Here is a 115,343-nt window from a genome sequence, read left to right on the forward strand (position 1 = left end):
AGTTAAGCCCGTCTGCGCCGATGGTACTGCTATACCAAGTGGGAGAGTAGGCCGCCGCCTTTCTTCGCCGCGCCAAGCGTGGTTCACACAAGCTCCCTTACAGCAATGTAAGGGAGCTTTTTTTATGCATTATATTTAGGAATGAAAAAGATAAACTTTGGTTCAAAAATTTTTTTGTCCGCAGAAAAAAGTGGAATTATAAATAACCAATTTCGGGAGATAAAGCCACTTTACTTTTCATAAAATTTCCAGTCCCAAAGGCAATTTCTTTACCGGCTTCATTGTAAAGTATGGATGTTGCAACAAAAGAATTTCTGGATTTGAATTTTAAGCTTCCCATTGCTGTTAGTTTACCATGATCGGCAGGACGCACTAAATTGATATTAAAGCTTGTTGTAAGCACAAAGAAATCTGAAACCACAGAATTTACCGCAAAAAAAGCAGCATCATCCAATAATTTAAAGTAAACAGAACCGTGAATGGCATTCAATGCGTGAAAATACTTTTCAGAAATGGTCAATCCAATTTCTGCACTTCCTTCTGTAATTGTACAGGTAGTAGTATCAAATATCATGGTATTTACATTACTTTTTAGGTACATCCGCTCTAATTTTTTGTAATGTAAAGGATCCATGATCTTATTGTTTTTTAGTGCTTTTTTTCCCAAAAATAGCATCCATAAGTGTCTTTATGCTATAAAACCCAAAACCAATAGCGCTTATGGCCAACAGAAAACCTAATACAAGCACCGGAATATACAAAGGGTGCTCCTGATTTTTAAACGCTTGGTAAATGGCATAGGGTGCCGTGAACATGAATACCACGGTATAGCCAAAAAGTTTTAAACTTCTAATCAAGAGATCTTTATTGGTTCTCATATGCACAATTCGTTATTCTATAATTAGCGTTTCGCTAAATTCTTCCACAACGGCAAAATAGCCTAAGGCAAAATTATTAAGATTTTCCTCACTGTTTAAGGCGGCAATCGTATTAAATAAATCTATCGTATTTAAATTAGTAACATCCTCGATATCTCCAATGTCTATTCCAGTTACATTCGCAATATTACCCCTTACCGTTGCCGCAGGAACTCCAAAAGGTCCTAAATTACCATCACTTTGGTCGATCACCTGACCCATATAATTGAAAAAAGACCTGTCCGCGCCTAAAATGCTAATTTCTACACGTTGTCCAGGCTGTAAATTTTTATCATAAAAATAGGAAAACTCAAATTGTTGGTCTTCATAAAAAATATCGGGACTCACTAAAAATTCATCAAAATCAAAATCAAAAATGTAAAAATCTTCTTGATTTGCATTATCCGTAAACGTTATGATTACCTCTGTATCATCTTCATCAAATAAAGTACCATCACCCTGCTCTAGGTTATCGATGGGCGCAGCCTCTACAAAGGAGGTTTGTGATAGATACGTCTGCCCTTGATATACAATGCCAAGAACAAGTCTGCCACTCGTAAAAAAATCCGATCCATTAAACCCTTCAAAGACACCTGGATTGACCTCCCTAAAATTGATGATATTTGGGTCAGATGCCGTAGGGGTGAAATCTAAATTCGCCAGTACCAAGGTATCAAGATCATCTAGAGACAAGGGGGTAATATTTTCGAAAAAAGAATTCGTTAAGTTAATTTTCACCGTTGCCATCTGGATGTCATTGGAGGTGTCTATCCGAATAACGGCATCTACAATTAACCGAGGTTCTTCAGTGGGCAAATCTACATCAACAACATCTTCGCAAGCATTAAACCCAATCAAAAGTGTAATATATAAACATATTTTTTTCATGACCTAAAATTTAAAGTTATAGGTAACCGCAGGAATAATTCCAAAAATGGAAGTTCTGATGGCTTCATTGGAATTGGTATCCTGATTCCGTCTAAAATTGATGGAAGCTGCATTTTTACGGTTGTACAAATTATAAATACTAAAAACCCATTCTGCTTGTAACTTTCGGTTTTTGTTCTTTCTAGGAGTCAAGGTTGCGGATAGGTCTATGCGATGATAGTCTGGCAGACGTTGCGTGTTACGGGGACCAAAAAACGGAACAGTCAAGCCTTGGAATTCAAATTGTCCAATGGGAAAATTGGTAGGTTGTCCGGTTTGAAAAATGAAATTGGTATTGAATTTCCATTTTTTATTCAGTTCATAGTTCAAGTATACCGAGAGGTCATGGGGTTTATCGTAGGCGGTGTTGTACCATTCCCCAAAATTGATTCCTGTTTCCGTAATAGGGGCGCCATTGAAAAAAGTGCCGGTTCTACCCGGAGTCCTTTGTTCGGATTTGGATAAGGTATAGGCTAGCCAACCCGTAAATTTTCCTTCATTTTTACGAAAAAGTACTTCCAGGCCATAAGACCGGGCTTCCCCATTTAGAATAACCCGTTCAATGTCATTATTTGCTATTAAATTCGCTCCATCAATATAATCGATTCTATTTTGTATGCCTTTGTAAAAAGCTTCCACTTCCAAAGAATATTTGCCTTTTCCAAAGCGTGTAAAATAACCCGCGGCGTATTGATCTAGTAATTGAGGTTTTATAAAGGGACCGCTGGGAGTCCAAACATCCAAGGGCGTGGGAGAGCTGGTATTGGATAAAAGATGTAGGTATTGTGCAAGACGCGTATAACTGGCCTTAAAAGAGTTATTGTCGTTAAAGGCATAGGCCAAGGAGAATCGAGGCTCCAGGTTGGTAAATGTGGCTAACTGTTCCCCTCTACCAAAACTTTCTTCCCCAATGGGTGGTGCTTCTTCATAAACCTGGGTGAGAGGATTAAAAAGAACAGGGTTGTTATCTTGATACACATTTAAGCGATCTTGACCTAGACGAATGAAATGACTCAGACGAAGACCATATTCCAAACTAAGTTTGTCCGTGACATTATGTTCCAAATCTACATATATTGCTGTTTCATTGGCAAACTTCTTTGTTAACTGCTCTTCTACAATGCCAGAATCCGATCTGTTGGGGCTGATCTTACCAGGGTTGAAATCATAATAAATATTGTTTAGACCGTAGTTCAATTGTAGTTTATCACTGAGGTAATGTTTTAAATCGTATTTCAGATTAAAGTTCTCAATACCCGAATCCCATTCAAAACCAACAAAGTCCAGTTCCAATCCGTAATTGTAGGCGGAATAAATAAGCGAAAGATTAGAAAAAAGCTTGTCCGAAAACAAATGATTCCATCTTAAATTTACAACGGCATTTCCATACGTATTTACAAAACTATCGCTAATACTGAATAAGTCTCTGCCGAAATAACCCGATAGAAACAAATTATTACGACTATTGATCTTATAATTTAATTTGGTATTTAAATCAAAGAAATAGGCCTTATTGTCATTGTCGAAGAGCGGAAGAAACAAGTGGGCATACGAAGATCTTCCTCCGATTAGGAAAGAAGCCTTATCCTTGGCAATAGGGCCTTCTACAAGCAAACGACTGGCCACGGCACCAATTCCTCCATTAACCTCAAAATTTTTACTGTTTCCTTCTTTTTGGAAGATTTCCAAAACCGAGGAGACGCGCCCGCCATATCTGGCAGGGATTCCTCCTTTAAACAACTTTACATCTTTGATGGCATCAGGGTTGAATACAGAGAAAAAACCGAACAAGTGGGAAGAATTAAAAATAGTGGCTTCGTCCAAAAGAATGAGGTTTTGATCTACCGCTCCTCCGCGAACGTTAAAGCCTGAAGAAGATTCCCCTGCATTGGTAACTCCCGGTAATAATAAGAGCGATTTAATAACATCTGCCTCTCCCAGGACTACGGGGACATTTTTTATCGTTTCGGCCGTCAGGGTATTCACACTCATTTGGGGTGTACGAATCTGCAGCCTTTCTACATCCTCGCTGGTAACTACAACTTCATCGAGCTGCTCCACACCTTCAACAAGTTGAAAATCTAATTTTTTATCTTCAAAAAGAGCTACTTTTTTGCTAATGTCCTTGTATCCTATATAGCTGACGATGATTTGATAATTCCCTTCCGGTAGGGTTATGGAGTAAAAACCATATTCATTCGTGGTTGCCCCGGTACGCAATTCCGTAATGGCTACCGTTACTCCAATTAAGGTTTCATTACTGGAAGCTTCACTGACTGTACCACTTAGGGTATATTTTTGTTGGGAATATCCGGAAAAGCAAAAAATGAAAGAAAGCCAAATAAATACAATAGAGAATCCTTTCATTCAATGAGGGTTTAGGTAAAAATAGCTAGAAAAATTAATCTTCTAAAATAGTTAACAGTTATTTAAACTAAAAAGGGTTTTGCAGCTTTTAGCTGCAAAACCCTTGCCAATGTTAATATTTGGATACTAAATTTATAAGCTATTTAGTATGGTGTTAAAAGTTGTACTTGGACGCATTGCCTTTGCAATAGCCTCGTCTTCGGGTTTGTAGTACCCTCCGATTTCCTGTGAACTCCCCTGGACGGCATTCAATTCTTCTATAATGGTACTTTCGTTCTTTGTCAGAGCCTCCGCAATACCACCAAAGAGGTTTTTAAGGCTTTCATCCTTTTCTTGCGCCGCTAAGGCTTGAGCCCAATACATGGCCAAGTAGAAATGACTTCCTCTATTGTCCAGTTCTTTTACTTTTCTTGAAGGAGACTTGTCGTTGTCCAAAAACTTCTCGGTAGCCGCATCCAAGGCATCTGCCAGCACTAAGGCTTTGGCATTATTATTTTTCTCACTGTAATGTTCCAACGAAACCCCCAATGCCAAAAATTCCCCAAGAGAATCCCAACGCAAATGTCCTTCTTCCGTAAATTGCTCCACATGTTTTGGTGCAGACCCACCAGCTCCAGTCTCAAAAAGGCCTCCTCCGTTCATTAAGGGAACAATGGAAAGCATCTTAGCACTGGTTCCTACCTCTAGAATAGGAAATAAGTCCGTTAAATAATCCCGTAGAACATTTCCAGAAACCGAAATAGTATCTTTTCCGTCCTTAATGCGCTCCAATGTGAATTTCGTAGCTTCTATAGGTGATAGGATTTGAATATTCAGGGCTGAAGTATCGTAATTGGCCAAATACGTGTGCACTTTCTTTATTAATTCCGCATCATGGGCTCTTTGATCATCCAACCAAAATACGGCAGGAATTTGAGAGGCTTTGGCCCTTGTAATTGCTAATTTTACCCAATCTTGAATAGGGGCATCTTTTACCTGGCACATTCTCCAAATATCTCCGGCGGCAACTTCATGGGAAAGGAGTATATCTCCGGAATTGGTATCGATTACTTGTACCGTACCTTGTGCCGCGATTTCAAAAGTTTTATCGTGGGAACCGTATTCTTCGGCCTTCTGGGCCATTAATCCCACATTGGGAACAGTTCCCATGGTAGTTGGGTCAAAAGCGCCATGTTCTTTACAGAAATTGATGGTAGCTTCGTAAATACCGGCATAACTGCTATCGGGAATAACGGCTTTGGTATCTTGGGTGTTCCCCGCTGCATTCCACATTTGACCAGAATTTCTGATCATTGCTGGCATGGAAGCATCAATAATGACATCACTGGGAACATGAAGGTTTGTAATACCTTTATCCGAATTTACCATGGCCAAATCAGGGCCTTCTTCAAGGGCAAGTTGGATGTCGTTTAATATAGCAGTCTTTTTATCTTCATCCAATTCTTCCAACTTATTGATTAGATTTTCTAATCCGTCATTGGCACTGATCCCCAGAGTTTCAAAAGTTGCTGCATACTTCTGGAAAACATCAGAAAAATAGGCTTCAACCGCATGTCCAAAAATAATTGGGTCGGAAACCTTCATCATTGTCGCTTTCATATGCAAAGAAAAAAGAACGTTTTTTGCTTTGGCATCGGCAACTTGTTCTCTTAAAAAGGCCAAGAGCGCCTGTTTGTTCATTACGGTAGCATCAATGATTTCCCCTGCCAATAAGGGAACTTCCGGTTTAAGGGTTGTAGTGCCATTTTCACCTACAAAATCAATTCTAACACTAGTTGCATCGGCTAAAGTCAGTGATTTTTCATTGGATTTAAAATCTCCAGAAGTCATAGTGGCAACATGGGTCAAAGAGTCTGAACTCCAGGCTCCCATACTATGTGGATTTTTTTTCGCGTAGTTCTTTACAGGTTTGGGAGCTCTCCTGTCAGAATTACCTTCTCGAAGTACAGGGTTAACCGCACTTCCTTTAATTTTGTCATAACGGGATTTAACTTCTTTTTCGGCTGCATTCTGAGGTTCATCCGGGTAGTTGGGAAGTTGGTATCCTTTTTCTTGCAATTCACTAATGGCTTCTTTCAATTGAGGAATGGAAGCACTAATATTGGGTAATTTTATAATGTTCGCTTCGGGCTGTTTTGCCAACTGACCCAGTTCGGCTAGGTCGTCCGAGATTTTTTGATCTTCATTGAGATAATCGGGGAAAGTAGCTATGATTCTCCCGGCAAGCGATATATCTTTTGTTTCTATTTCGATGCCTGAGGTTTTTGTAAATGCCTTTACAATAGGTAAAAATGACTGTGTGGCCAGGGCTGGCGCTTCATCTGTCTTTGTGTAGATTATTTTTGGCATGTATCTAAAAGTTTTATTTAAGCGGTGCAAATATACAACTTTATATAGGTCGGAAAGATGGATGTTCCCTTAAACTTTTAAGAAGAATAAGATGATAAGGAACCGTTTTTGGATAGGAATGCCCGAAAGAACACAATAAAACAAAAGCCATATCATTGTAACAAGTACATTGACATGGCTTTCTAGAATAATAGCCCTTTTTTTGTTTTATGCGTATAGTATGTACTATTTTACATGAAACGGCAACCATTGATTGCTTTGGAACCATTATTTCAACGTTTGAAATACTTTTATGCCCTTAATCCTTAAACCAAGCGGCTTTATGGTATTTCTTTTATGTTACCTTAAACATTGATTATCGCTTAAAAACCGAAATTTTTAAAACAATCATCTATGCCAATACAAATTTAAAAAGCGACAGCAATCCAAATTCAATTACTCCTTTTAAAGCGTTTTATAAATTTACATTATAAAGTGCTCCAAAATCAGTAAGACAACACTATAAAGAACGTAAGCTTTATACCAGTTAAAAAAGAACCATCGCTGGCTTTTTTCATTAACCTTAGTCAAATATAGCCGAAAAAAATAAAAACGCAAATTTTGTAAACAATTAAAAATCAACATGATATGAACTACTGTTATTAACAATTGTTCATAAAAAAACACCTGCTTTGTACAGGTGTTTTTCATGAAATTATGATGTTTTGTAGAATTAGCCTCTGATTTCTTTAATTCTGGCTTTCTTACCGGTAAGACCTCTAAAGTAAAAGATACGTGCTCTTCTAACTTTACCTCTTTTATTTACTTCTATTTTTTGAAGCGCGGGCATATGTACAGGGAAAATACGTTCTACACCAACAGTACCAGACATTTTACGAATAGTAAAAGTTTCTGTTGCTCCACTTCCTCTACGCTGAATAACTACACCTCTAAAGAACTGGGTACGTGTTTTTTCACCTTCTCTAATTTCGTAGTATACCGTAATTGTATCTCCTGCAGAAAATTTAGGAAATTCTTTTTTGGTAACAAATTCGTCTTGAACAAATTGTATTAATGACTCCATTGTATTTTATCATTTTGTAGTTTACAAAAACCAACATTCACGGATATCGTCAGAGGTTAATTTTAATCGAGTGCAAAAATAAGCTATAAATTATGATCTACAAGCTATTTTTGAAGTTTTTTTCCTTTTCCGAGCTTGTGTAAAACCGATTGGTTTGGACTATTAGCCTTCCAAGAGATCTGGACGACGTTTTTTTGTTCGTTCAAAGGCTTGCTCTTCCCGCCATTTTTCAATTTTTGGAAAATTTCCACTGAGTAATACCTCAGGAACCTTTAATCCCTTATATTCAGCAGGTCTCGTGTATACTGGGGGCGCAAGAAGATTATCTTGAAAAGTATCGGTCAATGCCGAAGTTTCATTACTCAATACCCCCGGTATTAATCGGATAATGGCATCGCACAAAACAGCAGCACCCAATTCTCCACCAGAAAGTACGTAATCTCCAATAGAGATTTCTTTTGTGATGAGACTGTCCCGAACCCTTTGGTCTACTCCTTTATAATGCCCACAAAGTATAATGAGGTTTTTTTGCAATGATAATCCATTGGCCATTTTTTGATCCAGTGTGGCTCCATCGGGGGTCATATAAATGACTTCGTCGTATGTTCTTTCTTTTTTTAAAGCACTAATGCACTTATCTATGGGTTCGATCATCATCACCATTCCTGCTCCTCCTCCGAATTGATAATCATCAATTTGTTTGTAACTAAGCGTGGTATAATCCCTTAGGTTGTGAAAGTGGATTTCTACGATGCCTTTATCGATGGCTCTTTTTAAAATAGAGGCTTCAAATGGGCTCCGTAATAATTCTGGCAATACGGTAATAATATCTATGCGCATGTACTCTTTTTTAAGAATAGTTATTTGGACTTCCTATTCGGCAGCCCAAAAATAATGAAAACAATGAAGATCTTTTTTCCAATTTAAACGTTCATAGAGATGTTGTGCGGGATTATCTATGGCTGTTTCCAAGGCCAATCCTTTGCATTTTTTTTCTATACAAAATTCCTTTGCCCTATCTAAAAGCGCTTCCCCGATGCCCTTTTTGCGGTAGCTTTGATCTACATAAAGATCATTTAAGATAAGAACAGATTGCAGGCTTACCGAAGAATAAGAGGGGTATAACTGTGTAAAACCTACAGCCTTGTTGTCCCAATAGGCTAAAAAAATAACAGCTTCCTTAGAATGGATCCGTGCTTCTAAAAAAAACCGAGCCCCTTCAAGATTGGATTCTTGTTTGTAGAACACTCTATAGGCATCAAAAAGCGGTGTTAACTCCTGAATGTCTTCTATAGCTGCCCGTCGGATGCTTACCTCCATAATACCCGTAAAAAAAAGCTCCTTGTTTAGGAGCTTTCATTCTTATTTTGATTTTTTGTACTTATTAATTTCATCCTGAAGCTGTCTACTGATACGTTGCTCTCGCTCTAACGCCCTTCTTCGATGATCTTCGTATTCGGTTTCCACCTCGGATAAGGAAGTTTTCGCTTCCTGGGTCAAAATATTACTTCTTCGGAATCTATAAATAAACAACAAGAGTAAAAGGAACAGCACTCCTATGATACTCCATAAGCTAAGATTGTAAGTGCCTTTAGAAACTAACATTCCAAGAAAGGACATACTGTCCTTTTCTTCGGTTACGGCATTAAGATTATTGGTGATTTCATCTAATTTAGCATTTAGAGATTCAATGGTGGACTCGTGTCCCGCTATTGTGGTTTTAAGTTCCCCAGTTTTTTTTTGGGTAACACTTAGGGAGTCCAGAATGTTTTTCTTAAGCTTATTTAAATTATTAACTCTAACAACCACGTAAGGCACACCTTCTGAGCGCCATTTTGACGATTTTGTAATAATAAAATCCAGTTGGTTGCTAATAGGGCCTTTATCCAAGGATAATTCTTCATTACTTTCTTGTGCATATTGGAGATTAACCGTCACTAAGGCAATCACCAAAAGAAGTGTTCTAGAAGCTTTCATTTTTTTGTAATCTAGTGTTTATATTTCCTTACAGAGGGCTAAAGTAATTGAATATTCTCAATTACGAAAAAAAAACGACAAGAAGCTGAAAGGCATTCTATGTCGTTTTTCTTCCATTTTTTATATGAACCCCTAATTAATAATAGGTATATCTTCTTACTTTGGCAATATACTTTGCCAAACGAATTACTTGATGCGAATATCCATATTCATTGTCATACCAAATATAGAGCACAATATTTTTCCCATCTTCCGAAACAATAGTAGCATTACTATCATATATGGAAGGTGCAGAAGTTCCAATAATATCTGTGGATACCAATTCATTGCTCAAGGAGTACTTGATCTGTTCTACTAAATCCCCTTCCAAAGCATATTTCTTTACAATGGTATTAATACTTTCTTTAGAAGTCTTGGTTTTAATTTCCAAGTTTAGAATGGCCAAAGACCCATTGGGGACCGGAACTCTGATTGCATTGGAGGATAATTTCCCCTTTAAAATAGGTAATGCTTTGGCAACGGCTTTTCCTGCACCGGTCTCGGTAATAACCATATTCAATGCTGCAGCTCTTCCACGTCTATATTTTCCATGCATATTATCGACCAAATTTTGGTCATTCGTATAGGCATGTATCGTTTCCAAATGCCCCTTAATAATTCCTAAAGAATCTTCTACGACTTTCAAGATAGGTGTAATGGCGTTTGTTGTACAAGAAGCCGCCGAATAGATTTTTGTAGTATCAGGGTCAAATTCAAGGTTGTTAACACCGTGAACAATATTGGGAACCTCTTTTCCAGGAGCGGTCAAAAGTACCTTAGCAGCTCCTTTCGCTTTTAAATGCCTTCCCAAAGCTTTCTTATCCCTAAAAGCCCCAGTATTATCAATAATAAGGGCATTGGAAATTCCCAAAGCGGTATAGTCGATATCTTCAGGTTGATTGGCACTAATCATATGTACCGTAGTACCATTGATGATCAAGGCTTTATTTTCAAAATCGGTGCTCACTGTTCCCATGAATTCTCCATGGACAGAATCTGTTTGAAGCAGTGTTGCTCTTTTTTCAAGAATTTCTGGGGTAAGGGAGCCTCTTGTAACAATGGCTCGTAAGCGCAATTGATTTCCTTTTCCAGTTTTGGCCATGAGTTCCCTTGCCAAAAGTCTGCCAATTCTTCCAAACCCATATAGTACCACATCTTTGGGTTGAATGGCACTGGAAGTTCCGGCACCTTTTAATTTATCCAATACAAAAGCCTTTACATTGTGATGACTATTATCCTCTGCATGGTATTCATAGGTCAATTTCCCAATATCGAGCTTCGCTGGAGGAAGTTTAATATCGTTGATCGCTCTAAGAATCTCAACAGAATCGAATATGGAAATGGGTTTTTGTACAAATTCCCCGGCATACTCGTGCAGATTGATGATATCACTGACATTTTTGTCGATAACCTGATTTTTAAACAAGACGATCTCTATGGATTTGTCATACCAAAGATCGCTTACGATCTTGATAAATTCGGTCGTTGCCTTTCTTCTATCTGCTTGGAAAGCCAATTCTTTTTCGTAAGATGTAATTGCACTCATGGAACAATATTAAGTTTGATATTTAAAATTTTTTGCAAAAATAGCGGTTTCAAACGTTTTCGTAAGCATATTTTGTATAAAAAAAGCACGCTATCGATAGCGTGCTTTTTTTTAACGTTAATTAACCATATACTATTGGAGTACGAGACGTTCTATTTCTCCATCTTCGTTCACCATGGTAATACTATTGGTACCGTATTTGGAGATATTTCCAAATAATTTTGCAGCATGATTAATATCCGTGATTTCTTCATCGTCAATGGCCACTAACAATTTTCCTTCTAAATTATAACTTTGGAATCGCTGCGCCACTCTTGTTATTTTTACACCATTGTCCACTTTATATAGTTTTTTATCTTTTTCTGTCAGATTTCTAATTTCTACTTCAATATTCCCCATAGGAATAATGGCTGATTGTCTAGCTTTAATGGTTACGGGAAGCACTAATGTTTTAGAGGCTCTTTCTACAGTAACATTTACTTTTTCCCCTAAGCGTTTGGAAGAAATATAGCCAGTTAGATCTGCAAACTTGTGTACTTTTACACGATCTATCTTTTTGATGACGTCCCCTTCTTTTAGACCTGCATCATCAGCTCCAGATTCTTCTTCAACACTTCCAACGTATACTCCGTCTAATTGATCTACGCCCAATTCTTTCCCTTGAGGAGAAAATGGAATTACCGCGCTTATCCCCAAGATTCCCCGTTGTACATCGCCATACTCTATAATATCATCGATTACTTTTTTGGCGATATTGCTGGGTACGGCAAAAGAATATCCGACAAAGGTTCCCGTTTGGGAGGTGATCGCAGTATTGATGCCTACAAGGTCTCCATTGGTATTGACCAATGCACCACCACTATTTCCTGGGTTTACAGCAGCATCGGTTTGAATAAAGGATTGATTGTTTTCCGAAAAATCCAAATTCCTTGCTTTTGCGCTCACAATACCTGCGGTAACCGTGGAAGTTAGGTTAAAAGGATTCCCTACAGCCAATACCCATTCTCCTATTTTTGTATTGTCCGAATCCCCAAAAGCCAAATACGGCAGTTCAGTATCGGCATCGATCTTCAATAAGGCAATATCTGATTTGGCATCGGTCCCTACAAGTTCCGCATCATAGATTTTATTGTTGTTTAAGGTTACCTGTAGTTTTGTAGCCTTATCGATCACATGATTGTTGGTGACAATATAACCATCAGGAGAAATAATGACCCCCGAACCTGTGCCTACAGAAGGTCTTGTTTGGCCGCTGCCATAAAATAGTTCTCTTAAGCTCGAAGCTTTTTTTCCTTTTACAATATTTTTGACATGGACCACAGCATTTACCGTCTTTTCTGCAGCCAAAGTGAAATCTACTTCATTGATTCCTGCACCTTTGGCCGAAACCGGAGTATAATTTGTACTGAATACTGGTGTTTCAGGACTCTGCGAAACAATAGTGTAATTTGGTTCTTCAAAAAATAATTTATAGGCTCCCAAAGTAATTGCACCTGCAAAAACGGCAACCAAAAGTAAACTCCCTAATTTCTTCATATTTACTAATTATTTAAATTCTACTTGATATGTTAAAGTTAATAGATTTATTAAAAGTGCTATACGGATTTAACGACTTTTTAACGGCAGCAATTCCCTTAATAAAGTTTTATCTTTGCATTACAAAAGAAATGCATGATACTTACTTTTTATAAATACCAGGGCACAGGAAACGATTTTGTAATGATCGATAATCGTCAAGGAGTCTTCCCCAAAGATGATACCAAACTCGTTGCTTTTTTGTGTGACAGGCGTTTTGGCATTGGAGCAGATGGATTGATTCTCTTGGAAAATGATGATGTTTCGGATTTTAAAATGGTATACTATAACTCCGATGGCAATGAAAGTACCATGTGCGGAAATGGAGGGAGATGTCTTGCTGCTTTTGCAAGATTTCTTGGAATTATTGAAAAAGAAGGTCGTTTTATGGCGGTAGACGGACTTCATTATGCAAGTCTGGAAGGGGATATGGTTAGCTTACAAATGCAGGATGTCCATGGGATTCAGCAAAAGGAAAAATATACGTTTTTGGATACAGGTTCTCCTCATCATGTGCAATTGGTAGAGGAACTAACGAAATTTGACGTCCCTAAGGAGGGGGCCAAATTGAGATATGGTATCTATGGAGAGAAGGGTAGTAATATTAACTTTGTCTCCCAATCGGATAAAAATACCTTTGAAGTGCGTACCTATGAACGTGGAGTGGAGGATGAAACTCTTTCCTGTGGTACCGGTGTCACTGCGGTTGCCTTGGCCATGCACCACAATGGGATAGCAACAGAAGATACAGTACATATCTCTACCCCGGGGGGACGTTTAAAAATTGAATTTGAACAGGATGACCAAGGGTATAAAAAGGTATTTTTGACAGGGCCTGCAAAGCAAGTTTTTAAAGGAGAAGTGCAATGTTAACGCTTCAGGGAAAACATATTTACTTAAGGGCATTGGAGCCCGAAGATCTGCCTTTCCTATATCGATTGGAAAACGATACCACAATATGGGAAATCAGCGGAACAAATACGCCCTATTCCAAACATGTGCTTAAAATGTATTTGGATAATGCCCATAGGGATATCTATGAGGTTAAGCAATTGCGCTTAGGTATTTGCGGAATAAATAAAGAAGTAATAGGTCTTATCGATCTGTTTGATTTTGACCCCATGAATCACCGAGCAGGAATAGGAATCATCATTACTGAGGATTATAGAGGAAAAGGTATTGGGGAAGAGGCTTTATCACTACTAATGGATTATACGTTTTCTACGCTACACCTAAGACAGCTTTATGCAAATATATTAGAAGGGAATAAGGCCAGTATCCAATTGTTTAAAAAGATGGGTTTTGTAGAGGTTGGCGTTAAAAAAGATTGGATTTATACAGGAGAAACTTATAAAAATGAAATATTATTCCAAAAGATAATTAGATAATGTATATCAAAAAAATCATTGTAACCATTGTTTTACTGACACTTATAGGAGGGGGAATATTCTCTTATTATGTTTATACGAGTGTACTTTCGCCAAATACGGCCTTCAATAATAAAACCGCTACGGTTTTTATTCCCACGGGGGCACAATTTTCAGAGGTGCAAGAAGTATTGGAACCCTTATTAAAGGATATGGGGTCTTTTGAATCGGTTGCTGAAAAGAAGGGATATGTGACGAATATCAAAGCAGGGAAGTACCGTATTGAAAATGGGATGAACAACAATCAAATTGTCAATACACTCCGAAGTGCCAATATTCCGGTTCGGGTGGCTTTCAATAATCAAGAAACTATAGAGAATTTAGCGGGTAGAATTGCAAAACAGATAGAAACCGATAGTATATCTCTTTTAAAAGCCTTCAAAGATGAAGCGTTTTTGAAAAATAATGGTTTTAATGCCAATACCATGTTGGCCATGTATATCCCCAATAGTTATGACTTTTTTTGGAATATTTCGGCCCAGGGTTTTCGAGATAAAATGTTGAAAGAGTATCACCGATTTTGGAATGAAGAGCGCTTGCAAAAAGCAAAAGCATTAAAAATGGATCCCACAGAGATTATTTCTCTGGCTTCCATAGTACATAAAGAAACTGTTAAAATTGATGAAAGACCACGTGTGGCAGGGGTGTATTTAAACAGATTACGGAAAAATATTCTATTGCAGGCAGATCCAACGGTCATTTATGCCTTGAAATTACGTGCAGGGGACTTTACCAAAGTATACAAGCGCGTTTTGTACAAGGATTTAGAAATAGATTCTCCATACAATACCTATAAATATGCAGGTGTACCTCCAGGGCCAATTGCCATGCCCGATATATCGGCTATTGATGCCGTGCTTAATGCGGAGAAACACGACTACTACTATTTTGTAGCTAATGTAGAAAATTTTGGATACCATAAGTTTGCCAAAACCCTTGCGCAACACAACCAAAATAAAGTGCAATATATCCGATGGGTGAATAAACAAAAAATCAACAGATAGTGTTAATCGTCTAGTTTTTAGAACATTTTAACTAAAAAAGGGGCATTTTAAGAAACTCTTAGGTGCCTTTTAGTGAGGGCAGAAAAAAACGGACGTATCTTTGCGAAGTGAAATTTAAGCATGTCCTTTCGGACAGATAAGTCTTATTAAAAGCAAGAGATATGAGAAAGTGGATAATTATTATTTGTCCTCTTATCATGATTTTTATTTTGACAAGCTTTGAGAATACTACCACAAATGCTGTGGTTGAAGTTCCCGAAGCACTCAAAGTAAAAGAACCTACAGCGGTTTTATTTCCCAAAGATGAAACTGCTATTGTGCCGACTATGGTGGCGCCTCCCTTTTTGGGAAGCTCCTATACTGGTTTTAAAGAGGCTTTGGCCTTTAAAGAATCTCAAGGAAACTATTTTATTACAAATACCCTTGGGTATCTTGGGAAATACCAGTTTGGAATAGGAACATTACAGTTAATGGGCGTGTACAGCGCTACAAATTTTCTGAATGATCCCGTATTGCAAGAAAAGGCATTTCATACGAATATCGCAAGGAATAAGTGGATATTAAGAAGGGACATCAAAAGATTTGTTGGAAAACGAATTAGAGGTGTCGAAATTACGGAATCGGGTATTTTGGCCGCTGCACATTTGGCCGGTGCCGGAAATGTTAAAAAGTATTTACGATCCTACGGCTCTTATGAAGTGGAAGATGCCTATGGTACAAGTATTGCAAATTATATGAAAAGGTTCTCAGGTTATGATGTTTCTATCATTACAGCCATAAAGAATCCGAAAGTTTAAACAGATAGCATTGCAAAAAAAGGAACCCTGACTGTGAGTCAGGGTTTTTTTATGCTTGAACGATAAAAATTGTTGGTCGCTTGTGCAAAGCTATCGGGGTCTTTTTCCAATCTGTTACCGTCTTTGTCATAATGTATTCCGTAGGAAGGGTAATGTCACAAGCAATACATAGCTTGGTATGAGGGGACAGTACTTTGAGCAATTCCTCCAATAATTTTTCATTTCTATATGGAGTTTCTATAAATAGTTGGGATTGATCATGATCCCGGGATAGTTTTTCGATTTTCCGAATCACTTTTTTCCTTTCTCCGGAATCAATGGGAAGATATCCGTTGAATGCAAAGTTCTGTCCATTCAATCCGCTGGCCATCATCGCTAAAAAAATAGAAGAAGGGCCTACCAGAGGAACCACTTGTATTCTTTTCTCATGGGCAACTTTAACTACATCGGCACCTGGGTCTGCAATACCCGGGCAGCCGGCTTCAGAAAGAATCCCGACATCAAAACCTTCCAAACAGGGATTAAGAAAGGATGGAATTTCACTGGGTTCCGTAAATTTATTGAGCAATTCCAGGTGTAAACCTCCTTGGGATTTACTAGAGCTTATCTTTTTAATAAAGCGCCGTGCCGACTTTTCGTTTTCAACGATATAATGATTTATATTTTCAATGGTTCTTTTAATGGAAATAGGTAAAACTTCCAATGGAGCATTGTCTCCCAAAGTCGTCGGAATTAAGTAGAGCTTCCCCATGGGAGCATCTGTGTGTTCCATAACTTAATCTGTTTTTAATTGTTTGGCTATACTATCGCAGGCAATATCGATCATATGGAAAACTTTTTCGAAACCTTCATCCTGATCATAATAAGGATCAGGAACCTCTGTAATGCCAAGAGCGGTAACTTCCAATAGTAGTTTTACCTTTTCAATATCGCCTTTGTCTTTTGCCAAGGTAAGGATATTGTGGTAATTACTCCTGTCCATGGCATAGATGATATCAAAATTATTAAAATCTTCTTGGCTAAATTGTCTACAACGTTGTTTTGAAATATCTATACCATAACGCTTGGCCACAGCTATGGACCTATGATCGGGAGCTTTTCCGATATGATAGCCAGCCGTACCGGCCGAATCTACTTCAATATCTTCAGGGTCTACCTTACTACTAAGAATACCTTCTGCTAATGGAGACCTACAGATGTTTCCTAGGCATACCATTAGTATCTTGGTGCTCATTGCGTATAAATTAAGAGAATTTCTTGGTCAGATCATCGATATACTTTCGGAACTGCTTATCGGTCTCTGCCAAATTATCGACCGTCTTACAGGCATGTAATACCGTGGCATGGTCTCTTTTTCCAATTTGGGAACCAATACTGGCCAAAGATGCCTTTGTGAATTTTTTAGCAAAGAACATCGCCAATTGACGGGCTTGGACAATATGTCTTTTACGGGTTTTGGATTGTAAGGTCGCTACATCCATTTCAAAATAATCGGAAACTACTTTCTGAATATAGTCAATGGAAACTTCACGTTTTGTGTTCTTTACAAATTTCTCTACCACAGTTTGCGCCAATTCTAAAGTCACTTCCTTTTTGTTGAATGAAGATTGCGCAATTAATGAAATGATGGCGCCTTCCAATTCGCGAATATTGGTTTTAATGTGTTTGGCGACATAATCCACAATATCATCGGGCATTTCAACACCATCCCGATACAATTTGTTCTTTAAGATGGAGATACGGGTTTCATAATCCGGATTTTGAAGTTCAGCAGACAATCCCCATTTGAAACGGGACAATAAGCGTTGTTCAATATCCTGCATGTCTACCGGAGCTTTGTCCGAAGTTAAAATGACTTGCTTGCCATTTTGGTGCAAGTGATTAAAAATGTGAAAGAAAACATCCTGGGTGCCCGACTTACCAGATAAAAATTGTACATCATCAATAATCAGCACATCGATTAATTGATAAAAGTGAATGAAATCGTTTCTGGTATTTTTCTTGACAGATTCAATATACTGCTGCGTAAATTTTTCCGCAGAAATGTAGAGTACCGTGCGCTCCGGATATTTATCCTTAATCTCTACACCTATGGCATGGGCCAAATGGGTTTTTCCAAGACCTACCCCTCCAAAAATCAACAAAGGATTAAAGGAAGTGCCTCCAGGTTTATTGGCTACAGCCATTCCTGCCGATCTGGCCAACCTATTGGAATCCCCTTCCAAGAAGTTGTCAAAATTATAATTGGGATTCAATTGTGATTCAATCTTTATATTTCGAATACCCGGAATCACAAAAGGATTTTTTAACTGAGGGTTCTTGGATTTAATAGGAACATCCAATTCTTGGGGTGCCATTGTTGCTCTATTGGAACTTGGGATTTTTTCGGTGAACGGCTCACGATTTCCGTAAGTGTTCTCCATTTTTATAATGTACACCAACTTGGCATAATCGCCCAGCTCTTTGGTCAGAGCAACTTTTAATAATTTTACATAATGCTCTTCGAGCCACTCATAAAAAAATTTACTTGGAACTTGAATGCTAAGCGCGTTATCTGATAACTTAATTGGCTTGATAGGCTCAAACCATGTTTTGAATGCCTGCGGTTGGATATTATCCTTGATAAAGTCCAAACAATTGTTCCATACGGAATTGGCAGTAACACTCATGCTTATGTTAAAATATTATAGTTTGTTAGTGAATAAGGCTCGTTGGTTAATCAAAATACTGGTTCGTTGAACCATATGTTTGTGGGGGCAAATATGTGAACAAAAAAACTAAAAAAAAAATCATTTGGCATTGAATTTTTCATTTTTTTTTCTCATGCCTAGCCAGTACTTTTGAGAACTTTTTAAATATATAATTTTTACTTGATAAAATATGGTTTTTCATGAAATTTCTTTTAGGGTACGCTATTCGGAAACGGATCAAATGGGAGTTGTTTACCATGGAAATTATGCGCAATACTTGGAGATGGGACGCGTTGAGTGGTTAAGGTCTTATGGAATTTCCTACAAAGAGATGGAAGAAAACGGAATTATGTTACCCGTGATTTCCTTGGCGTTGAAATTTAAAAAATCAGCATTATATGACGATCTGATAACCGTGGTCACCAAGTTAAAAAAAAGGCCTTCGGTAAAGATCGAATTTGATTATGAAATTCGGAATGAATCCAACGAAATTTTGGTGGAAGCAAATACCGTTCTCGCATTCATGGATATGAAAACAAAAAGACCGGTAAAATGCCCCGATTATGTTCTCGATAAAATTGAAATCTAAGGATACCTATATTTCCTGAATTTTTACATTCTGCATTTTTCCAAAAATTGTTGCTATGGTATCGACTTTTGATTTTCTAATAGCAATCTCATACCTACATTCGGTATCCAATTGCTGTGCAATAATATTGATCTGATGTTGTTTAATAGCGCGCATCACAACATTCATAGAGGCATAATCAAAGAAAAGCACAAAGTGCTGTTGTACGATTTTTTCAATAATAGGGCTGGCTTCCAAGGTCATTTGTGCGGTAGTTCTATAGGCACTGATTAAGCCCCCGACGCCTAATTTAGTTCCTCCAAAAACACGGGCAACGGCAACTAATACGTTGGTTACTCCAAAGGATTGTAACTGCCCATATATAGGCATTCCTGCACTATTGTTGGGTTCTCCATCATCATTTGCCCTATATCTTATGCGGTCGGTGCCCAACTGCCAGGCATAGCATACGTGATTGGCGGTATGATGTTTTTTTTTAAGAGACTCGATAAGGGGTTTTACCTCGTCTTCATTTTGTATGGGAAAACTATAGCCGTAGAATTTACTTTTCTTTTCTTTAAAGAGCACTTCTTCTTTTAATGAAGTGGCTATGGTTTTATAGGTATCTTCCATTTGCATTAAAATAAAGCTACTAAAAGAATACTGATCATGGCCAAGGCAATACCGCCCCAATTTTTAAGGCTTACTTTTTCCCGAAAAAGCACAATTCCCAATAAAGTAGAAAAGAGTACAATGGCAACATTGTTTATCGTAAAAACAGAAGCGCTGTTCAAGCCTTCTTGTTGCAAGGCACGTAATAAGTAATAAATAGAAAAATAATTAGGGACCCCGAGAATAATTCCACCTAAAACGTTTTTAAAACGAATTTTCAATGGTGTTTTTATGGCTCTAAATAGGATGAACACGATTCCTATGACCGCCGCAGCGCCAAAGACTGCAGAAGAAAATAAAGGTAGCTCGCTTTTTTTTACAAAAGTTTCTTCCATGTATTTTAAACTAATATCAATAAGTCCCGAACCTATAAATACAGCTGCGGTTAATAAGAGGGCATTTTTTCCCACCTGGATGGATTTTTCTTTGGCTGAAGCAAAATATACGGCAGCCAAGGCCAAAAGAATTCCAAGAATTTTTAAAGCGCTCAACGTTTCTTTATATAGGAATACGCCAAAAACTACAGGGATTACCAAAGACATTTTGGTGGCAACGGAGGCAGCAGATACTCCTATGCGCTGTGAGGCCATTGCCATGAGATTAAATACTAGGATAAACAATGTTCCAAGCGCCAAAGTTCCTAAAAACCAAGGTTTTTCGGGAATATCAGAAAAATGGAAGCTCTGATCATAGCTTAGTAAACCCACAGTACAGGCTACTACATAATTCGTGATGATGGCGTACAGTGTTTCAACTTTATAGGTGGCAAACAATTTAAAAATAACAAAAATCAAACTTGAAAAGAGTACACTTAGTGCTAAATCGAGCATATTATAATTTTGATTTTAATTCAATGATATCTTCGTGTCCCACTGCTAAATTCCATGTTTTGATGCCCAACTTTGCCGCTGCATCCGTGTTTTCTTTGGTGTCGTCAACAAAAAAAGTTTCCTGGGCCAGTAATTGATTCTCACGTAAGACAAATTCATAGATGGACGCGTCGGGTTTTCTGTAATGAATTTCATGGGATAAATAAAATTGCTCAAAACAATGCTTAAATCGCTCAAAACGCTTTTCGGTCATATTTTCAATGACTTTTTCAATATGTAAGGCATTGGTATTGCTCAATAAAAAAAGACGATATTGTTTCTCTTTTGCCAATTGCTCAATATAGGTCAGCCGATATTCAGGAAACATTAAGATAATGGCATTCCATGCGTAGCGCAACGCCTTTCGATTTGCTTTGGGAAACTGATTTTCCATCTCTTGGAGAAAGGTATCGGATGATATGCGCCCTTTTTCATACGTATTCAGAATATGCTGCAATTGCGGCGTTATCCCAGTAAAACCAAAAGGGGTCATTTCCCTAGCCGTGGCTGCTTTGTCCAAATCAATAAAAATGTCTCCAAAATCAAAAACAATATTTTTAATCATTGTGGTAAATTTTTAAGGTATCGGAAGCAATTTTTGTGATGGTGCTCTTACTCGAGGGCAATAGTGGAGCTTTAATACCGGCCTTGAACAAAGTGGGGCCGGTAAATACCCTTGCCTCGTCCCATAAGTTGGCATCAATAAAAGTTTGTAGCGTTCGCGCCCCTCCTTCAATAATAAAACTTAGTAACTGATGTTGGTGTAGGACAGCACAGATCTGTTCCGCAATATTTTTAGAAAAATCAATAGGCTCATACTGTATCCCTGTTTGAAACAAATGGGCCTCTGATATTTCCGTGAAAACAATGGTTTTGACCGAATTGTCCATAAGGTGGAAGTGCTCTGGAATTTTCAGCTGCCTATCCAATACGATACGCACTGGGGATGCTCCCGCCCAAAGACGTGTATTTAAACGGGGATTATCTTCTAGAACAGTCTGGGTGCCCACCAGAATTCCTTGTTCCTGACTGCGCCATTGGTGTACCAATTGTTTTGAATAGGTATTGGTGATCCAGTAGGGTTCGGGCTGTTCTTTGCGCCAATTTTTTTTGGGAGCAATAAATCCATCGGCGGTTTCTGCCCATTTAAGAATAATAAGCGGACGCTTTTTTTCATGAAAAGTAAGGAATCTTTTATGGTGCTTTTTACAAAGATCTTCCAATACTCCATATACGACTTCTAGCCCGGCCTCCTGCAATTTTTGAATTCCCTTTCCTGCTACTTTCTCATGCGGATCTTTACAACCAATGACTACTTTGGGGATTTGTTTTGCAATGATCATATCGGCACAGGGAGGTGTTTTTCCATAATGGGAACAGGGTTCCAAACTTACGTATAGGGTGGCCTCCTTTAACAGGCTTTTGTTTTCTACCGAAGCTATGGCATTCACTTCGGCATGGGCTCCGCCATAGGGACTGGTGTAGCCCTCTCCAATGATTTTTCCATTATGGACTACAATACTGCCAACCATTGGATTGGGAAAAGTAGTGCCCAGTCCATTTTTAGCGGTTTGAACACAGCGGGCCATGTAGTATTCATGAGAAATATCTGCTTTATTTTTTGCCGTAGTTGTCATTTCATTGAAGTCAATTTTTTACAAGCATCTAATTTTATGTTTATATGCTTTTCCTGTATCTTCACTCCGCAAAAATAGAACAATTAAAAAGATATTTTTTATCAAATGCAGGACCTTGTCATACGTGAAATCAAACAAGAGGACAATGCAGCCGTGGCCAAGGTAATCCGCTCGGTTTTGTTAGAGATGGGCGTTCCTAAAATAGGGACAACCTATGCGGATACCGCTTTAGACCGTATGTATGAAACCTATGACGTTCCCGGAGCGAGTTTTTTTGTCCTTGAAATTTTAGGCGCTATTGCGGGTTGTGCGGGTGTCATTCAGTTAGAAAGATATGATGGAAAAGTATGTGAATTGCAAAAAATGTATTTTTTAAAGGAAGCAAGGGGAAGGGGACTAGGTGCCAAAATGATTGAAATCTGTTTGGAACGAGCAATTTCCTTGGGCTATGAAAAGTGTTATCTGGAAACAATGCCGTATATGGAAAATGCCCAAAACCTATACTTGAAAAACGGATTTCGCCCTATAGATGGCCCTATGGGAGATACCGGACATCACGCTTGTTCTGTGTGGATGCTCAAAGACTTGTAAGATGCTGTTAAAAGAAATCAAAAATATATTTCATACAGAATTAAAGACGCTTTATACAAAGGAGGAAATCACCAATTTCTTTTATATCCTTTTAGATCATTATCTGGGGTTGGAGTCCTTTATTTTGGCTTTGGAGCCTCAAAAAATAATTTCAAAAACAGAAGAGCAGCCTTTGTTTGAAGCATTGACATTACTGAAGCAGGAACGACCCATTCAATATATTACAAATACTTCTTTTTTTTTCGACCTTAGGTTTTATGTAGATGACAATGTTTTAATACCGCGGCCCGAGACGGAAGAATTGGTGGAGTGGATTATTTCATCGGTTTCCGGAGGAGATGGGACTCCGATTAAAATATTGGATATAGGCACTGGAAGTGGCTGCATAGCCCTGACTTTGGCCAAGCATTTGCCCCAGGCAAAAGTGTACGCCTTGGATGTATCGGAAGCAGCTTTGAATGTGGCGCGGAAGAATGCGGAATTGTTGAAGCTCGATATCCACCTTGTACAAGGCGATATTCTGAGCATGGACCGACTACCTGAACAGTTTGATATTATTGTTTCCAACCCTCCTTATGTACGGGAATTGGAAAAAAAGGAAATCCGTAACAATGTAAAAGATCATGAACCCGCAAAAGCCCTTTTTGTACCAGATAACACTCCTCTGTTGTTCTATAAAAAAATAGGGGAACTGGCAGCCCAGTTTCTTACTAGGCGAGGAAGTCTCTATTTTGAAATCAATCAATATTTGGGAAAAGAAACCGGGGAGCTTTTGAAGCATCAAAATTTTTTGGAAATTGAGGGGCGTAAGGATCATTTTGGAAATGATCGCATGTTGAAAGCGAAAAAAAGATAGACAAATAGTTAATAACACCTTATGGAAAGTATTGTTGTATTTTGTGGAAGTAGTGATGGAAATGATGAAAAAGTGATGGAGCAAGCCTATCAATTGGGAAAAAACCTCGCCACAAGGGGGATTCATTTGGTATATGGTGCAGCAAAAATTGGGGTCATGGGCAAAGTTGCGCAAGGAGCTTTGGACCATGGAGGAACAGTACTAGGGGTCATTCCTGAATTTTTAAAAGTAAAAGAAGTTTTTCATAATGGTCTTACCGAGTTGATCGTAACTGATAATATGCATCAACGAAAATTGAAAATGCACGAAAGATCCGACGGTATTATGATGTTGCCTGGAGGTTTTGGTACCCTGGAAGAGTTTTTTGAAATGTTAACATGGGCACAGCTGGGGCTACACCCGTATCCCATTGGTATATTGAATGTCAATAGTTTTTACGATCCTTTAATGAATATGCTGAAGACTATGGTTGCGCAGGGCTTCGTAAAACAAGAAAATTATGACATGATTTTAATCGATGAGAGTATTGAGGGGCTACTATCAAAAATGGAAAGTTATCGTCCACTTCCCGTGCCCAAATGGATCAAGAAAGAACAAGTGTAGCATAATAATAGGGAAGGCTGTTATAGGCTTCAACCCATAATTTGTACAAAAGAAATTTAATGAGTGTAAAAGAGAACATTACCCAACTTAGAAATGAATTGCGCCAGCATAACCATAACTATTACGTATTGGATCGGCCTACCATATCGGACTATGAGTTTGATATGAAGCTAAAATCCTTACAGGAGCTGGAGGCCAAACATCCCGAGTTTCACGATCCTACTTCTCCTACTTTGAGGGTAGGGGGAGAGGTCACAAAGAACTTCAATACCATTGTACATGAACACCGTATGTATTCCTTGGACAATTCCTACTCCAAGGAAGATTTAATGGATTGGGAAAAGCGCATTCAGCGTATTCTGGGCGATGTTGAGGTTAACTACACTTGTGAGCTTAAGTATGACGGTGCCTCTATTAGCCTGACCTATGAAGAAGGCCAACTGAAACAGGCAGTGACCCGTGGCGATGGTTTCCAGGGAGATGAGGTAACCACAAACATTAAAACTATAAAATCCATTCCGCTACAACTCCAAGGAAATTACCCGCCTAAGTTTGATATTAGAGGAGAAATTGTATTGCCTTTTGAAGGTTTTGAAAAAATGAACAAAGCCCGTATTGCAAATGGGGAGGAACCCTATATGAACCCAAGAAATACGGCCTCGGGAAGTCTAAAATTACAAGATAGTGCCGTAGTCGCGCAGCGCCCATTGGAATGTTTGTTGTACAGCATTACGGGAACGCAATTGCCGATACAAACGCAGTTTGAAATGTTGGAAAGTGCGCGAAAATGGGGGTTCAAAGTGCCTTCTATTGCGAAATTATGCAAGAATATCGACGATATTATGGATTTCGTTACCTATTGGGACGAACATCGGCACGAACTTCCGTACGAGACCGATGGTGTGGTCATCAAGGTAAATAGTTTGCGTTATCAAGAAGAATTGGGACATACTTCAAAAGCCCCAAGATGGGCTATGGCCTACAAATTTAAAGCAGAGCAGGTATTTACCGTACTTCGGGAAATTACCTATCAAGTTGGACGTACCGGAGCCATTACCCCTGTTGCCAATTTAGAACCTGTATTATTGGCCGGAACAACCGTAAAAAGAGCATCTCTTCACAATGCAGATCAGATCGAAAAACTGGATATTCGGGAAGGGGATACGGTATTTGTGGAAAAAGGAGGGGAAATTATTCCGAAAATCATAGCCGTAGATATGGGGAAACGCCCAGAAAATTCTACTCCAACAGTTTATATAGACAGCTGCCCGGAATGCCATGAACCTTTAGTGCGTACCGAAGGGGATGCCAAACACTATTGCGTCAATTTTTATGGTTGCCCTCCACAGATAACAGGAAGAATACAGCATTATATTTCCCGAAAAGCCATGGATATTGAAGGTTTGGGAGGAGAAACCGTGGAATTGTTGTTCAAGGAGGGGTTGATAAGGAATTATGCCGATCTGTACACCTTGACCAAAGAACAAATTATGCCTTTGGAGCGCATGGCAGAAAAATCTGCCGAAAATTTGGTTAAAGGAGTGGCAGAATCGGTCAACATCCCCTTTGAACGTGTCCTCTTTGCATTGGGTATTCGTTTTGTTGGGGAAACCGTGGCCAAAAAATTGGCAAAAGCCTACAAAAATATTGATGCTCTCATGGCGGCTACCGTTGAAGATCTGGTAGCGGTAGATGAAATAGGACAGCGTATAGCGGACAGTGTTGTGGAGTTTTTTCAAAACGAAAAGAACCTTGTGATCGTTGAACGATTAAAAAGCTATGGCGTGAAATTTGAATTGTCTGCAGAAAAATTATTGAATCAAACCGATCTTTTCAAAGGACAGACCTTTGTGGTTTCCGGAGTATTCGAAAAAGTAAGCAGAAATGAATTGAAAAAAATGATCGAAGATAATGGAGGAAAAGTAGGATCCTCCGTATCCTCTAAAACAGCTTATTTGGTAGCAGGGGATAAGATGGGCCCCAGCAAACGTACGAAAGCCGAAAATTTGGGTATCGCCATTATTTCGGAAGAAGATTTTTTGGCATTATTGGCCTAATCTACCAAGTATCCAAGAAGGAAAGAAGTTTGGGGATCAATTCTGGATGTAGGGGAAGGTCAGGGTTGGAATAGGTGCCTAGATTTTCAATCTGATTTTCAGTACTTTCTTTTAGGACATGGTTCATTCCTGTGATGATTTCTATTGCTGCGCTAGGTTGTGATGCCGCTAGGCTTTGGGCGCCTTCAACAGTGATTTGAAGGTCTGTAGTACCCTGAATAATAAGGATGGGGGCAGCAATCTTTTTAATTTGAACTCTAGGATCATACGCCATGAAAGACATCATATAATCTTGGATTTTTGGATGGAGGAAAGCGTGCAAATACTGGGGTACGCTATCAGTTTTTACTCCAATATTTAGGCTATCCAATATGGGAAAGGCAGTATCTTTTACAAATTGGGGCTGCGCTGCCAATTGTCGTTTTAAGGTGGTATAAACATCTTCTGTAATCCCTGCCAATGAAATAAGACCATCTGCTTGGACCTGTTGCATGGCAGACATTCCTGTCAACCCCCCTTGGCTATGCCCTATAATGATCACCTTGGCATATTTTTTCTTTAAAAAAGCAATCCATTTTTCTGCATCTCGGATATAGTGTTCATAACGCAATTTTTCAGGAGAAAGGCTACTATTTTTGCTTTTGCCCACACCTCTTTTGTCATATCTCAAGGTGGCATACCCCTGATTTGTTAATGCTTTGGCCAATTGTTTTAGGCTGTTATTGGTATAGTTCAAGGGTAAGGTATTGCCGTTTCTATCGGTTTCACCAGAACCTGAAATAATGAGGATGGCTTTCTCTGTTTTTTCTGTTGGAGTTAACAGGGTCCCGTAAAGCGTAAGATCATTGCTAAGAACACTTACCTCTTCCTGGGAAGATAGGGATAGGGAAAATAAGGATATGAATAATACTAGTGCGCGTCTCATATTATGCTTTTTTTGATAATTGATAATATTTGTGATAGGAGTAAATAATGGGAACAAGTATAAGTACCGCTACGATACCGGCATTGATGATCCAAATTTCCTGAGGAGATTTCCACAGATTCAAAATGATGATAAGCAGCCCCCCAATACACCATACGATACTGCCATAGTGATGGGTACTCCTCCAAATACTTTCATTTTCCAAGGCCCAGGGTGTTCTAAACCCGATAAAATAATTGGGCTTTATATTCCTGAAATAATTGCCAAGAATGAAAATGGTAAAACCAATGATAATGTAGAAAGAAGATTGAAAATTAGATTGGGGATGAATTAAGATATGAATGTAGAGCAAAACCACACTGGCAATAATCATGGAAAGAAAAACGCGAATATGGTATAACTTGTTTCCAATGCTGCCAAGTTTCTTTTTTGGATCTATGTATTTTGCCAAAAGAAAAAGACCATAAGTGAGTAAAGGGACTAGAATGGCAATGAAGTATAAGGTGTTCTTTCCGCCCCAGCGATCCGCCTCTCCATATAGGTTAAAATGGACGGGGATTTTTTCAGGAATCTGATTCCAAGATTTAATCAGATAAAGTATCGGGAGTATAATCAGTACCCATAAGGGGATTTCTCGAAGTAGTTTTTTTCTCATTTAAATTGCCTTTTAAATTATAAATCCATTGAAATAGCTCTTCAACCACCGTAGTATTCAATGAATAAATGATGTGCTGTCCTTTTTTTGTGGCAGAAACAAGATCGGCTCTTTTTAGGATGTCCAGATGGTGGGAGATACTGGGCTTACTAATATGAAATTTATTGGCAATATCACCGGCATTCATATCACCTTCCTTGAGCAAATCTAGAATAGCCCTACGTGTGGGGTCACTAATGGCTTTAAAGATATTATTCATCAAAAAATGTATTTATATAATTAGACAAACATCTAAATAATTATTTGATTTTGCAACTTTCTTGTTGAAATAGCAACTACATTACTTGTATATCTCGCCGAATAATAGTCCACACAATGGAGAGGGGGCAGAGTTCTGAAAAGCTATCATTAAGTCCATGATGTCTTTTATTTTATGCCAATTTCCTTATACATGATGGGCAAAAAACGATCTTTTATGGAACTTTGCAATTGTCCTATCACCCTAAATCCTTGCTTGGCATAAAAGTTTTCCGCATTTGGATCGGCATCAAGAGTCACACTTTTATACCCATCTTTTGCTATGCGGTCTAGAAAATCATTCATTAAGATTTTTCCCAAGCCCTTGCCGATATAGGCGGGATCAATAAAAAGGAAATTGAGCTTCACTTCTTGGGAATTGATGAACTCATAGGCATAAAAGCCCATAATGTTGTTTTCGTCCCCTATTTTGTAGACTTCATTTGTGGCAATATAGGATGCGGTTATGGTGAGTTCATCTTTCCATTCTTCAATTTGTCGTGCCGGGTAGCCCCAGTAGGACTTGGATTGAATGGTTAGTTGTGTCAATTTTTGAGCATCGGTATTATTCGCTTCTTCTATTCTCATACGAATAAGAAAGGTACTAAGTTTTTTCTAATTTCAAAGCAGGAATAGATTATGAATTTTAGTGTCTCGGAATCTGTACTTTTGTAGGGTTCGTTCCCAGAAAAAATGAATTACGAAATTTTCTTAAATAGCCTAAATGGAGCCTTACCCTCCACGACCTGGTCTTCTGGATTACAGTCTATTTGGTGGGATGCCAAAGGGGATTGGGAAAAAGCCCATGATATTGCCCAGGATATGGATACGATGATTGGCTGCTGGTTGCATGCGTACTTACACCGTAAAGAAGGCGATGATTTCAATGCGGCCTACTGGTATGCAAGAGCAGGAAAACCCTTTCCTAAATTTAGTTTGGAAAAAGAACAGGAAACTATTATACAGTTCCTGCTCTAAACAAATCATCATCCATTGCCGATGAGGGGCTTATTAAAAAAAACTTGAACACTACACTATACTCCTAATTTTTTTTAGATTGATAATCAACCATTTGCCTTTTTTTCGATAAAAGGAAGTAGGGTAGTGCATAGGGACGGCTGTTGTACTAGCAAAACAATGAACAACATTCAAATTAAAAAAGCTATGAAAAAGAATTTTGTATTTAGTATAAGTTTAATGGCCTTATTGCTGCTCTTTGCTTGTGAAGTGGAACCTCTGGAAACTGATGGAGGGCAAGGCGAAAATCCGACGGAAGAAAGCCCTACGGGCGAAGAGAACGATGATGACGGTGAGAACGGAGATGATGGTGAGAATGGAGAAGATGGTGAAAACGGAGGAGATGGTCAGAATGGAGAAGATGGTGAGAATGGAGATGATGGTGAAAACGGAGATGAAGAAGAAAATCCGGCAGATGCTGAGGGAGAAACCAATGTATTCATTCGCGATCTGGTAGAGGTTGAAGGAAGCTGGGAAGTTATTGAGAGCAGAGAACGGGGTGGTGATTTTATGGATGAAGACCAAATTGATGTAAATCGTCTTTTTGATCCTATTGAAACCAATGGTGGAATTGCCAATTTGGTGGTATTTTCAGGAAATGAATTGCAATTATTTGAGGCCGGGAATAACACACCGCTTTATGTCTTTGAAGGATCTAATTTTATTAAAGGTGTTGTAATCCCTTCTATTTTTAATTTTGAGCTTTCTTCAGATCCTCAAAACCGGAGTCAGGTCATCGTCTCATTTGATCGGGATGGCAATTTATTATTGGGTCAGGCCTTTAGTAAAACCAGAATTTTATATCGACTTCGAAAAGTACAGTAATTGGCCCTTTTTTGAGAACATTTTGGAAAGCTACTCTTTAGAGTGGCTTTCCTCTATTTTTGGCATATGGCGGTTCAGAAATGCCAAAATAGCATCCATATAGGCCTGACCTCCCATTTCATAGAGATTTTCATGACCCGCCCCATCAATGATATGCAGTTCTTTTTCCTTAGAATTTAGGTTTTTGAATAGTAATTTTCCATAATTCAAAGCAATCTTTTTATCCGCATTTCCATGATTTATTAGAATGGGTTGATCTATTTTAGGTACAGATTGAATAGGACGTACACTATCCGGATTAAAATAGGCTATTTTAGCAGCATTGTTCAGGGCTCTATTTGATATCCATGAAGACCGAAATCCAAATAATTGCTTTTGATAATCGGATACGATAACACGCATTTCTGTAAATGTACTTTCAACAATACCAAATGTAATACGCTTATCTATTTCCATGGCTTGGAGTGCAATGGCTCCGCCCATAGAGTTTCCCCAAATACCAATGGGTTCGCTTGGGTGGTGTGCTTTTAAATAGTCCACAATAGCCTTAACATCATATTTTTCACGATACCCATAAGTACAGTATTTTCCATCGCTCTCCCCATGGGCTCTGGCATCGAAAATAAGGCAACTCATACCTTGTTCGGTCAATAATTTGGATAGACCCAGATAATGCTCTTTACAACCTCCAATACCATGAAGTAAAATGATGGTACCTCTGGAAATACCTTCCTTAGGCTGTATGAAATACCCCTTTAATCGTATAGAATCTTGAGTGGTAATGCTGACATCTGTATACTTTAATTGATAATCTTTTGGATGAATGCCATTTGGAAACCTCCCTTTTGCGACTTGTTGCTCCAAGTTAACGCGATAAGGCAATACAATGGCATAAGGGGCAATATGATCTGTAATTACATAGATGCCTATACTTCCAAGTATCAGCAGGCCTATAATAATATACGGTAAGTTTTTCTTTAAACGTGGCTTCATCTCAACAGGAATATCGTTTTTATATCCTGGAGACTTAAATTTTCAGGATACTTGAGAATTAACTGATTCACATAAGCCAGACCTTCTTCACAAGCCCTATTTTTAAGCGAACATTGATAGCTGTAGGCCGCTGCCAATTGTTGTTGAATCTCTAAATCATCAGGACAAATTCCAAGGGCTTCCTTATACTGAAAAATGGCATTGTGCCAATGCTGTTCTGATAGCCATCGATTCGCATCTTCCACAAAGAAATAGAACTTTTCCATATCCTGTGCCGTTGGTTCTTTTTCAAGGCTGGCCACTATAACTTCTTGATGGGTCGAAGTAATAATACTATGGCCAATATAGAACAGTAATGGAAGTACTAAAACGAAGGCGACCCAAAAATTTCTACGTTCAATACGTCTGTTTTGCTCCGTGATTTTTTTGCGTATCTGTTGCAATTGTGCTACGGTAGCCTTTTTTTTTGCTACTTTTCCTTGAGCAGCTTTAAAATTTTCTTTCCGCGTACCTAGAAAAACCACCTCACGCTTAAACAGACGTTTCCTGCGCAACATTTTTTTATTTGCGCGCAGACTTTGAATCATTGCTAATGCGTAGCCTCCTCCTCCCACAGTTTTGGTTTAACCTATTGGTAGCCAATACCCTAAAAATGTTACATAAATTCTATAAGGAAAGTATTATAATTAGAAACGACTTCACGTTTACGATGCTTTAAAGTACTCGCTTAAGTTGTATGGTCATCGGTTCTAAGGGCTATGACCCCAATAGTTTTCCAAGCAATTCCTTCATCATTTTAGCGGCTAAAAATGAAGTCATGCCCTGGGTATCCCTTTTGGGGTTATATTCTACAATATCGGCCCCAATGATTTTCGTATCGATTCGCTGAATAATGTCGATTACCTGTCTAGAACTAAAGCCTCCTGGCTCATGATGCGACACGCCCGGAGCATAGGCAGGATCAAAAGCATCTATATCCAAGGAAATGTATAGGGGATTTTTGAAGTGGGGTAGCTGATCCACCTGCCAATCTTTCATGGGGTAGATTTCTACTCCAAATTTTTCTGCCTGCTTGGATTGATGTGGATTTAAAGTACGTATGCCTAGTTGAACCAGGCGTTGTGCCAATTTATTTTCCATGATTCGGGCAAATGGACAGGCATGGGAATACGGATCGTTATCATACGAATCATAGAGATCTGCATGTGCATCAATATGTAAAATATCGATTACAGGGTATTTTTCATGCATGGCCTTAAGAATGGGATAGGTAATGGAATGGTCTCCGCCTAAGGTGAACAGTTTTGAAGCTTCCTTTAAATGTTGTTGCGTAATCTGTTCAATTTCAAAATAGTCCGAAATTGAAAAATCTCCTTTATCGACAATTAAAGGATTTTCAATGGAAACACCTTCTTCACTATAGAGATTCATGGAACCTGAATATAAGGCTTCACGAATTAAAGGCGGGGCTAGTTTTGGACCTTGTTGGTAAGACGATTTTTCGTCAAAAAGAATCCCTTGAATACTAATATTGTTCATACACTACCTACTTTAAAACATCCGGTTTATGCCTCATGTCTGCGCACTTTGATAATCACTGATTTTGAAGCAGGAGTCTCGCTTTTATCGGCCTTACTTCCAATAGGCACCAATACATTGGCTTCAGGGAAATAGGTAGCCGTACATCCCATAGGAATATTGTAAGGAAGTATATGGAATTTTTTGGCCACGCGTGTTCTATCATCATGGTGGTTATACATATCTACCAACTCCTTTTCTTTAAGTCCAAGCATTGTAATATCTCTTGGATTCATTAATAATACCCTGCGTTCATTGTAGATTCCCCGGTAGCGGTCGTCCAAACCATAAATTGTGGTATTGAACTGATCATGACTGCGAATGGTCATCATTAAAAATTCTTGCTTCCCCAAAGCTATAGGGCTTGTATGGGAAATCGTAAAGTTTGCCTTGCCATTAAGGGTATTATAAGTATTGTGCCGTGCACCATTGGGCAAATAAAAACCAGAGGGATGCTTTAGTCTTTCATTATAATTTTCGAAGCCTGGGATACAAGCCTCAATACTATTTCTAATATGATCGTAATGGGCCAGGTAGCTCTTCCAGTCTACCGTGCTATTTTTTAAGGTAGCTTGGGCAAGGTGACAAACAATAGCGGGTTCGCTCAACAGCTTATCCGAAATGGGATTAAGACTTCCTCTAGAACTGTGCACAATACCCATGGAGTTTTCTACGCTTACATATTGTGCTTCCCCTTGAATTATATCCTTATCTGTTCGGGCCAAACAGGGCAGTATAAGCGCTTCCTTTCCATGAACAAGATGACTTCTGTTCAGTTTCGTGGAAACATGAACGGTTAAATCGCATTTTTCCAGGGCCACTGCCGTATATTGCGTATCTGGTGTCGCCGAAAGGAAATTACCACCCATGGCAAAGAAAACTTTAGCCTTTCCCTGATGCATCGCTTCAATACTCGCTACGGTTCCATAACCATGTTTTCGCGGAGGTTCAAATGCAAAAACACTTCCCAATTGATTTAAAAATGCAGTAGAGGGCTTTTCGTAGATCCCCATGGTTCTGTCCCCTTGTACATTGCTATGCCCTCGCACAGGACAGGTGCCAGCACCTGGTTTTCCTATACTGCCTTTTAATAACAATAAATTGACGATTTCCTTAATGGTATCGACGGAATTTTTGTGCTGGGTGAGGCCCATAGCCCAACATGCAATGATTTTTTGTTTTTTGGCCAGTAGCTGTGCCACTGTTTTTAACTGTGCCAAGGAAATTCCACATTGTTCACTTAGCCTTTCAATATGCAGTGCACGAATATGGTCCAAATAATCGGAGACACCTTCTGTTTTTTCGGAAATAAAATCCTGATCAAAAACACTTCCGGCTTGTTGCTCTTCCATTTTCAGTAAAAGTGCAATAAGAGCTTGGATGAGTGCCATGTCCCCATTGATTTTTACCTGAAGGTAGTGATCGGTAAGTTTTGTTTTCAGCCCTAAAGCTCCTTTTAATTTTTGGGGATTGCTAAAATTAAGTAAACCTGCCTCTACAATGGGATTGATACTAATAATAGTCGCACCATTTTTTTTGGCTTTCTCAAGGGCACTGAGCATACGTGGATGATTGGTACCGGGATTTTGACCCATAATAAGGATAACCTCTGTCTGATAGAAATCTTCCAGCGTCACCGATCCTTTACCAATTCCTAGGGTTTCACTTAGGGCAACTCCACTGCTTTCATGGCACATATTACTACAATCGGGCATATTGTTGGTGCCAAACTGCCGTACAAAGAGCTGATACAGAAATGCGGCTTCGTTGCTCGTTCTTCCCGAGGTGTAAAAAATAGCTTCGTCCGGACTTTCTAAGGCATTTAATCTATTGCCAATTAATGTAAAGGCATCGGTCCATGCAATAGGGGCATAATAATCACTATGGGAAGCAAGGTACATGGGTTGGGCAATGCGTCCTTTTTTCCCGATTTCATAGTCCGATAAATTGGACAAATCCGTGACACTATGCTTTTCAAAAAATGGGATATCCAGTTTTTTGGTAGTGGCTTCTTCTGCAATGGCCTTGGCACCATTTTCGCAATATTCGGCGATCTTGTTTCGTTCATCATCTGGATCGGGCCAAGCACAGCCAGGACAATCGATTCCTTCTTTTTGGTTGAGGTTTAATAAAGCTTTTGTTCCGCGTTGTACGCCCATTTCCGAAAAAACATGCTTTGCCGAGGAAATAACAGCGGGTATTCCGGCCGCTACAGTTTTCGGAACCTGCGTGCGAAGTCCGGTTAATTTTTCCGGTCCTTCCGGGCTGGGTTTCACTTTTTTATTGTTCTCTTCCATATCAGCGTATTGCTATTCAAGATACTATAATTTCTTAGAAAGCAATTCGTTTTTCTCCATGATAAATATTGTAACTATTGGCCTTTAAGAAGCCAATTAAAGTAATGTCAAAATCTTGAGCCAGTTCCACGGCAAGGGAAGAAGGTGCCCCCACTGCCATGATACATCGAATTCCTGCCATAGCTGCTTTTTGGATCAATTCAAAACTAGCGCGACCACTCAATACCAATAAGTGCTCTTCTAAGGGTAAATTCTCTTTCGTAAACATGGCCCCTATTAATTTATCCAATGCGTTATGCCTTCCCACATCTTCACGAAGGGCAATAAAATTTCCTTCTGTGGTAAAAAGTGCGGCGGCATGCAGCCCTCCGGTGTGTTCAAAAATATGCTGCTGTCTTCTTAAGCGTTCCGGAAGCTGACCAATTATGGAATGGGCTACTTGAAAATCCTGCTTACTTTGTTCAAGGCGACAAACAGTTTTGATGGCCTCAATGCTGGATTTCCCACAAACACCACAACTACTGCTCGTATAAAAATGACGTTCAATTTTACTTAGATCTACAGGTTCTGAGGTATTCAAGGATACTGTGGCCTTGTTTTCAGCATAGCGTACACGGTTCACCTGACTCGCACGGGCAATAATGCCTTCAGTAAATAAAAAACCCAATGCTAGATCTTCATCCTGCCCAGGGGTCCGCATGGTAATACTGATATTCTTCCGAAGTATAGGAGGAGTATTTTCGGGAATGCTCAAGCCTATTTCCAAAGGAGCTTCAATGGCCAGGCCATCATCAAAAGGTTCAGAAAGTTCGTTCTTCACCTTAATGATTCGCAAATGTTGTGTGGCCGGGTTCTTGGAAATCATGCCTAAATTTAAATGGTTATTTTGGTGCCTTCAGCAGTTATATTCTGCGCAATATCAAAATGAAAATCAATTCTCCCCAAATTGATGCCAAAGCAACCTACTTGATTCACCAATACCTCTTTCCCTTTTTTATTCTTTACGACAGTGGGCTTTTCCAGGAAAGTATGGGTATGTCCACCAATAATTAAATTGATTCCTTCGGTTTGGGCAGCTAATTTTAAGTCATCGGGCCGTTGGGGATCCGTATAGCTATATCCCAAATGGGAAAGACAAATCACCAAATCGCATTGTTCTTCTTCCTTTAACGCACGACTGGTATCTTGCGCTATTTCAATGGGGTCGTTATATTTTGTCTCTTTATACAATTTTTTGGTCACTAAACCTTCCAAGGCGATTCCAAGGCCAAATACACCGATTTTAACGCCATCCAACACAAAGATTTTATAGGGATTCACATGCCCGTTCATTAAGGTATTCGAGAAATCATAATTTGCCGATAGCAGATCAAATTTGGCATGGGGCAATTGGGCATATAGTCCGTCCAATCCATTGTCAAAATCATGGTTTCCCAAAGTAACGGCATCGTATTTCAGCATGCTCATTAATTTAAATTCCAATTCCCCTCCGTAAAAATTAAAATAGGGAGTTCCCTGAAAAATATCTCCGGCATCCAATAATAATAGGTTCGGATTTTCTTTTCGGATGCGCTCTACCAAAGTAGCCCTTCGGGCCAGACCTCCCATATCGGGGAATTGGGAGTGATCTTTGGGAAAGGTATCAATATGGCTGTGCACATCATTGGTGTGCAATATGGTAATATGCTTTTTTGTCAAAGGGGAGCAGGAGTGCAATGATAATCCGCCCAAGCCGATAAATGAAGCTCCTGCCGTTGTTCTGTTGATAAATTCTCTTCTTTTCATATCAGTTGATTTGTGCGAAACGTTGGTCTATGGATGGGGCTATGGTATCGTATTTCATAAAATAGTCGATCATGGTATTCCGTATGGTATAGTCTAGTTCCCATTGTTCGGATCTTTTTCTAAAAAAAGACATATTATCACCGCCATTCACCAAATAGTTGGAAGTGGCAACATAATAGGTTTTGTTTTCATCAAACGATTCCCCTTGTATCCGTACCGTTTTTAATTTAGCATTCTTGTCCAAAAGAATCTGTATCCCAGAGATAGGGTGGGCTCGTTTACTGTCCACAAGATAGTCCAGAAGTTCACGCACAGCCTTTCCATCCAGAGCCACTACCACAACCGTATTTTCAAAAGGCATGACTTCATAAGCCGTCCGGGCGGTAACCTTTCCCTTAGAAATAATAGATCGTATACCCCCGTGATTTAACAGGACAAAATCAATCTTCTTCTCGGTTCGTTTTTCGAATATGGGAGTACTTTGCTCCCATACAATATCGGCCAGAAGGTTTCCGGCAGTGGTATTGAATTTCCCATCGGTTTTGCTTATGGGCTTAGGGGCATAGGCCAAAGTACTATCCAATATAACGTTGATCCGATTTCTATAGGGAGCGACAAAGTTTTCAATACTATCTGTAATTGGTATAGAATTTGAGATTTTTAATTGTGCACCCTTAATTTCCTGGAGATGCTGTTTTTCCTGTTTACAGGAGCAAAAACCGATGATTGTTATGAATATAACAAAATGTTTAATTTTTAAAACCATTATCCGTTGTATCTTCGCATTAGAATTTGAATAGATATATTTACATTTGTCAAAATGTAAAAATACATGTTTTTAAAGGGAATAAAAGATAAGTTTAAGTACAAATCGGCTGTTAAATTTTTAAAACAGGAATTAGAAAAACCTAGAGAAGGGGTCAAGCGGGATAAAGGTGTAGAAAGTATTGCTTGTATAGTTGATTTGGACAAATTTGAAGATACAAACGCAATTTTTGATTTGGTAGAGGATTTCTCTTTACGGCCAAGTGCGGTAAAAATCATTGGATATAAAAGCTTTTATGATAAAAATTCCCCTTATGCCACTCCGGTATTTTCCGATAAGGACCTCGGGTGGAACGGCGATATCGAAAATAGTTATGCCCTTGAATTTTTAAGTAGGGAATATGATGTGTTGATCAATTATTACACCGAGGAGAACTTGATGTTGCAATTGATGAGTATAAAGACCAAAGCTAGGATCAATGTAGGTTTTGGGGATATTGATAAAAAATTTAATGATTTAATTTTGAATACGCAGATAACGGATTTCAAGACGTTTAAAAACGAATTAAAGAAGTATCTGTTGATTCTTAACGAAATAAAAGAATGAAAGAGTTGTTAGGGACTGGTGTAGCATTGGTCACACCATTTAAAAAAGATTTTTCCGTAGATACAAATGCCTTGCAGGAAATTGTGGAATATGGAATAGATGGAGGATTGGATTACTTGGTGGTTTTAGGGACTACGGCCGAATCTGCCACACTTTCAAAGGCAGAAAAAGAAGAAGTCATTTCTACGGTGATACGGACAAATGCAGGCAGACTGCCCATAGTATTGGGAGTGGGAGGCAACAACACCAACACCGTAGTGGAGGAGCTAAAGCAATTGGATCTTACGGACATTGATGCCATTCTTTCCGTATCCCCGTATTACAATAAACCTACACAAGAGGGAATCTACCAGCATTTTAAAGCGGTATCCCAAGCCTCTTCCAAACCCATTATATTGTACAATGTCCCCGGAAGAACAGGAAGTAATGTATTGCCCGAAACAGTAGTGCGTCTTGCTACGGATTTTGAAAATATCGTAGCAGTTAAGGAAGCTTCAGGAGATATGGTCCAAGTAATGCAACTCATAAAGGATAAACCCAAAGATTTCATGGTGATCTCTGGAGATGATTTTACCGCATTGCCTACCGTATTGGCAGGGGGGTCGGGCGTCATATCTGTTCTAGGTCAGGGATTGCCCTTGGAATTCTCTAAAATGATTCAGGCAGGGCTAGAGCGCAATGTTGATGAGGCTTATGCACTTCATTATAGTTTGTTGGAAGGCATGGACTTGATATTTCAGGAAGGCAATCCGGCTGGAATAAAGACCATTTTTGAGATATTGGGCTTGTCCAATGCCACAGTGCGTTTACCTCTCATGGAAGCTTCTACTGATTTAAAAAGCCGTTTGCGCCACTTCATGAAAGCTTTTGTAGAGGCCTATGCCTAAGCTGGGATAGCTGCCTTTACAATTTTAGCAAAAAACAACGTTAAATCTTAGCCAAAAAGGCTTGGGTTAAAGGTTTTGGAATGTATTTTAGTGTGATAAAAAATGTTTTTAATATCCACAAATAATTGCTAATTTTGCAAAATGTTTTTAAAAATGAGGCAAACATTCCCCTTTTTACTTTTAATTATCCTATTCAGTTCATGCAGCGAGTATCAGAAGGCATTGAAAAACACTGATACCAAAGTGAAATATGAATTGGCAGAAAAACTCTATAACGAAAAGGATTTTAAGAGGGCCAATCGGTTATTTGAACAAATTGCGCCGAGATATATAGGAAAACCTCAAGGACAGCGTGTTTTGTTTTTTGAAGCTGATACCTATTTTCAAATAAAAGATTACAATACCTCTGGGTTTAAATTTGAACGATTTGTACGGTCTTATCCACAAAGTGAAAAAGCGGAACAGGCGGCTTTCCTGGAAGCTAAAAGTTATTACAATCTTTCCCCCAGATATTCGTTAGACCAAACAGATACGGATCGGGCTTTGGAAAAGATTCAAAATTTCATCAACGCCAATCCAAATTCGGAATATTTGGCGGAAGCTAACCTTATGGCCAAGGAATTGACCATAAAGAAGGAAAGAAAGGATTTTGAAATAGGAAAGCAATTTAATAAAATTGGAAAGTTCGATTTTACGTTTTTGGTTCCTGCCGTAAGTGCCATGGATAATTTTATCACAGATCATCCAGGGTCTATTTATCGCGAAGATGCCTTGTACTATAAGTTTGAGGCTTCTACAAGTATCGCAATGAATAGTTTTGAAAATAAGAAGCAAGAACGTTTGGAAGAAGCGAAAGAAGCCTATGACGTATTGATGAAATATTTTCCCGAGACTAAATATGCCAAAAAAGCAAATGGCCTCATGGAAAAAATAGAAAAAGAATTACAAGCAAAGTAAACATTTGATTTGAACAACAGATCAAATACTAATTCCTGAAAGATGAATATGAACGATTTAAAAAATTCAAAAGCTCCTGTTTCCACGATCACAATCAACAAGAACGAGTTCGATGCGAAAACAGATAATATCTACGAAGCAATTTCAATCGCTTCCAAAAGAGCGATTCAGATTAACTCTGAAATCAAAAAAGAGCTTTTGGAAAAATTGGAAGAGTTCGCAACCTATAGCGATAGTCTTGAAGAAGTTTTTGAAAATAAAGAACAGATCGAGGTATCCAAGTTCTATGAAAAACTTCCAAAGCCACATGCACTTGCGGTGGTAGAATGGTTAGAGGACAAAATATACTACAGAAACACAGAGAAAGACGCTTAAGGAATGCTTGGTGGTAAAAATGTCCTTTTAGGGATAACAGGGGGTATTGCCGCCTATAAGACAACTTTTTTAGTTCGTTTACTTGTGAAAGCAGGTGCCAATGTCAAAATTGTAATGACAGAAAGTGCCAGTGCTTTTGTGTCTCCATTGACGCTTTCTACACTTTCCAAGAACCCGGTACAAACTTCTTTTATCAATACCGATGAAGAAGGAACTACTTCTTGGAACAATCATGTGGAACTGGGCTTATGGGCAGATGTAATGCTAATTGCCCCGGCAACGGCCAATACCTTGTCTAAAATGGCAAATGGTACTTGTGATAATTTGTTGATGGCGACCTATCTCTCGGCCAAATGCCCGGTATTTTTTGCTCCGGCCATGGATTTGGATATGTACAAACACCCTTCGTCCAAGACTTCTTTTGAAAAACTGATTTCTTTTGGGAATCATATGATTCCCGCTACTTCAGGGGAATTGGCCAGTGGCCTGCATGGAGAAGGACGGATGGCTGAACCGGAAGATATACTAAACTTCGTGCAACAACAACTTAGTAAAGGATTGCCTTTAAGCGGTAAAAAAGTATTGATTACCGCGGGGCCTACCTATGAGGCCATAGATCCAGTTCGCTTTATTGGAAATCATTCTTCCGGATTGATGGGCTGTGAGTTGGCCAAGGCGGCCGCAAACCTAGGGGCCAATGTGGTATTGGTTTTAGGACCTTCAAATATAGCCGTAACACACGATTCTGTTTTAGTAGAACATGTGGTATCGGCCGATGAAATGTATGATACGGTACATAAGCATTATGCCCAGATGGATATTGCCATTTGTGCCGCGGCAGTAGCCGACTATAAACCGAAAACCGTTGCAGAGCAAAAGATTAAAAAGAAGGCCTCCGAGTTTACCATTGAATTGGTAAAGAATAAAGATATTTTATTATCCCTTGGAGAACAGAAAGTATCACAATATTTGGTGGGCTTTGCCTTGGAAACGGAGAATGAGGTAGAAAATGCCAAAGGAAAACTAAAAAAGAAAAATTTGGATGCCATTGTCCTGAATTCATTAAATGATTCAGGAGCAGGTTTTGGTAAATTGACGAATAAAATTTCTTTTATAGATAAGAATTTAGGGATAAAAACGTTTGATTTAAAGAGCAAGGCCGATGTGGCCGTGGATATATTGAACGAAATCATTCAAAAAACTCATGCGTAACCATTATTTAGCGCTTTTTAGTCTTCTATTCTCTTTTGTGGTTAGCGCGCAAGAGATCAATTGCACTATAACAGTCAATGCCGATCAGGTAAACCGAACCAATCAACAAGTTTTTAAGACCCTGGAACGCTCCCTGAGCGATTTTGTCAATAAAAGTAAATGGACCAATAGGGTGACTCGGGAGAATGAGAAAATCAATGCCCGGATGTTTATTACGGTGACGGAGTATGAACCCAATAATTTTAGGGCCAATATTCAGATTCAATCCTCCAGACCAGTCTACAACACCTCTTACGAAAGCTCTATTTTTAATTATAAGGACGACAATTTTGATTTCGAGTATATTGAATTTCAACCGCTAGTGTACAATAAGAATGTATTCGACTCCAATCTTATTGGTGTTATTTCGTATTACGTTTATATCATTCTAGGATTGGATGCAGATACTTTTTCATTGGAAGGAGGGACAGAATTTTACAAGCAGGCGCAAAGCATTGTGACCCAGGCCCAGGGAACTTCCTTTCCCGGATGGAAACAGGAGACCGGAAGGAATCGAAGTCGTTTTGAATTGGTAGACGATTTATTGTCTAATACATTCAGGGAATATCGTATTGCCATGTACAACTATCACCGCAAAGGATTGGATGTTCTTGCGGATAATAACAGTGTAGGAAAACAAGTGATTTCAGGGACTATGCGTTTGTTCGAAACGATGATAAAACGGCGCCCCAACGCCCTTTTGATACAAACATTTTTTGATGCCAAATCCGAAGAGATCCGAAATGTTTTTTCTGGAGGCCCTAAAGTGGATATCGTTAAGTTGAAAGAGACGTTAAACAAAGTCGCTCCCCTTTATTCCAATACTTGGAAGGAAATAAAATACTAATACTTCGCTGGGTCAACCCAACTCCTAGATCAGCTTTTTCTAAAAATAATCTGCTTCCTATTTTTTGTTTTCTTTGGAATAAGATGAAAATTCTGAAGGTTTTAGCATGCAGGACATGCTCAACCTAAGCGTCTTTTCTTGATACAAAAAAAGAAAGATATTACTTACTATTTTAGTTAAATTATCGTCGTTTATATGTAATCTAATGTTGTTCGGATAAATTTTCAAAAACGAAACTTTTATCTATTTATATTAAAAAAGTATTCACCAAATATTTTATTTAATATGAAAAATTTCACACCATTACTTACTTATTTTATGATGCTGGCCATGTTCATGATTTCGTGTAACAAGGAAAGTATTTTAGATGAAAATGCAACAACCCAAGAAACTTTTAAGGAAGTGAAGGCAACTGCCTCCGACCCCAATGCCCCTCCTATTATTTTAGGGTATTTCCCTTCCTGGTCAGAGAATTGGACAACAGGAGATCGGGGATCCAAACTAAGGGATATTCCGGCTCATGTAAACCATGTATTTCTCGCTTTTGGACGCCCTAATTTACGGTATGTAAAAGGGTCTATGGACATTAGCAATACGGGCTTATCCACGCCTTATGGCGGAGAAACCCTTAGAGGATCCGTGGCCGCTTTGCAATCTAAGGGAATTAAGGTAATCCTCTCTATTGGAGGGGAGACGTACTGGGGTTCCCCAAGTGCTTATGATATTGATTATCAGCAAATAAAAGATTTGGTTGATGATATAGGATTCGATGGTATTGATTGGGATTTTGAACCTAACGGCAGTTTTGCCACCATTGGAGCTGCGGAAAATGTACAGCATTTTATTGATTTTTTTAATAATTCCAGGGCCATAATGCCAAAAGGAGAGTATATCATTGCCTGTGCCCCAGCTGGCGTTGGTGCTTTAGGAGGTATCAATAATGATGATCCCGCTTCACCTTTTGCCCATAGCAAACGTAACGAAGTAACCGGAGAATCCGATGATAATCTTTTTAATGGAGAATCTCCAAATCAGGCCATCAGTTTATTTGGTTTTAGTGCAACAGGACATATGATTCCGGTAATGGAAGCTGTAGGGGACAAAATAGACCTCGTTGCATTTCAAGGCTATAATACTGGGGCGGCATCCAATAGAAGCATCATGTACGATGCTTACAAATACTATGCAGATCAGTACGGATTTACCATTGCCGCGGGAACGCATTATCCAGACGAGCCCTACGGACCTTTTTACACCTATACCTATAGCAATATAGCCGATCTTTCTTCCCATATTGCCGCACAAAGTAATTCGGATGGGTTAATGATATGGCATTTGTTATTAGAAAGTGGGGGCTCTTCCGCTTATGGGTATATGCATGTAGGAAGTCAGGTTTTTGCGGGTGTCCCGGAGCAAACGGCAGTAGCAAATGCAGAAAACTATCCAGAGACTCCTTATACGGGAGGTGGAGATACCGGTGGGGGGCAAAACGGAACAGGTTGCGACAATGCTCCACAATGGAATTCCCAAGTAATTTATGATGTTCAGGGAAGAGAAGTCATCTATCAAGGTAAATTATATCGCAATAAATGGTGGTCGCAGAACAATTTACCCACGGGCGGAGATCCTTGGGAATTTATCAGGGATTGTGATGGGAGTACCGGAGGTGCAGACAATGCCGCACCAACAGCAACAATACTTACGCCCGGAAATAATACCAGCTTTACTCAAGGTGATGAAATTACCATTACTGCATCTGCCTCGGACACTGATGGTAGTATTGTTAATGTAGCCTTTTATGCTGGAAATACGAGATTGGGAGAAGATGCTAGCGCTCCTTATAGCTATGCATGGAATGGTGCTTCTTTAGGAAACCATGTGCTTACCGTAGTGGCAACAGATGATTTAGGAAGTAGTACAACTTCAACCTCGGTCAATATTAGTGTAGAAAGTTCGGGAGGAGGAAATGGAGATGGTTGTAATGGCGTTCCTACTTGGCAAGCTTATCCCATGATTTATAATGCAGGGGATAGGGTAGTGTATCAAGGGACAATTTATGAAGCCCAAACAGGACCTATATGGGTTACTCCTGGAAGCGGAGAGCACTGGTGGAAAACGATCGGGACTTGTAACTGATCTATAGCCCATAAATAATAAGGGTTAAATTGCCATTGCAGCTATTTCTTTTAGGAAAAGTTGCAATGGCAATTCTCATTTGATGTACTTGGATTCCTTCTTTTTTTCTTTTAGATTATAAAGTATCTTTACCGAACTAAAACCGAATACTTTGCTTGCATCTCTTTCGATAAAAAATTACGCTTTAATAGATCAGTTAAATATCTCATTTACAGATGGGTTTTCTATAATTACAGGAGAGACTGGAGCAGGAAAGTCCATTCTCTTGGGTGGTTTGTCCCTAGTGTTGGGAAAACGGGCAGACCTATCTTCTTTGAGAAATAAGGAAAACAAATGCATTGTAGAAGCAGAATTCGCCATTGGGATATATCAGCTTGAAGTTTTTTTTGAAACGCATGATCTGGATTATGAAGCCCATACCATTATCCGAAGAGAAATATTGCCCAGTGGAAAGTCAAGGGCTTTTGTCAATGATTCTCCTGTAAACCTATCGGTACTTTCGCAATTGGGAAATCGCCTGATCGATGTGCATTCACAACATCAAACCTTGCGGATGACCGAAAATGATTTTCAAATGAAGGTAGTGGATGCTCTGGCGAATCATGGAAAATTGCTGAAAGAATATAGGGAGAACGTCCAAACATACCATAAGCTGAACAGTGAAGTGGAAGCCTTGTTGGAAGTACAACAAAATAGCCTTAAAGAACACGATTATAATAGTTTTCTCTTAAAAGAATTGCAAGCAGCGCCATTACAAGCAGGTGTTCAGGAAGAATTGGAGGAACAATATGAGCAATTGAACAATGTGGAGACTATTTTGGAACAGCTGTCTCTGGGGCATGGCCTTATCAGTGGTGAACAAATGGGGGTATTGAGTCTTTTAGGAGAGTTGAAGCAGGCTTTTGGAAAACTGAGTGGTTATGGAAATCAGTATGCAAGCTTGAACGATCGCATCCAATCTGTTTTTATTGAAGTAGATGATATTGCAGGCGAGCTGCAATCGTTGGAAGAAGGGATTGAGTCCAATCCAGCACTATTGGAAACCATCAATACCAAGTTGCAATTGCTCTATGATCTGCAGAAGAAGCATGTCGTGTCTACCGTAGAGGAATTGATGGTCATTCGGGAGGAATTGCAGGAAAAAGTAAATACTTCAGAAAATATCGAGGAAGAAATTCAAAAGAAAAAAGCGGAACACCAAGTACAGGAGGAAATCCTGGAGAAGATTGCTGGCCGTTTGTCCTCCGGACGTAAAAAAGTGATTCCCAAGCTAAAAAAGCAGCTGGAAAATTCCCTCGCTACCTTGGGAATGCCGAGTGCTACCTTTGCCATTGAAATTACACCACAAGAACAATATAAAGGAAACGGAAAGGATAATTTGGCCTTTTTGTTCTCAGCCAACAAAGGAGGAGGATATGATGAGCTTAAGAAAGTGGCTTCCGGCGGAGAGCTATCCCGTATCATGTTAACGATAAAGGCAATTTTAGCCCAATATGAAAAACTTCCCACAATGATGTTCGATGAAATTGATACCGGGGTGTCCGGGGAAATTTCAAATCGTATGGGAGAGATTATGGAAGCGATGAGCGGTAGTATGCAAATTTTTGCCATAACGCATTTGCCGCAAGTAGCCTCAAAGGGAAAACAACACTTTAAAGTGTATAAGGAAGAAGTAGGAGGAGAGACCCATACACGAATGAAACTGTTATCACAAGAAGAGCGGATAGTGGAATTGGCGGAAATGTTGGGCGGAAAGGCTTTGTCCGATTCGGCACTGGCGCATGCACGTCAGTTGTTGAACTAATTGCACTGAAAAGGCAAAAGAATCTGTACGTGATTTTTTAGTTAAAAAAAGAGGGGCGTAACTGTACTTCCGTCTTCGCACTTTTTTAAATATCTTTGGCAACAATCTAAAACAAGAAATTAAAGATCAAATGGCATATAACTTACTGAAAGGAAAACGAGGAATTATTTTTGGAGCGCTGGACGAGAACTCCATAGCGTGGAAAACCGCCGAGAAAGTTCATGAAGAAGGGGGTACCTTTGTATTGACAAATGCACCTATTGCAATGCGGATGGGGCAAATACGAACCTTAGCCGAGCAAACGGGGTCTGAAATTGTCCCTGCAGATGCTACCAATGAAGAAGATTTGGCCAATTTGGTATCCAAATCCATGGAGATTTTAGGGGGGAAGCTAGACTTTGTTTTGCATTCTATAGGCATGTCTGTAAATGTTCGTAAAGGAAGAGCATATACCGACGAAAAATATGATTTCACCGCAAAAGGATGGGATGTTTCGGCATTGTCTTTTCACAAAGTAATGCAGAGCTTGTACAAGGCCGATGCCATGAATGCCTGGGGGAGTATTGTAGCACTAACCTATATGGCGGCGCAACGTTCTTTTCCGGACTATAACGATATGGCCGATAATAAAGCGTATCTAGAGTCCGTAGCCCGAAGTTTTGGATACTTTTATGGGAAAGAAAAACAAGTACGGGTCAACACTATTTCACAATCACCAACGCCAACTACTGCAGGACAAGGGGTAAAAGGTTTTGACGGATTTATCTCTTATGCAGAGAAAATGTCGCCCTTGGGCAATGCCACGGCACAGGATTGTGCAGATTATACGGTGACACTCTTTTCTGATCTTACCAGAAAAGTGACGATGCAAAATTTATTCCATGATGGTGGTTTTTCCAATACTGGCGTAAGTCAGGAAGTTATTGATTACTTTACGGAAAAATAAGATTAAATTAAGGAAGATGTGGTTGGGAATACGATGATTCATTAGTACTGACCACATCTTTTTAACGGGCCTATGGTTTTGAGAATCTAGATATGGAGCTGTATTTTTCTTTTATCATACCAGTATACAATAGGCCAGATGAAGTGCAGGAGTTATTGGACAGTATCTCCAAACAGACCTATCAAGACCCTTTTGAAATTGTGATCGTTGAGGATGGGTCCACGCAAAGTTCGGAACAGGTTGTGGCGGCATTTGAAAAAACCTTGTCCATTACCTATCTCCAAAAACCCAACACTGGTCCTGGGCATTCTAGAAATTACGGAATGTCGCGAGCCCAAGGAAATTATTTTATTGTTTTGGATTCGGACTGTATCCTGCCACCGGCGTATTTAAGTGCTGTGGCACAGGCTTTAAAAGAGGAGTATGTAGATTGTTTCGGAGGTCCGGATGCAGCACATTCCTCTTTTTCAAACATACAGAAAGCCATCAATTACAGCATGACTTCTTTTTTGACTACCGGAGGAATTCGCGGAAATAAAAAAGCCGTTGGAAAATTTCAACCTAGAAGTTTTAATATGGGGATTTCCAAGAAAGCTTTTGAGGCAACCCAAGGTTTTGGGAATATTCATCCGGGAGAAGATCCAGATTTAACCATTCGCATTTGGAATAAAGGTTTTGCTACCAAATTAATACCCCATGCTTATGTTTTTCATAAGCGTAGAATAGATTGGAGCAAGTTCTTTGTACAGGTACATAAATTTGGCTTGGTACGCCCAATACTCAATTCATGGCATCCTCAAACCGCTAAATTTACCTATTGGTTTCCTTCTTTGTTTTTCTTGGGAGCTATTATCGCCTTATTGCTATTCCCATTGGGGTGGTGGATGGGATTATGGAATTGGGGTTATACGATTCCTTTGATGGCCTATGTGTTGTATTTTTTGGTATTATTCTGTGATGCTTGGATTAAAAATAAAAGTGTTCAAATCGGGAGCTATGCCGTATGGGCGGCCATTATTCAATTCGCGGGATATGGCCTGGGTTTTTTAAAATCAACAATCTTGATTAACTTTAGTAAAAAGAAAGCGGAAGTGTTATTTCCAAAATTGTTTTTTAAAACCAATTCTACAATTTGATAAAGAAAATAAAAAAAGGACTGAGTCGAAGAAAAGTAAAGGTTTTTTTAATCTTTTTCCTATGTTCTTTTTTTTCCTGGTTCATTAGTAATTTATCGGAATCCTATGTGCACAATACCGTATTTAAGGTAAATTACATCAATGCTCCGGATAGTCTGTTACTAACAAAAGCCTCCCAAGAGGAAATTGCAGTGAAACTAAAAGCCAGTGGGTTTCAATTTTTGTCTTTTAATTTTGCACCCAAAATAGTCGATGCAGACCTGAGTGCGCTTCAATACAAGAGAGGAACGTATTTCTTGCTTCAAAACCATTATGGGGGACATATAGAAAAACAGTTGCCAAAGTCCATAGAACTCATACAAATGGCACGGGATACCATTTTTTTTGATTTTTATAAGGTGTTTAGCAAGGAAGTGGAGGTCGATCCGGAAGTGGAGGTTACTTTTGCCCAAAATCATTTGCTCAATGGAGTATTGGAAGTAACACCAAAGGTGATTACCGTTACCGGGCCTAGGCATGAGATTGCAAAAATTGATCGGTTGAAAACGGAGGAACTGCTCTTATCGGAACGGACGACTGATTTTTCCAATACTTTAAAAATCCAAAGACCTACAGCCTTGCAGTACACAAAGTTTTCATCGACTGTGGTAGAAGTTTCTGGAAAAGTGGCGAAGTTTTCGGAAAAAGCGCTTGAAATACCGGTAGAAGTAACCAATATCCCGGAAGGGGCAGAAGTAAGGACTTTTCCCAATGTCGTCACGGTAATTTGCAAGGCCGATGTGGGACAATTGAAAGGATTGAGTGAAAACGATTTTAAACTGGTTGCGGATTATGCCGTCGTAAGGGAAAATCCGTCAAAAACATTGCGGTTGCGATTATTAAAAAAACCGCCTTATGCCTACAGTGTAAAACTTATGGAGACGGAGGTAGAATATATATTAAAGAGAGAATGATGATTGTTGGACTTACAGGAGGTATAGGGAGTGGAAAAACCACAGTGGCCAGGATGTTTGAAGCCTTGGGTGTCCCCGTTTACAATTCGGATAAAGAAGCCAAACAGTTGATGCGTACTTCCGAACAATTGAAGAAGGAGATAAAAAAATTACTGGGAGATCAAGCTTATGAGTATGAAGAATTAAATAAGCCCTTTATTGCCAATGCCATTTTTAATAATGAAGTATTGTTAAAAAAGCTCAATGCTCTTGTGCATCCGGCCGTAGCCGAACATTTCACACAGTGGGCCCGGGAACAGAGTTCCCCATATGTTATTCAAGAGACAGCCATTATCTTTGAGAATGGCTCCCAGGACCGTTACGATGCCATTATTTTGGTGACTGCTCCAGAAGAGTTGCGTTTGGCTCGTGTATTGGATCGCGATAAAAATTCCAGGACCGAGGTTTTGGCTCGGATGAGGAATCAGTGGGATGATGTTAAAAAAAGAGCGCTTTCCCATTTTGAAATTGAGAATATTGATATCGATAAGACCCGATCCGATGTAAGAAAACTGCACGATTATCTACAAAAGCAAACCGCTTGACCCAAAATTTTAACATTTTTGTTAAGGTTAGGTTAAACGTATAATCCGCTAAATGTTAAATTTCTAATTTTACCCTAAAATGAATAAGAAGCTATTTGTCCTTCTAGTAGTATTAATGAGCCTATCCCTGATAGGAATCATTTTTGTTCAAGGCTATTGGATCAAGAGATCGGTAGACGATAAGGAAGAACAATTTTCGAATGTAGTGTCCGAAATACTTAATAAAGTTTCTGACAAGATCGAGAGTAGGGAAATCCATGATTATTCCGATAGATTTTTGAAGTTAAAAGATAGTATTGGAGAACTGAAGGGTTCTAATTTCAACAATATATTTTTTATTGACAGGGATATTAATTCGGAGGAAATACTTTTTTATTCACATGGTATTTTGGAAGAAGAATACAATATACCATCTATGTTCTTTGACAATGGTCTGAGTTCGGATACGACGACGACACCAATAACAAATTATACCAGTAAACGAACCAAGGCCATCTTTAAGAAAGATTTTGAGTTGGACGGCTCTGAAAATGTACTCACTCCTCTAGAGAAGCAAGTGAAAATCGGAGGGTTAAAAGAGATAGAGAAAGTTCAATTTGACGTTAGTTTCAGGGAAAATGCCAAGCTAGTACCTATCCATAAGAGGGTGACAGCAGAGGAGATTCAATTTCTGCTATCCAGAGAACTGGAAAACAGAAGAATGAATATTGAATATGAATTTGGGGTGTATAGTCGTGGATTGCCAACAAAGGTAAAATCAAAACGATTTAAGTTTTCAAAGTCTGCCATGTACAGAGCTCCTATTTTTAAAGATAGTGAAGGTCTTACAGATTTTTCCTTATTAATGTCCTTCCCTAAAAAGAAGAAATTTTTATGGCAATCTATCCTTACCATGGCCATCCTATCATTATTGTTCACTTTGGTTATCGTAATCGCGTATGCCGGAGCAATTTATCAGCTGATAAAACAAAAACAGATATCGGAAATAAAGTCAGATTTCATCAATAATATGACCCATGAATTCAAGACACCGATAGCGACGATAAATCTTGCGGTGGAAGCCATACGAAACCCAAAGGTCATAGAAGACGTAGATAAAGTAAAGCGATACTTGCAAATGATACGCGATGAGAACAAGCGTATGCATGCTCAAGTAGAAAATGTATTGCGAATTTCCAAGCTGGAGAAAAACCAATTGGATATCAGTAAGGATAGGGTAAATGTACACGACATAATTGGTGATGCCATTACGCATGTCGAATTGATCGTAGCAGATAAAGGGGGGTATGTTAAACCACATTTGGATGCCTTCCGATGTGATGTATTGGCCAATGAAATGCATTTTACCAATGTTATTGTAAATATCTTGGATAATGCCGTGAAATATTCAACGGAAGCTCCTAAAATTGATATTTATACAGAGGTAACAAAGAATTATATTATCATAAAAATACAAGACCAAGGTGCAGGAATGAGCAAGGCGGTCTTAAAGAAAGTTTTTGAAAAGTTCTATAGAGAACATACTGGAGATATACATAATGTAAAAGGACATGGTTTAGGACTGGCATATGTCAAAAAAATTGTGGAAGATCATCAGGGGGAAGTATACGCAGAAAGTGAAAAAGACAAGGGTAGCACATTTTATATAAAATTGCCTTTAATATAAAAGAAAAATTATGGAAACAACGAATAAGAAAATACTTTTGGTCGAAGACGATCCTAATTTTGGAATAGTTCTTAAAGACTATTTATCCATGAATGATTTTGATGTCGTTTTGGCCAAAAATGGTATGGAAGGTTTTGAAAAATTTAAAAAAGACAATTATGATGTCTGTATCTTGGATGTCATGATGCCTTATAAAGATGGATTTACCCTAGCAAGGGAAATCCGGGAAAAAAACGAACACGTACCTATTGTTTTTCTTACGGCAAAAACCATGAAAGAGGATGTTTTAAAAGGGTATAAGGCGGGTGCCGATGATTACCTGAACAAGCCGTTCGATTCAGAAGTGCTACTGATGAAATTAAAGGCAATTCTACAGCGAAAAGCATCTAACACCCTTGCGGACAGCAAACAATTTGAGTTTAATATTGGAGGCTTTCATTTAAACTCTAAGCTACGATTCTTAAAGTATGAAGATGAAGAGGCTATAAAATTATCTCCCAAAGAAAATGAGTTGCTACGTCTTTTGGCCTTGCATGAAAATGATTTGATGCCGAGAGAATTGGCCTTGACCAAAATATGGAGGGATGACAATTACTTTACATCCAGAAGTATGGATGTATATATTGCGAAATTGAGAAAGTATCTTAAACGCGACGAAATGGTGGAGATTTTGAATATCCACGGAGAAGGATTTAGATTGGTCATCAAAACGGAATAACGAAATTCTTTTAAAATATAATACGATGGAACCCATTCAATAACTATTGAATGGGTTTTTTTTATGCCCAGGGCGTAAGTAGGGAACGGCCCTCGTTATCGCTTAATAAACGATTAACACCATAAAAAAAGGCTTTCCTAGGAAAGCCTTTTATACATTTTCTTAGAAAAATACTACCAGATATGCACTCGCTTTTCAGGAGCTAAGTACATTTCATCACCTTCTTTAATGTCAAATGCATCATAGAATGCTTGAATATTAAGTAGCGGTTGTATTGCTCTTACTTTACCAGGAGAATGAGGGTCTGTCTTAATCTGGGTACGCAAAGCTTCATCTCTACTTTTTGTTCTCCATACCGTAGCCCATGACATAAAGAAACGTTGTTCCGCCGTAAAACCATCAATATCATCCGGGCGTCCATTTTCCTTAAAATACTTCTGAAGTCCATCATAGGCGCCAAGAACACCACCAAGATCTCCAATATTTTCCCCTAAGGTGAATTTTCCGTTTACATAAACGCTATCTAAAACTTCAACACCATCATATTGGGCAGCTAAAGCATTTCCTCTTTCGGTAAAGGCGGCCAAATCTTCTGGAGTCCACCAATTTTTTAAGTTTCCGTCAGAATCAAAGCGAGCTCCACTGTCATCAAAAGCATGGGAAATCTCATGTCCTATTACAGCACCGATACCTCCATAGTTTACTGCTTCATCTGCTGTGTAATTGTAGAAAGGAGGCTGTAAGATAGCTGCTGGGAATACAATCTCATTGTTTAATGGATTGAAATAAGCGTTCACCGTTTGAGGGGACATTCCCCAGCGTGTTTTGTCAACAGGTTCTCCGATATCAGCATAATTTTTTAATTGCCCCCATTTTCCAACAGCGGTCATATTCTCAAAATAGGACTTGTCTGCAGAAACTGCTAAAGTGGAGTAATCTTCCCATTTGTTTGGATAGGCAATTTTTACGGTAAACTTGTCCAGTTTTTCAATAGCCTTGGTCTTTGTTTCTGCGCTCATCCAATCTAAATTGGTAATACGATCTTTAAAGGCATCAATAACATTGGCAATCATTTTTTCAGCTTTTGCCTTTGCTTCTGGTGGAAACTTGGCATCTACATACAATTGCCCCAAAGCTTCACCTACGGTACCATTAACCGTGGCTAAAGCACGTTCATCCGCTGGACGCTGTTTTTGGGCACCTCTTAAATATTTGCTGTAGAACTCCCAGTTGGCCGTTTCAATATCAGTGGTCAACAAACCAGTGGCACTATTGAACGTATCCCAGCGTACCAACGTTTTAATATCTTCAATACTCGTATTTTTCAAGAAAGCATTAAGTGCTTTGGTATATCGTAATTGTGTTACAATAAGTGTATCGAACTTTTTAGTGATTCCCAAATCGCTGATCAGTTTTTTAACATCAACATTGGAAAGTAAAGCATCCGCTTCGGCAATACTTCTTGGGTTATTAAAGTTTCGGGCATCCCGGCTTTCTACTTTATTCAATCGTGGTTCTGCAAGAGCGGTTTCCATGGCCAGTATTTTTACAGCTGCAGCTTGGGCATCACTCTCGCTATCGCCTAATAACTGTAGCATTCGGCTAATATGTTTCTTATACTCTTCCCGAATCTCCTTGGACTTGTCATCCTGCTCTAAATAAAAATCACGATCAGGTAATCCTAAACCATTGGCGCCCAAATACACGGCATTCATGGCACTGTTATTTAAATCGGCTCCTGCACCAATATTGATGAAGGGCGATGAGACGGCTGGGTTCGTAGCAAGTACGGTCTGCAAGTCGTTTAGGTTGTTAATTCCTGAGATAGCCAGAAAAGCAGATTGTAATGGTGTAATTCCTGCGGCATTTCTAGCCGTCGTATCCATTTTAGTGTCAAAAATAGCCAAAGCCTTAGCTTGATCGGTCTCCGGACTATACTTGCCTCCCTCTTTGGCTAGGGCAAGTATCTTAAGCACGTCGTTATCTGTAGATTTACGAAGTACGGAAAAGCCTCCCCAAGTAGTTCTATCACTGGGAATCTCTGTGTTTTGCATCCAGCTGCCATTGACGTAATTGTAGAAATCGTTTTTAGGACTTACACTGGTATCCATGTTCTCTAGAACAATACCTGGAATTTCTTCCGTTACAGTTTCTGTTTTAGCTTCCTCCTTACAGCTGGAAAACGCAATAAGTGAAGCAGCTAAAAAATATACTTTCTTCATTTTTAGGGTGTTATGTTATTAATTAATAAGTCATTATATAAGACGCATCAATATGGTTTTTGTTACGTTTTTGAACAGTTTTATTTACATAAAATTAAAACTGTGTAAAGGGCTCCCCAAAAGAAGAGGTTTTATGCCGTTTTGCCTGTAATTATTGAGACAATTTCTTCAGGTGTTTTAGCTATGGAAATTCGTAAGGCGTTTTTTGGAATTTCCAAGGTATCAAATTGAGATTTTAGAAGTTGTGCTGGCATAAAATGATTCTTTCTGGACTGCATGCGCTGCATGATTTCGTCAAAACTACCTTCCAGAAAAACAAATACAATATGGTCCTCGATGTCTTTTTGCAACAAGACCCGATATGCTTCCTTTAACGCAGAACAAGCGATCACGGCTCCTGTAGATAGGTGTTCTTTGGCCAATTTGTTCAATTGTACCAACCAACCATGGCGATCATCATCATTTAAAGGAGTTCCTTGTTTCATTTTATCGATATTGGCTTGGGGATGATAGTCGTCGCCATCAAAGAAAGGGATACTCAATTTCTCGGCAAGAGCCGATCCAACGGTTGATTTGCCACAACCTGAAACACCCATCACGAAAAATAAGTTTGTAGGACGCATCTCATTAAATTTAAGAGGTTAACTGTTGTTCAATTTTAGCAATAGCAGCGGAAACATCGGTTTGATAATCGATCCAGATGGTATCCTCATTTTTTTTAAACCAGGTCATTTGCCTTTTTGAAAATCGTCTGGTATTTTTTTTGATTTCCCCAATAGCGGTTTCCAAGTCATATATTTTATCAAAATAGGCAAACAATTCCTTATAGCCAACGGTTTGCAACGCATTTAGATGGCGGTGATTTCTTAAAGATTCCGCTTCATGCAATAGGCCCTGATCCATCATGATATCCACTCTTTGGTTGACACGATCATAAATAATAGGCCTTTCTGCCGTCAAGCCAATAGTTATCGTGTGGAACGACCGATTCTTTTTTTCCTTTTTTCGGAAGGAAGAATACGGTTTATTACTTGCAATACAAACTTCCAACGCCCGTATGAGTCGGTGGGGGTTTCCCAAATCTACACTCTTGTAATACTCAGGGTCCAACACTTTGAGTCTTTGCTGTAGTGCCGCAATACCTTCTTTTTCAAGTAAAGTGTTTAGAGAAGTCCTCACTTTGGCTGGAACGCTTGGAAATTCATCCAAGCCCTTTACCACAGCATCCACATATAGGCCACTTCCCCCAACCATAATCAATAGCTGGTGTTCCTGAAATTTTTTTTCGAGAAGGGCAATGGCTTCTTTTTCAAAATCACCAACAGAATAGGCTTCTTCTATGCTTTTATGTTGAATGAAATGATGCGGTGCCGATGCCAGTTCACTAGTAGAGGGAACGGCTGTGCCGATACGCATTTCTTTGTAAAATTGCCTAGAGTCGGCAGATATGATTTCTGTACGATAGTGCTGTGCTAAGGCGATGGACAAGGCAGTTTTTCCTATGGCTGTAGGACCTACAATAGAAATTAGGGTATTATCCATTATAATTGACTTCCACATTTAAAACAATGAACGGCACCATCTTGGTGATTCTCTACCGAACAACTTGGACAGGATTGGGTATTTAAATGGATTTTATGATCTTTTCCTTGTTTGGAAAACTCCGCAGTGACTATTCCGGTTGGTACAGCAATAATACCATAACCCAATATCATAACTATCGTGGCGATAAGTTGCCCTAAACTGGTTTGTGGGGCAATATCCCCATATCCCACGGTAGTGAGTGTAACAATGGCCCAATAAATACTTCTTGGAATACTGGTAAAGCCAGCGGCATCATCTTCTACCAAATACATGATGGTACCCATGATAACAGATAAAATGAGTACGGCATAGATAAAGACCGCGATTTTAGTTCTACTGGCTTTAAGCGCTCTTTTCAACTGGGAAGCCTCTCCCAGGAATTGCACCAATTTTAGAATACGGAAGACCCTCAAGAGACGCAAGGCCCGTACAGCCAATAATACTTGGGAACCAGCAAATATATACGAAATGTACAGGGGTATCGTAGAGAAAAAATCAATGAGCCCATAGGTACTAAAAATATATTTGGAAGGTTTTTTAATACTGATGATTCTGGCAATATACTCGATCGTAAAAAAGATGGTGATTACCCACTCCAGACTAAAAAGAATGTCATGATATTTTAGATCGATTTCCTTTACACTTTCCAGCATTACTAGAATAACACTGATAATAATAAGGATGAATAAAATAATATCGAACCATTTCCCCATAGGCGTATCCGCCTCGTAAATAACTTCATGGAGTTTGCCCTTCCAACCGATATGTGGCTTTTCTTCTTTCAAAAAACTAAAGCTGTAGTTCCATAATTTTAAAAACTTTCCGCTTTCTGAGGTAAGTTTCAATGATATGATTTGTATTGGCACTTCCTTTCATAGGAGTGATTATGGATTCTAAGATATGAATATTATTTATTTGATGATTCAATTGACAATAACCAAAGCCTTGAAAAACACCATTTTTAATTAAAAAAGCACTGTGTTCCCCTATTTCACGGCCTTTGTCCAAAATGACCAAACTTTTGCCCGAAAGACTATATTTTTTCAGGGCCGCTTCTACACGTTCGTTGTATTGCTCACGATCTTCTTTGTTCAAACAGGCTCCAAAACATGTACCCTCATCATATTTGGAACAATTTTTTCTCGCTTCGGACAACCCATTGAGTTTATCACATAAGTTAAATTCCGTATTGATCTTATAGAGAAAATTCTTGGCGGCATGAATACTGCTAAAGCTTTGGACCCATCTTATTCCCGGCACCAATTTTTGGATATGCAAGCTAAGATATCCATGTTCATTTTCTTTGGGAATAAGAATATAGCTAAACAACTTTCCCTTTCTTGGAGGGTTGAATTTAGGACGATTTCTAGATAATTCCTCATTTTCCTTGAGAAGCGCAGCAAGTTCACTGCCTGTCTTTTCAAAGGTCACTGCCTTTGTTGTTTTTTGAAGTTTTCTTGCCTGATCACCACTTTTGGTAAAATGTTGGTTGACCCGTTTCTTAATATTGTTGCTTTTGCCCAATAAAATGATTTCCCCTTCTTTATTGTGCATATAGTACACCCCAACTTCAGAGGGCAGCTTTTCTACAATATCCAATTGCCTGGGAGAAAGCTCCCCTAAGGATGCTTCTTTAATAACATCTTGAATGATTACTTTTTCAGAATCTTTGGAAAGCAACAATTTAAACAATTGTAATGTAGCCAAGGCATCTCCATTGGCTCTGTGACGATCGCTTACGGGAATTCCCAAGGACCGTACCAATTTGCCCAAACTATGCGATGGAGCTTCGGGAATTAGTTTTTTGGAGAGATCTACAGTACATAGTGTTTTTCGCTCAAAGTTATAGCCCAACCTACGAAATTCCGTTCGTAAAATGCGATAATCAAATTGTGCATTATGGGCTACAATAACCGTATCTTGGGTAATTTCCACAATTCTTTTGGCTACTTCATGGAATTTTGGGGCCGTGCGTAACATTTTATTGTTGATCCCGGTAAGATTTACCACAAAGGGTTGTATTTCTTTCTCAGGATTTACAAGGCTTATAAAAGTATCCACAACACCATGTCCATCGAATTTATGGATAGCAATTTCCGTAATTCCTTCTTCATTGTATTTTCCTCCTGTGGTCTCTATATCCAATATAGTGTACATGCAATAACTTTATTTTTAGGCATTCGCGCCCACTTAATGCGTATTTCTGGCACCAAAGATACTACTTCCAATGCGCACCATAGTACTTCCTTCGGCAATGGCCAGTGGATAATCGCCGCTCATTCCCATGGAAAGCACGGAGACTTCGGGAAGCACTTTCTGTATTTCCCCATAGATGTCACTAAGCTGTGAAAATTCTTTGCGAACCTGTTCCGTATTCTCCGTAAACGTTGCCATGCCCATTAATCCAACGATACGAATGTGTTGTAATTGTGTAAATTCGGGAGAATTTATTAAGGAATTGATTTCAGTACGGTCAAATCCAAATTTAGTTTCCTCTTCTGCAATATGCACTTGTAGGAGGCAATCTATGATCCGCTGGTGCTTTGCGGCTTGCTTATTGATTTCTACAAGGAGGCGAAGACTATCTACCCCATGGATCAAGGAAACAAATTCTGCCATGTATTTTACCTTGTTCCGCTGTACATGTCCAATCATATGCCACTCAATGTCATTGGGCAATACCTGCCATTTCTGCGTCATTTCCTGAACCTTGTTTTCTCCAAAAATACGTTGGCCGGCCGCATAAGCTTCTTCAATAGCTGCAATGGGTTTGGTTTTGGATACGGCAACCAAGGTAACCGTCTCTGGTAGTTTGGCTTTAATGGCCGAAAGATTTTCTGCTATGGACATAAAATATTGATCTTCAATTTTTTTGATGAACTATCTATGGATTACAATTCATATATGGTTAAGCCACTTCTTAACTTCGGTTCTATATAGGTACTTTTAGGAGGCATTACAAGGCCTTCATCAGCTACAGCTTTAATTTCTTCCATATTTAAGGGAACCAAACCAAAACCTACCGCGAATTTACTCTCATCAACATCCTCTTTCATTTGTATGACATTGTGTTTGCCATAGCCATATTGAATACGCTTGTCATTTCGCAAATCCGTAATGCCCAGAATGGGCTCTAAAACTGTTTTAAATAAAATTTGCGTATCCAATGCACTTAAAGCATCTGTAAATTCATAGATTCTTTTTCTGAGATAAAGGGAGTAAAATTCCCCATCCAGATACATACTGAAATGATGCTTTTTAGAAGGTTTGTACAGTACATGACCCTTATTTTCTATTCGAAAATAGGCATCCAAACGAATTAGAAATTCCTCTTTGGTAAGTCCATTTAAATCCCGGACCATCCGATTGAATTCATAAATGCGAATTTCCGATTCTGGTATAAGGTAACTCATGAAGAAGTTATAGGCTTCTTTTCCTGTATGATTTGGGTTTTTTGTACTGTTCGTACGAGCCAATAACATGGAAGATGCGCTCCTGTGATGCCCATCTGCAATATAAAGGGCCGGAATGTTATGAAAAGCAGCCCGAAGATCGGCAATTTTTTTTTCATCAGAGATAACCCATAAAGAATGGGTTACTTTATCTGTTGTCGTGAAAAAATACTCCGGACTATTCTTTTTTTCTGCGGCAATAATGGCAGCAATGTCGGCATTATCCGGATAGGTCATTAATACCGGTTCTGCGTTAAAGTGAACACTTTCCAGATAGTTTGCAAATAGCGCCTCCCTTGCCTGTAAAGTGGCCTCGTGTTTTTTTATCACATCATTTTCATAGTCTTCCGCACTGGTACCACAAAAAATCCCGGAACAACTAAAATTTCCTTTTTCAATTTTATAAAGGTACAAGCTCGCTTGAGTATCCTTTACTAAAATATCGTCTTCAAGAAATTCCAAATAGCGGTTATAGACTAGTTTAAAGCGTTCAGGCCCCGATACTTTTTTGGCAAATTTAAAACCAGGGTTTATGATATGCAGAAAAGAAAAAGGATTAAAACGAAGTTGTGCCTTCAATTCTTTCTTGGAATATTCCTGATACGACCGCGAGGCCACCGAGGCAACCTTATCCTTAGACGGTCTAATGGCTTTAAAAGGTTTTATGATGGCCATAAAATATGATTATTGAAACTGTGCTGCAACAACTTCTGCTTTTCGGGAGCTGCTATAATCATAGAACCCTTCTCCCGATTTTACCCCTTTTTTACCTGCCATGACCATATTTACCAGTAGGGGACAAGGGGCATATTTTGGGTTTTTGAAACCATCGTACAGAACATTTAAGATAGATAGGCACACATCCAAGCCTATGAAATCTGCTAATTGTAAAGGTCCCATAGGATGCGCCATTCCCAATTTCATTACCGTATCTATTTCGGTGACCCCGGCAACGCCATTGTAAAGGGTTTCAATGGCTTCATTGATCATAGGCATTAGAATTCTATTTGCCACAAAACCTGGATAATCATTCACTTCTGTGGGAGTTTTACCCAAGGCTTTGGACAATTCCATGATGCTCTTTGTAACCTCATCCGATGTATTATAACCACGGATGATTTCTACCAATTTCATAATGGGCACCGGATTCATAAAATGCATGCCGATTACTTTTTCCGGACGCTGGGTCACAGCAGCAATTTGCGTGATGGAGATCGAAGAGGTATTGGTCGCCAAGATCGTATCCGGACCACTGACTTCATCAATTTCTTTAAAGATCCTTAATTTCAAATCAAGGTTTTCTGTCGCTGCTTCTACCACAAGATCAACGTTCTGTACCCCTTCATTTATGGTAGTATAGGAACTAATATTATCCAAAGTTGCCTTTTTGTCTCCTTCGGAAATACGTTCTTTGGCCACCATGCGATCTAAATTTTTACCGATGGTTGCCAAACCTCTATCCAGGGACTCTTGAGAGATATCGATAAGATTAACGTGATATCCGGTTTGTGCAAAAACATGGGCTATTCCATTTCCCATGGTTCCTGCTCCGATAACTGCTATATTTTTCATGAACTTATTTTTATAGTATTATATGATCAAATTATTGATATTTTAGGTTTTGGAGTTTTTTTGATTTCACCCGATCTGCGTTAAAATGCGGCGATAATTTGTAGTGCAACCTTCAAGGCCTTGGTTCCCTGAGCCAAACTAACCACTGGAGTGGTATTGGTGTTAATGGCATCGGCAAAGGTTTCCAACTCATCCAAAATGGCATTATTGGCTTCTATATCAGGATTTTCAAAATAGATCTGTTTCTTTTCTCCCTCGGCATTTTGGAGCACCATGTCAAAGTCCCCAGGCTGTTCCGGGGCATCCTTCATTTTCACCACTTCTACCTTTTTCTCCAAAAAATCTACAGAAATATAGGCATCACGTTGAAAAAAACGGGATTTTCGCATATTCTTTAATGAAATTCGACTCGCAGTTAAATTGGCTACGCAACCATTTTCGAATTCTATACGGGCATTCGCGATATCCGGGGATTTGCTGATAACGGAAACGCCACTGGCATTGATCTGTTTTACTTCAGAATTCACAACGCTCAGAATGGCATCAATATCGTGTATCATAAGGTCCAAAACCACGGGAACATCTGTTCCTCTGGGATTGAATTCGGCCAGACGATGCGTTTCGATAAACATCGGATTTTGAATTTTATCCTTTACTGCGGTAAAAGCAGGGTTGAACCGTTCCACGTGCCCTACCTGGCCTTTTACCCGGTGTTGGATTTCCAAGGCCAATAAATCCTCAGCTTCCTGTAATGTATTGGTGATAGGTTTCTCAATGAATATATGTTTTCCTTTTGCCATGGCTTTTTGAGCGCAATCAAAATGGGAAAGGGTGGGAGTGACAATGTCAACCACATCTACACTGTCAATGAGTGTATTGATATTGTCAAAGTAGGTATAACCAAATTCATCGGCTACCCTTTTACCATTGATGGCATCGGGATCATAAAAACCGACCAGTGTATATTTTGAGGATTCGTTGAGTAGTCGCAAGTGTATTTTACCTAAATGTCCTGCGCCTAGGACTCCAACTTTGAGCATAGTATTTTGTTTTGGCAAAAATAAGGAGATTTGTTCAAATAGGAGGGCTGCCAAAGGCGAATAGAAAAAGAAAATTGTAAAGATCAAAAAGGAACAATTCTTTTTGGCCATTGTTCGGGACGTCCCTTGCAAAATGGAAATCAATACTAGCGATATAGTTTTATGGACGCATTAGTTTTAGTACTTTTGAGTTTGTCTAAAACATGGAAAAATAATGAAAAAATTACTAGTTGTTCTTTTTGGATTGATGATAAGCACTGCCTTTGCCCAAGATATTGCCGCTGTGCAAAAAGAAATTGACGAGACGCTCTGGAGACCTTTTCAAAAAGCCTTTGAAAAATTGGATGCCAAGGCTTTGAATGCTTTGTATGCAGATGAGGTATTACGCGTGACTCCAGGGGGAATAGATACTAAAGAAGCATTTAAAGCGGCAAATGTGGAACGTTTTAAAGAAAACAAAGCTAAAAATGTAGCAATTAAGCTCGATTTTTGGTTGGACGATAGAAAGACCAGCACGGATACCTCCTATGAGGTGGGCTTTTACCGGATTCAATTTATTTCCAAAGAAGGAGTGACCAATGCCCATGGCCAATTTCATATTGTGTTAAAAAAAATAGATGGCGCTTGGAAGATTACCCAAGATTGGGATACGGATAACATTAACGGCAAAGAAATTGGCGCTGAAGACTTTGGAAGACAAAAAGCCATTCGGTTTTAGCGAAGGGTTTAAAATGCTAAGGTGTATACGCTTATTGTAAAGAACGAATGCGAATATTTCTGAATTTGATTTCGCCCTCTCCCGCGGCCTGCAAACCTATATAGCCTGATACGCGATCATTGTTTATAATGTCTGCGGTAAGTTCTCCATTGACCCAGGCTTGGATCATGTTTCCCTTGGTTCTAATGGTATAGGTATTCCATTTTCCAATGGTTTCAACATAGGTAAGTGGTATTGCCCTGGTTACAACGGCTCCTGTTCTAAAGTCCTGATTGGGGTGAAGGTCCCAGATATTGAATTCATAGCAATCTGTATTTGATATTTCTGCGGCCAAACAACGTACAAAAATACCCGAATTGATACTACTATCTGGTAGAAACTCCAGTTCCAATTCAAAATCGCTATAGGTTTCCTTTGTAATTACAAATCCCGCGCCACTGCGTATACTTCCAATCAATGTACCGGAATCAAAACTCCAGGTGGCATCTCCCAATATGGACCAACTTTCATCGTTCTCCAGAAAAAGAGGGTTGCCCGTATTGCTCGCTAAACACGAACTCAATAGGAACGCTAAAAAAGCATAACATGACAAGAATGTAAAATGTTTCATGACATTGATTTATTTGGTGTAAATATATGGAATCGCTAGAGAATGTGGTACAAAGATTATGTTAGGATATTACAAGAATTTAGAACGACAAATTATAAGGGCATCAGTAGCAATTCCCTAAACTTTTTCTAACTTTACGGCACTTAAAAACCAACCCTTGTAATAGACAAAACAGCTCCTTTGTACCTTTTCCCAGAAAGCCTAAAATGGAGTATGTCATGATAATGACGCTATGAAAGATACCTTAAAACATCGCGGAATGCGAAATAAGTTAGCCGAAATTCTTGTTGAAAAAGGGATAAAAAGCCCTCCAGTCTTAGCAGCGATACAGACTATTCCAAGACATTTGTTTCTGGATAGTAGTTTTGAGGATCACGCTTATCAGGATAAGGCGTTTCCAATAGGAGCGGAACAAACAATTTCCCAACCTTATACCGTTGCCTTTCAAACCGAATTATTGGGACTTCAGGGCCAAGAAAAAATTTTGGAAATAGGCACGGGAAGTGGTTATCAAACTGCAGTGTTGTTGGCTTTAAAGGCAAAAGTATATACTATAGAACGGCAACTGGAATTGTTTAAAAAAACCAAGCTTTTTTTTGGAAAAATGGGATACCGTCCCAAAAAACATATTTTTGGGGATGGCTATAAAGGCATGCCCGAAGAAGCCCCTTTTGATGGCATCATTGTTACCGCAGGAGCGCCATATGTTCCCAAACCGTTATTGGCCCAACTGAAAATAGGGGGAAGGCTTGTTATTCCTGTGGGAAACGAGGAGCAAATAATGACCTTATACGAACGGAAATCGGCCAAGGCTTTTGAAAAAAAAGAATTTGGATCTTTTCGTTTTGTGCCTTTGTTGGAAGACAAAAACTAAAAAGGATTAGAATTGCACACCAAAATTGACCCACTGTTGTTTTCTGCCTTGAAAATTACTTTGGGCAAAATCAATACGCAAAAAACGAAATTTTTTCCAACCCAAATTCCCCAATCCAATGCTAAACTCGCTATAAGGTTGATTGTTCTCCGTGGCCAATATTTTTCCACCAACGATCAAATTGGCATTGAGTTTATTCAATAACGGAATTTTCCCCATAATGAAGCCTTTAAAATTGTGTTCTGCATGAGCTTCAAAATAGGTTTTATTTGTACTCAGGTCGTAGTATGGAAGAATAAAGAATGAATTTAGGTAGTCTTTGTTGAGACTGATCCGGGTTAGATTTCCATTAAAATGCTGGTAATCCACAAAGGAAATATTGTCTGCATTGAGAAATGCCCCAGCCTTGAGGTTATATGAAAAATCTCCCTTTCCACCTACTGGAAATTCCTGTGTCAAGCGTATTTTAAATTGATCAAAATGTAAATCCGAACTACTTCCTGCAAAGCCTTTCTCATATCCAAGGCGCAGGGTAGGGGTATTGGAAAAGAGGTTAAATTTCCTATTGGGATAGTTCAGGTACTTTTGACCAAATCTGATTCGGGCATTTACTTGCAATCGTACAAGGTTGTGCTGACCAATCGCCGCATTTTCAAAATCTTCTGGTGCCAAAGGATTATTGGATGAAAACTCCCCATCTTTATCCCCAATAATGGAGAAATTTGTGGTATTGAATACTGGTTTTCTTTGTTCGTAACCAATGTCGGCACCAATATAAATACCATTGACCACTTCTTCGGAATAGAAAAGATTTACATAGGTCTTATCATAAAATTTAGCGTCATTGCTCTCCAGAAAGAGCGTCCTAAAGCTATTGCCAAAATACGAAATGGGATTGGATCCATTAAATTGGGGCAATTCATTACCACCGCGTATACGAATAAAAGGCCTTGAAAAATTATTGAAACGATAGGATACTTCCCCTAAAGGACGAAAGACTTTGTCAGAAAGCCCATACTCAAAAGTAGTATTGACATTTAGGCGGCGTCCCTCTTCTCTCTTCAGCTTGGCATAATTGAATATAAATTTGGAATTCCAACCTTGAACCGTGTTATAGCGCAATTCTTCCAAGGGGCTTTCAAAGTTAAAGTAGCGCTCTTTAAACGTATTGCGGTGCTGATATCCTAATAAAATATCGCCCAATTTTAATCTATTGCGCACCCGATCCACAGAATCCAGATAGGTTTTGGATTTCCGGATCAGCTGCACGCTATCTTTTTTGACATAATCCAGAATCTCTTCTCCGGTTAAAGGAACCGGGCGCAAGCTGGTCCAATATAGACTATCTTTTTCATTTGCCGCCTCGGCAAAAGAGAGCACCTCGTTCTTAAAATCCTTTTTTTGGAGAGGTGCATTGAGGTTGTAATTGGTATAAGCCGCCGTAAAACGCCCATTTCCTTGGATACCAAATAGGCCATATTGAAAGTCGATGCGCTGCAGCACTTTTAACCAAGCCTCGTTTTTTTGAGAAAAATTAAAATCTTGTTTTAAAAAGAGGGAATCTACGGCAAAAACTTGTGCTTGTTCCCCAGTAACGGACAAATCTATGGCGTACAGGGCCCATTGGTCTTCCACAATATAAATTGTTCCCCGAAACACATTGTCATTTGGTCTTTTGGGAATTACAGAAATCTGGTTGATCAAATTATTGTGATCGTCATAGAAGGTGCCAATAAGTTTGTATCTGTAGTAACCAAAAGCATTGTCGGCAATTGGGGAAACCAACCTATTCCCAAAAGCTATAGTGTTGTTGTAATAGGAAATATCAACATCTGAAGCGGTATTGAAACTAAAACCATTATCATCGCCACTAATTTTGGAAGCAATGATGTTTTCGTTGAAAGCTTTCTTGTTTTTTGCAATTTTTGAAATCGTTTCGGAAAGGTAAATGATACCTGATCTTGTAGAATCCAGCCCTCCTCCAAAATCCCCAACATCCTGGCCTAAAATTCTTTCAGGGGCGTTTTTTATTTTGATTAAGCCTTTGGAATAGAAATCAGCCGTATAGGATTGTAATTTTTTCTGATATTCCCTGCGTTTGCCTATCGCATTTCTTATGATCCTATTGGCCGGATTGTCCGAAGCGTTGACTTCCACTCCGGCAAGGGAGAGTCGCTCTTCGGTCAAGGAAAGATCTAGTGTAAAGGGGAATTTTTCAATCGTTACCGTCTCCTTTCTTGTTTTAAACCCTAAATATTTAAAAACTATGGTATAGGTTCCCGTTTTGGAAAGTTCCAGAAGAAACTGACCATTGTCATTTGTAGTGGTCCCGGTCACTGTATTTTCCAAATAAATATTTACAAAGGATAAAGGGGTATTATCCGCATCAGTAACGGTACCGCTGATCTGGGCCTGGGAGAAATAAAAAGAAAAACACACTAAAAAGAAGAAGCCCGATTTTATTTTTAGCATATAAGACTTTGGTTTAAGATCACGATGATACAATAAAATAGCAGGAAGCTTATTTTAAAGGATGTTAATTGGGAAGACTTTATACAATTCAATTATTAAAGTTTTTCTTGATACGATCCAAGTTTCTTTTATTGTCGCGATCCTTTATACTCTCTCTCTTGTCGTAGAGTTTCTTTCCTTTCGCCAAAGCGATTTCCAATTTTGCCAATCCCCGATCATTTAGAAATAAGCGCAGGGGGACAATGGTTAAACCGGCATTCTTCACCTGACGCACTAATTTTTTTAATTCTCTTTTATGTAAAAGTAATTTGCGTTGCGCTTTGGGTTTGTGGTTGTAATGGCTTCCGTGCGAATATTCATCGACCTGCATATTGATAACGAACAATTCGCCCCTATCATTAAACTCACAAAAACTTTCGGTAATAGAGGCCTTTCCCAGGCGAATGGATTTTATTTCTGTTCCGGATAGCACAATACCCGTGCTATAGGTCTCTAGGATTTCATATTCAAATCGAGCCCTTTTGTTCTTTATATTGATGTTTTTTTGTATCACAGCGACAAAAATAAGAACAATTGACTAGAAAGGCTTAAAATATGAAGTGATCTTGTCTTTTGGAATTTTAGCACGAAACGATAGGCTGTTACTGATCAGTGCTATTTTAGTTACTCCCTACTAGGGCAACTGCAATCAAAATGTAGGCGCGTACTGGTTACTTTTTCATTAATAATGGTGACAATGAAAAGGCTTCCGTTATCACTATGGTCCATAGCGCTATACTTTTCCTCTCCTAGGAGTTTGTTGGCAAAGTCTGGAGTGGAGTTGCTATGCCCTACGACCAATACATTTTTTCCAAGATTCTGACTCTTAAATGTCTTGATGTTCACATCCCTGGGGTCGTAGTACAAAGGTGTGATATCTTTTTTTACTGAAGTAGGGCTGGCAGTCATCACAGTACGCTCAAAATCGGTCGTATAGATAGCGTCTAGGTCAACTTCCTCTAAAATCTCTGCCCAATGCATAGCGCGGCCCAATCCCTTTTGAGTAAGTTCCGGGTCAATATTGTTGGGGTCACTACGATCTTTCTCCGCATGTCGTATCAGGTAAAAAGTAGATGTAACTGTAGCAATACTAGTTTCTTCCACCGGTTTTTCCTCTTCTTTACAGCTCAAAAAACTTGTTAAAAAAAATACAAATATTAAAAGTTTGATGGTTTTCATAATCATTTTGTTTGTGTAAATTTGGACACTATGCTTTTTATGTAACTAAAATTAGTACAAATTAGTATATAAACCGTTGTTTTTATCCCTTTATATATGAGAAAGCTTTATTCTGTGTTTTTATTTTCAATTGTATTTACTACAATTGGAGCTCAAAACAGTATTCTTCCCGGGGATTTTAGACAACATAATTTAACTACTTTTAATTCCAGTTTATTACTGCCCACAGCTTCTTTAGATCGCAATGAACCGGAGTCCATAGCACTATGGACACGCTGGCAATGGCAAGGGATAGATGTGGATCCTTCTACAACTTTTCTGCACTACACCCGAAAACTTGGGGAGGGATCTGCCCTAGGAGTCGGTTTTTTACAACATAACAGTAGCAGGTTTTTGGAAACTGGAGGGGTTTTCAATTATGCCTATGCTATTCCCTTAAGTGATAAGGCCAAGATCGGAGTTGGATTTAATTTTTTTGGCTTTAATAGGGAGATATCAGATAACCTCATTCCGTTGGAACCAGATCCGGACCCTGCCATTGTGGATGAAAGCAGTAGTGGTTTTATTCTGCAAATGGCTCCGGCGATACAAGTTGTTGTAGGACAGTTTTTTTTGGGACTGACCTCGGAGAATTTGTTTGATTTTAACTTTGGTTCAAACAAAAGGGAGACCAGGCCAGAAGACCGGTTTTACCAAGGTATTGTGGGTTACGACTTCTTGTTTACGGAAAATTCATATTTACGGCCTAGCGTTTATGTCAAGACCATTCCGGATGCCGATGCCCAATATGGCCTAACGGCCATGTATGCGGCCCCCAAATTTTGGGTTCAAGGTGGGTACAATAGTTTTTATGGCGTCTCCGGTGGTATAGGGGGGCGTTTTTTTAAACACCTGTCCATTGGAGCTTTAATAGAATATGGGATTGACAATCAAGTGAGTGATAATGACCCTACTTTTGAAATCATTACGGCATACAATTTTGACAAAAGGGATACCGAACGAAAATTAAAGCCTAAAAGGATTCGTAAAAACACAAAACGCAGCGGAAAAAGAAAACGTTTAGCAGAACGTAGGGAACGTGAAAAACAGGCCCAACTCCAAAAAGAATTGGATGAGGCCGCCCGCTTGGCAGCCGTTGAAGCAAAAGCAGAAGCGGAACGCGTGAGAAAAGAAAGAGAAGCTCTGGCTGCGGCCGCTTTGGAAGAAGAAAAGCGTAAACAAGAATTGGATAGACTGGCAGAACAGCGTCCACAAGAAGAGGAACGATACGAAGAAGTTGAAGTTGAGGATGGGCTGGAACCTGGGTATTACTTAATAGCAAATGTCTATAATACGGAAAAGTATTTTGAGAATTTCAAACAAAGTTTGAGAGATCGGGGAATAACACCAAAATCCTTCTTCAGAAAATCAAATGGATTGAACTATGTGTATTTGGAGCGTTATGAAAGCCGAGAAGCTGCAGATGCTGCAAAACGAAGTCAGTTCAATGGCACCTATACCGAGACCCTTTGGATTTTTAGAGTAGTGGCCAAATAATCAGGTCTTAATTTCTTTGGCAATCAATTGTTTTAAATACGCAATCGTATTCAATAGGTATTTTCGATCTTTGGTAAGCATAAACATAGCGACTGCTCCTTGGAGCATGGTGTATAATTGTTTTGCAAACTGTAAAGGGGTAACAGGTATTTTTAATTCTTTTTGATGAATTCCATTTTCTATGACCAGTGCAATTTTGCCTTCGATAAGCTTAATGGTTTCCTTGGCCGCAGCATATAATAAACGATTGTTGTATTGGGCATCGATTCCCACTCCCATGATGGGACATCCAAATGTGGGCGCGGTAAAATCTTCATAATCCTTATACAGGTCGGTCAATGCGAATAATTTATCCAGTGAAGTTCCTGGACTTTCCAATTTTTCGTCAATAGCTGCCAACAAGCGCTTTCTATTGTGCTCAAATGCTGCCAAAGCCAACGCCTCCTTATTTTCAAAATTACCATACAAAGCTCCTTTGGTAAGTCCGGTAGCTTCGGTAAGATGACTCATGCTTGTTCCTATATAGCCGTGTTTATTAAAAATGGGAGCTACAGTTTCAATAATATAAGCAGTGGTTCTTTCAGCTTTTGTAGTCATTCTTTCGCATTTTTATTACGAATATAAAAAAACTATATACTGTATGGTATTTATTTTTATTAAAAAATGGCATTCCTTTCCGCATACCTATAACTAAAGTATACTTATGGGAAAGAAATGCCTATTGTACTTCAAGTGCTAGTGCACTACTTCATTCTGATTCCTAAAGACCAACTGCTGATCAAAACAATCGATCAATACAATACTGTCCGCTTTTATTTTTCCGCTCAGTAAAGCCTTGGATAAGGCATTGAGCACTTCCTTTTGAATGACTCTTTTTATGGGGCGCGCGCCGTATTGTGGCTCATAGCCTTTTTCAGCTAAATAGGCAATTGCCTCTTGAGTGGCATCAATGGTGATATGCTGTTTGGCCACGATCTTCTTTAAATGATCCAACTGGATTTCCACGATTTTTGTGATATCGCTTTTGGTCAAAGGTGTGAACATGATAATATCATCGATACGATTTAAAAACTCGGGCCGGATGCTTCTGCGCAGTAGGTCTACGACACCTTTTTGAGCAATGTCCGTAGCACTTTCTACAGTCTCTGCACGTTCAAAGGCTTCTTGAATGATCGGACTTCCAATATTGCTGGTCATAATAATAACGGTATTTTTAAAATCGGCAATCCTCCCCTTATTATCGGTTAACCTGCCCTCATCCAAAACCTGTAACAATACATTAAACGTATCGGGATGCGCTTTTTCAATTTCATCCAGGAGTACAACGGAATACGGTCTGCGTCGTACAGCTTCCGTGAGCTGCCCTCCTTCATCATACCCCACATAACCCGGAGGAGCTCCAACCAATCTACTCACTGCATGTTGTTCTTGATATTCACTCATATCAATACGGGTCATGGCATTTTCATCATCGAAGAGATAGGAAGCCAATGTTTTGGCCAATTCCGTTTTGCCCACCCCGGTCGTCCCCAAGAATAGAAAAGATCCAATGGGCCGGTTGGCGTCTTGAAGACCGGCCCTACTTCTACGGATAGCATCTGAAACTGCTTGTATGGCCTCGTTTTGTCCAACCACTCTTTTGTGCAGGACATTTTCTAGTTGCAATAATTTCTCCCGTTCGCTCTGAAGCATTTTGGTTACTGGAATCCCCGTCCATTTTGCTACGACTTCTGCAATATCCTCATTGGTCACTTCTTCCTTGATCAGCGAGTCTGCCTCCTCTTGAGAGTCAATTTGTTCCTGAAGACGAATCAATTCTTGTTGAGCTTCCTTGATTTTTCCATAACGTATTTCGGCAACCTTACCATAGTCTCCGTTTCTTTCTGCCCTTTCAGCTTCCAACTTATAGTCTTCAATATCCTGTTTTGTCTTTTGAACCGCATCTACTATGGTTTTCTCACTTTCCCATTTGGCGTAAATGGCATTGCGTTCTTCTTTGATATTGGCAAGATCAATATTTAAAATTTTTAGCTTCGAAGGATCATTCTCTCGTTTTATGGCTGCAATTTCAATTTCCAATTGCATGATTTTACGATCCAGGGCATCCAATTCCTCGGGTTTTGAATTGATTTCAATACGCAATTTTGAAGCCGCTTCATCAATAAGGTCAATGGCCTTATCCGGTAAAAAACGATTCGTAATATAGCGTTGCGATAATTCCACCGCTGCAATAACGGCCTCATCCTTGATTCGTACTTTGTGATGAGTCTCATATTTTTCCTTGATTCCTCTAAGGATGGAAATAGCGCTCTCGGTATCGGGTTCATTCACCACAACTTTCTGAAACCTGCGTTCCAAGGCTTTGTCTTTTTCAAAATATTTTTGATATTCATCTAATGTGGTTGCCCCAATGGCGCGTAGTTCTCCTCGGGCCAAGGCAGGTTTTAAAATATTTGCGGCATCCATGGCACCTTGCCCACCTCCGGCACCGACCAAAGTATGGATCTCATCAATGAAGAGTACAATTTGGCCATCGGAAGAAGTAACTTCCTTGATGACCGCCTTTAGACGCTCTTCAAATTCTCCTTTATATTTGGCTCCGGCAATCAAAGCTCCCATATCAAGGGAATAAATGACCTTGTCCTTAAGGTTTTCCGGCACATCGCCCTGCACCACCCTTCGCGCCAGACCTTCGGCTATGGCCGTTTTTCCCACTCCGGGTTCTCCCACCAACATGGGATTGTTTTTGGTTCTTCGGGAAAGAATCTGTAGAATTCTACGGATTTCCTCGTCCCTGCCAATAACAGGATCTAGGGTTCCTTTATCGGCCAGTTCATTGAGGTTTCTGGCATACTTGTTTAAGGCATTGTAGGTCTCTTCGGCACTTTGGGAAGTAACATGGTTCCCTTGACAGAGGCTTTCAATAGCCAATTTTAACTCCTTTTTGGTAACGCCCTGATCCTTGAGCATCTGGGCTACCTTGCTTTTTCCATCAAAGATGGCCAGGATCAAATGTTCAATGGCCACGTATTCATCACCCATTTCCTTAGCCAAAATACCTGCCTGGGTCAGTGTTTTCCCTGTTTCTCGCGAAACCATAATTTCGGCTCCACTGACTTTGGGCAAACGCTCCAATTCCTTATCAATGATCTGATGTAATAGATTGTTGTTGACATTTAATTTTTTAAGAAGAAAGGGCAACACATTGGTATCTACTTGGGCAATGGCTTTAAAGAGGTGCTCATTTTCAATTTGCTGGTGTTCCATAGCCTGGGCATACTGTTGTGCCTGCTGTATGGTTTCCTGTGATTTTATAGTGAAATTATTGAAATTCATAATATTTTAGTATCTGTTCATAACTCTAATTGTAGATGCTATTTCAAGAATCTTACCAAGAGCAGGAAGCAGACAAAATGGCGGTTGAAACCCATATGTACAGGACATTTCGGCAGTTTGTAAGTATGCGATTTTAGTGCGACTTACTAAGTAAGAAGTTATATTTCTTTACTTTTGTGATGTTTTGGAAAAAGACATATTGAAATATACAAAACTTTAAAAAGTTTAATCGATAATAGGAGTAATATATGGGATTGTTTGGTGGTCTATTTGGAAGCGGAAATACAGAAAAAAAAGAGCGTAAAGTACTTCCATGGCAAAAATTGGAAAGAGTTTCCCAGTTGGACGAAATTATAAAAAGATCTAAAGGGAAAACACAATTGATTTATAAGCATTCCACGACCTGTGGTATTAGTAAAATGGTATTGAATATGTTTACGGAAGCTTATGATTTTACTGAAGAACAATTGGATATCTACTATTTGGATTTACATAGTTATAGAGAGGTATCCAATGAGACAGGATATAAATTTCAGGTAATGCACCAATCCCCACAGATTTTACTGATTAAAAATGGTACTGTGGTTGCGCATGCCTCCCATGGGGCTATCATGGATGTCGCTTTGGAGAAATATGTATAAAGTTAAAACTAAAGCTCAAAAAAAATCCCCTAGCTCCAGAGAGCTAGGGGATTTTTTTTAGTTGAATCTATGTCGTGAGATAATTCTTTTTAATCTGGCCTTAAGGTCTTCACCGGCGTCATAGACCATCTGTTCATTGGTAGGGAAGGGGAGGGCCTCCAATTGCAAAGTGGCGATCAGGTCATTATCCAAAGCTCTCTTATCCCCATCATAGTCTGCGTACACATGTTCAAAGATGAACTCACTGGAAATGGGATAAGTATTTATTTGTTGTTTGGTATTCAAATCAATAAAATTCACATTTCCTGTAACCTGCGCCGCTTTGTACTGTGTAAATCTATAATAATCACAGGTCACTTTTTTAAATCGGTCTACTTTGATTTTGTTCCCCAAACTGTCTCGTACCACGTTGCCATTCTTATCCGTAGCGTATTTATAACCATCCTTGATTAATTTTTCCTTAATGATTTCTTTTTCATTGATCTGTTCCGGGCTAATATTAATAGCTAAAAATGCCACATCCATTTGATAATCATAGGTAACGTTCTTCACTGGAGTAGCGTGGTAGGCCGTCCATAGGTTATTTAATCCATAGGTATTAAAGTTCAGAAGATCATCTTCCAATCGGGTAGGGATAATCTGTTCGGTATCATTGATCACCCGTACTTTAACATAATCCAAACCTTTGGCATGGGCCTGCTCTATTTTTTGTCGCGTATCTTCAAATCCAGGATTTATCTTTTCCAAATAGGTGAAGTCCGCATAGGCCTTTCTATAATCCTCTTTACGAATGGCATTGTTCAACAGATCCTCTGCGTTGTCATAGAGGTATTCGGAAAGCTGATCTTTGGCATCCAGAAAGTCGTTTTCGTAATCGTTGAACGAAAATTGCGCTTCTCTTTGCTCTTCATTAATATATAAAGGCAATAGGGGTCTGATCCGCTCTTGGATGCTTCTTAAATTGCCATAAGTATTGAATATTTCTTCGTAATTGGCAGGGTTGCCGTCCTTCTCCCAAAAGGCGATCTGCTTGAGTTCCCTTTCGGTATGTTTGGCAAAAGCCTCTTCCAATAAGACGATATAAGGTTGATTCCCTTTACGGGTCTTATTGTTGGCCAAATTTTTCAAGGCCTTATCCATGGCATTGACGTAATTCCCCGTATTGATTGCTTCCTGGGTTTTTTTAACTCCCCCGCAGGCGACTAAGAAAACCAAAATTGTGCTAAATAGTAATGTTTTCTTCATGATGTTGAGTTTTATGGTTTGGTATATTTATTTCAATAGCTGTGCCAAAAACAGTTAGAATGTTAAACGCAAAAGAGCGCTATATCGTATATTTTATTGAAAGTTACTGTAATTCAGTAGGTTATAATTTTTGTAAATCTTGAAAAAAATTAAAATGGGAGGGGGTGTAATTTGTTGATTTCCGTTTGATAAGTATATCATCAAATCTAATTTTTTATTCAAAATAAAGAGCGGCAATTTGTATTTTTGTTGCTTTATTTAATCCAATAGAACTATGCAAAGAGATCAACAAATATTTGAATTGATAGCAGACGAAGAAGAGCGCCAGATAAATGGGATAGAGCTTATCGCTTCTGAAAATTTCACCAGCCCCCAAGTCATGGAGGCTGCGGGTTCCGTACTTACCAATAAATATGCAGAAGGATATCCGGGAAAGCGGTATTACGGAGGTTGTGAAGTTGTTGATCAAATAGAACAGATAGCTATTGATCGGGCAAAGGAGTTGTTTGGTGCGGCCTATGCCAATGTACAGCCCCATTCTGGTTCCCAAGCCAATGCATCGGTCTATCATGCCTGCCTTCAACCAGGAGACACTATATTAGGTTTTGATCTTTCCCATGGGGGGCATCTTACCCATGGTTCTCCGGTGAATTTTTCTGGACGTCTTTACAATCCAGTATTTTACGGTGTAGAAGAAGAGACAGGGGAATTGAATTATGATAAAATTCAGGAGATTGCGGAACGGGAAAAACCCAAAATGATCATTGCTGGGGCTTCGGCCTATTCCAGGGATATGGATTTTAAGCGTTTTCGGGAAATTGCCGATAGCGTAGAAGCCTTATTATTGGCCGATATCTCGCACCCTGCAGGTTTGATCGCCAAAGGCATTTTAAACGACCCCATTCCACATTGTCATATTGTGACCACGACCACCCATAAAACCTTACGCGGACCACGAGGAGGGTTAATTCTAATGGGAGAAGATTTTGAAAATCCTTTTGGCATACGATTGAAGAATGGCAATCTGCGTAAGATGTCCGCTTTATTGGATTTGGCCGTTTTCCCTGGAAATCAAGGGGGCCCATTGGAACATATTATTGCGGCCAAGGCCATTGCCTTTGGAGAAGCACTTTCCGATGATTTCCTACATTATATGTTACAGGTAAAAAAGAATGCTGCTGCTATGGCTGCTGCTTTCGTCGCCAAGGACTATAAGTTAATTTCCGGTGGTACGGATAACCATATGATGTTAATCGATTTGAGAAACAAGAACATTACCGGTAAAGATGCGGAGAAAGCCTTGGTCAAGGCAGATATCACTGCGAACAAAAATATGGTGCCCTTTGATGACAAATCCCCATTTGTTACCTCGGGAATACGTTTTGGTACTCCGGCCATAACAACAAGAGGACTAAAAGAAGCGGATATGCCCACCATCGTTGAATACATTGATGAGGCATTGCGCAATTGGGAAAATGAGGCGTTACTTCAAGATATCAAAGTGAAAGTGAATACTTTGATGGAGGGAAGGAAACTTTTTAATCCGTAAGAAAAATTACAAAGCCGTTAAATGGAAAATCAATTGCCCTATCTCATTGATTTTCCATTCTTATATCAGTCATTTAGCATGAACAATTCACCAGGAATGATGCATTTGTTGGCTAAATCATAGATTACGGCTTCTTCTTCAGGGTTGAGGTAGATACCCCAGTACCCAAAGTAATCTTTCTTCAAGTGATTATCGGTGTCAATTTTTAAAGGCGTTGTCCCGTCTTCGGATAAATTTTCTTCAAATACGGGAATGTATATTTCATGTGGAATATTAGAAAGACCATTGGTGTAATAGGCCAAATGCTTACTAAGTTCCATTAAGATATTTTCCAATTCATTGGAAATACTTTGATGGTAAATTTTGTTGATGATCAAGGTAGAATCATTTAGGAAAATAGAAAACTCCTCAATATCTATAGGGGTGTCGTTTAGTTCTTTGAGTTGCTCCAAGGAGCGTGAGAAGGAAGAAATCCATTTATCGTTCTGCTTTTGCGCAGAAATGTCTCCCCACATCCCGTTTTCATAGGAAAACAAGGTTTCCAACAGGTCCAGATTGCAATTCATCTCAATAGATAAATTGGTTTCACCTTCCGTATTGGAACAATTATATATGCTTACTTCGGAAAAGAAATCCTTTTCCAAGTTCTTTCTAAAATTATCTAATCCAAAGATTTTGGTATCGCTGTCAAATCCTAATAGACCTCCTTTTCTAAAACTATCCCTTCTTGATGTCATGAACTAAACGTATTAAATATAATAGGTTTAACAAACATAACTTTAATCGGCAAGTGTGGGCTATATAAAAACCATAGAAAAACTATGGTTTTTATATAAATGTCAAATAAAGTGGACGTTTCTGATCGTATTTACTATTTTTTTGCGGAAGGTGTACGCGTTTATAGTTAAAATTCTAAATAAAGCCTCTATTCCTGGCCTCGGTGATCAAGGCTTGGTCATTCTGTTTTTCTATACCAAAAATGCTTTTGATATGCCGTTTTCTATTTTCAATACCCGGTAAAGAAAGGGAGATATGGGCAATCATATCCTTGGTTTTGGTCCCTATGGAAAGGTAGTATAGAATTTTCTTGTCCGTATCGTCCAAAGAGATGTCATTGGACATTTTTTTGCGTATGGCCACTAAGGCTTTTTGTGTGTAATAAGGTGGGGTGGTCATCACCGTTTCCAACATCACTTTCAGGGACTTTTGGTCAATTTCCGATTTCACCATATAACCATCGGGATTTACGGATTTAAGAATGCCATTGATCCTGTAGTTATCACTAAAGGAAGACATGAATACAATTTTGGATTCGGGGACCAGTTTCCGGGCCAAGATTCCCAAATCCTCACCACTTAAGGGTGGGCCGCCTTCACTGGTACCGGACAATTGTACATCCAATAAAATTAGATCATACTTAAACGAGTGCACAGAAGCTTCTATTTTCTGTTTGCCCCGTTCAAAGGAATTCACGGTTTCCATTTGAAGAATTCTATAGTCTTCAAACTTAATATCTTCCAAGATGTACTTGTATCCTATGGCGATCATTTCATGATCGTCCACCGCTAAAATTCGTAAATCTCTCATTAGTATTTATAGCACTTTTTTTAAAGGATAGGCAGAAGGCAATTCCTCCAGATTACGCGGTATTTCAATAATGGTAGTGGTACCTTCTCCGAGTTTGCTGGAAATTTCCCAGGTTCCATGTAATTTTTTCACTCTGGATTGAATATTTTTCAGCCCAATTCCTTTCTTTCCTTTTTTCGTATCAAAACCAACGCCATTGTCGCTGATTACAATTTTTAGTCCCTTTTCGTTCGTATCAAAATCTAGAAGAATGTTGGAGGCCTCTGCATATTTTACACAATTTTGCAGGCTTTCCTGTACAATTCTATACAAATTGACCTTGATCTCACTGCTTATATCATCCCAATCTACTTCCTGATTGTAATAAAAATTGTTTTCAATGCCGGCAACGCTACCGGTACTGTCCAACAATTCTTGGATCGAGTTGATAAAGTTATGAATTTTCTGATAAGAAGCATGGTTTAATTCGTGCGATATGGTCCTGATCTCTTCTTCGGTCTCTTGTAATTTTTTGATCAAGCCCTCCCTGCGCTCCACGGATTCCTCGTCTTTACGCTTGTTAAGGCCAATGAACATGAGGCGTATACCGGCCATTTGGCCTACAATACCATCGTGCAATTCTTCCGAAATTCTTTTTTGTTCGGCCTGTTTACTTTCCTCGATCTGTTCCTTTTGATTCAGCATCAGATCAAAGATTTCTTGGTTACTGGCCTGTTGTTGCTGTTCAAAACGTAGTTTTTGGTTGCGAATACGTTGGTAAATGGAAAGTACAATAAAGAGGGCCAATACAAATAGACCAATGGAAATCCCAATCCATAATTGTTGTTGTTTGGCCAAAAGGGCATTTTTTTCTTTGACCTCATTGGTCTCAAATTCAATTCGAGTGAATTTATTTCTAGTTCGCCTGTCTGCGAGCTGCAGACTGTCATTTAAAGAAATATAAGAATGTGTATATGTGGATGCATTTTTAGGAATTAAACGAGTGAATAATTCTAAAGTTAGCAGATGGCGCTTATTGTTACTACTTTTTTTAGCTACCTTATTAGCTATGTTAGCATAATTTATTGCCGTAAGAGTATCTTGTTTAGCTAAAAAATATTCAGCCAAGTTGTAATTACTTAAAGCAAATCCTCTATCTTCTTTATTATTATCACTTATTCGTGAAGCCTCCAAAAATAATTGTTTCACTTCAGTTGTGTCACCCAGCTGGAATTTACTGTGACCTAAATTATTTAAGACTTTTACATATAGTTCAGAATCTTTATTGAACAAGCTATCTATTTTTAACGCATTTTGGAAATACGTAATAGCCTTATTATAATTTTTTTGCTCCTGATAGACAACACCAATATTATTTAATGTTTGAGGAAGGGACTCATATTTATTTTCTAGCTTATCGTTATATGTAAGAGCAGTTTGGTGATATTTTAAGGCATTATTATATTCTCCTAAATTGTTTGATATGATACCAAGATTATTATAACATCGATATAATAAGAGATATTTGTCTAAAGGTTTAAATAATTCAATAGCTTTAAAAGTAGTGGCTTCACTGCCGGTATAGTCCTTAACATCCGCTTGAATTTTAGCCATGTTATATAACATTATTCCGGACTCATAATTTACTCTTAACTGAGAATATAATTTTTGAGCTTTCCCGTAATGATAATAGGCACTGTCTTTTATGAAAGCATTGCTGAAAAATAACGCTAAATCCCAATGTGCTTCTGCTATAGTAATAGAATCACCTATTTTGTTGCCTAACGAAATTGTCTCCTTATTTGTCTGTCTAAATAAGAGTGAATCATCTATTTTGGAATAGGCTAAAGATAACCTAGAAAAATATTTGGTTTTCAAGGAATCATTGGAAACAAGCTTAATTCGTTCGTATGCTTTATTCAGATATGCTTGTCTTTCGGAAATAGATAACTTCGTATTGCGCCCTTCTTCAATAATATTTAAAACAGGATCGATTTCAACTTCCGAGGTCGTTTCGGAAGAATTCTCCTGTTCAGAGCATCCTATTGATATAATCAAAAGAATTACTATCGCAACGAACGGACTAAAAAACTTGTATATCTTTGATTTTGTAATCATCGGCTTACAAGATATGAAAAAAGCCCTAAATTGGAATTTAGGGCTTTTTTAATTTATTCGTTTTAGCTCTATTCTCGTTCAACTTCTTTCGAACCCTCTCCATCTGTTGAATTCGTATCAATCACATTCTCATAAAGCGCATCCGTCTCCGCGGTATTATTATCTTCGGAACAAGAGAACATTCCAACACTTAAAAGGACTACGGCTACTATACTGGTTAATTTTTTTAAGTTTTTCATACTGTAAAATATTAGGGTTTTTTTATTAATTTTTGTTTAGTTCTGTTTTGCTGTTTTGTTCGGTGTTAACACTGGTGTAAAACTAGAAAAGCAGAGGACCTAAAAACAGTAGCGAAGCGCTACTTTAGTGTACGTATGAGGTTTGTGAGTGTATGGGGCGTTTTTAAGAGAATTTTTAGTTTTTCAGAGGGAAACGTTAATTTTTCATGACTAAAACGCTGTTTTTGCTACAATATTCTCAAAAGGAATCCTTTTTATCCCTATCATATTCGTAAGGGCACCGAAAAACCTCCGCATGGAATTTTTTAAAGCACCTTAATTTAAGGTAGAAATAGCATTCTTGGCCATAATGTTTTTCAGATCGTCTATGTTTTCCTTATAGGATTTGGAAAAAGGCAATTGCATATTGCCGGCGGCCTTTAAGGAACAGATAGATTTCCCATAATTGATGCGCGAGACATACTGGGTGTTGATAATGTAACTTTGGTGTACACGGATGAAATTTTCCGGGAGTTTGTCTTCAAAGCTCTTCAACGTTTTAAAAGCACTGATCGTACTTCCATCCTTCATGACAAAGTCTGTGGCGTTGTTGTCTGCTTTAAGGTATAAAATTTCATCCGTGTCCAAATAATGAAAATCTTTATAAGACTTTAAACAAATGGTTTGGGGTGGGGTATCCCCGGGCAATTGTTTCTTCAGCCGAAGTAGCGACTTGCGAATCTCATACTCATTATTTGGCAATAACCAATAGTCAAAAAAGCCATTTTTTATAGCGTTGTAGGCATGATCTTTACTTTTTGACATCCCAATGAGGAGCGGGATCTTATCCGTGAACTGATGTATCTCGGATACCATGTGGAAATATTTATTGACATCCCCATCCAAATTGATGAAGGCAATGTCTGGCATAAACTTTAATATAGCATTCAATCCTTCTATACTACTTTTAGAAAGATCGGCACAAGTGAAGTCTCCATATTCTTCTAAAAAGAGTTGCAATTGAAGATTAGAGTTTGCGTTTGAGTCTATAATAATATATGTATATCCCATAGTCGTATTTCTTTTAGGTGAAATTAGCCATAGGATTTGAAAGTTGGCTATAGATTTACCATAGAATAACTATGGTTTTTCTTATAATTTACTGTAAATGAAGTTTTTGTAACAAAGAAAGTAGTGTATTCCTTTTAGAATGTAGGAAAAATCAATTCTGTTGTATTATTTGATATGCTCCGATATCGGGCAGGTTTGTGCGATCTATTCCCAAAATATCCAAGGGAACTTCTAGGGCTAAATTGGGGTCGGCATTGCCTCTGGCAACCGATTCCGGACCAATTCTAAAATCGGTTGCCTGGGCATTTAAAAAGGCTGCATCTCCATTTAAAATTATGCCATTGTAACGTGTGTTATCCATAAAATCATAGAGTGGATTCCCTTCAAATTGATTGGAAATATCCTGGAATTGGAGCAGGCAATTGGTAAAGGAAAAATTAAAGCTATTGCTGCCGTTGTCCAGCAACAACAATTCAAAAGCAGTATTCCCATTAATAATGCAATTGTTAAAGTCTGCCCGGGTAAGATCTGCTCCAAGATTATCTGCCGTATTGCTCAATTGCAGGGCAGTGCCATTTCTAAAACCGTTTCTGGAAAAATTGGCAATGGTGCTATGTGTAAAGCGGTAATCGCCGCCCAGGTTGCCATGAAAGGAGTTGTTGCCGGCATTGCCCAACACTACATTTTCGGCAATGATCCGTGCGGTACGGGCAAATAAATTAGTATTGGCACTATTGTGTACTTGGGAATTGCGCAGGCTAAGGCTTGGAGAAGAAAGATCGTTATCTCCTTGCACTAACAGGCCAATGGTAGCATTTTTAATCGTTAAATAATCAATTTCATTGTTCCTGCTTCCCGCTAAAAACCAAATCCCTGCCCATTGTCCCGGCGTGTTGGATAATTGGGGTTCTAAGCGATCTCCTTCAAAGATTACCTCGTTTTCCAGGGCTACGGGATCGGAACTCAGGCTTCCATTAATGCGAAGGGAGGCATTTTCATCCACTAAAATTCCGGAGTTTTCATGAAAGAAGACCCGTGTACCTGCTTCCATAGTTAAGGTAGCTCCGTCCGAAACTGCGGCATAGCCATAAATCACATAGGGTTTTTCATTGGTAAAATTGAGTTCGTCTTCTTCCAAAACAAAACCTTCTACATGAATCTCGTCGCCATTTTCATTGACGCCCAAAACCAGTGTCTCCGTAATACCATTGTCCAATTCCTGTGGAAAGAGAAAGATGGCATCCTGAACCAAAGTGACCAACTGTACTTCCTGAAGATTGGGGCCGGAATCAAATTCAATGGCATCGGTATATAAAAATTGATTGGTAGGGGTAGGATCAAGGGCAAAGGTGACCTCGATAAAAATAAATAGGCTATCGTTGGCCATGAGCGGAATGTTCGTAAATTCTTTTCCGGCCAGTCCGTCTACATTTAGCCGATACCCACTGTTTTCCCCCTCGCCCAGGCGTATACTGGGAATGTTAATGTCGGTATTGGTTCGGTTAAATACTTTTAACGCGCGCGTACTGCTACTAATATTGCTGAAAACCGTATCTAAAAAGACTGTATCCCTAGAAAATTCCAAAGCTCCGCTGCTCGCTTCAAAATCAAAATCCTTTCGGCAGGAACCCCAGACCAATAGGACAAGGAGTAGGGGGATAAAAGCGAGAGAAGATCGTCTTGTAGTCATCTTAAAGAGGGGAAGCTGTTTCATTGGAAAACACCTGCTTAATAGCGTTAGAAATTCGAACGGGCTTTAGGGATTTGCTGTTCAATAGGCACCATTCCGTTTCGGCCTGTACCAATAACTGCCCGCTTGTGGCATTGGACATTTCTACCACCCGCACAGAAATAGGCCCTTTAGAACGGGCAATATAGGTCTTTAAGAGCAGCGTTTCATGGAGCTTTGCAGCCCCCTTGTATGCAATGGTATGTTTTAACACCACCCATGCATATTGATCTTGCATGCTTTGCGTAGCCCTACTTTGCCAATGTTCTTTGGCAATATCCTGCATCCATTGTACGTAACGCACATTGTTTACATGGTTTAAGTCGTCCAAATCGCTTGCTACGACTTCTATGTTCTTGGTGTAGATCTCCATTATTGTTTTTTGGTGATTTTAACTTCAAAGAGTTTGTCCCAATTTTTTCCGGTGACAAAAAAGGTTTTTCGCTCTGGATGATAGGCTACACCATTTAAAACATCCAATTTATCGTGCTTGGTCACCTTCTTTTTTAAGCCTCCAAAATTCACGACGCCTTCTATGGCTCCGCTAGTGGCATCAATGATCATCATACTTTCCTTTTGCCATACATTGGCATATATTTTTCCGTCTACGTATTCCAATTCATTGGTTTTATTGAAAATAGCGGTGTTGGTCACGGTTTCAATATAGCCTTCCTCGATCAGGGTATCAGGGTTCAAGGTCCATATACGCTCGGACCCATCACTTTTAAAGAGCACTTTTCCATCGTTGCAGAACCCCCAACCTTCTTTGCTCTCCCCATAGTTGAAATTATCTATTTTCTCTAAGCTATTCACATCATAGATAAATCCAATTTTATGTTGCCAAGTGAGCATAAAGATTTTATCGTTCAAAATGGTAATGCCTTCTCCAAAAAAATTATTTCCCGGCAGTACTTTCTTTAATACTTCGCCGGTTTTATAGTTTACTTTGCGCAAAGAAGTAATGCCCTCATTTCCGCTTCCTGTACTTTCATACAAGGTATCCTTATAAAATTCCAAGCCCTGTGTAAAGGCCTCAATATCATGGGGAAATTCGTTGATGACTTCATAGGTATACAGTTCATACGGCTTGGAAGAGAGTACTCTTATTTTTTTTGAGATCTCTACCTCGGTATTGTCGTAGGCTATTTTTGCTATAAGGGTCTTGGTGCCCAGTCTTGTGATATCCAAGGTTAATTTTCCATCTGCCAAAGGAAGTTCCTGGCCATCGATAAAGTAGCGAACTCCCGTAATGTTCTTCTCTTTTTTATTTCGGATTTTTACCGGGACCACCTGCTGTTGCTGAAATTTATTTTGTTTGCCTTCCATTTGAATTTCAAACAATTGGGTAGGCGGAATATTTCCATTTCCACAACTTGAAAATGCAAGGGCCAAAAGGCTTACAAAGAGGTACTTTACAATATTCATGGAATTTTATGCTTTTTAGGGCAAGGTATCTATTTAATTCAAGAATTTAAAATAGTGAGATCTAAAATTGGTCGTATTTTCCTATCCTTTTAGGGTTTTCAATTTGAAAATTAAGGGCTTAGGGAAATTGGGGAATCGGGATTTCTTTTTTTAGGGGAAAAAGAGCATTTTGATGGCTTAAAATTAGGGCAACAAATATAAAAGGTTGTATATTTGCGGTCGGCAAGTCCTACACGACCAGCTCCTGTAGAATCCCCCAGGGTGGGAACGCAGCAAGGGTATATGGTTGTAGCGGTGCGATGTAGGTAGCTTGCCTTTTTTTGTACCCAAAAGTCTCGGAATTCTTCTCTTGAATTCTTTTAATTCACTACTTTGCAGTTGTATTAAATATCCTATATGGAAGGTAAAATTGTATTGATCACCGGAGGGTCCTCAGGTATTGGTAAAGCCATAGGCACCTACCTGAAATCTAAGGGGTTTAGGGTCTATGGAACCACACGAAATCTAGAAAAGTACGCAGATTTTACAGCATTTGAACTGCTGCAATTAGATGTTGGAAAGCCCGAAAGTATAGCCTTGGCCGTGCAACAATTGGTGGAAAAGGAGGGGAGGTTGGATGTCTTGGTAAACAATGCGGGTATTGGCATTACGGGCCCCATTGAAGAAACTCCGCATGAAGAGATATTAAAAGCGTTCGACACTAATTTTAACGGTCCCCTTCACATGATAAAAGCCGTGCTACCGATCATGAGAAAACAAGGGGCAGGCAGAATCGTTAATGTAACCTCCATTGCGGGCTATATGGGCTTGCCGTATAGGGGAATTTATTCTGCGAGCAAAGGAGCTTTGGAATTGGTGATAGAAGCCTTGCGTATGGAAACAAAAGACTTTGGGATCCACATCTCCAATTTGGCACCCGGAGACTTTGCCACCAACATTGCTTCCGGACGTTATCATGCCCCTGTTTTGGCAGATTCTCCGTATGCAGAACCCTATGGGAGGAGCCTGGATATCATGAACGAACACGTAGACGATGGGGGAGACCCCATGGAAGTAGCTAAAGTGGTTTTTAAGATTATTACTACCAAAACACCTAAAGTACATTATAAGGTAGGCGAGTTTATGCAAAAGTTCTCCCTTTTCTTAAAGAAGGTATTGCCAGATAAAGTCTATGAGAAGCTGTTGTTGAATCATTATAAGTTGTAATTTTGCACAGAATTTTGCCTTCGGAGAAAGGTTTTTTACTAACCACTTAAAATAGCATACGAATGAAATTTTTTATCGATACCGCAAATTTGGATCAAATCAGGGAAGCTCAGGAATTGGGAGTTTTGGATGGTGTGACCACAAATCCTTCCTTAATGGCCAAAGAAGGCATTACTGGAAGAAATAATATTTTAAAACATTATGTAGATATCTGCAATATTGTAGATGGAGACGTTTCTGCGGAGGTAATTGCTACCGAATATGAGGCAATGATCAAAGAGGGAGAGGAATTGGCCGAATTGCATGATCAAATCGTGGTGAAGGTACCTATGATCAAAGATGGTGTCAAAGCCATAAAATACTTTTCCGATAAGGGTATTCAAACCAACTGTACCTTAGTTTTTTCGCCTGGGCAGGCCTTATTGGCGGCCAAAGCAGGAGCTACCTATGTATCTCCCTTTATTGGAAGATTGGATGATATCTCTACAGATGGAATGAACCTTATCGCAGAAATACGACATATTTATGATAATTATGCTTTCAATACCCAAATATTGGCGGCTTCCGTTAGGCATACGATGCACGTTATAGATTGCGCTAAAATTGGGGCGGATGTAATGACAGGGCCTTTATCTTCTATTGAAGGCTTGTTAAAACACCCATTGACCGATAGCGGTTTGGCTAAATTTTTGGCAGATTACAAAAAAGGAAATTAAATGGCAGTACTGCTGTTGCGGTAATCTACAGATTTCTGTTATAATAAGAAAGGCCCAAATGGATTTCCATTTGGGCCTTTCTCTGTATATGATATTGTTTTATTTCTTCTTGAAGGATTTATCCAAACTGGCAAAAGCATTTACAATGCGTCCTTTATGGGTAATCAAGGCTTTGTAATTCATACGGTTGATGATGAGTTTATTTCTAAACTCCCTTGAATTCTCTGCTCTATATTGTAGGCTCTTGTCCAATTTGGCGGTCTCCATCATGGATTGCCAGCGTTTGGGGTCCGTGCGAATATTGATGCCTACGAATTCGTATTTGGGATGCGCTTTTGAAAGTACAGACACACGTCTGGTGATATTCCTGAAGTGTCCTTTTTGGGTACCACTCCAAAAATAAAATACGACATGCTCTTTTTGGGACAGTTCCTTAAGGCTTGTCATATTCCCTTCTGCATCTGTAACTGCCAAATCGGGAACTTCCCGTTCGGGTTGTATATTCAATAGGTTTTGATACAAGCCATCAATTTCATCCATATGCTTGTTATTGCCAGAGAACTTATGGAATTCGTCAATAAAAGCGGTATTGTTCTTTTCCGTATCATGGGCCATGATCAGGTAATCCATGGCCACGTTTCTAAACAGATTGTCCCGTAGGCCCTGTTCCTGAACCAAACTATCAATAAGATACATTTTATGCTTGTTAAAATGGAGCTCATTTCTAATGCTATAGCTGTATTTTCCTTCGCATTCATGATGGCAACCAATATAGGTCAGGTTTCTGATATGGTTCACCATATAGTCATAATAGGGCCTTAAGTAGGTAAGATCCTCATCATTATAAGAGACATTCTTTCTGTAATCATAAAAATTATCGGGCAATGCATGAAATTTGTCTTCCCGTGTTCTCATTTTATGATTAAAAGGATACAATTCTTTATGCACATAGGCATTATAATCAATACTGGCATAAGCCATTTTCAATGCTTTATCCGATAATGGAAACTCTTCATGCAATTCCCTTAACTGCCTTGTTTTAATGGAACGCAAGGAATCTATTTTACGGCTAAAATCATCGGGGTCCAACTGAAAATAGGGATAGATCACATCCTTTTCCTCTTCATTGGCCAAAAAGACTTCCAATAAGAAATTATTGATTTCTTCCCCAATACCCGTAAAGATTAGGGACTCGTCAAAATCTATGGTATTTAAGCGTAATAATAAGCTGTCCCCTTTTTCAAGGTATACATATTGTACTTCAGGCTTATGCTCAAAATAGTGAAGTCCTTCGGATATGGAATCCAAAGAGAAGGAAAACCTATTGTTCTCATCCAATTTTGCCGAATCGATAACCATATCCCCTTTGTGCAGGATAACATAATCATGCGTTGGGGTTACGATTTCACCTGCAAAAAAGAGCGTTGGGGATGGGTTTTCTTCTTCTCCACAGGCGGCAATAAGAAAAAGAAAAAGATAGAGTAAATTTTTATTCATATACTAAAAATAGCTGCTATATCGAACAAATCTAACCAAATGGAAATCTCCAGCTTGTTAATGCTGCGTTAAAAAAAATGATTTTAGGTTAATTTATAGCCCTTTTTATTGTTGGTTTCCGGGATTAAAATTCCGTATTTTTGCAAAAAATTAAATAAGAGTTTATGTTATCCGTATCTAATTTATCCGTGCAATTTGGAAAGCGAGTGTTGTTCGATGAAGTAAATGTGTCTTTTACGCAAGGAAATTGTTATGGCGTTATTGGAGCCAATGGCGCTGGGAAGTCCACCTTCTTGAGAATTCTTTCCGGACAAATAGAACCCACCTCCGGACATGTGCATTTGGAACCAGGAAAAAGGATGTCCATCTTGGAACAGGAGCACAATGCCTACGATGAATTTACCGTTTTGGAATCTGTGGTGATGGGAAACAAACCTCTTTATGCGATTAAAAAAGAAATAGATGCCCTCTATGCGGACTATTCTGATGAAAATGCAGATAAGATCGGTGAGCTACAGGTGGAATTTGAAGAGATGAACGGATGGAATGCCGATAGTGATGCAGCAGCCTTGTTATCCAATTTAGGGATTACCGAAGAATTGCATTATAGCAGTATGGCCGATATGGATTCCAAATTAAAAGTAAGGGTGTTATTGGCACAAGCCCTTTTTGGAAATCCGGATGTGCTGATCATGGATGAGCCTACGAACGACTTGGATTATGAAACCATAAGCTGGTTGGAACATTTTCTGGCCAATTATGACAATACGGTAATCGTAGTATCGCACGACAGACACTTCTTGGATTCGGTATGTACACATATTGGAGATATCGATTTTGGAAAAATGAACCTGTATTCCGGAAACTATACGTTTTGGTACGAGAGTAGTCAGCTAGCAGCAAGACAACGAGCGCAACAGAACAAGAAAGCGGAGGAAAAAGCAAAGGAATTACAGGAATTCATTAGACGTTTTAGTGCCAACGTTGCCAAAAGTAAGCAGGCAACATCGCGAAAGAAAATGTTGTCTAAATTGAATGTGGAAGATATTAAACCATCGAGTAGGAGATACCCGGCCATTATTTTTGAACGCGAACGCGAAGCGGGAGACCAGATCCTTAATATTGAAGGATTGTCGGCCTCTTCGGAAGATGGAGATCTATTGTTCCAAAATATCAATATTAATTTAGCTAAAGGAGATAAAGTAGCTATTATTTCAAGAGATTCAAGAGCCACTTCCGCTTTTTACGAGATTATTAATGGAAAAAAGAAAGCGGATGCCGGCAAATTTGATTGGGGAGTAACCACCAATCAGTCCTATCTGCCTGCGGACAATAGCGATTTCTTTACTGCAGATATCAATTTGGTGGATTGGTTGCGACAATGGGCAAAAACCGAAGAGGAACGGGAAGAAGTGCACATCCGTGGTTTTCTCGGAAAAATGCTCTTTAGTGGCGAAGAGGCTTTAAAAAAATGTACAGTGCTTTCCGGAGGAGAAAAAGTACGGTGCATGTTGAGTAGAATGATGTTGTTGCGTGCCAATATTCTGATGTTGGATGAACCCACAAACCACTTGGATCTTGAGAGCATCACCACCTTTAACAACTCTTTGAAGAATTTTAAAGGCACGGTACTCTTTACCACACATGATCACGAATTTGCCCAAACCGTGGCCAATAGGATTATAGAATTGACACCAAAAGGTAATATTGATCGTTATTTGACGTTTGATGAATATATGTCTGATAAGACGATCAAGGAGCAGCGCGAAAAAATGTACGCGGTTCCTGTTTAATGATTTTGTAGAACCCAAATCGCTACATAATGAAAACCTACACTGCTTTTAGCGGGATTTTGGCATTGCTGTTCATTTCCTGCACCTCGACCATTGAAGAACAAGATGAAAATGTAGATCTTCCTATTGACCAGGGAACGGAGGTCAATTATACCATTGTCCTGGAAAACGATGCTATTTTTTCCTCTGAAGTATTCCATGCGGATCGGATTGAAATAAAGCAAGGAGAAACGAATCCTTTTGCTGCCATGGGCGCGGCGCAATTTACCTACCAAGATGTTTTTTCTATGTCTTTTTATCGAAAAAACGAAGATTGTTCCCATGAAATTGCGCGGTATGATTTTGATACAGGACAGTCACAGACACGGGGAATGCTCTCGGATAGAGATGCTTGTAACCTTACGGTAAGTGCCATTGCACATGCTAATGATATGGCCTATATGGGATATGCCCTTATGGACCAGAATGGCGCTGAAACTTCTTTTTTTGTTCGTAAACAAGGCTTTTTGGAAAGTACTTTTGTTGACATTTCATTGGATGGGAATCCGCTTTCCATGTTGTTTTCAAAAAATCGTTTGTTTGTGTTCTCCATTAATGAAAATACCACGGATCATGTTTTGATGGTAGTGGATTTAATGAACGACAGCATTGAGGCGCGTATCAACTTAGGACAGGGCGCCAAACAGCAATTCTTAAATAGGGAAGGGAATGTTATTGTGGCTTATGACGACTTGCATCTGGTAATCAATGCCGAAACCCTGAATACAGACTCCCAAGAACGTTACAAAGAAGATGTTGCCCCCAATTTCGCAAATACGGGTTCCGCCTTTTTTGATGAAGATGATAATTTATATTTCCAAAGGCCTTCAGGAACAGGAGTACCGTTGATTCCTGCATTTTATAATTTTAATACCAATACTACGGTACTGTATTTCTATGAAAATTTCCTTTCTTCTGAGCAGTTGGAAACAAGATTTAAAATTGGAACCACAACTGTGGTGGCTTATGACAGTAAAAATGACCTGATCTTAATCGGGTACACAAAATCCGATAATGCAAGTAAAGGAGGCCTATTGCGCATTGCGCCTTCTCGTGAGATTGCCTTTTTGGACAATACGGATTTTGATGGAGTTCCATACCATATCTATATAGAATAGGTATCTAGCCATTAAAGAATGCATTACGCATTAAAGTATTTGCTTTTCCAAATGGCGGGACTAAAGTTTTTTCCAAGGGCAAAGCCGTAAAAAATGGCTATGGCCGCAACAGATTTAAAGGTAAAGAAGAAAAGAATCCAAAACTCCGCATTAGAGCCACTTTTGGAAAATAGACCTGCCGGAATCATCTTGGTCACAATGTAACTGCCCAATACCAATACAACGATAAGATTAAGGATGTTTTTAAAGGGCCACATGATAGCTCGGCGAAATGGATGAAGATCATCTCCCCATTTGTGGATCAAATAGAAATAATCGTTTCCGATAGGGGCAAAGAGTAAGGGATCGTCCTTGTCTTCCAATTTAAACAGTTTGGAAGGGGCAATGATCTTAAAACCTTTGATTTCAATTTGATGTTCTTTTTCCAAGGCTTTTATGCGTTGAATAGCCTCTTGCGGAATATTGGCCTTAAAATATTTTGAATCCAAAAACCGCAAACGATAGTTGATGCAGATTTCCTTGATATGATCAATATGGTAGATATTTTTGGTTTCCAAAGCATCAAAATCAAATCGATTTTGAATGACGGTTGACCCTTGCTGTATGTTTTTCTCGATCCGATGTTCTTTGGCGGTATCTTGTGCTAAGAACGTATAGACCTCTTGAAGAAGCATTGTTTCGGTTTTTTGCCTCTTCTTGGCTTCCGCCAATTTTCTTTCAATATTGGTTTTTTGTAGCAACATAATCTCTTCTTTTTGGCAATTACTCAAAGTTAAGGAATATACCTTCTTATTTCAACTAGAATTTTTAGCAAAAAAATCATTTTTTTTTGATTGCCCTTAGCCTTTGTGATCGTAGGTCTTCATCGATGAACGACCAAGTGAAATACAATTTTAGCCATCGTTTTAACATACTAGAGATAGCTGTTTTGCAGTTTTCATACGTATATAGTGTAGATTAACGGATTTATGATACCGTTTATCGATGCCCCATTTTAGAACAAAACAAAATAATATGAAAAACCTACAAGTAAAGTACATGATATTAGGCTTTTGGCTTATCGCTATATGTAGCACAACATCGGCCCAAATTCAAAACCAGGATAGCGATGCCAACGAAAAAACCATTATTAAGAGTACCGAAGGGTCTGAAGACCATACCACTCTTTTAGCTGCCTTAAAAGCGGCTGATTTGGAAGAAGTTTTGGATAGTGAAGGACCTTTTACCGTATTTGCACCTTCCGATAAGGCTTTTAAGAAATTACCCCAAGGCAAAATCACCGCTTTATTGAAACCTGGAAACAAAGAAGCGTTAAAGGATTTGGTGTCCTATCATATCGTTGCCGGAAACCTTAGTGCGGCAAAGATATTAAAGGCGATGTGCCGGGGTAGGGGAACTGCCACCTTTACTACGGTTCAAGGCAATAAAATAACCGCAAGCATGAAGGGTCTTGACATTGTTTTGACAGATGATTTTGGCAACACGGCCATTATTACCATGGCAGATGCCAATCAATGTAATGGAGTGATCCATGTTATTGATCGCGTCATACAACCCAAAAAGATTTCCTAAGCCCGATTAGCGCAATTCAGCTCCCAATTCCTTTTCATAGCGGAATTGAAGCTTGTTCATGATCTTGTCGATTTGCTTATCGGTCAACGTACTTTTCTTGTCTTGCAGGGTAAAGCTTACCGCATAGGATTTTTTGCCTTGTGGCAGCTTGCCGCCGGTGTAGACATCGAAAAGAGATACGCGCTGTAGCAATTTCTTTTCGGTCTGCAAGGCAATATCGTGCACTTCTTTAAAGCTTGTACTTTGGTTCAATAATAAAGCCAAATCCCTTTTTACTTCAGGGTACTTCGGAATGTCCTGAAAAACAATACGATTATAGGCTGCGATTTCGATGATCGTATCCCAATTAAAATCAGCAAAAAGGACCTCTTGTTTAATATCAAAGCCTTTGAGCAATGGTTTTTTGACCATTCCAAAAGTGACCAGATTACGCTTGTTAAAAGACAGGGAAAGTCCTTCCGAAAAAACGGCATGCTCGCAGGGAGCCTCTTTAATTTTTGTAATGCCCAATCGTTCCAGCACCATTGCAATGACAGACTTTAGATAATAGAAATCTGATTTTTTGGCCGGTGAGGACCAACTGTCTTCGTTCCGATTCCCAGTAACCAATAGACACAAATGCTTGTTTTCAATTCTTTCAGATTCCAATTGATGGTAGGTTTTTCCGAATTCAAAAAACCTTAAATTGGGCCTCTTTCTATTGCTGTTGTAGGCAATGGCCTCCAAACCGGAGAACAGCATATGTTCTCGTAAAACGGAAAGGTCTGCACTTAAAGGGTTGAGCATTTTAACGCTACTATTTTCAGTATGTCCTTCTATTAAGGTATTATGTGCCGGGTTGGTAAGGCTATTGGTCATGATTTCAAAAAAACCTTGGGCTGCAAGCATATCACCAATGGTATTTTGAAGTTTGTAGTCTTCAAATTTTCCGGTAGGCGCAATAGAGGCATTCAATTTTTCCTTGAAGGCAATGTTATTGTAACCATAGACACGTAATACTTCCTCAATGACATCTACTTCACGTTGTACATCTACCCGATAAAAAGGAATGGTAAGTCCCAGTCCGGATTCCGATACATTATTGACCTTAATATCCAAGGAGGCCAAAATGGATTTAATGGTATCTTTTGGTATTTCTTCCCCAATGAGCTTGTTCACTTTCTCAAAAGTGAGGAATACTTGATAATCATCTTTCTTTTTAGGGTAGAGATCAATAATATCCGAGCTAATATCGCCGCTGGCGATTTCCTTAATTAAAAGTGCGGCACGTTGCAGGGCGTATTCTACATTATTGATATCTATTCCACGTTCAAAACGGAAGGATGCATCTGTGTTTAAGCCATGTCTTTTTGCGGTCTTACGAATAGAAATGGGATCAAAATAGGCACTTTCCAAGAAAATGGAAGTGGTATTTTCGGAAACCCCAGAGTTTAGACCACCAAAAACACCGGCAATACACATGGGCTTTTCGGCGTCACATATCATAAGATCATCTTCATGCAATGTTCTTTCCACCCCATCCAAGGTAACAAAGGTAGTGCCTTGAGGTACCGTTTTTACTTCAATGCTATTGCCTTTAATTTTGGCTGCATCAAAAGCATGTAAAGGCTGTCCTAATTCGTGCAATACATAATTGGTAATATCCACAATGTTATTTATGGGACTTAAACCAATGGCCCTTAGTTTATTTTTTAACCAAGTGGGTGACGGTTCTACAATAATATTATTAAGGGTCACTCCACTGTAGCGCGGTGCCAAATTGGAATCTTCAACAGTGACATCTATTTTCAAAGAACGGTTCTCGACAATAAACTTGCTATTGGAGGGCGTGATCAATTCAATGGCATTATCCTGCTGTATCAACCCTGCTTTTAAGTCTCGGGCAACGCCGTAATGACTCATGGCATCGGCTCTATTGGGGGTAAGTCCAATTTCAAAGACTTCATCATTATCTATTTCAAAGATTTCGGCACATGGTGTTCCGGGGGGTAAAGCATCACTAAGCACCATAATGCCGTCGTGTCCCTCTCCAAGACCCAATTCGTCTTCCGCACAGATCATTCCATGACTTTCCTCTCCGCGTATCTTTCCTTTCTTAATGGTCCAAGATTCTCCTTCTTTGGTGTAGAGTGTAGTGCCAATGGTAGCCACAGGAACTTTCTGTCCGGCAGCAACATTTGGAGCGCCGCATACGATTTGTACGGGTGCCTCTGTCCCAATATCTACGGTAGTGAGTTTTAATTTGTCTGCATTGGGGTGTTTAATGCAACTAAGAACATGTCCTACCACTACACCTTTTAATCCGCCTTTTACAGATTCAAAAGCGGATATTCCTTCCACCTCCAAACCTAAGTCGGTTAGAAGTTCTCCAGTCTTATGGGCATCCCAATCAATATTAAGAAACTGTTTGAGCCAGTTATATGAAATTTTCACAGATAGTTTGATTTATAATCGCCCGTTTGAGGGCGAATACATTAAATTTTCAAAGATAGAACAATGCGCCAAGACATTCAACAGTATTCAATTGATTTGCTTTTATTTTTTATTGTAAATATTTAGTTGTTATTTCGATTTTTGAATTCAATGGTTTGAAATATGATGAAAGTAGGAAGTATCCTCGTATTGTGTTTGTTGTTTTTTTCCTGTAAGGAGACAAAAGTCAATGGGCCAAATGAAGGCATTTGGCGCGCCGAATTGGCAGTTATGGACAATGAAATATTGCCCTTCAACTTTAAGTTGACCACCATTGGAGCAGGCGAATATCGTATGGAGACCTATAATGCAGAGGAAGTCATAGCGGTTGATGAAATACAAATAGAAGGAGATTCCATTATCATAAAAATGCCCGTTTTTGAGGGTTATATTGCTGGAACATTTACCGAAGAGGAAATTTCGGGAAGCTTTGTTAAAGAAAGTTTGGATCGCATTGTTCCCTTTAAAGCTATTCATGGAGAAAAAGATCGTTTTTCATTGAAAAACAGTGCCAATGCTCCGACCAATGTGGCGGGCATATGGGAAACCTCCTTTAGCGAGGGGACAGAGGATCACTATATGGGCAAGGGTTTTTTTGTACAGGAAGGAAATAAAGTAACCGGCACATTTAGAACAGCAACAGGAGATTATAGATATCTTGATGGTGTCGTAGATGGCGATAGCCTAAAAATCTCTGCCTTTGACGGAGCTCATGCTTTTTTGTTTACGGCAAAAATTACCGATAGTACTTTAAATGGCACGTTCTATTCAGGAAATCATTTTAAAGAACCCTTTGTCGCCAAGAGAAACCCATCATTTGAATTGCCAGATGCAGATAGCTTGACTTTTTTGAACGAAGGTTATGATGCCTTTGATTTTTCGTTTCCCGATACCGATGGAAGTTTGGTTTCCCTAACCGATGAACGTTTTAAAAACAAAGTCGTGATTGTGCAGATTATGGGAACTTGGTGCCCCAACTGCCTCGATGAGACCAAATTTTATGTGAATTACCTCAATACACATAAAAATGAAGAGCTTGAAGTTATAGGATTGGCCTTTGAATCTGCCAAAACCCAAGAAAAAGGATTTAGGGCCATAAACCGTTTAAAGGCGAGAATTGGAGTAGATTATCCTATTCTATTGGCACAGTATGGTGGTACAGATAAGGAAATGGCACAGAAAAAACTACCCATGTTAAATCATGTATTATCGTATCCTACAAGTATTTTTATAGATAAGGAAGGAAAAGTGAGAAAAATACATACTGGCTTTAATGGTCCTGCCACAGGTGAAAAATTCGTCACCTTTAAAAAGGAGTTCCACGAATTTGTAACTAGCCTTCTTAATCAATAAAAAGGTCCTTCCGTATCGGAAATGACCTTTTTAGTTGACTAATTAAAAAATGAATTAAATAATTGTAGATTTCCCTAATCCAATGTTTTCATCATTTATGTTGAAGTAATCATCAGAATCCACAATATTGTCAGCGATAAAATCACCTACGTGATTTGTACCATATTTGCTTTTTGGGTTTAAATCTTGAGTTACGATATTTTTTTGAAGCGCCTTTTCTACGGCCAATTCTATAACCAGGGCCTCATGTTCCAATCCAAAGTGTTTTAATAATAAAGCTGCAGACAGTATAGCAGCAATAGGATTCGCGATGTCCTGGCCCTTGGCTTGAGGGTATGATCCGTGTATAGGTTCAAACAAGGCTTGCTCCTTTCCTATAGAGGCAGAAGCTAGAAGACCAATGGAGCCTCCAATAACGCTGGCCTCATCCGAAAGAATGTCTCCGAACATATTTTCGGTAAGGATCACATCGAACTGGCGTGGATTTAGGATGAGCTGCATGGCAGCATTATCCACAAACAAATAGTCTAAGCTTACTTCCGGATAACTTTCTCCGATACGGCTCACCACTTTACGCCATAAACGCGATGATTCCAATACATTTGCTTTGTCTACAAGGGTTAGTTTTTTTTGCCTTGTTTTGGCATCTTTAAAGGCAAGATGGGCAATTCGGCTTATTTCCTTCTCTTCATATTCACACAGGTCGGAAGCTGTTCTGCCGTCTTCACTTAATTTTTTTTCACCAAAGTAAATACCTCCGGTCAGCTCCCTGTAGATCACCAAATCGGTTTCGGCAATTATAGTTTCTTTTAAAGGAGATTGGTGAATGAGTTCCGGATAGGCCTTTATGGGTCTGATATTGGTAAACAGGCCCAGTTCCTTTCGCAATTTCAACAAGCCCTGTTCCGGTCTTACTTTTGCATTGGGATCATTATCATATTTAGGGTCTCCAATGGCCCCAAAAAGAACGGCATCCGATGTCTTGCACAGATTTAAGGTATTCTCCGGAAGAGGGTTTCCCGTCAAATCAATAGCAACCGCACCAACAGGGGCTTCCACAAATGAAAATTGATGGTTAAAAGCCTCTTCAATGGCTTGAAGACACTTTACGGCCTGAGCCATAACTTCAGGGCCAATGCCATCACCGGGTAAAAGTGCAATTTTTAAATTCATTTTAAGCTACGCTTTCAATGTTAATATTACTCAAGGCTAAAATTTCGAGAATGTCTTCATCAATAACTTCCTTCTTACGATCGGCAAATTTCAAAAACTCGTCATACACCATATCCAATTGCACTTTTGTAAGGTTGCACCCTACTTTCTTTGCCCTGTAGGCTAGAGCGGCCCTTCCACTACGTGCTGTAAGCACAATTGAGGATTCATTGACCCCTACATCCTCAGGGTCCATGATTTCATAAGTTTCACGACTTTTGATTACACCATCCTGATGAATTCCAGAGCTATGGGCAAAGGCGTTGGATCCTACAATGGCCTTATTGGGTTGTACGGGCATACCCATTTTCTGAGAGACCATTAAGCTGGTATCGTATAACAGCTTGCTATTGACATTGGTATCTATATTGAGATAAGGGTGTTGTCTTAAAATCATTACTACTTCTTCCAAAGAGGTATTCCCCGCCCGTTCTCCGATACCATTAATAGTACATTCAATTTGTCGTGCTCCATTGATCACTCCTGCAATGGAATTGGCCGTAGCCAAACCTAAGTCGTTGTGGCAGTGACAAGAAAGTATTGCTTTTTCTATTCCTTTCACATTTTCAGAAAGATATTTCATTTTGGCGCCATAGGCCTCCGGAAGACAATATCCTGTAGTATCTGGAATGTTGAGTACCGTGGCTCCTGCTTTAATAACTTCTTCACAGACCCGGGCTAAATATTCATTGTCCGTTCTACCGGCATCTTCTGCATAAAATTCTACATCCTCCACAAATGTTTTGGCATACTTGACCGCGCTTACGGCACGTTCAATAATGGCATCCCTGTTGGAATTGAATTTGAATTTAATATGGGAATCCGAAGTGCCAATACCAGTGTGGATTCGTGGTCGTTTTGCATGTTTTAAGGCTTCGGCAGCTACTTCAATATCTTTCTTAACGGCCCTTGTTAGACCACATACAATGCTGTTTTGTACTAGTTTGCTGATTTCGTTGACCGAAGTAAAATCTCCCGGACTGGATATGGGAAAACCAGCTTCAATAATATCTACCCCTAAATTATCCAAACGATCCGCAATGATCAATTTCTGTTGCGTATCCAATTTGCATCCTGGAACTTGTTCTCCATCCCTTAAGGTCGTATCAAATATTTGTACTTTATCTTTACTCATTATATTTACATATTTTTAAGTAGCCTATACGAATATAACAGTAGTGCCCTAGATGATTTTGGGAAATGAAATGTATTTACAATGTTAAGTTACTTTTTGGTATATATAATTAATTGATAATCAATTATTTAAATTCTATTTTTTACGATGACAAATGCCCATAAAGATGTCTTATTTGTATTGGTGAAATCCCTTTCTAAATCTGAAAAGCGACAGTTTAAACTCTATGTAGGTCGCTTGGGCGTAAATACCGATGCCAAGTTTTTGGCGTTGTTTAACCTACTGGATAAAATAAAGGAATACGACGAAAAAACGATTTTGGCCAGTGGTATTGTGAAGAAAACACAACTATCCAATTTAAAAGCGCATTTATACAAACAAATCCTGGTAAGCCTACGTTTAAATCCTGTAAATCAAAATATTAGGGTGCAGATACGGGAACAACTGGATTTTGCCACAATTCTGTACCAGAAGGGCCTGTATAAACAGAGTTTAAAAATTTTAGAAAAAGCAAAGACAGTAGCGGTTGAAAACGAAGAGAAAAATATTGCTTACGAAATTGTAGAGCTGGAGAAAATTATTGAAACCCAATACATTACACGGAGTATTCCGGATAGGGCAGATGAATTGGCCTTGGAAGCAAAAAAGTTATCAGCCCAGAACGTCATGACCAGTAAGCTGTCTAATCTTTCCCTGCAATTGTATGGTATTATGCTCAAAGTGGGCTATGTGCGTAGTGATGAAGATTACAAGAAAGTGCAGTTATACTTTAAGGAACACCTGCCGAAATACGATATCAAGGAATTGGGATTCCGAGAGAAATTATGGCTGTACAAAGCGCATTTGTGGTACAGTTTTCTCACCCAAGATTTTTTGTCCTGTTATAAATATTCCAGCAAATGGGTGGATATTTTTTATGAACAAAAGAAAATGATCTACCTAAATCCGGTTTTTTTCCTCAAAGGAAATCATTACCTCTTGGAATCGTTGTTCTATGTAAAATATAGCTCCCAGTTCAAAGAGACTTTGGAACGCTTGGAGGTAATGGTTAACAGCAAAGAATTTCCAAAGAACGACAATATTACCTCCCTCGCCTTTTTGTATATCAACTTCAATAAATTAAACCTGCATTTCTTGGAGGGCACTTTTGAAAAAGGGCTATACCTAGTGCGTATTATTGAATATGGTATTGCCAAGCATAAGAATAGAATAGACGAACACCATATTATGGTATTCTACTATAAGATTGCCTGCCTTTATTTTGGCATTGGGGATAATAAAACCTGTATTCAATACTTAAAGAAAATTATTAATAACAAGAACCTCAAAATGCGGGAAGATTTGATGTGTTTTGCCCGTGTTTTAAGCTTGGTTGCCCACTATGAGGCGGGAATGGATTATCATTTGGAAGTGCAGTTGAAGAGTACCTACAAATTTTTATTGAAGATGGACGACTTGCATGCCGTTCAGAAGGAGATGATCAAATTCTTGAGAAATTTAGGGGATATTTATCCGCATGAACTTCGAGATGAATTTCAAAAACTTCATACGGAATTGAAGAAATATGAGAATCACCCCTATGAGAAAAGAGCATTTTTATACTTGGATATCCTTTCGTGGTTAGAAAGTCATTTGCAGGATATCCCCGTGGCCGAGGTCATACGTAAAAAGGCCATGTTGCTCACTAGATAAGCCTGCTTTTGGAAAACAAAAATACCCACCTCGCCCATCTTTTTCAGATTAATCTGGCCATGGTCTTTATCAGTACCTCTGGTGCTTTGGGCAGGTATATTCAATTATCCGTGCCGGTAACCATAGCGAGTAGGGCCATTTTGGCATTTGTACTATTGTTTCTCTATTGCAAATGGAAAAAAATTTCGCTGAAAGTTGCTAGAAAAGATATTTGGCCCATTGTCGCAACGGGGATATGTATGGGCTTGCATTGGATTACCTATTTTTATGCCTTAAAATGGTCCAATGTAGCTATTGGAATGCTTTCTTTATTTACCTATCCTGTGCTGACTTCTTTTTTGGAGCCCATTTTGCTAAAGACAAAATTTCAAAGAATACATTTGTTATTGGGGATTTTAGTCCTATCCGGAATTTATTTTTTAGTGCCGAATTTTGATATGGACAATTCGTATGCCTTGGCGGTGGGAATTGGTATCCTATCGGCCTTATTTTATGCCCTTCGTAATTTAATTTTGAAGACCAAAGTAACGAATTACAACGGCTCTATGCTCATGTGTTACCAAGTGGGTATTATCGGCATCGTATTGTTTCCGTCATTTTTTGTCTTGGATGGAACGGCCATAGGCAGTCAGTGGGAAGCCTTATTGGCTTTAGCGCTTTTCACGACCGCCATAGGACATACCATTTTCTTGAATAGCTTTAAGCACTTTTCGGTAACTACAGCAAGTATTATCAGTAGCGTGCAGCCCGTATATGGGATTATCATTGGGGCCCTTTTTTTATCGGAAATACCTTCGCTCCTCACTATTTTAGGCGGAGTGCTTATTCTGAGCTCCGTAGTTATTGAAAGTATTCGTTCCTATCGTTGAAATAGGGAACGATCAGATACAAACTTTCCAGATGGCATCGTGCAGTGGAGGTGGGGCCGTAAAGTGCAACAGTTCTTTCTTTATGGGGTGGATAAAACTAAGGCTTCGGGCATGTAAATGTATGCTTCCGTCGGAATTACTCCGGTTTGCACCATATTTTAAATCCCCTTTAATAGAACACCCCAGGGCAGATAACTGTGCCCTGATTTGATGGTGTCTCCCGGTTTTTAAATCGATTTCCAGCACAAAATAGCGATCTAAACTCTTAAAAAGTCGATATTCCAAAACTGCCTTTTTGCTATCGGGAACTTCCTTAGGATAGGCGTAAGATTTATTTTGTTTCGGATTTCTTTTCAACCAATGTGTTAGCGTATCTTGTTTTTTTTCGGGCTTTTTATTGACGACCGCCCAGTACATCTTTTTTGTTTTTTTCTCCGCAAAAAGCGCATTCATTCTAGGTAATGCCTTGGATGTTTTCGTAAAAACAACAATGCCCGAAGTAGGGCGATCTAATCTATGGGGCACACCGAGGTAGACATTTCCGGGTTTGGTGTATTTCTTTTTTAGGAATTGTTTTACCACCTCGCTCAAGGGGGTATCCCCAGTTTTATCTCCTTGAACAATGTCTCCGGGACGCTTGTTGATCACAATCAAATGATTGTCTTCAAAGAGTACCTGAAGATTTTGCGGGTTGGAATGTGTATGATGGGGTGTATTGGACAAAAAATGGGTTTTAAAATGGTTTTCTGACTAGAACTCTAATTTTTTGTTTCGGAGCAAGAGAATGAAAATTAGAATAGCACCGCTAGTTACGGAGACATCAGCCATATTGAAAATCCCTGTTTTAAGAGGCCCTACTTTTATTTGAAAGAAATCAGTAACAGAACCATAGGCTACCCGATCAATTAAATTTCCAATGCCGCCACCAATGACAAAAGCAAAGGCAACAACCATCCATTTATCCAAATTCTGTTTCTTTAAAATACGGTATAAGAGAAACAAAAGCACCAATATGGGCAATGACTGCAGAAAAATAATTTTTAAGATGGGCGAGAGGCTTTGCCCAAACCCTAACATGGCCCCAGTGTTTTCTACATTGGTTAAAATAAAATTGTCGCTCAGAATTTCGATATAATCGTGGGATACTACTTTTTTACGGACAATATCCTTGGAAATTTGATCACAACCAATATTTAAGAGTACAATGAGGATAATGGTCAATCGTTGTAGGGCTTTCTTTGACATGCTTTTTTACTTAGTATTGCTCCTCATCATTAGGGAAATCCCTAGTTTTAACATCGTCTACATATTGTGAAATGGCTTTGCCCATTTCTTCATAAAGATTCATATACCTCCGTAAAAAACGTGGATTGAATTCTTTGGTAATGCCCAAAAGGTCATGTATGACCAATACCTGTCCGTCTACACCATTTCCTGCACCTATCCCAATAACCGGAATGCTGATGTTTTCGGCAACCTCTTTGGCCAAGGCGGCTGGTATTTTTTCCAGCACAATACCAAAACAGCCAATTTTTTCCAATAATTTGGCATCTTCTATAAGTTTCTTAGCCTCTTTTTGTTCTTTGGCCCTCACAGTATAGGTTCCAAATTTGTAAATGGATTGGGGGGTTAAACCTAAATGCCCCATTACAGGGATTCCTGCATTTATAATGCGTTTTACGGAATCTTTAATTTCGGACCCTCCTTCTACTTTAATGGCATGAGCTCCACTTTCTTTCATGATGCGTATCGCAGAGCGAAGGGCCTCCTTGGGATCACTTTGATAACTTCCAAAAGGGATGTCCACCACGATCAAAGCGCGTTTTACTGCCCTAACCACGGAAGAGGCATGATAGATCATTTGGTCAAGCGTAATGGGAAGCGTGGTTTCATGTCCCGCCATTACATTGCTGGCAGAGTCTCCAACAAGAATGACATCTACATTGGCCGTATCCACCACAGTGGCCATGGAGTAATCATAAGCGGTGAGCATAGAGATTTTTTCTCCATTTTTTTTCATATCCACGAGGGATTTTACAGTAACTCTCTTGTATTCCTTTTTTGCTACGGACATATGTTGTGGTAATTTTCTAATTGGGCGATAAAAATAAGGAGTATTTTTTAATATTGGCTTTACGGATGATTTTTATAGTATTTTAGTCCTGAAATCAAAAAAACAAATATCATGAAACACATGCTGATCATCGTAATCTCTTTAATGGGCATCATAGGAAATGCACAAACCGAGGAACAATTGGTGCAAAATACTGTGACTACCTTCTTTGATGCATTTCATGCACAGGATTCTACGCAATTAAAAACCATGATGTCCGAAGATATGGTTTTACAGACCATTGGAAGAAATAAGGAAGGAAAACCCGCAGTGATTCATGAAGACTATCATAAGTTTTTGGCCTCTATTGTCAGCATTCCCGAAACTACGAAATTTGAGGAACGCCTTACTTCTTTTGATATCAAAGTAGATGGCCCTATGGCCAATGCATGGGTGGGATATGAATTTTATGTGAATGAAAACTTTAGCCATTGTGGGGTTAATTCCTTTCAATTGTTTAAAGATGAAGGGAAATGGAAAATCATATATTTGGTAGATACCAGAAGAAAAAAGGGATGTAAATCATAAGAGTATGATTAAAGAAGTAAACACGATGCGGAATACATACAAGTTGACCATTTTGGTACTATTACTTGTAGGGATGGTATCTCCAGATGGGGTTTATGGTCAGGATAAAAAAGATTTGGAGGGGCGTTGGAATTTAACCATTGCCCAAGAAGGGAAAGAGCTTCCTTCCTGGTTGGAAGTAACCCATTCCGGGAGGAATACACTAGTAGGAAGATTTGTATATGCCTTTGGGAGCGCCAGGCCTATTGGCAATGTGGTGTATGAAAAAGGCGAATTTCGTTTTTCCATACCCCCGCAATGGGAACGAGGTGGGCGGAAAATGGATTTTAAAGGAAAGATCACGGCCAAGGGCCTTGCAGGAACCATGATTTATGCCGATGGAAAAACCTATTCTTGGACAGCGGTGCGCGCCCCAAAACTAAAACATACCAAAAGACCCGTATGGGGGAATCCCATTACTTTATTTAATGGGAAAGACCTTAGTGGATGGAAAAGCACTGGAAAAAATCAATGGAAGGTCCAGAATGGGATATTAAAAAGTGCCGAATCGGGGACCAACATTTATACCAAAGAAACCTTTAATGATTTTAAATTGCATGTAGAGTTTAAGTACTCCAAGAATGGAAATAGCGGCATTTATTTAAGAGGGCGGTACGAAGTTCAAATTACCGATAACAAAGGCGAAGACCCTTCTTCTACCAAGTTTGGAGGAGTTTATGGTTTTTTATGCCCCAATGAAATGGTAGCCAAGGAAGCTGGTGAATGGCAATCGTATGATATTGTTTTGATCGGTAGACGTGTCACTGTTATTGCCAACGGGGTTCCTATTATTGTGGACCAGATCATTCCTGGAATAACAGGGGGCGCTCTGGATAATGATGAAGCGGCTCCAGGGCCTATTTTGATCCAGGGGGATCATGAACCCATTGAATTGCGTAATATTGTGTTGACACCTGCCATAGGGGCAAAATAATAAGAGTGGGATATCGTATTACTTTAACTTAATTTTTGGATCATCTATATAGGCAGAATCAATAGCTACTAGCCGATCTAGAAGGGCACCGAAAAGCTCAAAAAGTGCCAATAAGCGTTCTTTTTTCTTAATGACACCTGTAGATTGAAAATAGATTTGATCCACTTTTTTTGGGAATTTTGGACCTAACCAACCCGCATTGTTTCTAATCTCCAGATAGATATTAGGCTGTTTTATGATCATTTTTTTAAGCGGATTGTCCCGCAATAGAAATTTGATTTTTTGCTCGTTATTTCCCTTGATGATATAATGGTCGTCAAAATAAGCATCATTGATTTGAATATCCTGCATGCCGAAAAACTTACCTATGGAAGAAAAAAAGTTCTCCCGGTAAATTTTAAATCGAAGTTGGTCCTTATTGATAAAAGGAACTCGTATTCTGGTATAGGTGGTAGAGGTATTTCCGGTACTTTCTGTAAAGGTATCCAGTAAAATTTCCCATTCCCCATAGGCATATCGAAGACTATCCCTATCCCAAAAGCCACCTTCAATAAAGTCCCCGCCAATATCATTGGCGATCTGAGACCAGATTTCTTTTTTTGAAGGACCAAAAAGCCCTTTTAATATTCCCATAGCTAAGCTCTTGTTTGAAATGAACGCAAAATAACAAATCTAAATGGTTTTGAAGAATGCCCTGACATTCCCTTTTGTCATACTTTTGGGTGTTGATATGACCTTGTAGACGGGATTTGAGCGCGTATTTTCTTTCAATTTTAAGAATTATGACATCATGTCAGTTTTTTGGTATTGGCATATTGTTTGTCTTTCAGTTATCGTCTAGAACAAAAAATACAGCATTAATTTAAATAGATAAGATGAGTAAAATTATAGGAATAGATTTAGGAACAACAAACTCTTGTGTGTCCGTAATGGAGGGTAATGAACCTGTTGTAATTCCAAATGCGGAAGGAAAACGTACCACTCCATCTGTTATTGCCTTTGTAGAAGGTGGTGAGATAAAAGTTGGAGATCCTGCCAAAAGGCAGGCCGTGACCAACCCGCATAAAACTATTTATTCTATAAAGCGTTTTATGGGGAACAAATTTTCGGAATCCAGTAAGGAAGCGGAAAGAGTTCCTTATAATGTGGTAAAAGGCGATAACAATACTCCAAGAGTAGATATAGATGGGCGTTTGTATACCCCACAGGAATTGTCTGCAATGATTCTTCAAAAAATGAAGAAAACGGCAGAAGATTATTTAGGGCAAGACGTTACCCGTGCGGTAATTACGGTACCTGCCTATTTTAACGATGCACAAAGGCAAGCGACAAAAGAAGCTGGAGAAATTGCAGGACTTACTGTTGAGCGTATTATCAACGAGCCTACTTCTGCTTCCTTGGCATATGGTATGGACAAGAAGGATACGGATCAAAAGATCGTTGTTTTTGACTTTGGAGGAGGAACCCATGATGTTTCTATCTTGGAATTAGGAGATGGTGTTTTTGAAGTATTGTCAACTGATGGGGATACGCACTTAGGTGGAGATGATGTTGATCAGAAAATTATAGATTGGTTGGCCGAAGAATTTAAGAAAGACGAAAGCATTGATCTTCGTGACGATGCCATGGCCTTACAGCGTTTACGCGAGGCTGCTGAGAAAGCTAAGATTGAATTGTCTTCTTCTGCCCAGACAGAAATCAACTTACCTTATGTTACTGCAACGGCAACAGGACCGAAGCACTTGGTGCGAACCTTATCTAGAGCTAAGTTTGAGCAGTTGATCGAGGATTTGGTAAAACGTACCATTGAACCTTGTCAAACAGCTTTGAAATCAGCAGGTCTTTCTAAGAGTGATATCGATGAAATCATCCTGGTAGGTGGTTCTACAAGAATCCCTGCAGTACAGGAAGCCGTAGAAAAATTCTTTGGAAAGAAACCTTCCAAGGGAGTGAACCCAGATGAGGTAGTGGCCATTGGAGCGGCTATTCAAGGAGGTGTATTGACCGGAGATGTGAAAGATGTTCTATTATTGGATGTTACACCATTGTCCTTAGGAATTGAGACTATGGGGAACGTAATGACCAAATTGATCGAGGCCAATACCACAATACCCACAAAGAAATCACAGGTCTTCTCTACTGCAGCAGATAATCAACCATCGGTTGAGATCCATGTACTTCAGGGAGAACGTCCTATGGCGGGAGACAATAAGACCATTGGTCGTTTCCATTTGGATGGCATTCCGCCAGCACAACGTGGAACACCTCAAATCGAAGTTACTTTTGATATTGATGCAAATGGTATCATTAAAGTTTCTGCAACAGATAAGGCTACCAATAAATCCCAAGATATCCGTATCGAAGCGTCTTCTGGATTAACAGAAGAAGAAATCAAGAAGATGAAGGCGGAAGCGGAAGCTAATGCAGAATCGGATAAAAAAGCCAAAGAAACAGCAGATAAGTTGAATGAAGCAGATGGCATGATTTTCCAGACCGAAAAACAATTGAAAGAGTTTGGGGATAAGTTGTCCGATGAGAAAAAGAAACCTATCGAAGAAGCTTTGGAAGAACTGAAGAAGGCTTATGAAACTAAAGATGTTGGAGTGATTACTCCCGCTTTAGAGAAAATCAATGAAGCTTGGAAGGTAGCTTCTGAAGAAATGTACAAAGCTCAGGCTGAAGCACAGCAGGCTCAAGGTGGAGCACCAAACCCAGAAGCGGCAGCCAATGATGCCGGCGCTACAGAAGGGGATAATGTGGAAGATGTAGATTTCGAAGAAGTGAAATAATATCGAATGATAATTATATCATAATATAAAAAAAGGAGCGGTTTTACCGCTCCTTTTTATTTTTGCCATCAATTTTGTTTTTTAAATGTAGGAATATAAGGTAATTTTGGATTATGGAAAAAAACTACGATGTCAATTTTTTGTGGACTTTTGTACTGTTGTTGACCCATACAACCGTATTGTTTTCCCAAGAACTCAAGGTCTTCGGATTGGAAGATTTTGACCTCAGGGGCAAAGTGAAGACCTGTCTGGTAATTACGGACTATGGGAAAGAAGAATTTGATTTTAATGAAGAAGGCTTACTTACAAAATCTGTTACCCGATACAGCGACGCAGACTATGACATTACCTATTATAAGTATCAGCATGGATACTTATTGGAAAAACGCTTGGAAAGTTATAGGGATGGCATTTTTGACAAAAACACCTCTATTGCCAATAGCTACAGTTTAGATACCCTGCTTACGACCAAAATCACAGAAAAAATCATATCCTATAACAATGAATTTCTGGACCAATACTACTATGTCTATGATGAACAGGATCGTCTTGTAAGCATCCAACGAAACAATAACGATGGTCTGGATGAAACTAAAGTGACCTATAGCCACCTAAAAGGGGAAACTACGCAAACCTATAGCCTCAATGGAGTAATCTTAAAATCGATTCGTACGTCTGTCAAGAAAAAAGGGGGAGAAAAGCAGCGTACTGTACTTACTAAGGAGTTTTTAGAAGGAGAGCCCTTGAAAGCGCAAGAGCAATTGTTTGGAGGCAATAAAGAATTACTTATGGAAGTCACTTTTAGATATGACACAGAAAAAAAGCAATTTGCTCCGGAACAAACAAAAAGTTTTAGCTATACTGATCAAAATGTAATTTCTGAGGTTATTATAAAAACGGGCAACACTACAGCTAAAAAGAAGTACATTCATCAATTTGATGATAGCCTTAGTACAAATTGGATAAAGCAGATCATTACGCCAGAAAATAGTTATGTAACCCGAAGGATTACCTATTACGAAGAAGAGGAAGAATAGGTGAAATGGGATTTTTTAAGGAAAAGTTTTATTTGGGTTCCAATAAATCCCAAGTATTCCCATAGAGATCTTTAAATACGACGACCCTACCATAAACTTCTTCCCTGGGGCTTTCTAAAAATTCAACGCCCTCTTTCTGCATCTGTGTATAATCTCCCCAAAAATCATCGGTATATAAAAATAGAAATACACGACCGCCTGTTTGATTGCCAATGGCAGCTTTTTGCCTGGCATCGTTTGCTTTTGCCAATAGAATTCCAGAGCCTTCCGAACCTTTAGGACGAATGACCACCCATCGTTTTCCATCGCCTAATGCAGTATCTTCATGGAGGATAAAGCCAAGTTTAGTGGTATAATAAGCAATGGCTTTGTCATATTCATCCACTACCAAACTTAAAAGCGCAATACGTTGTTTCATTCCATCAGATTTTTTACACCATATTTTTACTGTAGTAAGGTAGGTATTAGTTCTCTTTTTACTTCATGGGCTCCTTGGAATGTAATATGATGCACTTCGCCTTTAAATAGCGTATTGGTTTTTTTTACTTCAAGGGCATAACGTTCTTTGGTGATATATGGATCCTTGTCGCCAACTACGGTAATGACTTTCGTATTGTTTTCTTCAAGGAAAAGGAAATCCTCAGGAACAAGTTCATTGGGAATACTTCCTGAGTATAAAACAAGATGTGTACATCTAAATTTTTTCTTCGCAACCCAGCGAGCGGCTATGGATACCCCTTGGGAATACCCAAAGATGACAAGTTTGCAATGTTCGGGTATGGCCTCGTTATTCCGGACGGCTTCTAGATATTCCAAAACATTATGTATTTCTGTTTCTGTATTTTCTTTGGTCAGCCAGCTGGCTCCAATATGGGTATAGGTGTCGTTGAGATAATATTTTGAAGGGGCCTGTGGAGCAATAAGATAATTCTCTTCTTGAGGAAGTTGATCAAAATAGCGAAGAAAATACCGACTCAGATAACCTATCCCATGCAGAACGATCCATACATTTTTGGTGGTTGGAAGCAAGGTATTTCGTGTGGAGTACGAATTGGAGGTAGCGTAAGTGATCTGTTTTTCCATGAGCTAAAATATCTAAAATCAATTTCCAAAGTAATGACTTTTGTTGCACTTGGAATGCTTAATTTTACAAAAAATACTTCCATGAACGATTTTAAAGAAAAAATCCTAAAAATATGTAATGATACCTGCAAAGGAACCTTAATGGAAACCTTGAATATAGAATATATTGATGTGGGTGAAAACTATTTAATAGGTAAAATGCCCGTAACGCCTAGAGTGCATCAACCTGATGGGGTATTGCATGGGGGGGCTATGGTCGCATTGGCAGAAAGTATTGGGAGTGCCGCATCCTATATTTTCCTAAATGCGCAAGAATCCTATATCAGAGGAATTGAAATTGCCGCAAACCATGTAAAGAGCATTCGGGAAGGAGAGGTGTTTGCTAAAGCAACGATTATCCATAAAGGGAGAACCACACAGTTGTGGGATATCAAGATAACGGACGCGGAAGAAAATTTGATCTCTGTATGTAAGCTTACTACCATTGCCTTGCCAAAAAAATAATATGTTTCCCCAAGTATTACAAAAAGCAAGAGTACAGTTTGCCAAAGAATTACCTTTTGTATTGTACAGACAGCCGGGCGCCGACGAAGTTACCCTAATGGTACAACAAAATTCCGATGTTCATAATGTAGATACTTTTGATGAAACGGGCTTTGTTTTTGCCCCTTTTGATGATAAGCAACCGCCTATTCTATTGCATCCAGATGAAGTTTTTAAGGAAAAATACGAAAATAGAAAGACTAAGGAGTCCTCTAATAGTTATGGGCTAGAGGAAACGCTGCAAGCAAAAAGAAAGCACATGGACTTAGTGCAAAAGGCCGTTGCCCATATTGCAAAGGGCGATTTTAAAAAGGTGGTACTATCCAGAAAAATTGAAATTCCCTGTGACAAGTCGGCAATCGATTTATTTGAAGCTTTATTGCATCACTACCCGCAGGCCTTCTGTTATGTATGGTATCACCCAAAAATTGGGTTGTGGTTAGGTGCTACACCCGAAGTCTTGACTCAAATTAAGAACCGACGCTTAACCACGATGTCTTTGGCGGGTACCAAGGAGTTTTCTGAAGGGAAAGTACCGCAGTGGGGAACAAAGGAATTGGAAGAACAGGCTTTGGTTACTTCCTATATTTCGGATGCTTTATGTAATGCGGTATCCCACTTAAAAGTTTCCGATACGGAATCGGTGCGTGCGGGGAATTTATGGCATTTACGAACCGCTATTTCTGGAACGGTAATAGGGAATGGCATTGCCCCTGTGATACATGCGTTACACCCAACGCCGGCAATTTGTGGATTGCCCAAAAAGGATTCCAAACAATTCATTCTGGAAAATGAGGGATACCAAAGAGGGTATTATACTGGTTATTTGGGCGAACTCAATTTTAAGGAACGCAAGGATAGGTCGGTTTCTCGAAGAAATCAGGAACATAAAGCGTATGGTATGATCAGTAAAAACAGCCAACTTTTTGTGAATTTGCGCTGTATGCAATTGAAAAATGGAAAAGCTACAATCTATGTAGGAGGCGGAATTACCCAGGCTTCTATAGCGGAAAAAGAATGGGAGGAAACCATTGCAAAAAGCAAGACCATGTTGAAGATTATTTTTAATTAAGATAGTTTGGGTTTAGAAAGACTTGCGTTGTATTTTTGTACCAATGAACTACTCTAGTATCCCGTTGGCCCAAGCCGTTGTACACCATTGTAAGGTTAAGGGCATAAGGAATATAGTTATCTCCCCCGGTTCACGAAATGCGCCGCTGATTTTGGGATTTTCGGAAGATTCTTTTTTCAAGTGTTTTAGTATTGTTGATGAACGCTGTGCCGGCTTTTTTGCTTTAGGCCTGGCACAACAACTTCAGAGCCCCGTAGCTCTGGTATGTACCTCGGGAAGTGCCCTTTTAAACTATTATCCAGCCGTTGCGGAAGCTTTTTATAGTGATATTCCCTTGCTGATACTTTCTGCAGATCGCCCCGGCTATAAAATTGATATTGGAGATGGGCAAACCATAAGACAAGATGGTGTCTTTGATCGTAATATAGCCCTTTCCGTGCATTTGAAACAAGATGTGTCACATGCAACGGAACGCATAAAAAGATATCAAAAAGAGCTCTTGGCGGATTTCTCCTTGGAGGAGCTGCAGAATGAAATACAAAATGAGAATGACAGTTTGTTGAATCAAGCATTCAACAAAGCTCTGGAAGATCGGGCTCCTGTTCATGTTAATATTCCTTTTGAAGAACCGTTGTACGATCAAATAGCTACCCCCTCTGTGGTACCCGTGGTTACTTTCCCAGAAGAAGTAGGGCAGGTGGAAATACCAGATTTGGAAGACTATGCCAATATCTGGAACACGGCAAGCAAAAAGCTTGTTCTTATTGGAGTCAATCATCCAAATACGGTAGAACAACAATTTTTAGATGAACTGGCCGAAGACCCGTCCGTTATTGTAATGACAGAGACAACATCAAATTTACACCATCCCAATTTTTTTCCGAGTATTGATAGTATCATTGCCCCGTTGGAAAAATCTTCCGATAAAGAGGAACTATTTCAAAAACTACAACCAGATGTTTTATTGACTTTTGGTGGATTATTGGTTTCTAAAAAGATAAAGGCTTTTTTACGATTGTATGCGCCCAAACATCATTGGCATATAGACACCAAGAAGGCATATGATACTTTTTTTTGTCTTTCCCATCATTTTAAAATAACCCCTAATAGCTTTTTCAATCGCTTTCTAAGTCTTTTACAAACGGTAGAGAGTAATTATTTTACCTATTGGAACAGGGTGCGCGATGCCTACGAACTGGAGCGGGTAAAATATATTGCGGAAATTCCATTTTCAGATATGAAGGCGTTTCATAACATCATTGCCAAAATACCAGAACAGTACCAACTACAATTGGCCAATAGCTCTACGGTGCGTTATGTGCAATTGTTTGATTTAAAGTCTTCCATACGTGTTTTTTGTAATCGGGGAACCAGCGGTATTGATGGGAGTACGTCAACAGCGATAGGCGCATCCCTTTATGATAAGGAACCCACACTATTGCTCACGGGCGATCTCAGTTTTTTTTACGATAGCAATGGACTTTGGAATAGCTATATAAGGTCAGATTTTAGGGTCATCTTGATCAATAACGGTGGTGGTGGTATTTTCAGGATACTTCCGGCAAATAAAAAAGCCGAAAATTTTGAAACTTACTTTGAAACCACACATCATCTGGACGCAGAACAATTATGCAAGATGTATAATTTGGAGTATATCAGTGTGAGGGAAGATGAAGAATTGACTAGGGTACAGTCCAATTTTTATGAAAAATCGGAACGTGCAAAACTCCTGGAAATTTTTACTCCAAGATTAGTCAACAATAAAATTTTGCTTAATTACTTTGATTTTATATCTTAGGGGGTGTAAAAAACTATAAATTAAAAAGAACACTTAAAATTATGAGCAAAAGAGATGAACTGATTGAAAAATATGCCTCTGATTTAAAAAATAAAATTGGGGAAACGCCAGACATGGACTTATTGACAAAAGTAACGATTGGTTGTGGCCCATCAATCTACAACAGAGATGCTTCTACAGTTTCAGGTTCCGATGAAAAAGAATTGGAAACCGTAAAGAATAATTTCTTGATCAAAAAATTGGGTCTTAGCGATGGTCCAAAGTTGATGGAAGGGATTAATAGCGTTATTGCGAAGTATGGTTCGTCCGAGAGAAATAAATACAGAGCGGTTGTATATTATTTGCTTACCAAACATTTTGGAAAGGAATCCGTATATAACTAGAAAGAACAAATTAATAGCATAAAAAAAGCCACTCAATATTGAGTGGCTTTTTTATGTGATGTCCACTAAAAATAAATGTATTTTTGCAGCATGATAGCATTGGGAAAATACAATACGCTAGAAATACTTAGAAGTACTAGTGTAGGACTCTTTTTAGGCGATGGGGAGGGCCATGACGTTTTATTGCCAAATAAGTACGTGCCCAGAACCTATGAGATTGGGGAAATGTTGGAAATTTTTTGTTACCTGGACTATGAAGAAAGACCTATAGCCACGACGCTAAAACCGCATATACTAAGAAATAGCTATGCCTTGCTCAGAGTTGTTGATGTTAATGAGATAGGGGCATTCATGGATTGGGGGTTGGAAAAACACCTCCTGGTGCCCTTTAGGGAGCAACGATCTAAAATGCAGGAAGGCCAATCCTATGTGGTCTATTGTTATTTGGATGAAGAAACATTTCGTTTAGTAGCATCCAATAAGCTCGATAAGTTTTTGGATAAAGAAGCGGTGTCCCTTAAAGAAAGGGATGAGGTTGATCTTATCGTTACCAGGAAGACCGATTTAGGATGGGAGGTCATTATTAACAATAGTCATAAAGGCTTGGTTTTTAAGAGTGAAGTTTTTAGAACTCTTGCTATTGGAGATAAATTAAAAGGTTATGTCAAAAATATTCGGGAAGATCAAAAAATTGATGTTTCCCTAGAACCTATCGGAACAAAAAAATTAGAACCGATGGCCCAAAAGATTTACGAAGAATTGCAAAAAGAAAATGGGTTTTTATCATTACATGACAAATCGGACCCAGAATTGATCAAGGAGCGCCTCCAAATGAGTAAAAAGAACTTTAAAAAAGGAGTGGGTACCTTATATAAGGCTAGAAAAATTGTTATTGAACCCAATGGAATACGTTTGATTTAAGAAGACGTCAAGAAAAATATGAGTTATAACAAATTGATTTTTAATGTAATACAATAATTTTGAAAGTGTTGTGTTTTAGTTTAAAACAGATCATACGTTATTTTTTTGACATATGTTGTTAATTTTTCATAAAGTTATTTTTTTTTATTTACATTTACAGCTAAAGCACCCCTAACAACATCATTTTAAGATATGCCATTTATAGAAGAAAGCGATTTGCTGGAATTACACAAAGATGTGGACAAAGCACAGATTATCAATGAGCGACTTTTAGACCAAATAAAATACAAAAACAAGGAATTGAAAAAGCATAAAATTCAACGCAATATATTTGCAGCTTTTTCAACCTTATTTCTTATCGGAGCCATCGTAGTAGTGGCATTTGCAGCAGGATTTACCAGTAATAATTCCAATCAATTCGATGAAACCGCATTTCAACTGGCCTCAAAGGATTCTTTGGATGCGATTTACAAACGTATGGGGAACTTAAAACTTAAAAATGAAGAATTGAGTTTGGTCAACGAATTTTATTTGGCAAAGAAATTCCTGAATAAGGAAACCGTATATTCAGTGCAGGTGAAGTCTTTTATTGAAAACAATGTAACCTTAGCCTCAGAGGCCCTGACAAATACAATGTTCGTAAAGACCAACCCTTTTTATTCCTATTCTTTAGGAAATTTTGAAACCTTGGAAGAAGC

At 39.0% G+C, this 115,343-nt stretch carries 112 protein-coding genes and 1 other RNA gene (1 of these 113 running past the window's edge); 49 read left to right on the plus strand and 64 right to left on the minus strand.

The features are described 5' to 3' along the window. Positions 1-196: 196 nt before the first annotated feature. The 11 genes from ACEXOE_RS09345 to ACEXOE_RS09395 form a co-directional block, all read right to left on the minus strand. Positions 197-634 (minus strand): PaaI family thioesterase, encoded by a 438-nt coding sequence (locus ACEXOE_RS09345; RefSeq protein ID WP_394748510.1) that lies wholly within the window; start codon positions 632-634, stop codon positions 197-199. Positions 635-638: 4 nt separating this feature from the next. Next, positions 639-878, minus strand: a complete 240-nt coding sequence (locus tag ACEXOE_RS09350) for a DUF6095 family protein (RefSeq protein ID WP_394748511.1) — start codon at positions 876-878, stop codon at positions 639-641. Positions 879-890: 12 nt separating this feature from the next. Further along, a complete protein-coding gene (locus tag ACEXOE_RS09355; protein WP_394748512.1) occupies positions 891-1,805 on the minus strand; it encodes a DUF4249 family protein in 915 nt (304 codons plus the stop codon). Between the two features lie 3 nt (positions 1,806-1,808). Continuing rightward, a complete protein-coding gene (locus ACEXOE_RS09360) occupies positions 1,809-4,211 on the minus strand; it encodes a TonB-dependent receptor (protein ID WP_394748513.1) in 2,403 nt (800 codons plus the stop codon). Between the two features lie 132 nt (positions 4,212-4,343). Beyond that, positions 4,344-6,560 carry an NADP-dependent isocitrate dehydrogenase gene (locus tag ACEXOE_RS09365; protein ID WP_394748514.1) on the minus strand — a complete coding sequence of 739 codons (2,217 nt, stop codon included), beginning with the start codon at positions 6,558-6,560 and terminating at the stop codon, positions 4,344-4,346. Positions 6,561-7,272: 712 nt separating this feature from the next. Further along, complete coding sequence (gene rplS, locus ACEXOE_RS09370) at positions 7,273-7,623, minus strand: 50S ribosomal protein L19 (RefSeq protein ID WP_394748515.1); 351 nt, start codon at positions 7,621-7,623, stop codon at positions 7,273-7,275. Between the two features lie 162 nt (positions 7,624-7,785). Then, positions 7,786-8,463 carry a tRNA (guanosine(37)-N1)-methyltransferase TrmD gene (gene trmD, locus ACEXOE_RS09375; RefSeq protein ID WP_394748516.1) on the minus strand — a complete coding sequence of 226 codons (678 nt, stop codon included), beginning with the start codon at positions 8,461-8,463 and terminating at the stop codon, positions 7,786-7,788. A 33-nt stretch (positions 8,464-8,496) separates the two neighbouring features. Continuing rightward, positions 8,497-8,943 carry a GNAT family N-acetyltransferase gene (locus ACEXOE_RS09380; protein ID WP_394748517.1) on the minus strand — a complete coding sequence of 149 codons (447 nt, stop codon included), beginning with the start codon at positions 8,941-8,943 and terminating at the stop codon, positions 8,497-8,499. Between the two features lie 42 nt (positions 8,944-8,985). Further along, the gene (locus ACEXOE_RS09385; protein WP_394748518.1) at positions 8,986-9,600 is read right to left on the minus strand and encodes a tRNA (guanine-N1)-methyltransferase; all 615 of its coding nucleotides are present in this window, start codon (positions 9,598-9,600) and stop codon (positions 8,986-8,988) included. A 136-nt stretch (positions 9,601-9,736) separates the two neighbouring features. Then, positions 9,737-11,185 carry a glyceraldehyde-3-phosphate dehydrogenase gene (locus ACEXOE_RS09390; RefSeq protein ID WP_394748519.1) on the minus strand — a complete coding sequence of 483 codons (1,449 nt, stop codon included), beginning with the start codon at positions 11,183-11,185 and terminating at the stop codon, positions 9,737-9,739. Between the two features lie 132 nt (positions 11,186-11,317). Beyond that, a complete protein-coding gene (locus ACEXOE_RS09395) occupies positions 11,318-12,721 on the minus strand; it encodes a S1C family serine protease (RefSeq protein WP_394748520.1) in 1,404 nt (467 codons plus the stop codon). A gap of 135 nt (positions 12,722-12,856) precedes the next feature. Between ACEXOE_RS09395 and dapF the strand changes: the two genes are divergently transcribed. The 4 genes from dapF to ACEXOE_RS09415 all read left to right on the plus strand — a co-directional run bounded on the left by dapF (position 12,857) and on the right by ACEXOE_RS09415 (position 15,988). After that, positions 12,857-13,633 carry a diaminopimelate epimerase gene (gene dapF / locus ACEXOE_RS09400; RefSeq protein ID WP_394748521.1) on the plus strand — a complete coding sequence of 259 codons (777 nt, stop codon included), beginning with the start codon at positions 12,857-12,859 and terminating at the stop codon, positions 13,631-13,633. Then, positions 13,627-14,148: a GNAT family N-acetyltransferase gene (locus tag ACEXOE_RS09405; protein ID WP_394748522.1), complete on the plus strand. Its 522-nt coding sequence runs from the start codon at positions 13,627-13,629 to the stop codon at positions 14,146-14,148. The genes dapF and ACEXOE_RS09405 overlap by 7 nt, the downstream gene beginning before the upstream one ends. Beyond that, the gene (mltG, locus tag ACEXOE_RS09410) at positions 14,148-15,191 is read left to right on the plus strand and encodes an endolytic transglycosylase MltG (protein ID WP_394748523.1); all 1,044 of its coding nucleotides are present in this window, start codon (positions 14,148-14,150) and stop codon (positions 15,189-15,191) included. Before ACEXOE_RS09405 ends, mltG begins: the two co-directional genes overlap by 1 nt. 161 nt (positions 15,192-15,352) lie before the next feature. Then, the gene (locus tag ACEXOE_RS09415) at positions 15,353-15,988 is read left to right on the plus strand and encodes a hypothetical protein (RefSeq protein WP_394748524.1); all 636 of its coding nucleotides are present in this window, start codon (positions 15,353-15,355) and stop codon (positions 15,986-15,988) included. Between the two features lie 49 nt (positions 15,989-16,037). Here the strand turns inward: ACEXOE_RS09415 and ACEXOE_RS09420 are convergent, their stop codons facing one another. Genes ACEXOE_RS09420 through dnaA form a run of 3 tightly spaced genes read right to left on the minus strand, consistent with a single transcriptional unit; the run spans position 16,038 to position 18,657 of the window. After that, positions 16,038-16,760, minus strand: a complete 723-nt coding sequence (locus ACEXOE_RS09420) for an SAM-dependent methyltransferase (protein WP_394748525.1) — start codon at positions 16,758-16,760, stop codon at positions 16,038-16,040. A 3-nt stretch (positions 16,761-16,763) separates the two neighbouring features. After that, the gene (locus ACEXOE_RS09425) at positions 16,764-17,222 is read right to left on the minus strand and encodes a low molecular weight protein-tyrosine-phosphatase (protein WP_394748526.1); all 459 of its coding nucleotides are present in this window, start codon (positions 17,220-17,222) and stop codon (positions 16,764-16,766) included. 10 nt (positions 17,223-17,232) lie between these two features. After that, positions 17,233-18,657, minus strand: a complete 1,425-nt coding sequence (gene dnaA, locus ACEXOE_RS09430) for a chromosomal replication initiator protein DnaA (RefSeq protein ID WP_394748527.1) — start codon at positions 18,655-18,657, stop codon at positions 17,233-17,235. Between the two features lie 211 nt (positions 18,658-18,868). Between dnaA and ACEXOE_RS09435 the strand changes: the two genes are divergently transcribed. Further along, positions 18,869-19,267: an acyl-CoA thioesterase gene (locus tag ACEXOE_RS09435; protein WP_394748528.1), complete on the plus strand. Its 399-nt coding sequence runs from the start codon at positions 18,869-18,871 to the stop codon at positions 19,265-19,267. Positions 19,268-19,273: 6 nt separating this feature from the next. Here the strand turns inward: ACEXOE_RS09435 and ACEXOE_RS09440 are convergent, their stop codons facing one another. The 4 genes from ACEXOE_RS09440 to ribD are packed head-to-tail and all read right to left on the minus strand — an operon-like array spanning position 19,274 to position 22,424. Next, positions 19,274-19,885, minus strand: a complete 612-nt coding sequence (locus tag ACEXOE_RS09440; RefSeq protein WP_394748529.1) for an IMPACT family protein — start codon at positions 19,883-19,885, stop codon at positions 19,274-19,276. Continuing rightward, on the minus strand, positions 19,885-20,748 hold the full coding sequence (locus ACEXOE_RS09445; RefSeq protein ID WP_394748530.1) for an EamA family transporter: 864 nt from the start codon (positions 20,746-20,748) through the stop codon (positions 19,885-19,887). The genes ACEXOE_RS09440 and ACEXOE_RS09445 overlap by 1 nt, the downstream gene beginning before the upstream one ends. Position 20,749: 1 nt before the next feature. Then, the gene (locus ACEXOE_RS09450) at positions 20,750-21,352 is read right to left on the minus strand and encodes an HAD-IA family hydrolase (RefSeq protein ID WP_394748531.1); all 603 of its coding nucleotides are present in this window, start codon (positions 21,350-21,352) and stop codon (positions 20,750-20,752) included. Then, entirely contained in the window at positions 21,345-22,424 is a 1,080-nt protein-coding gene (ribD, locus tag ACEXOE_RS09455; protein WP_394748532.1) for a bifunctional diaminohydroxyphosphoribosylaminopyrimidine deaminase/5-amino-6-(5-phosphoribosylamino)uracil reductase RibD, read from the minus strand. Before ribD ends, ACEXOE_RS09450 begins: the two co-directional genes overlap by 8 nt. 105 nt (positions 22,425-22,529) lie before the next feature. On the opposite strand from ribD, the gene ACEXOE_RS09460 reads away from it, so the two are divergent. From ACEXOE_RS09460 to ligA, 4 genes are read left to right on the plus strand one after another with little or no spacing between them, the layout of a single operon-like run. After that, positions 22,530-23,015 (plus strand): GNAT family N-acetyltransferase, encoded by a 486-nt coding sequence (locus tag ACEXOE_RS09460; protein ID WP_394748533.1) that lies wholly within the window; start codon positions 22,530-22,532, stop codon positions 23,013-23,015. A 1-nt stretch (position 23,016) separates the two neighbouring features. Beyond that, positions 23,017-23,871 (plus strand): peptide chain release factor N(5)-glutamine methyltransferase, encoded by an 855-nt coding sequence (prmC, locus tag ACEXOE_RS09465; protein ID WP_394748534.1) that lies wholly within the window; start codon positions 23,017-23,019, stop codon positions 23,869-23,871. A gap of 21 nt (positions 23,872-23,892) precedes the next feature. Then, positions 23,893-24,474: an LOG family protein gene (locus tag ACEXOE_RS09470; protein ID WP_394748535.1), complete on the plus strand. Its 582-nt coding sequence runs from the start codon at positions 23,893-23,895 to the stop codon at positions 24,472-24,474. 59 nt (positions 24,475-24,533) lie between these two features. Further along, positions 24,534-26,531 carry an NAD-dependent DNA ligase LigA gene (ligA, locus tag ACEXOE_RS09475; protein WP_394748536.1) on the plus strand — a complete coding sequence of 666 codons (1,998 nt, stop codon included), beginning with the start codon at positions 24,534-24,536 and terminating at the stop codon, positions 26,529-26,531. Between the two features lies 1 nt (position 26,532). On the opposite strand, the gene ACEXOE_RS09480 is transcribed toward ligA, so the two are convergent. The 4 genes from ACEXOE_RS09480 to ACEXOE_RS09495 form a co-directional block, all read right to left on the minus strand. Then, entirely contained in the window at positions 26,533-27,456 is a 924-nt protein-coding gene (locus ACEXOE_RS09480) for an alpha/beta hydrolase (RefSeq protein WP_394748537.1), read from the minus strand. 1 nt (position 27,457) lies between these two features. Then, on the minus strand, positions 27,458-28,111 hold the full coding sequence (locus ACEXOE_RS09485; RefSeq protein ID WP_394748538.1) for an SdpI family protein: 654 nt from the start codon (positions 28,109-28,111) through the stop codon (positions 27,458-27,460). Next, the gene (locus ACEXOE_RS09490; protein WP_449619017.1) at positions 28,041-28,370 is read right to left on the minus strand and encodes an autorepressor SdpR family transcription factor; all 330 of its coding nucleotides are present in this window, start codon (positions 28,368-28,370) and stop codon (positions 28,041-28,043) included. The genes ACEXOE_RS09485 and ACEXOE_RS09490 overlap by 71 nt, the downstream gene beginning before the upstream one ends. A 167-nt stretch (positions 28,371-28,537) precedes the next feature. Next, positions 28,538-28,996, minus strand: coding sequence for a GNAT family N-acetyltransferase (locus ACEXOE_RS09495; protein WP_394748539.1), 459 nt, complete (start codon positions 28,994-28,996; stop codon positions 28,538-28,540). 105 nt (positions 28,997-29,101) lie between these two features. On the opposite strand from ACEXOE_RS09495, the gene ACEXOE_RS09500 reads away from it, so the two are divergent. Together ACEXOE_RS09500 and ACEXOE_RS09505 are read left to right on the plus strand one after the other, a co-directional pair. Beyond that, positions 29,102-29,386, plus strand: coding sequence for a hypothetical protein (locus ACEXOE_RS09500; protein WP_394748540.1), 285 nt, complete (start codon positions 29,102-29,104; stop codon positions 29,384-29,386). Positions 29,387-29,572: 186 nt separating this feature from the next. Next, on the plus strand, positions 29,573-30,250 hold the full coding sequence (locus ACEXOE_RS09505) for a hypothetical protein (protein ID WP_394748541.1): 678 nt from the start codon (positions 29,573-29,575) through the stop codon (positions 30,248-30,250). A gap of 30 nt (positions 30,251-30,280) precedes the next feature. On the opposite strand, the gene ACEXOE_RS09510 is transcribed toward ACEXOE_RS09505, so the two are convergent. The 7 genes from ACEXOE_RS09510 to ACEXOE_RS09540 all read right to left on the minus strand — a co-directional run bounded on the left by ACEXOE_RS09510 (position 30,281) and on the right by ACEXOE_RS09540 (position 37,669). After that, on the minus strand, positions 30,281-31,243 hold the full coding sequence (locus ACEXOE_RS09510) for an alpha/beta hydrolase (RefSeq protein ID WP_394748542.1): 963 nt from the start codon (positions 31,241-31,243) through the stop codon (positions 30,281-30,283). After that, the gene (locus ACEXOE_RS09515) at positions 31,240-31,800 is read right to left on the minus strand and encodes a hypothetical protein (protein ID WP_394748543.1); all 561 of its coding nucleotides are present in this window, start codon (positions 31,798-31,800) and stop codon (positions 31,240-31,242) included. The genes ACEXOE_RS09510 and ACEXOE_RS09515 overlap by 4 nt, the downstream gene beginning before the upstream one ends. Positions 31,801-31,999: 199 nt before the next feature. Continuing rightward, the gene (speB, locus tag ACEXOE_RS09520; RefSeq protein ID WP_394748544.1) at positions 32,000-32,782 is read right to left on the minus strand and encodes an agmatinase; all 783 of its coding nucleotides are present in this window, start codon (positions 32,780-32,782) and stop codon (positions 32,000-32,002) included. Between the two features lie 26 nt (positions 32,783-32,808). Then, complete coding sequence (locus ACEXOE_RS09525) at positions 32,809-35,118, minus strand: FdhF/YdeP family oxidoreductase (RefSeq protein WP_394748545.1); 2,310 nt, start codon at positions 35,116-35,118, stop codon at positions 32,809-32,811. Between the two features lie 34 nt (positions 35,119-35,152). Continuing rightward, positions 35,153-35,983: a formate dehydrogenase accessory sulfurtransferase FdhD gene (gene fdhD / locus ACEXOE_RS09530; protein ID WP_394748546.1), complete on the minus strand. Its 831-nt coding sequence runs from the start codon at positions 35,981-35,983 to the stop codon at positions 35,153-35,155. 8 nt (positions 35,984-35,991) lie between these two features. Next, positions 35,992-36,903, minus strand: coding sequence for a bifunctional metallophosphatase/5'-nucleotidase (locus ACEXOE_RS09535; RefSeq protein WP_394748547.1), 912 nt, complete (start codon positions 36,901-36,903; stop codon positions 35,992-35,994). Between the two features lies 1 nt (position 36,904). Then, entirely contained in the window at positions 36,905-37,669 is a 765-nt protein-coding gene (locus ACEXOE_RS09540) for a 5'-nucleotidase C-terminal domain-containing protein (RefSeq protein ID WP_394748548.1), read from the minus strand. Between the two features lie 66 nt (positions 37,670-37,735). Between ACEXOE_RS09540 and ACEXOE_RS09545 the strand changes: the two genes are divergently transcribed. The 14 genes from ACEXOE_RS09545 (at position 37,736) to ACEXOE_RS09610 (ending at position 52,535) form a co-directional block, all read left to right on the plus strand. Beyond that, positions 37,736-38,275, plus strand: a complete 540-nt coding sequence (locus ACEXOE_RS09545; protein ID WP_394748549.1) for a DUF6913 domain-containing protein — start codon at positions 37,736-37,738, stop codon at positions 38,273-38,275. After that, a complete protein-coding gene (dapA, locus tag ACEXOE_RS09550; protein WP_394748550.1) occupies positions 38,272-39,162 on the plus strand; it encodes a 4-hydroxy-tetrahydrodipicolinate synthase in 891 nt (296 codons plus the stop codon). Before ACEXOE_RS09545 ends, dapA begins: the two co-directional genes overlap by 4 nt. Before the next feature lie 153 nt (positions 39,163-39,315). Beyond that, on the plus strand, positions 39,316-40,119 hold the full coding sequence (locus ACEXOE_RS09555; protein ID WP_394748551.1) for an outer membrane protein assembly factor BamD: 804 nt from the start codon (positions 39,316-39,318) through the stop codon (positions 40,117-40,119). A gap of 42 nt (positions 40,120-40,161) precedes the next feature. Then, on the plus strand, positions 40,162-40,494 hold the full coding sequence (locus ACEXOE_RS09560) for a DNA-directed RNA polymerase subunit omega (RefSeq protein WP_394748552.1): 333 nt from the start codon (positions 40,162-40,164) through the stop codon (positions 40,492-40,494). Positions 40,495-40,497: 3 nt separating this feature from the next. Continuing rightward, positions 40,498-41,706 carry a bifunctional phosphopantothenoylcysteine decarboxylase/phosphopantothenate--cysteine ligase CoaBC gene (gene coaBC / locus ACEXOE_RS09565; protein WP_394748553.1) on the plus strand — a complete coding sequence of 403 codons (1,209 nt, stop codon included), beginning with the start codon at positions 40,498-40,500 and terminating at the stop codon, positions 41,704-41,706. Continuing rightward, a complete protein-coding gene (gene porD / locus ACEXOE_RS09570) occupies positions 41,699-42,592 on the plus strand; it encodes a type IX secretion system protein PorD (protein ID WP_394748554.1) in 894 nt (297 codons plus the stop codon). The genes coaBC and porD overlap by 8 nt, the downstream gene beginning before the upstream one ends. Before the next feature lie 285 nt (positions 42,593-42,877). Beyond that, positions 42,878-44,728 carry an Ig-like domain-containing protein gene (locus tag ACEXOE_RS09575; RefSeq protein ID WP_394748555.1) on the plus strand — a complete coding sequence of 617 codons (1,851 nt, stop codon included), beginning with the start codon at positions 42,878-42,880 and terminating at the stop codon, positions 44,726-44,728. Between the two features lie 151 nt (positions 44,729-44,879). Continuing rightward, positions 44,880-46,532, plus strand: coding sequence for a DNA repair protein RecN (recN, locus tag ACEXOE_RS09580; protein WP_394748556.1), 1,653 nt, complete (start codon positions 44,880-44,882; stop codon positions 46,530-46,532). A 130-nt stretch (positions 46,533-46,662) separates the two neighbouring features. Continuing rightward, positions 46,663-47,478, plus strand: a complete 816-nt coding sequence (locus ACEXOE_RS09585) for an enoyl-ACP reductase FabI (protein ID WP_394748557.1) — start codon at positions 46,663-46,665, stop codon at positions 47,476-47,478. Positions 47,479-47,570: 92 nt separating this feature from the next. After that, positions 47,571-48,614 carry a glycosyltransferase gene (locus ACEXOE_RS09590; RefSeq protein WP_394748558.1) on the plus strand — a complete coding sequence of 348 codons (1,044 nt, stop codon included), beginning with the start codon at positions 47,571-47,573 and terminating at the stop codon, positions 48,612-48,614. Further along, complete coding sequence (locus tag ACEXOE_RS09595) at positions 48,611-49,567, plus strand: CdaR family protein (RefSeq protein ID WP_394748559.1); 957 nt, start codon at positions 48,611-48,613, stop codon at positions 49,565-49,567. The genes ACEXOE_RS09590 and ACEXOE_RS09595 overlap by 4 nt, the downstream gene beginning before the upstream one ends. Continuing rightward, the gene (gene coaE, locus ACEXOE_RS09600) at positions 49,564-50,151 is read left to right on the plus strand and encodes a dephospho-CoA kinase (protein WP_394748560.1); all 588 of its coding nucleotides are present in this window, start codon (positions 49,564-49,566) and stop codon (positions 50,149-50,151) included. Before ACEXOE_RS09595 ends, coaE begins: the two co-directional genes overlap by 4 nt. Before the next feature lie 79 nt (positions 50,152-50,230). After that, positions 50,231-51,817 (plus strand): sensor histidine kinase, encoded by a 1,587-nt coding sequence (locus tag ACEXOE_RS09605; protein ID WP_394748561.1) that lies wholly within the window; start codon positions 50,231-50,233, stop codon positions 51,815-51,817. A 10-nt stretch (positions 51,818-51,827) separates the two neighbouring features. Beyond that, entirely contained in the window at positions 51,828-52,535 is a 708-nt protein-coding gene (locus ACEXOE_RS09610) for a response regulator transcription factor (RefSeq protein ID WP_394748562.1), read from the plus strand. A gap of 173 nt (positions 52,536-52,708) precedes the next feature. On the opposite strand, the gene ACEXOE_RS09615 is transcribed toward ACEXOE_RS09610, so the two are convergent. The 9 genes from ACEXOE_RS09615 to ACEXOE_RS09655 form a co-directional block, all read right to left on the minus strand. Then, positions 52,709-54,757, minus strand: coding sequence for a M13 family metallopeptidase (locus ACEXOE_RS09615; protein WP_394748563.1), 2,049 nt, complete (start codon positions 54,755-54,757; stop codon positions 52,709-52,711). Positions 54,758-54,888: 131 nt separating this feature from the next. Further along, positions 54,889-55,380: a gluconokinase gene (locus ACEXOE_RS09620; RefSeq protein ID WP_394748564.1), complete on the minus strand. Its 492-nt coding sequence runs from the start codon at positions 55,378-55,380 to the stop codon at positions 54,889-54,891. A 10-nt stretch (positions 55,381-55,390) separates the two neighbouring features. Further along, positions 55,391-56,299 carry a tRNA (adenosine(37)-N6)-dimethylallyltransferase MiaA gene (miaA, locus tag ACEXOE_RS09625; protein WP_394748565.1) on the minus strand — a complete coding sequence of 303 codons (909 nt, stop codon included), beginning with the start codon at positions 56,297-56,299 and terminating at the stop codon, positions 55,391-55,393. After that, a complete protein-coding gene (locus tag ACEXOE_RS09630) occupies positions 56,299-57,126 on the minus strand; it encodes an ion transporter (protein ID WP_394749621.1) in 828 nt (275 codons plus the stop codon). The genes miaA and ACEXOE_RS09630 overlap by 1 nt, the downstream gene beginning before the upstream one ends. Before the next feature lie 4 nt (positions 57,127-57,130). After that, positions 57,131-58,498, minus strand: a complete 1,368-nt coding sequence (locus ACEXOE_RS09635; RefSeq protein ID WP_394748566.1) for an exonuclease domain-containing protein — start codon at positions 58,496-58,498, stop codon at positions 57,131-57,133. 33 nt (positions 58,499-58,531) lie between these two features. After that, on the minus strand, positions 58,532-59,191 hold the full coding sequence (locus ACEXOE_RS09640; RefSeq protein WP_394748567.1) for a YggS family pyridoxal phosphate-dependent enzyme: 660 nt from the start codon (positions 59,189-59,191) through the stop codon (positions 58,532-58,534). A gap of 41 nt (positions 59,192-59,232) precedes the next feature. After that, positions 59,233-60,468: a DUF1015 domain-containing protein gene (locus ACEXOE_RS09645; RefSeq protein WP_394748568.1), complete on the minus strand. Its 1,236-nt coding sequence runs from the start codon at positions 60,466-60,468 to the stop codon at positions 59,233-59,235. Between the two features lie 9 nt (positions 60,469-60,477). Continuing rightward, positions 60,478-61,365: a 3-hydroxyacyl-CoA dehydrogenase family protein gene (locus ACEXOE_RS09650; protein WP_394748569.1), complete on the minus strand. Its 888-nt coding sequence runs from the start codon at positions 61,363-61,365 to the stop codon at positions 60,478-60,480. Positions 61,366-61,445: 80 nt separating this feature from the next. Then, positions 61,446-62,405: a Gfo/Idh/MocA family protein gene (locus ACEXOE_RS09655; protein WP_394748570.1), complete on the minus strand. Its 960-nt coding sequence runs from the start codon at positions 62,403-62,405 to the stop codon at positions 61,446-61,448. A gap of 214 nt (positions 62,406-62,619) precedes the next feature. Here ACEXOE_RS09655 and ACEXOE_RS09660 point away from each other — a divergent pair, with 214 nt between their 5' ends. After that, positions 62,620-63,123, plus strand: coding sequence for a YybH family protein (locus ACEXOE_RS09660; protein WP_394748571.1), 504 nt, complete (start codon positions 62,620-62,622; stop codon positions 63,121-63,123). A gap of 31 nt (positions 63,124-63,154) precedes the next feature. Here the strand turns inward: ACEXOE_RS09660 and ACEXOE_RS09665 are convergent, their stop codons facing one another. Further along, complete coding sequence (locus ACEXOE_RS09665; protein WP_394748572.1) at positions 63,155-63,733, minus strand: 3-keto-disaccharide hydrolase; 579 nt, start codon at positions 63,731-63,733, stop codon at positions 63,155-63,157. Positions 63,734-63,965: 232 nt separating this feature from the next. Between ACEXOE_RS09665 and ACEXOE_RS09670 the strand changes: the two genes are divergently transcribed. Then, positions 63,966-64,607, plus strand: coding sequence for a protein-L-isoaspartate(D-aspartate) O-methyltransferase (locus ACEXOE_RS09670; RefSeq protein WP_394748573.1), 642 nt, complete (start codon positions 63,966-63,968; stop codon positions 64,605-64,607). A gap of 6 nt (positions 64,608-64,613) precedes the next feature. Here the strand turns inward: ACEXOE_RS09670 and ACEXOE_RS09675 are convergent, their stop codons facing one another. The 3 genes from ACEXOE_RS09675 to ACEXOE_RS09685 form a co-directional block, all read right to left on the minus strand. Continuing rightward, positions 64,614-67,079 carry a DUF5686 and carboxypeptidase regulatory-like domain-containing protein gene (locus tag ACEXOE_RS09675; RefSeq protein WP_394748574.1) on the minus strand — a complete coding sequence of 822 codons (2,466 nt, stop codon included), beginning with the start codon at positions 67,077-67,079 and terminating at the stop codon, positions 64,614-64,616. An 88-nt stretch (positions 67,080-67,167) separates the two neighbouring features. Next, positions 67,168-67,629 carry an SsrA-binding protein SmpB gene (gene smpB / locus ACEXOE_RS09680; RefSeq protein ID WP_394749622.1) on the minus strand — a complete coding sequence of 154 codons (462 nt, stop codon included), beginning with the start codon at positions 67,627-67,629 and terminating at the stop codon, positions 67,168-67,170. A 113-nt stretch (positions 67,630-67,742) separates the two neighbouring features. Then, a complete protein-coding gene (locus ACEXOE_RS09685; RefSeq protein WP_394748575.1) occupies positions 67,743-68,297 on the minus strand; it encodes a SixA phosphatase family protein in 555 nt (184 codons plus the stop codon). 96 nt (positions 68,298-68,393) lie between these two features. On the opposite strand from ACEXOE_RS09685, the gene ACEXOE_RS09690 reads away from it, so the two are divergent. Next, complete coding sequence (locus ACEXOE_RS09690; RefSeq protein WP_394748576.1) at positions 68,394-69,833, plus strand: PorP/SprF family type IX secretion system membrane protein; 1,440 nt, start codon at positions 68,394-68,396, stop codon at positions 69,831-69,833. On the opposite strand, the gene ACEXOE_RS09695 is transcribed toward ACEXOE_RS09690, so the two are convergent. Both ACEXOE_RS09695 and clpB read right to left on the minus strand, forming a co-directional pair. Continuing rightward, positions 69,834-70,430 (minus strand): TetR family transcriptional regulator C-terminal domain-containing protein, encoded by a 597-nt coding sequence (locus tag ACEXOE_RS09695; protein WP_394748577.1) that lies wholly within the window; start codon positions 70,428-70,430, stop codon positions 69,834-69,836. It lies immediately after the preceding gene. A 138-nt stretch (positions 70,431-70,568) separates the two neighbouring features. Then, the gene (clpB, locus tag ACEXOE_RS09700) at positions 70,569-73,169 is read right to left on the minus strand and encodes an ATP-dependent chaperone ClpB (protein ID WP_394748578.1); all 2,601 of its coding nucleotides are present in this window, start codon (positions 73,167-73,169) and stop codon (positions 70,569-70,571) included. A gap of 248 nt (positions 73,170-73,417) precedes the next feature. On the opposite strand from clpB, the gene ytxJ reads away from it, so the two are divergent. Further along, on the plus strand, positions 73,418-73,810 hold the full coding sequence (gene ytxJ, locus ACEXOE_RS09705) for a bacillithiol system redox-active protein YtxJ (RefSeq protein WP_394748579.1): 393 nt from the start codon (positions 73,418-73,420) through the stop codon (positions 73,808-73,810). Positions 73,811-73,867: 57 nt separating this feature from the next. On the opposite strand, the gene ACEXOE_RS09710 is transcribed toward ytxJ, so the two are convergent. Further along, entirely contained in the window at positions 73,868-75,055 is a 1,188-nt protein-coding gene (locus ACEXOE_RS09710) for a hypothetical protein (RefSeq protein WP_394748580.1), read from the minus strand. A gap of 274 nt (positions 75,056-75,329) precedes the next feature. Here ACEXOE_RS09710 and glyA point away from each other — a divergent pair, with 274 nt between their 5' ends. After that, on the plus strand, positions 75,330-76,604 hold the full coding sequence (gene glyA, locus ACEXOE_RS09715) for a serine hydroxymethyltransferase (protein WP_394748581.1): 1,275 nt from the start codon (positions 75,330-75,332) through the stop codon (positions 76,602-76,604). A gap of 65 nt (positions 76,605-76,669) precedes the next feature. On the opposite strand, the gene ACEXOE_RS09720 is transcribed toward glyA, so the two are convergent. From ACEXOE_RS09720 to ACEXOE_RS09755, 8 genes are all read right to left on the minus strand, one after another. Further along, positions 76,670-77,341 carry a hypothetical protein gene (locus ACEXOE_RS09720; protein ID WP_394748582.1) on the minus strand — a complete coding sequence of 224 codons (672 nt, stop codon included), beginning with the start codon at positions 77,339-77,341 and terminating at the stop codon, positions 76,670-76,672. 175 nt (positions 77,342-77,516) lie between these two features. Continuing rightward, the gene (locus tag ACEXOE_RS09725; protein WP_394748583.1) at positions 77,517-78,191 is read right to left on the minus strand and encodes a response regulator; all 675 of its coding nucleotides are present in this window, start codon (positions 78,189-78,191) and stop codon (positions 77,517-77,519) included. A gap of 6 nt (positions 78,192-78,197) precedes the next feature. Beyond that, a complete protein-coding gene (locus ACEXOE_RS09730; protein ID WP_394748584.1) occupies positions 78,198-80,228 on the minus strand; it encodes a tetratricopeptide repeat-containing sensor histidine kinase in 2,031 nt (676 codons plus the stop codon). A 128-nt stretch (positions 80,229-80,356) separates the two neighbouring features. Further along, a complete protein-coding gene (locus ACEXOE_RS09735) occupies positions 80,357-80,527 on the minus strand; it encodes a hypothetical protein (protein WP_394748585.1) in 171 nt (56 codons plus the stop codon). Positions 80,528-80,842: 315 nt separating this feature from the next. Next, positions 80,843-81,577 (minus strand): LytR/AlgR family response regulator transcription factor, encoded by a 735-nt coding sequence (locus ACEXOE_RS09740; protein WP_394748586.1) that lies wholly within the window; start codon positions 81,575-81,577, stop codon positions 80,843-80,845. A 151-nt stretch (positions 81,578-81,728) separates the two neighbouring features. Beyond that, a complete protein-coding gene (locus tag ACEXOE_RS09745) occupies positions 81,729-83,291 on the minus strand; it encodes a hypothetical protein (RefSeq protein WP_394748587.1) in 1,563 nt (520 codons plus the stop codon). Then, positions 83,269-83,679, minus strand: a complete 411-nt coding sequence (locus ACEXOE_RS09750; protein ID WP_394748588.1) for an acyl-CoA thioesterase — start codon at positions 83,677-83,679, stop codon at positions 83,269-83,271. The genes ACEXOE_RS09745 and ACEXOE_RS09750 overlap by 23 nt, the downstream gene beginning before the upstream one ends. After that, positions 83,679-84,731, minus strand: a complete 1,053-nt coding sequence (locus ACEXOE_RS09755; protein ID WP_394748589.1) for a glutaminyl-peptide cyclotransferase — start codon at positions 84,729-84,731, stop codon at positions 83,679-83,681. The genes ACEXOE_RS09750 and ACEXOE_RS09755 overlap by 1 nt, the downstream gene beginning before the upstream one ends. Before the next feature lie 220 nt (positions 84,732-84,951). Here ACEXOE_RS09755 and ffs point away from each other — a divergent pair. The 3 genes from ffs (at position 84,952) to fsa (ending at position 86,653) form a co-directional block, all read left to right on the plus strand. Further along, positions 84,952-85,050, plus strand: an RNA gene (ffs, locus tag ACEXOE_RS09760) — signal recognition particle sRNA small type. Positions 85,051-85,127: 77 nt separating this feature from the next. After that, positions 85,128-85,937 (plus strand): SDR family oxidoreductase, encoded by an 810-nt coding sequence (locus ACEXOE_RS09765; RefSeq protein WP_394748590.1) that lies wholly within the window; start codon positions 85,128-85,130, stop codon positions 85,935-85,937. 62 nt (positions 85,938-85,999) lie between these two features. Further along, positions 86,000-86,653 (plus strand): fructose-6-phosphate aldolase, encoded by a 654-nt coding sequence (fsa, locus tag ACEXOE_RS09770; RefSeq protein ID WP_394748591.1) that lies wholly within the window; start codon positions 86,000-86,002, stop codon positions 86,651-86,653. Between the two features lie 99 nt (positions 86,654-86,752). Here fsa and ACEXOE_RS09775 read toward each other — a convergent pair whose 3' ends face one another. Next, positions 86,753-88,150 (minus strand): TlpA family protein disulfide reductase, encoded by a 1,398-nt coding sequence (locus tag ACEXOE_RS09775; RefSeq protein ID WP_394748592.1) that lies wholly within the window; start codon positions 88,148-88,150, stop codon positions 86,753-86,755. A 164-nt stretch (positions 88,151-88,314) separates the two neighbouring features. On the opposite strand from ACEXOE_RS09775, the gene ACEXOE_RS09780 reads away from it, so the two are divergent. Next, entirely contained in the window at positions 88,315-89,943 is a 1,629-nt protein-coding gene (locus tag ACEXOE_RS09780; RefSeq protein WP_394748593.1) for an ABC-F family ATP-binding cassette domain-containing protein, read from the plus strand. A 29-nt stretch (positions 89,944-89,972) separates the two neighbouring features. Beyond that, positions 89,973-91,100 (plus strand): hypothetical protein, encoded by a 1,128-nt coding sequence (locus ACEXOE_RS09785; protein ID WP_394748594.1) that lies wholly within the window; start codon positions 89,973-89,975, stop codon positions 91,098-91,100. Between the two features lie 23 nt (positions 91,101-91,123). Here ACEXOE_RS09785 and ACEXOE_RS09790 read toward each other — a convergent pair whose 3' ends face one another. Further along, positions 91,124-91,843, minus strand: coding sequence for a hypothetical protein (locus tag ACEXOE_RS09790; protein ID WP_394748595.1), 720 nt, complete (start codon positions 91,841-91,843; stop codon positions 91,124-91,126). A gap of 271 nt (positions 91,844-92,114) precedes the next feature. On the opposite strand from ACEXOE_RS09790, the gene ACEXOE_RS09795 reads away from it, so the two are divergent. Continuing rightward, complete coding sequence (locus ACEXOE_RS09795) at positions 92,115-92,672, plus strand: fasciclin domain-containing protein (protein WP_394748596.1); 558 nt, start codon at positions 92,115-92,117, stop codon at positions 92,670-92,672. 6 nt (positions 92,673-92,678) lie between these two features. On the opposite strand, the gene pheT is transcribed toward ACEXOE_RS09795, so the two are convergent. Continuing rightward, entirely contained in the window at positions 92,679-95,105 is a 2,427-nt protein-coding gene (pheT, locus tag ACEXOE_RS09800; protein WP_394748597.1) for a phenylalanine--tRNA ligase subunit beta, read from the minus strand. Between the two features lie 162 nt (positions 95,106-95,267). Here pheT and ACEXOE_RS09805 point away from each other — a divergent pair, with 162 nt between their 5' ends. Further along, on the plus strand, positions 95,268-96,497 hold the full coding sequence (locus ACEXOE_RS09805; RefSeq protein ID WP_394748598.1) for a peroxiredoxin family protein: 1,230 nt from the start codon (positions 95,268-95,270) through the stop codon (positions 96,495-96,497). Positions 96,498-96,551: 54 nt separating this feature from the next. Here ACEXOE_RS09805 and leuB read toward each other — a convergent pair whose 3' ends face one another. Together leuB and ACEXOE_RS09815 are read right to left on the minus strand one after the other, a co-directional pair. Beyond that, positions 96,552-97,670 (minus strand): 3-isopropylmalate dehydrogenase, encoded by a 1,119-nt coding sequence (gene leuB / locus ACEXOE_RS09810; protein ID WP_394748599.1) that lies wholly within the window; start codon positions 97,668-97,670, stop codon positions 96,552-96,554. Position 97,671: 1 nt separating this feature from the next. Beyond that, on the minus strand, positions 97,672-98,844 hold the full coding sequence (locus tag ACEXOE_RS09815) for a 2-isopropylmalate synthase (protein WP_394748600.1): 1,173 nt from the start codon (positions 98,842-98,844) through the stop codon (positions 97,672-97,674). Between the two features lie 147 nt (positions 98,845-98,991). Between ACEXOE_RS09815 and ACEXOE_RS09820 the strand changes: the two genes are divergently transcribed. Both ACEXOE_RS09820 and ACEXOE_RS09825 read left to right on the plus strand, forming a co-directional pair. After that, complete coding sequence (locus ACEXOE_RS09820; protein WP_394748601.1) at positions 98,992-100,536, plus strand: hypothetical protein; 1,545 nt, start codon at positions 98,992-98,994, stop codon at positions 100,534-100,536. Between the two features lie 8 nt (positions 100,537-100,544). Continuing rightward, on the plus strand, positions 100,545-101,405 hold the full coding sequence (locus ACEXOE_RS09825; RefSeq protein ID WP_394748602.1) for a DMT family transporter: 861 nt from the start codon (positions 100,545-100,547) through the stop codon (positions 101,403-101,405). A 12-nt stretch (positions 101,406-101,417) separates the two neighbouring features. Here ACEXOE_RS09825 and ACEXOE_RS09830 read toward each other — a convergent pair whose 3' ends face one another. From ACEXOE_RS09830 to panB, 3 genes are read right to left on the minus strand one after another with little or no spacing between them, the layout of a single operon-like run. Further along, entirely contained in the window at positions 101,418-102,128 is a 711-nt protein-coding gene (locus tag ACEXOE_RS09830) for an RluA family pseudouridine synthase (RefSeq protein WP_394748603.1), read from the minus strand. A 27-nt stretch (positions 102,129-102,155) separates the two neighbouring features. Then, on the minus strand, positions 102,156-102,650 hold the full coding sequence (gene lspA / locus ACEXOE_RS09835; protein ID WP_394748604.1) for a signal peptidase II: 495 nt from the start codon (positions 102,648-102,650) through the stop codon (positions 102,156-102,158). Positions 102,651-102,660: 10 nt separating this feature from the next. Further along, a complete protein-coding gene (panB, locus tag ACEXOE_RS09840) occupies positions 102,661-103,479 on the minus strand; it encodes a 3-methyl-2-oxobutanoate hydroxymethyltransferase (RefSeq protein ID WP_394748605.1) in 819 nt (272 codons plus the stop codon). A 111-nt stretch (positions 103,480-103,590) separates the two neighbouring features. Between panB and ACEXOE_RS09845 the strand changes: the two genes are divergently transcribed. Beyond that, complete coding sequence (locus ACEXOE_RS09845) at positions 103,591-104,046, plus strand: nuclear transport factor 2 family protein (protein WP_394748606.1); 456 nt, start codon at positions 103,591-103,593, stop codon at positions 104,044-104,046. A 4-nt stretch (positions 104,047-104,050) separates the two neighbouring features. Beyond that, on the plus strand, positions 104,051-105,019 hold the full coding sequence (locus ACEXOE_RS09850; protein WP_394748607.1) for a 3-keto-disaccharide hydrolase: 969 nt from the start codon (positions 104,051-104,053) through the stop codon (positions 105,017-105,019). 18 nt (positions 105,020-105,037) lie between these two features. Here ACEXOE_RS09850 and ACEXOE_RS09855 read toward each other — a convergent pair whose 3' ends face one another. Next, on the minus strand, positions 105,038-105,652 hold the full coding sequence (locus ACEXOE_RS09855) for a hypothetical protein (protein WP_394748608.1): 615 nt from the start codon (positions 105,650-105,652) through the stop codon (positions 105,038-105,040). A gap of 242 nt (positions 105,653-105,894) precedes the next feature. On the opposite strand from ACEXOE_RS09855, the gene dnaK reads away from it, so the two are divergent. Together dnaK and ACEXOE_RS09865 are read left to right on the plus strand one after the other, a co-directional pair. Further along, positions 105,895-107,808 carry a molecular chaperone DnaK gene (gene dnaK / locus ACEXOE_RS09860; protein WP_394748609.1) on the plus strand — a complete coding sequence of 638 codons (1,914 nt, stop codon included), beginning with the start codon at positions 105,895-105,897 and terminating at the stop codon, positions 107,806-107,808. 113 nt (positions 107,809-107,921) lie between these two features. Next, entirely contained in the window at positions 107,922-108,845 is a 924-nt protein-coding gene (locus tag ACEXOE_RS09865; RefSeq protein WP_394748610.1) for a hypothetical protein, read from the plus strand. Positions 108,846-108,873: 28 nt separating this feature from the next. Here the strand turns inward: ACEXOE_RS09865 and ACEXOE_RS09870 are convergent, their stop codons facing one another. Then, complete coding sequence (locus ACEXOE_RS09870) at positions 108,874-109,263, minus strand: VOC family protein (protein WP_394748611.1); 390 nt, start codon at positions 109,261-109,263, stop codon at positions 108,874-108,876. A 26-nt stretch (positions 109,264-109,289) separates the two neighbouring features. Then, positions 109,290-109,928, minus strand: coding sequence for an alpha/beta hydrolase (locus ACEXOE_RS09875; RefSeq protein ID WP_394748612.1), 639 nt, complete (start codon positions 109,926-109,928; stop codon positions 109,290-109,292). A gap of 81 nt (positions 109,929-110,009) precedes the next feature. On the opposite strand from ACEXOE_RS09875, the gene ACEXOE_RS09880 reads away from it, so the two are divergent. From ACEXOE_RS09880 to ACEXOE_RS09905, 6 genes are all read left to right on the plus strand, one after another. Next, on the plus strand, positions 110,010-110,432 hold the full coding sequence (locus ACEXOE_RS09880; protein WP_394748613.1) for a PaaI family thioesterase: 423 nt from the start codon (positions 110,010-110,012) through the stop codon (positions 110,430-110,432). A 1-nt stretch (position 110,433) separates the two neighbouring features. After that, a complete protein-coding gene (locus ACEXOE_RS09885) occupies positions 110,434-111,543 on the plus strand; it encodes a chorismate-binding protein (RefSeq protein WP_394748614.1) in 1,110 nt (369 codons plus the stop codon). Positions 111,544-111,586: 43 nt separating this feature from the next. Beyond that, on the plus strand, positions 111,587-113,341 hold the full coding sequence (gene menD / locus ACEXOE_RS09890) for a 2-succinyl-5-enolpyruvyl-6-hydroxy-3-cyclohexene-1-carboxylic-acid synthase (RefSeq protein WP_394748615.1): 1,755 nt from the start codon (positions 111,587-111,589) through the stop codon (positions 113,339-113,341). A 41-nt stretch (positions 113,342-113,382) separates the two neighbouring features. Continuing rightward, positions 113,383-113,724: a DUF2853 family protein gene (locus ACEXOE_RS09895; RefSeq protein WP_394748616.1), complete on the plus strand. Its 342-nt coding sequence runs from the start codon at positions 113,383-113,385 to the stop codon at positions 113,722-113,724. A gap of 90 nt (positions 113,725-113,814) precedes the next feature. After that, positions 113,815-114,645 carry a CvfB family protein gene (locus ACEXOE_RS09900; protein WP_394748617.1) on the plus strand — a complete coding sequence of 277 codons (831 nt, stop codon included), beginning with the start codon at positions 113,815-113,817 and terminating at the stop codon, positions 114,643-114,645. Positions 114,646-114,837: 192 nt separating this feature from the next. Continuing rightward, on the plus strand, positions 114,838-115,343 hold the 5' portion of the coding sequence (locus tag ACEXOE_RS09905) for an SPOR domain-containing protein (RefSeq protein ID WP_394748618.1). Its footprint extends 100 nt past the window's final position; the window shows 506 of its 606 coding nt (coding positions 1-506); the start codon lies at positions 114,838-114,840; the stop codon falls past the right edge of the window.

Source organism: Spongiimicrobium salis, assembly GCF_043678055.1.
Lineage (GTDB): Bacteria > Bacteroidota > Bacteroidia > Flavobacteriales > Flavobacteriaceae > Spongiimicrobium > Spongiimicrobium salis.

Coding starts and splice junctions, on each gene's coding strand:
- dapA (WP_394748550.1), top strand. CDS start 38,272: ATGAAAGAGTTGTTAGGGACTGGTGTAGCATTGGTCACACCATTTAAA.
- ACEXOE_RS09395 (WP_394748520.1), bottom strand. CDS start 12,721: ATGAAGAAATTAGGGAGTTTACTTTTGGTTGCCGTTTTTGCAGGTGCA.
- ACEXOE_RS09535 (WP_394748547.1), bottom strand. CDS start 36,903: ATGAAAAGAAGAGAATTTATCAACAGAACAACGGCAGGAGCTTCATTT.
- ACEXOE_RS09445 (WP_394748530.1), bottom strand. CDS start 20,748: ATGCTCGATTTAGCACTAAGTGTACTCTTTTCAAGTTTGATTTTTGTT.
- ACEXOE_RS09865 (WP_394748610.1), top strand. CDS start 107,922: ATGGAAAAAAACTACGATGTCAATTTTTTGTGGACTTTTGTACTGTTG.
- ACEXOE_RS09740 (WP_394748586.1), bottom strand. CDS start 81,577: ATGGGATATACATATATTATTATAGACTCAAACGCAAACTCTAATCTT.
- coaE (WP_394748560.1), top strand. CDS start 49,564: ATGATGATTGTTGGACTTACAGGAGGTATAGGGAGTGGAAAAACCACA.
- ACEXOE_RS09545 (WP_394748549.1), top strand. CDS start 37,736: ATGTTTTTAAAGGGAATAAAAGATAAGTTTAAGTACAAATCGGCTGTT.
- menD (WP_394748615.1), top strand. CDS start 111,587: ATGAACTACTCTAGTATCCCGTTGGCCCAAGCCGTTGTACACCATTGT.
- ACEXOE_RS09355 (WP_394748512.1), bottom strand. CDS start 1,805: ATGAAAAAAATATGTTTATATATTACACTTTTGATTGGGTTTAATGCT.
- dapF (WP_394748521.1), top strand. CDS start 12,857: ATGATACTTACTTTTTATAAATACCAGGGCACAGGAAACGATTTTGTA.
- ACEXOE_RS09390 (WP_394748519.1), bottom strand. CDS start 11,185: ATGAGTGCAATTACATCTTACGAAAAAGAATTGGCTTTCCAAGCAGAT.
- ACEXOE_RS09605 (WP_394748561.1), top strand. CDS start 50,231: ATGAATAAGAAGCTATTTGTCCTTCTAGTAGTATTAATGAGCCTATCC.
- ACEXOE_RS09585 (WP_394748557.1), top strand. CDS start 46,663: ATGGCATATAACTTACTGAAAGGAAAACGAGGAATTATTTTTGGAGCG.
- ACEXOE_RS09450 (WP_394748531.1), bottom strand. CDS start 21,352: ATGATTAAAAATATTGTTTTTGATTTTGGAGACATTTTTATTGATTTG.
- ACEXOE_RS09795 (WP_394748596.1), top strand. CDS start 92,115: ATGAAAAACCTACAAGTAAAGTACATGATATTAGGCTTTTGGCTTATC.
- mltG (WP_394748523.1), top strand. CDS start 14,148: ATGTATATCAAAAAAATCATTGTAACCATTGTTTTACTGACACTTATA.
- ACEXOE_RS09855 (WP_394748608.1), bottom strand. CDS start 105,652: ATGGGAATATTAAAAGGGCTTTTTGGTCCTTCAAAAAAAGAAATCTGG.
- ACEXOE_RS09500 (WP_394748540.1), top strand. CDS start 29,102: ATGAATTACGAAATTTTCTTAAATAGCCTAAATGGAGCCTTACCCTCC.
- ACEXOE_RS09785 (WP_394748594.1), top strand. CDS start 89,973: ATGAAAACCTACACTGCTTTTAGCGGGATTTTGGCATTGCTGTTCATT.
- ACEXOE_RS09875 (WP_394748612.1), bottom strand. CDS start 109,928: ATGGAAAAACAGATCACTTACGCTACCTCCAATTCGTACTCCACACGA.
- dnaA (WP_394748527.1), bottom strand. CDS start 18,657: ATGAGTGTTACTGCCAATTCCGTATGGAACAATTGTTTGGACTTTATC.
- ACEXOE_RS09495 (WP_394748539.1), bottom strand. CDS start 28,996: ATGAGAATAGAAGAAGCGAATAATACCGATGCTCAAAAATTGACACAA.
- ribD (WP_394748532.1), bottom strand. CDS start 22,424: ATGACAACTACGGCAAAAAATAAAGCAGATATTTCTCATGAATACTAC.
- ACEXOE_RS09615 (WP_394748563.1), bottom strand. CDS start 54,757: ATGAAGAAAGTATATTTTTTAGCTGCTTCACTTATTGCGTTTTCCAGC.
- panB (WP_394748605.1), bottom strand. CDS start 103,479: ATGTCCGTAGCAAAAAAGGAATACAAGAGAGTTACTGTAAAATCCCTC.
- ACEXOE_RS09695 (WP_394748577.1), bottom strand. CDS start 70,430: ATGACTACAAAAGCTGAAAGAACCACTGCTTATATTATTGAAACTGTA.
- ACEXOE_RS09385 (WP_394748518.1), bottom strand. CDS start 9,600: ATGAAAGCTTCTAGAACACTTCTTTTGGTGATTGCCTTAGTGACGGTT.
- ACEXOE_RS09360 (WP_394748513.1), bottom strand. CDS start 4,211: ATGAAAGGATTCTCTATTGTATTTATTTGGCTTTCTTTCATTTTTTGC.
- lspA (WP_394748604.1), bottom strand. CDS start 102,650: ATGTCAAAGAAAGCCCTACAACGATTGACCATTATCCTCATTGTACTC.
- miaA (WP_394748565.1), bottom strand. CDS start 56,299: ATGGATAATACCCTAATTTCTATTGTAGGTCCTACAGCCATAGGAAAA.
- ACEXOE_RS09665 (WP_394748572.1), bottom strand. CDS start 63,733: ATGAAACATTTTACATTCTTGTCATGTTATGCTTTTTTAGCGTTCCTA.
- ACEXOE_RS09850 (WP_394748607.1), top strand. CDS start 104,051: ATGATTAAAGAAGTAAACACGATGCGGAATACATACAAGTTGACCATT.
- ACEXOE_RS09510 (WP_394748542.1), bottom strand. CDS start 31,243: ATGAAGCCACGTTTAAAGAAAAACTTACCGTATATTATTATAGGCCTG.
- ACEXOE_RS09380 (WP_394748517.1), bottom strand. CDS start 8,943: ATGGAGGTAAGCATCCGACGGGCAGCTATAGAAGACATTCAGGAGTTA.
- ACEXOE_RS09590 (WP_394748558.1), top strand. CDS start 47,571: ATGGAGCTGTATTTTTCTTTTATCATACCAGTATACAATAGGCCAGAT.
- prmC (WP_394748534.1), top strand. CDS start 23,017: ATGCTGTTAAAAGAAATCAAAAATATATTTCATACAGAATTAAAGACG.
- glyA (WP_394748581.1), top strand. CDS start 75,330: ATGCAAAGAGATCAACAAATATTTGAATTGATAGCAGACGAAGAAGAG.
- ACEXOE_RS09780 (WP_394748593.1), top strand. CDS start 88,315: ATGTTATCCGTATCTAATTTATCCGTGCAATTTGGAAAGCGAGTGTTG.
- ACEXOE_RS09655 (WP_394748570.1), bottom strand. CDS start 62,405: ATGCTCAAAGTTGGAGTCCTAGGCGCAGGACATTTAGGTAAAATACAC.
- ACEXOE_RS09710 (WP_394748580.1), bottom strand. CDS start 75,055: ATGAAGAAAACATTACTATTTAGCACAATTTTGGTTTTCTTAGTCGCC.
- ACEXOE_RS09460 (WP_394748533.1), top strand. CDS start 22,530: ATGCAGGACCTTGTCATACGTGAAATCAAACAAGAGGACAATGCAGCC.
- ACEXOE_RS09560 (WP_394748552.1), top strand. CDS start 40,162: ATGAATATGAACGATTTAAAAAATTCAAAAGCTCCTGTTTCCACGATC.
- ACEXOE_RS09470 (WP_394748535.1), top strand. CDS start 23,893: ATGGAAAGTATTGTTGTATTTTGTGGAAGTAGTGATGGAAATGATGAA.
- trmD (WP_394748516.1), bottom strand. CDS start 8,463: ATGCGCATAGATATTATTACCGTATTGCCAGAATTATTACGGAGCCCA.
- ACEXOE_RS09685 (WP_394748575.1), bottom strand. CDS start 68,297: ATGAAAACCATCAAACTTTTAATATTTGTATTTTTTTTAACAAGTTTT.
- ACEXOE_RS09880 (WP_394748613.1), top strand. CDS start 110,010: ATGAACGATTTTAAAGAAAAAATCCTAAAAATATGTAATGATACCTGC.
- ACEXOE_RS09405 (WP_394748522.1), top strand. CDS start 13,627: ATGTTAACGCTTCAGGGAAAACATATTTACTTAAGGGCATTGGAGCCC.
- ACEXOE_RS09690 (WP_394748576.1), top strand. CDS start 68,394: ATGAGAAAGCTTTATTCTGTGTTTTTATTTTCAATTGTATTTACTACA.
- ACEXOE_RS09415 (WP_394748524.1), top strand. CDS start 15,353: ATGAGAAAGTGGATAATTATTATTTGTCCTCTTATCATGATTTTTATT.
- ACEXOE_RS09350 (WP_394748511.1), bottom strand. CDS start 878: ATGAGAACCAATAAAGATCTCTTGATTAGAAGTTTAAAACTTTTTGGC.
- ACEXOE_RS09480 (WP_394748537.1), bottom strand. CDS start 27,456: ATGAGACGCGCACTAGTATTATTCATATCCTTATTTTCCCTATCCCTA.
- ACEXOE_RS09745 (WP_394748587.1), bottom strand. CDS start 83,291: ATGAAACAGCTTCCCCTCTTTAAGATGACTACAAGACGATCTTCTCTC.
- ACEXOE_RS09345 (WP_394748510.1), bottom strand. CDS start 634: ATGGATCCTTTACATTACAAAAAATTAGAGCGGATGTACCTAAAAAGT.
- ACEXOE_RS09620 (WP_394748564.1), bottom strand. CDS start 55,380: ATGCGTCCTACAAACTTATTTTTCGTGATGGGTGTTTCAGGTTGTGGC.
- ACEXOE_RS09610 (WP_394748562.1), top strand. CDS start 51,828: ATGGAAACAACGAATAAGAAAATACTTTTGGTCGAAGACGATCCTAAT.
- ACEXOE_RS09870 (WP_394748611.1), bottom strand. CDS start 109,263: ATGAAACAACGTATTGCGCTTTTAAGTTTGGTAGTGGATGAATATGAC.
- ACEXOE_RS09645 (WP_394748568.1), bottom strand. CDS start 60,468: ATGGCCATCATAAAACCTTTTAAAGCCATTAGACCGTCTAAGGATAAG.
- ACEXOE_RS09765 (WP_394748590.1), top strand. CDS start 85,128: ATGGAAGGTAAAATTGTATTGATCACCGGAGGGTCCTCAGGTATTGGT.
- ACEXOE_RS09820 (WP_394748601.1), top strand. CDS start 98,992: ATGACAAATGCCCATAAAGATGTCTTATTTGTATTGGTGAAATCCCTT.
- clpB (WP_394748578.1), bottom strand. CDS start 73,169: ATGAATTTCAATAATTTCACTATAAAATCACAGGAAACCATACAGCAG.
- ACEXOE_RS09555 (WP_394748551.1), top strand. CDS start 39,316: ATGAGGCAAACATTCCCCTTTTTACTTTTAATTATCCTATTCAGTTCA.
- ACEXOE_RS09790 (WP_394748595.1), bottom strand. CDS start 91,843: ATGTTGCTACAAAAAACCAATATTGAAAGAAAATTGGCGGAAGCCAAG.
- fsa (WP_394748591.1), top strand. CDS start 86,000: ATGAAATTTTTTATCGATACCGCAAATTTGGATCAAATCAGGGAAGCT.
- speB (WP_394748544.1), bottom strand. CDS start 32,782: ATGAACAATATTAGTATTCAAGGGATTCTTTTTGACGAAAAATCGTCT.
- ACEXOE_RS09815 (WP_394748600.1), bottom strand. CDS start 98,844: ATGAGTAAAGATAAAGTACAAATATTTGATACGACCTTAAGGGATGGA.
- ACEXOE_RS09675 (WP_394748574.1), bottom strand. CDS start 67,079: ATGCTAAAAATAAAATCGGGCTTCTTCTTTTTAGTGTGTTTTTCTTTT.
- ACEXOE_RS09515 (WP_394748543.1), bottom strand. CDS start 31,800: ATGTTGCGCAGGAAACGTCTGTTTAAGCGTGAGGTGGTTTTTCTAGGT.
- ytxJ (WP_394748579.1), top strand. CDS start 73,418: ATGGGATTGTTTGGTGGTCTATTTGGAAGCGGAAATACAGAAAAAAAA.
- ACEXOE_RS09885 (WP_394748614.1), top strand. CDS start 110,434: ATGTTTCCCCAAGTATTACAAAAAGCAAGAGTACAGTTTGCCAAAGAA.
- ACEXOE_RS09755 (WP_394748589.1), bottom strand. CDS start 84,731: ATGAATATTGTAAAGTACCTCTTTGTAAGCCTTTTGGCCCTTGCATTT.
- ACEXOE_RS09845 (WP_394748606.1), top strand. CDS start 103,591: ATGAAACACATGCTGATCATCGTAATCTCTTTAATGGGCATCATAGGA.
- fdhD (WP_394748546.1), bottom strand. CDS start 35,983: ATGATTTCCAAGAACCCGGCCACACAACATTTGCGAATCATTAAGGTG.
- ACEXOE_RS09640 (WP_394748567.1), bottom strand. CDS start 59,191: ATGTCCATAGCAGAAAATCTTTCGGCCATTAAAGCCAAACTACCAGAG.
- ligA (WP_394748536.1), top strand. CDS start 24,534: ATGAGTGTAAAAGAGAACATTACCCAACTTAGAAATGAATTGCGCCAG.
- ACEXOE_RS09435 (WP_394748528.1), top strand. CDS start 18,869: ATGGTTTTTCATGAAATTTCTTTTAGGGTACGCTATTCGGAAACGGAT.
- porD (WP_394748554.1), top strand. CDS start 41,699: ATGCGTAACCATTATTTAGCGCTTTTTAGTCTTCTATTCTCTTTTGTG.
- ACEXOE_RS09425 (WP_394748526.1), bottom strand. CDS start 17,222: ATGAGCACCAAGATACTAATGGTATGCCTAGGAAACATCTGTAGGTCT.
- ACEXOE_RS09505 (WP_394748541.1), top strand. CDS start 29,573: ATGAAAAAGAATTTTGTATTTAGTATAAGTTTAATGGCCTTATTGCTG.
- ACEXOE_RS09725 (WP_394748583.1), bottom strand. CDS start 78,191: ATGAGAGATTTACGAATTTTAGCGGTGGACGATCATGAAATGATCGCC.
- ACEXOE_RS09635 (WP_394748566.1), bottom strand. CDS start 58,498: ATGTACACTATATTGGATATAGAGACCACAGGAGGAAAATACAATGAA.
- ACEXOE_RS09805 (WP_394748598.1), top strand. CDS start 95,268: ATGATGAAAGTAGGAAGTATCCTCGTATTGTGTTTGTTGTTTTTTTCC.
- ACEXOE_RS09540 (WP_394748548.1), bottom strand. CDS start 37,669: ATGGTTTTAAAAATTAAACATTTTGTTATATTCATAACAATCATCGGT.
- rplS (WP_394748515.1), bottom strand. CDS start 7,623: ATGGAGTCATTAATACAATTTGTTCAAGACGAATTTGTTACCAAAAAA.
- ACEXOE_RS09895 (WP_394748616.1), top strand. CDS start 113,383: ATGAGCAAAAGAGATGAACTGATTGAAAAATATGCCTCTGATTTAAAA.
- ACEXOE_RS09365 (WP_394748514.1), bottom strand. CDS start 6,560: ATGCCAAAAATAATCTACACAAAGACAGATGAAGCGCCAGCCCTGGCC.
- ACEXOE_RS09775 (WP_394748592.1), bottom strand. CDS start 88,150: ATGAATAAAAATTTACTCTATCTTTTTCTTTTTCTTATTGCCGCCTGT.
- ACEXOE_RS09490 (WP_449619017.1), bottom strand. CDS start 28,370: ATGAATAATATCTTTAAAGCCATTAGTGACCCCACACGTAGGGCTATT.
- ACEXOE_RS09900 (WP_394748617.1), top strand. CDS start 113,815: ATGATAGCATTGGGAAAATACAATACGCTAGAAATACTTAGAAGTACT.
- leuB (WP_394748599.1), bottom strand. CDS start 97,670: ATGAATTTAAAAATTGCACTTTTACCCGGTGATGGCATTGGCCCTGAA.
- ACEXOE_RS09525 (WP_394748545.1), bottom strand. CDS start 35,118: ATGGAAGAGAACAATAAAAAAGTGAAACCCAGCCCGGAAGGACCGGAA.
- ACEXOE_RS09660 (WP_394748571.1), top strand. CDS start 62,620: ATGAAAAAATTACTAGTTGTTCTTTTTGGATTGATGATAAGCACTGCC.
- ACEXOE_RS09420 (WP_394748525.1), bottom strand. CDS start 16,760: ATGGAACACACAGATGCTCCCATGGGGAAGCTCTACTTAATTCCGACG.
- ACEXOE_RS09670 (WP_394748573.1), top strand. CDS start 63,966: ATGAAAGATACCTTAAAACATCGCGGAATGCGAAATAAGTTAGCCGAA.
- coaBC (WP_394748553.1), top strand. CDS start 40,498: ATGCTTGGTGGTAAAAATGTCCTTTTAGGGATAACAGGGGGTATTGCC.
- ACEXOE_RS09575 (WP_394748555.1), top strand. CDS start 42,878: ATGAAAAATTTCACACCATTACTTACTTATTTTATGATGCTGGCCATG.
- ACEXOE_RS09650 (WP_394748569.1), bottom strand. CDS start 61,365: ATGAAAAATATAGCAGTTATCGGAGCAGGAACCATGGGAAATGGAATA.
- ACEXOE_RS09440 (WP_394748529.1), bottom strand. CDS start 19,885: ATGCAAATGGAAGATACCTATAAAACCATAGCCACTTCATTAAAAGAA.
- ACEXOE_RS09485 (WP_394748538.1), bottom strand. CDS start 28,111: ATGAGAAAAAAACTACTTCGAGAAATCCCCTTATGGGTACTGATTATA.
- ACEXOE_RS09750 (WP_394748588.1), bottom strand. CDS start 83,679: ATGGAGATCTACACCAAGAACATAGAAGTCGTAGCAAGCGATTTGGAC.
- dnaK (WP_394748609.1), top strand. CDS start 105,895: ATGAGTAAAATTATAGGAATAGATTTAGGAACAACAAACTCTTGTGTG.
- ACEXOE_RS09720 (WP_394748582.1), bottom strand. CDS start 77,341: ATGACATCAAGAAGGGATAGTTTTAGAAAAGGAGGTCTATTAGGATTT.
- ACEXOE_RS09735 (WP_394748585.1), bottom strand. CDS start 80,527: ATGAAAAACTTAAAAAAATTAACCAGTATAGTAGCCGTAGTCCTTTTA.